Source organism: Pseudomonas sp. 008 (genome assembly GCF_016861935.1).
In the GTDB taxonomy this organism is placed as follows: Bacteria; Pseudomonadota; Gammaproteobacteria; order Pseudomonadales; family Pseudomonadaceae; genus Aquipseudomonas.
Genome location: NZ_BOMA01000004.1, coordinates 167,737 through 283,079, shown reverse-complemented (window position 1 = coordinate 283,079; position 115,343 = coordinate 167,737). Strand labels below are relative to the sequence as shown.

At 60.0% G+C, this 115,343-nt stretch carries 99 protein-coding genes and 5 pseudogenes (2 of these 104 only partly in view); 55 read left to right on the top strand and 49 right to left on the bottom strand.

The window, feature by feature from the left end; translation table 11 throughout:
* The 6 genes from JUI81_RS10695 to JUI81_RS10670 all read left to right on the top strand — a co-directional run.
* Positions 1-150, top strand: the final stretch of a protein-coding gene (locus tag JUI81_RS10695; RefSeq protein ID WP_374707261.1) for a phosphate ABC transporter permease. It extends 2,133 nt beyond the left edge of the window; the window shows 150 of its 2,283 coding nt (coding positions 2,134-2,283); its start codon lies off the left edge, out of view; it ends in the stop codon at positions 148-150.
* A 15-nt stretch (positions 151-165) separates the two neighbouring features.
* Complete coding sequence (gene pstA / locus JUI81_RS10690) at positions 166-1,836, top strand: phosphate ABC transporter permease PstA (protein WP_018927392.1); 1,671 nt, start codon at positions 166-168, stop codon at positions 1,834-1,836.
* Between the two features lie 166 nt (positions 1,837-2,002).
* A complete protein-coding gene (gene pstB, locus JUI81_RS10685; protein WP_008150054.1) occupies positions 2,003-2,836 on the top strand; it encodes a phosphate ABC transporter ATP-binding protein PstB in 834 nt (277 codons plus the stop codon).
* Between the two features lie 71 nt (positions 2,837-2,907).
* A complete protein-coding gene (gene phoU / locus JUI81_RS10680) occupies positions 2,908-3,669 on the top strand; it encodes a phosphate signaling complex protein PhoU (RefSeq protein ID WP_007934507.1) in 762 nt (253 codons plus the stop codon).
* Positions 3,670-3,850: 181 nt separating this feature from the next.
* On the top strand, positions 3,851-4,801 hold the full coding sequence (locus JUI81_RS10675; protein WP_028940113.1) for a response regulator: 951 nt from the start codon (positions 3,851-3,853) through the stop codon (positions 4,799-4,801).
* 200 nt (positions 4,802-5,001) lie between these two features.
* On the top strand, positions 5,002-5,922 hold the full coding sequence (locus JUI81_RS10670; protein ID WP_204124227.1) for a peptidoglycan DD-metalloendopeptidase family protein: 921 nt from the start codon (positions 5,002-5,004) through the stop codon (positions 5,920-5,922).
* 66 nt (positions 5,923-5,988) lie between these two features.
* Here JUI81_RS10670 and JUI81_RS10665 read toward each other — a convergent pair whose 3' ends face one another.
* From JUI81_RS10665 to phoB, 3 genes are all read right to left on the bottom strand, one after another.
* On the bottom strand, positions 5,989-7,329 hold the full coding sequence (locus JUI81_RS10665; protein WP_018927395.1) for a hemolysin family protein: 1,341 nt from the start codon (positions 7,327-7,329) through the stop codon (positions 5,989-5,991).
* A 123-nt stretch (positions 7,330-7,452) separates the two neighbouring features.
* Positions 7,453-8,739: a phosphate regulon sensor histidine kinase PhoR gene (phoR, locus tag JUI81_RS10660; protein ID WP_218585017.1), complete on the bottom strand. Its 1,287-nt coding sequence runs from the start codon at positions 8,737-8,739 to the stop codon at positions 7,453-7,455.
* A gap of 75 nt (positions 8,740-8,814) precedes the next feature.
* Complete coding sequence (gene phoB, locus JUI81_RS10655; protein WP_007896474.1) at positions 8,815-9,504, bottom strand: phosphate regulon transcriptional regulator PhoB; 690 nt, start codon at positions 9,502-9,504, stop codon at positions 8,815-8,817.
* A 152-nt stretch (positions 9,505-9,656) separates the two neighbouring features.
* Here phoB and JUI81_RS10650 point away from each other — a divergent pair, with 152 nt between their 5' ends.
* Positions 9,657-10,040, top strand: a complete 384-nt coding sequence (locus JUI81_RS10650; RefSeq protein ID WP_204124226.1) for a hypothetical protein — start codon at positions 9,657-9,659, stop codon at positions 10,038-10,040.
* Between the two features lie 73 nt (positions 10,041-10,113).
* Here the strand turns inward: JUI81_RS10650 and ubiA are convergent, their stop codons facing one another.
* The gene (gene ubiA / locus JUI81_RS10645; protein WP_204124225.1) at positions 10,114-11,004 is read right to left on the bottom strand and encodes a 4-hydroxybenzoate octaprenyltransferase; all 891 of its coding nucleotides are present in this window, start codon (positions 11,002-11,004) and stop codon (positions 10,114-10,116) included.
* On the bottom strand, positions 11,004-11,567 hold the full coding sequence (locus JUI81_RS10640; RefSeq protein WP_204124224.1) for a chorismate lyase: 564 nt from the start codon (positions 11,565-11,567) through the stop codon (positions 11,004-11,006). The genes ubiA and JUI81_RS10640 overlap by 1 nt, the downstream gene beginning before the upstream one ends.
* 200 nt (positions 11,568-11,767) lie before the next feature.
* Here JUI81_RS10640 and JUI81_RS10635 point away from each other — a divergent pair, with 200 nt between their 5' ends.
* From JUI81_RS10635 to JUI81_RS10625, 3 genes are all read left to right on the top strand, one after another.
* Positions 11,768-11,935, top strand: coding sequence for a rubredoxin (locus JUI81_RS10635; RefSeq protein ID WP_007896465.1), 168 nt, complete (start codon positions 11,768-11,770; stop codon positions 11,933-11,935).
* A gap of 18 nt (positions 11,936-11,953) precedes the next feature.
* Positions 11,954-13,102, top strand: coding sequence for an NAD(P)/FAD-dependent oxidoreductase (locus JUI81_RS10630; RefSeq protein WP_204124223.1), 1,149 nt, complete (start codon positions 11,954-11,956; stop codon positions 13,100-13,102).
* Between the two features lie 192 nt (positions 13,103-13,294).
* On the top strand, positions 13,295-13,570 hold the full coding sequence (locus JUI81_RS10625; RefSeq protein WP_003213368.1) for an HU family DNA-binding protein: 276 nt from the start codon (positions 13,295-13,297) through the stop codon (positions 13,568-13,570).
* 88 nt (positions 13,571-13,658) lie between these two features.
* On the opposite strand, the pseudogene JUI81_RS10620 reads toward JUI81_RS10625, so the two are convergent.
* The 19 genes and pseudogenes from JUI81_RS10620 to tssA (JUI81_RS10535) form a co-directional block, all read right to left on the bottom strand.
* A pseudogene (locus JUI81_RS10620) lies at positions 13,659-13,882 on the bottom strand (DUF6124 family protein); the annotation flags it as partial.
* A 253-nt stretch (positions 13,883-14,135) separates the two neighbouring features.
* Complete coding sequence (locus JUI81_RS10615; protein ID WP_204124222.1) at positions 14,136-15,158, bottom strand: IS110 family transposase; 1,023 nt, start codon at positions 15,156-15,158, stop codon at positions 14,136-14,138.
* 406 nt (positions 15,159-15,564) lie between these two features.
* A pseudogene (locus tag JUI81_RS32205) lies at positions 15,565-15,636 on the bottom strand (RHS repeat domain-containing protein); the annotation flags it as partial.
* A gap of 44 nt (positions 15,637-15,680) precedes the next feature.
* Positions 15,681-16,550, bottom strand: a complete 870-nt coding sequence (locus JUI81_RS10610; RefSeq protein WP_019580405.1) for a tetratricopeptide repeat protein — start codon at positions 16,548-16,550, stop codon at positions 15,681-15,683.
* 8 nt (positions 16,551-16,558) lie between these two features.
* The gene (locus JUI81_RS10605) at positions 16,559-20,932 is read right to left on the bottom strand and encodes an RHS repeat-associated core domain-containing protein (RefSeq protein WP_204124221.1); all 4,374 of its coding nucleotides are present in this window, start codon (positions 20,930-20,932) and stop codon (positions 16,559-16,561) included.
* 96 nt (positions 20,933-21,028) lie between these two features.
* A complete protein-coding gene (locus tag JUI81_RS10600) occupies positions 21,029-21,310 on the bottom strand; it encodes a hypothetical protein (RefSeq protein WP_019582924.1) in 282 nt (93 codons plus the stop codon).
* A 2-nt stretch (positions 21,311-21,312) separates the two neighbouring features.
* A complete protein-coding gene (locus JUI81_RS10595; protein WP_204124220.1) occupies positions 21,313-25,764 on the bottom strand; it encodes an RHS repeat-associated core domain-containing protein in 4,452 nt (1,483 codons plus the stop codon).
* 12 nt (positions 25,765-25,776) lie between these two features.
* The gene (locus tag JUI81_RS10590; protein ID WP_019580407.1) at positions 25,777-26,211 is read right to left on the bottom strand and encodes a DcrB-related protein; all 435 of its coding nucleotides are present in this window, start codon (positions 26,209-26,211) and stop codon (positions 25,777-25,779) included.
* Between the two features lie 18 nt (positions 26,212-26,229).
* Positions 26,230-28,167, bottom strand: coding sequence for a type VI secretion system Vgr family protein (locus JUI81_RS10585; RefSeq protein WP_204124219.1), 1,938 nt, complete (start codon positions 28,165-28,167; stop codon positions 26,230-26,232).
* 48 nt (positions 28,168-28,215) lie between these two features.
* On the bottom strand, positions 28,216-30,894 hold the full coding sequence (gene tssH / locus JUI81_RS10580) for a type VI secretion system ATPase TssH (protein WP_204124218.1): 2,679 nt from the start codon (positions 30,892-30,894) through the stop codon (positions 28,216-28,218).
* Entirely contained in the window at positions 30,887-31,939 is a 1,053-nt protein-coding gene (tssG, locus tag JUI81_RS10575) for a type VI secretion system baseplate subunit TssG (RefSeq protein WP_026331811.1), read from the bottom strand. The genes tssH (JUI81_RS10580) and tssG (JUI81_RS10575) overlap by 8 nt, the downstream gene beginning before the upstream one ends.
* Positions 31,903-33,762, bottom strand: a complete 1,860-nt coding sequence (gene tssF / locus JUI81_RS10570; protein ID WP_204124217.1) for a type VI secretion system baseplate subunit TssF — start codon at positions 33,760-33,762, stop codon at positions 31,903-31,905. The genes tssG (JUI81_RS10575) and tssF (JUI81_RS10570) overlap by 37 nt, the downstream gene beginning before the upstream one ends.
* Positions 33,759-34,271 carry a type VI secretion system baseplate subunit TssE gene (tssE, locus tag JUI81_RS10565; RefSeq protein WP_028939183.1) on the bottom strand — a complete coding sequence of 171 codons (513 nt, stop codon included), beginning with the start codon at positions 34,269-34,271 and terminating at the stop codon, positions 33,759-33,761. The genes tssF (JUI81_RS10570) and tssE (JUI81_RS10565) overlap by 4 nt, the downstream gene beginning before the upstream one ends.
* Positions 34,265-34,690: a hypothetical protein gene (locus tag JUI81_RS10560; RefSeq protein WP_204124216.1), complete on the bottom strand. Its 426-nt coding sequence runs from the start codon at positions 34,688-34,690 to the stop codon at positions 34,265-34,267. Before JUI81_RS10560 ends, tssE (JUI81_RS10565) begins: the two co-directional genes overlap by 7 nt.
* Positions 34,690-35,142, bottom strand: coding sequence for a type VI secretion system amidase effector protein Tae4 (locus JUI81_RS10555; protein ID WP_018927415.1), 453 nt, complete (start codon positions 35,140-35,142; stop codon positions 34,690-34,692). The genes JUI81_RS10560 and JUI81_RS10555 overlap by 1 nt, the downstream gene beginning before the upstream one ends.
* Positions 35,143-35,224: 82 nt before the next feature.
* Entirely contained in the window at positions 35,225-35,713 is a 489-nt protein-coding gene (locus JUI81_RS10550; RefSeq protein WP_018927416.1) for a type VI secretion system tube protein Hcp, read from the bottom strand.
* Between the two features lie 86 nt (positions 35,714-35,799).
* On the bottom strand, positions 35,800-37,293 hold the full coding sequence (gene tssC / locus JUI81_RS10545; RefSeq protein WP_018927417.1) for a type VI secretion system contractile sheath large subunit: 1,494 nt from the start codon (positions 37,291-37,293) through the stop codon (positions 35,800-35,802).
* 15 nt (positions 37,294-37,308) lie between these two features.
* The gene (gene tssB / locus JUI81_RS10540; protein ID WP_007894500.1) at positions 37,309-37,818 is read right to left on the bottom strand and encodes a type VI secretion system contractile sheath small subunit; all 510 of its coding nucleotides are present in this window, start codon (positions 37,816-37,818) and stop codon (positions 37,309-37,311) included.
* Positions 37,819-37,898: 80 nt separating this feature from the next.
* Positions 37,899-38,936 (bottom strand): type VI secretion system protein TssA, encoded by a 1,038-nt coding sequence (tssA, locus tag JUI81_RS10535; RefSeq protein ID WP_028939181.1) that lies wholly within the window; start codon positions 38,934-38,936, stop codon positions 37,899-37,901.
* Positions 38,937-39,340: 404 nt separating this feature from the next.
* On the opposite strand from tssA (JUI81_RS10535), the gene tagH (JUI81_RS10530) reads away from it, so the two are divergent.
* From tagH (JUI81_RS10530) to tagQ, 12 genes are all read left to right on the top strand, one after another.
* A complete protein-coding gene (gene tagH / locus JUI81_RS10530) occupies positions 39,341-40,771 on the top strand; it encodes a type VI secretion system-associated FHA domain protein TagH (RefSeq protein WP_204124215.1) in 1,431 nt (476 codons plus the stop codon).
* A gap of 75 nt (positions 40,772-40,846) precedes the next feature.
* Entirely contained in the window at positions 40,847-41,353 is a 507-nt protein-coding gene (gene tssJ / locus JUI81_RS10525) for a type VI secretion system lipoprotein TssJ (RefSeq protein WP_019580418.1), read from the top strand.
* Between the two features lie 15 nt (positions 41,354-41,368).
* Entirely contained in the window at positions 41,369-42,703 is a 1,335-nt protein-coding gene (gene tssK, locus JUI81_RS10520; RefSeq protein ID WP_019580419.1) for a type VI secretion system baseplate subunit TssK, read from the top strand.
* Positions 42,704-42,709: 6 nt separating this feature from the next.
* Entirely contained in the window at positions 42,710-44,008 is a 1,299-nt protein-coding gene (locus tag JUI81_RS10515) for a DotU family type VI secretion system protein (protein WP_019580420.1), read from the top strand.
* Positions 44,005-47,505, top strand: coding sequence for a type VI secretion system membrane subunit TssM (gene tssM / locus JUI81_RS10510; protein ID WP_204124214.1), 3,501 nt, complete (start codon positions 44,005-44,007; stop codon positions 47,503-47,505). The genes JUI81_RS10515 and tssM (JUI81_RS10510) overlap by 4 nt, the downstream gene beginning before the upstream one ends.
* Positions 47,502-48,152 (top strand): type VI secretion system-associated protein TagF, encoded by a 651-nt coding sequence (gene tagF / locus JUI81_RS10505; RefSeq protein ID WP_019580422.1) that lies wholly within the window; start codon positions 47,502-47,504, stop codon positions 48,150-48,152. The genes tssM (JUI81_RS10510) and tagF overlap by 4 nt, the downstream gene beginning before the upstream one ends.
* A 12-nt stretch (positions 48,153-48,164) precedes the next feature.
* Positions 48,165-48,884: a PP2C family serine/threonine-protein phosphatase gene (locus JUI81_RS10500; protein WP_275406297.1), complete on the top strand. Its 720-nt coding sequence runs from the start codon at positions 48,165-48,167 to the stop codon at positions 48,882-48,884.
* Positions 48,881-51,913 (top strand): serine/threonine-protein kinase, encoded by a 3,033-nt coding sequence (locus JUI81_RS10495; protein WP_204124212.1) that lies wholly within the window; start codon positions 48,881-48,883, stop codon positions 51,911-51,913. Before JUI81_RS10500 ends, JUI81_RS10495 begins: the two co-directional genes overlap by 4 nt.
* Positions 51,913-52,629, top strand: coding sequence for an ABC transporter ATP-binding protein (locus tag JUI81_RS10490; protein WP_019580425.1), 717 nt, complete (start codon positions 51,913-51,915; stop codon positions 52,627-52,629). The genes JUI81_RS10495 and JUI81_RS10490 overlap by 1 nt, the downstream gene beginning before the upstream one ends.
* The gene (locus JUI81_RS10485) at positions 52,629-53,825 is read left to right on the top strand and encodes an ABC transporter permease (RefSeq protein WP_028939177.1); all 1,197 of its coding nucleotides are present in this window, start codon (positions 52,629-52,631) and stop codon (positions 53,823-53,825) included. Before JUI81_RS10490 ends, JUI81_RS10485 begins: the two co-directional genes overlap by 1 nt.
* Positions 53,818-55,545, top strand: a complete 1,728-nt coding sequence (locus tag JUI81_RS10480) for an SUMF1/EgtB/PvdO family nonheme iron enzyme (RefSeq protein ID WP_204124211.1) — start codon at positions 53,818-53,820, stop codon at positions 55,543-55,545. Before JUI81_RS10485 ends, JUI81_RS10480 begins: the two co-directional genes overlap by 8 nt.
* A gap of 84 nt (positions 55,546-55,629) precedes the next feature.
* Positions 55,630-56,559, top strand: a complete 930-nt coding sequence (gene tagQ, locus JUI81_RS10475) for a type VI secretion system-associated lipoprotein TagQ (protein WP_204124210.1) — start codon at positions 55,630-55,632, stop codon at positions 56,557-56,559.
* Positions 56,560-56,625: 66 nt separating this feature from the next.
* Here tagQ and JUI81_RS32200 read toward each other — a convergent pair.
* The 4 genes and pseudogenes from JUI81_RS32200 to tssI all read right to left on the bottom strand — a co-directional run.
* Positions 56,626-56,792, bottom strand: a pseudogene (locus tag JUI81_RS32200) (DUF6124 family protein); the annotation flags it as partial.
* A gap of 16 nt (positions 56,793-56,808) precedes the next feature.
* Positions 56,809-57,168, bottom strand: a complete 360-nt coding sequence (locus tag JUI81_RS10470; RefSeq protein ID WP_019580430.1) for a hypothetical protein — start codon at positions 57,166-57,168, stop codon at positions 56,809-56,811.
* Between the two features lie 13 nt (positions 57,169-57,181).
* On the bottom strand, positions 57,182-57,850 hold the full coding sequence (locus JUI81_RS10465; RefSeq protein ID WP_026331814.1) for a DUF2931 family protein: 669 nt from the start codon (positions 57,848-57,850) through the stop codon (positions 57,182-57,184).
* Positions 57,843-61,298, bottom strand: coding sequence for a type VI secretion system tip protein TssI/VgrG (tssI, locus tag JUI81_RS10460; protein ID WP_019580432.1), 3,456 nt, complete (start codon positions 61,296-61,298; stop codon positions 57,843-57,845). Before tssI ends, JUI81_RS10465 begins: the two co-directional genes overlap by 8 nt.
* A gap of 647 nt (positions 61,299-61,945) precedes the next feature.
* Between tssI and tssA (JUI81_RS10455) the strand changes: the two genes are divergently transcribed.
* The 27 genes and pseudogenes from tssA (JUI81_RS10455) to JUI81_RS10325 all read left to right on the top strand — a co-directional run bounded on the left by tssA (JUI81_RS10455) (position 61,946) and on the right by JUI81_RS10325 (position 91,546).
* Positions 61,946-63,502 (top strand): type VI secretion system protein TssA, encoded by a 1,557-nt coding sequence (gene tssA, locus JUI81_RS10455; RefSeq protein ID WP_019580434.1) that lies wholly within the window; start codon positions 61,946-61,948, stop codon positions 63,500-63,502.
* A gap of 32 nt (positions 63,503-63,534) precedes the next feature.
* Positions 63,535-64,038 carry a type VI secretion system contractile sheath small subunit gene (gene tssB, locus JUI81_RS10450; RefSeq protein ID WP_019580435.1) on the top strand — a complete coding sequence of 168 codons (504 nt, stop codon included), beginning with the start codon at positions 63,535-63,537 and terminating at the stop codon, positions 64,036-64,038.
* A gap of 28 nt (positions 64,039-64,066) precedes the next feature.
* Complete coding sequence (gene tssC, locus JUI81_RS10445; RefSeq protein ID WP_019580436.1) at positions 64,067-65,542, top strand: type VI secretion system contractile sheath large subunit; 1,476 nt, start codon at positions 64,067-64,069, stop codon at positions 65,540-65,542.
* Positions 65,543-65,554: 12 nt separating this feature from the next.
* A complete protein-coding gene (gene tssE, locus JUI81_RS10440; RefSeq protein WP_204124209.1) occupies positions 65,555-65,962 on the top strand; it encodes a type VI secretion system baseplate subunit TssE in 408 nt (135 codons plus the stop codon).
* Positions 65,963-65,972: 10 nt separating this feature from the next.
* Complete coding sequence (locus JUI81_RS10435) at positions 65,973-66,485, top strand: PAAR domain-containing protein (protein WP_204124208.1); 513 nt, start codon at positions 65,973-65,975, stop codon at positions 66,483-66,485.
* Positions 66,482-67,288: a hypothetical protein gene (locus JUI81_RS10430; protein WP_064621121.1), complete on the top strand. Its 807-nt coding sequence runs from the start codon at positions 66,482-66,484 to the stop codon at positions 67,286-67,288. The genes JUI81_RS10435 and JUI81_RS10430 overlap by 4 nt, the downstream gene beginning before the upstream one ends.
* Before the next feature lie 285 nt (positions 67,289-67,573).
* Positions 67,574-67,774 (top strand): hypothetical protein, encoded by a 201-nt coding sequence (locus tag JUI81_RS10425; RefSeq protein WP_019650072.1) that lies wholly within the window; start codon positions 67,574-67,576, stop codon positions 67,772-67,774.
* Positions 67,775-67,837: 63 nt separating this feature from the next.
* Positions 67,838-69,625 carry a type VI secretion system baseplate subunit TssF gene (tssF, locus tag JUI81_RS10420; protein WP_204124207.1) on the top strand — a complete coding sequence of 596 codons (1,788 nt, stop codon included), beginning with the start codon at positions 67,838-67,840 and terminating at the stop codon, positions 69,623-69,625.
* Complete coding sequence (gene tssG, locus JUI81_RS10415; RefSeq protein ID WP_204124206.1) at positions 69,589-70,596, top strand: type VI secretion system baseplate subunit TssG; 1,008 nt, start codon at positions 69,589-69,591, stop codon at positions 70,594-70,596. Before tssF (JUI81_RS10420) ends, tssG (JUI81_RS10415) begins: the two co-directional genes overlap by 37 nt.
* Positions 70,597-70,609: 13 nt before the next feature.
* Positions 70,610-73,258, top strand: coding sequence for a type VI secretion system ATPase TssH (gene tssH / locus JUI81_RS10410; protein ID WP_204124205.1), 2,649 nt, complete (start codon positions 70,610-70,612; stop codon positions 73,256-73,258).
* Positions 73,259-73,268: 10 nt separating this feature from the next.
* Complete coding sequence (locus tag JUI81_RS10405) at positions 73,269-74,786, top strand: sigma-54-dependent Fis family transcriptional regulator (RefSeq protein ID WP_204124204.1); 1,518 nt, start codon at positions 73,269-73,271, stop codon at positions 74,784-74,786.
* A 297-nt stretch (positions 74,787-75,083) separates the two neighbouring features.
* Complete coding sequence (locus JUI81_RS10400) at positions 75,084-75,224, top strand: hypothetical protein (RefSeq protein ID WP_007894589.1); 141 nt, start codon at positions 75,084-75,086, stop codon at positions 75,222-75,224.
* Positions 75,225-75,241: 17 nt separating this feature from the next.
* Entirely contained in the window at positions 75,242-76,438 is a 1,197-nt protein-coding gene (gene tagH, locus JUI81_RS10395; protein ID WP_204124203.1) for a type VI secretion system-associated FHA domain protein TagH, read from the top strand.
* Positions 76,439-76,443: 5 nt separating this feature from the next.
* Positions 76,444-76,944 (top strand): type VI secretion system lipoprotein TssJ, encoded by a 501-nt coding sequence (gene tssJ, locus JUI81_RS10390; RefSeq protein WP_018927445.1) that lies wholly within the window; start codon positions 76,444-76,446, stop codon positions 76,942-76,944.
* Positions 76,945-76,946: 2 nt separating this feature from the next.
* A complete protein-coding gene (gene tssK / locus JUI81_RS10385) occupies positions 76,947-78,278 on the top strand; it encodes a type VI secretion system baseplate subunit TssK (protein ID WP_028939163.1) in 1,332 nt (443 codons plus the stop codon).
* A gap of 5 nt (positions 78,279-78,283) precedes the next feature.
* A complete protein-coding gene (gene icmH, locus JUI81_RS10380; protein WP_018927447.1) occupies positions 78,284-79,159 on the top strand; it encodes a type IVB secretion system protein IcmH/DotU in 876 nt (291 codons plus the stop codon).
* 13 nt (positions 79,160-79,172) lie between these two features.
* On the top strand, positions 79,173-82,712 hold the full coding sequence (gene tssM, locus JUI81_RS10375) for a type VI secretion system membrane subunit TssM (RefSeq protein ID WP_204124202.1): 3,540 nt from the start codon (positions 79,173-79,175) through the stop codon (positions 82,710-82,712).
* Positions 82,712-83,440: a PP2C family serine/threonine-protein phosphatase gene (locus JUI81_RS10370; protein ID WP_204124201.1), complete on the top strand. Its 729-nt coding sequence runs from the start codon at positions 82,712-82,714 to the stop codon at positions 83,438-83,440. Before tssM (JUI81_RS10375) ends, JUI81_RS10370 begins: the two co-directional genes overlap by 1 nt.
* Entirely contained in the window at positions 83,437-84,453 is a 1,017-nt protein-coding gene (locus JUI81_RS10365; protein WP_204124200.1) for a serine/threonine-protein kinase, read from the top strand. Before JUI81_RS10370 ends, JUI81_RS10365 begins: the two co-directional genes overlap by 4 nt.
* Positions 84,454-84,481: 28 nt before the next feature.
* On the top strand, positions 84,482-86,530 hold the full coding sequence (locus JUI81_RS10360; RefSeq protein ID WP_204124199.1) for a type VI secretion system tip protein VgrG: 2,049 nt from the start codon (positions 84,482-84,484) through the stop codon (positions 86,528-86,530).
* Between the two features lie 5 nt (positions 86,531-86,535).
* A pseudogene (locus JUI81_RS10355) lies at positions 86,536-87,307 on the top strand (sel1 repeat family protein); the annotation flags it as partial.
* On the top strand, positions 87,252-87,530 hold the full coding sequence (locus tag JUI81_RS10350; protein ID WP_081625747.1) for a lysozyme inhibitor LprI family protein: 279 nt from the start codon (positions 87,252-87,254) through the stop codon (positions 87,528-87,530). The pseudogene JUI81_RS10355 and the gene JUI81_RS10350, both read left to right, overlap by 56 nt.
* A gap of 274 nt (positions 87,531-87,804) precedes the next feature.
* Positions 87,805-88,236 (top strand): hypothetical protein, encoded by a 432-nt coding sequence (locus JUI81_RS10345; RefSeq protein ID WP_026331815.1) that lies wholly within the window; start codon positions 87,805-87,807, stop codon positions 88,234-88,236.
* 17 nt (positions 88,237-88,253) lie between these two features.
* Positions 88,254-88,685, top strand: coding sequence for a hypothetical protein (locus tag JUI81_RS10340; protein WP_231380629.1), 432 nt, complete (start codon positions 88,254-88,256; stop codon positions 88,683-88,685).
* A 99-nt stretch (positions 88,686-88,784) separates the two neighbouring features.
* Positions 88,785-89,249, top strand: coding sequence for a hypothetical protein (locus JUI81_RS10335; protein WP_026331816.1), 465 nt, complete (start codon positions 88,785-88,787; stop codon positions 89,247-89,249).
* A 144-nt stretch (positions 89,250-89,393) separates the two neighbouring features.
* Positions 89,394-90,125, top strand: coding sequence for a lysozyme inhibitor LprI family protein (locus JUI81_RS10330; protein WP_231380630.1), 732 nt, complete (start codon positions 89,394-89,396; stop codon positions 90,123-90,125).
* A gap of 50 nt (positions 90,126-90,175) precedes the next feature.
* Complete coding sequence (locus JUI81_RS10325; protein ID WP_204124198.1) at positions 90,176-91,546, top strand: lysozyme inhibitor LprI family protein; 1,371 nt, start codon at positions 90,176-90,178, stop codon at positions 91,544-91,546.
* 72 nt (positions 91,547-91,618) lie between these two features.
* On the opposite strand, the gene JUI81_RS10320 is transcribed toward JUI81_RS10325, so the two are convergent.
* Positions 91,619-91,999 carry a DUF6124 family protein gene (locus JUI81_RS10320; protein WP_204124197.1) on the bottom strand — a complete coding sequence of 127 codons (381 nt, stop codon included), beginning with the start codon at positions 91,997-91,999 and terminating at the stop codon, positions 91,619-91,621.
* Positions 92,000-92,528: 529 nt separating this feature from the next.
* On the opposite strand from JUI81_RS10320, the gene JUI81_RS10315 reads away from it, so the two are divergent.
* The gene (locus JUI81_RS10315) at positions 92,529-92,912 is read left to right on the top strand and encodes a hypothetical protein (protein WP_028939155.1); all 384 of its coding nucleotides are present in this window, start codon (positions 92,529-92,531) and stop codon (positions 92,910-92,912) included.
* Between the two features lie 36 nt (positions 92,913-92,948).
* Here JUI81_RS10315 and JUI81_RS10310 read toward each other — a convergent pair whose 3' ends face one another.
* Together JUI81_RS10310 and JUI81_RS10305 are read right to left on the bottom strand one after the other, a co-directional pair.
* On the bottom strand, positions 92,949-93,710 hold the full coding sequence (locus JUI81_RS10310; RefSeq protein ID WP_204124196.1) for a Fic family protein: 762 nt from the start codon (positions 93,708-93,710) through the stop codon (positions 92,949-92,951).
* A complete protein-coding gene (locus tag JUI81_RS10305) occupies positions 93,707-93,964 on the bottom strand; it encodes a hypothetical protein (protein ID WP_028939153.1) in 258 nt (85 codons plus the stop codon). Before JUI81_RS10305 ends, JUI81_RS10310 begins: the two co-directional genes overlap by 4 nt.
* 289 nt (positions 93,965-94,253) lie before the next feature.
* Here JUI81_RS10305 and JUI81_RS10300 point away from each other — a divergent pair, with 289 nt between their 5' ends.
* Positions 94,254-95,618, top strand: coding sequence for a hypothetical protein (locus JUI81_RS10300; protein WP_019580459.1), 1,365 nt, complete (start codon positions 94,254-94,256; stop codon positions 95,616-95,618).
* An 82-nt stretch (positions 95,619-95,700) separates the two neighbouring features.
* On the opposite strand, the gene JUI81_RS10295 is transcribed toward JUI81_RS10300, so the two are convergent.
* From JUI81_RS10295 to exbB, 6 genes are all read right to left on the bottom strand, one after another.
* Complete coding sequence (locus JUI81_RS10295) at positions 95,701-97,101, bottom strand: aminoacyl-tRNA deacylase and HDOD domain-containing protein (RefSeq protein WP_028939151.1); 1,401 nt, start codon at positions 97,099-97,101, stop codon at positions 95,701-95,703.
* Between the two features lie 78 nt (positions 97,102-97,179).
* Positions 97,180-99,255, bottom strand: a complete 2,076-nt coding sequence (gene recG / locus JUI81_RS10290; RefSeq protein ID WP_018927475.1) for an ATP-dependent DNA helicase RecG — start codon at positions 99,253-99,255, stop codon at positions 97,180-97,182.
* A gap of 9 nt (positions 99,256-99,264) precedes the next feature.
* On the bottom strand, positions 99,265-100,194 hold the full coding sequence (locus JUI81_RS10285; RefSeq protein WP_008007618.1) for a hydrogen peroxide-inducible genes activator: 930 nt from the start codon (positions 100,192-100,194) through the stop codon (positions 99,265-99,267).
* Between the two features lie 188 nt (positions 100,195-100,382).
* Complete coding sequence (locus JUI81_RS10280; RefSeq protein WP_019580460.1) at positions 100,383-101,132, bottom strand: energy transducer TonB; 750 nt, start codon at positions 101,130-101,132, stop codon at positions 100,383-100,385.
* A complete protein-coding gene (exbD, locus tag JUI81_RS10275) occupies positions 101,129-101,557 on the bottom strand; it encodes a TonB system transport protein ExbD (protein ID WP_019580461.1) in 429 nt (142 codons plus the stop codon). The genes JUI81_RS10280 and exbD overlap by 4 nt, the downstream gene beginning before the upstream one ends.
* Before the next feature lie 6 nt (positions 101,558-101,563).
* The gene (gene exbB, locus JUI81_RS10270) at positions 101,564-102,562 is read right to left on the bottom strand and encodes a tonB-system energizer ExbB (protein WP_028939150.1); all 999 of its coding nucleotides are present in this window, start codon (positions 102,560-102,562) and stop codon (positions 101,564-101,566) included.
* 189 nt (positions 102,563-102,751) lie between these two features.
* Between exbB and JUI81_RS10265 the strand changes: the two genes are divergently transcribed.
* A complete protein-coding gene (locus JUI81_RS10265; protein ID WP_028939149.1) occupies positions 102,752-103,609 on the top strand; it encodes an SDR family oxidoreductase in 858 nt (285 codons plus the stop codon).
* A 140-nt stretch (positions 103,610-103,749) separates the two neighbouring features.
* Here JUI81_RS10265 and JUI81_RS10260 read toward each other — a convergent pair whose 3' ends face one another.
* The 6 genes from JUI81_RS10260 to JUI81_RS10235 form a co-directional block, all read right to left on the bottom strand.
* Complete coding sequence (locus JUI81_RS10260) at positions 103,750-104,490, bottom strand: hypothetical protein (protein WP_019580464.1); 741 nt, start codon at positions 104,488-104,490, stop codon at positions 103,750-103,752.
* Between the two features lie 69 nt (positions 104,491-104,559).
* Positions 104,560-104,940, bottom strand: a complete 381-nt coding sequence (locus JUI81_RS10255) for a RidA family protein (RefSeq protein WP_003177257.1) — start codon at positions 104,938-104,940, stop codon at positions 104,560-104,562.
* A 24-nt stretch (positions 104,941-104,964) separates the two neighbouring features.
* Entirely contained in the window at positions 104,965-107,070 is a 2,106-nt protein-coding gene (gene spoT / locus JUI81_RS10250) for a bifunctional GTP diphosphokinase/guanosine-3',5'-bis pyrophosphate 3'-pyrophosphohydrolase (RefSeq protein WP_007934594.1), read from the bottom strand.
* Between the two features lie 56 nt (positions 107,071-107,126).
* Complete coding sequence (gene rpoZ / locus JUI81_RS10245; protein ID WP_003177259.1) at positions 107,127-107,390, bottom strand: DNA-directed RNA polymerase subunit omega; 264 nt, start codon at positions 107,388-107,390, stop codon at positions 107,127-107,129.
* Between the two features lie 167 nt (positions 107,391-107,557).
* Positions 107,558-108,178: a guanylate kinase gene (gene gmk / locus JUI81_RS10240; RefSeq protein ID WP_018927481.1), complete on the bottom strand. Its 621-nt coding sequence runs from the start codon at positions 108,176-108,178 to the stop codon at positions 107,558-107,560.
* Positions 108,179-108,190: 12 nt separating this feature from the next.
* Positions 108,191-109,054, bottom strand: coding sequence for a YicC/YloC family endoribonuclease (locus tag JUI81_RS10235; protein WP_019580465.1), 864 nt, complete (start codon positions 109,052-109,054; stop codon positions 108,191-108,193).
* Positions 109,055-109,322: 268 nt separating this feature from the next.
* Here JUI81_RS10235 and rph point away from each other — a divergent pair, with 268 nt between their 5' ends.
* Together rph and JUI81_RS10225 are read left to right on the top strand one after the other, a co-directional pair.
* Entirely contained in the window at positions 109,323-110,045 is a 723-nt protein-coding gene (gene rph, locus JUI81_RS10230; RefSeq protein ID WP_007934600.1) for a ribonuclease PH, read from the top strand.
* 30 nt (positions 110,046-110,075) lie between these two features.
* Positions 110,076-110,444: a DUF4870 domain-containing protein gene (locus JUI81_RS10225; protein WP_018927483.1), complete on the top strand. Its 369-nt coding sequence runs from the start codon at positions 110,076-110,078 to the stop codon at positions 110,442-110,444.
* 72 nt (positions 110,445-110,516) lie between these two features.
* On the opposite strand, the gene JUI81_RS10220 is transcribed toward JUI81_RS10225, so the two are convergent.
* Entirely contained in the window at positions 110,517-111,296 is a 780-nt protein-coding gene (locus JUI81_RS10220; RefSeq protein WP_007934608.1) for an exodeoxyribonuclease III, read from the bottom strand.
* A gap of 82 nt (positions 111,297-111,378) precedes the next feature.
* Between JUI81_RS10220 and pyrE the strand changes: the two genes are divergently transcribed.
* A complete protein-coding gene (pyrE, locus tag JUI81_RS10215) occupies positions 111,379-112,023 on the top strand; it encodes an orotate phosphoribosyltransferase (protein WP_018927484.1) in 645 nt (214 codons plus the stop codon).
* Positions 112,024-112,115: 92 nt separating this feature from the next.
* Here pyrE and JUI81_RS10210 read toward each other — a convergent pair whose 3' ends face one another.
* The 5 genes and pseudogenes from JUI81_RS10210 to dut form a co-directional block, all read right to left on the bottom strand.
* Complete coding sequence (locus tag JUI81_RS10210; RefSeq protein WP_019580466.1) at positions 112,116-112,376, bottom strand: hypothetical protein; 261 nt, start codon at positions 112,374-112,376, stop codon at positions 112,116-112,118.
* Positions 112,377-112,572: 196 nt separating this feature from the next.
* Complete coding sequence (gene argB / locus JUI81_RS10205; RefSeq protein ID WP_018927486.1) at positions 112,573-113,478, bottom strand: acetylglutamate kinase; 906 nt, start codon at positions 113,476-113,478, stop codon at positions 112,573-112,575.
* A 25-nt stretch (positions 113,479-113,503) separates the two neighbouring features.
* A pseudogene (locus JUI81_RS10200) lies at positions 113,504-114,880 on the bottom strand (phosphomannomutase/phosphoglucomutase); the annotation flags it as partial.
* 17 nt (positions 114,881-114,897) lie between these two features.
* Positions 114,898-115,098, bottom strand: a complete 201-nt coding sequence (locus JUI81_RS10195) for a hypothetical protein (RefSeq protein WP_019580467.1) — start codon at positions 115,096-115,098, stop codon at positions 114,898-114,900.
* Positions 115,099-115,163: 65 nt separating this feature from the next.
* On the bottom strand, positions 115,164-115,343 hold the final stretch of the coding sequence (gene dut / locus JUI81_RS10190) for a dUTP diphosphatase (protein ID WP_019580468.1). It continues 276 nt past the right edge of the window; only the last 180 of its 456 coding nucleotides appear in the window; its start codon lies off the right edge, out of view; it ends in the stop codon at positions 115,164-115,166.

Genomic DNA, 115,343 nt, shown 5'->3' with positions numbered 1-115,343 from the left:
GCGGTGGAAATGCCCGAATCGGAAGTCGGCGGCAGCCACTACCGCGTGCTGTTCCTTTCGGCGCTGGTGCTGCTGTTGTTCACCTTCATCATGAACACCCTCGCGGAACTGATTCGTCAGCGTCTGCGCAAGAAATACTCGTCGCTTTAACAAAGGTAGAAGTCTGTGAAACAGAACTCCCTGAATGGATGGTTCAAGAGCGGCGCCCCCGGCGTCTGGATCAGCGGCGGCGCGGTGTCCATTGCGGTCATCATGACCATTGGCCTGCTGGCGGTCATTGCCGTGCGCGGTCTGGGGCACTTCTGGCCGGCGGACCTGATCCACGCCAATTACGACGTGCCGGGCCAGGCCAACCACCTGGTCATCGGCGAAGTGGTGCAGAAGGAAGAAGTGCCACGCGAGCGCCTGAAAACCGCTGGCCTGCCGGTGCCCGATCAGGGCCCGGAGTTCATGACCCGCGAGCTGATCAAGGTCGGCAACCGCGATCTGAACGGCACGGACTTCACCTGGATTGTCGGCGAGTGGCTGACCAACCAGAAGACTCCGCCAGAGCTGATGACCATCGAGCGTCGCGAGTGGGGCAACTTCTACGGCTATCTGGTCAACGTTAAAGAGGACGGCAAGGTCGTCGCTGAAGGCGAAGCCGCATGGCCTGAGTTGCAGGCCCGTGTCGATCGCGTCAACCAGTTGGCTGGGCAGCTCAAGAGCCTGGAAAAAACCGACATCGGCGCGATCAACGCCGGTCTCGAACGTGTTCGTCTGCACGGTCGCAAGCTGGAATTGGCCGGCCGTCTCGACGCTACCGCACAGGCGGACCTGGAGTCCGAGCGCGCCGAGTTGAACGCCCGTTATCAGGAAATCGAAGCGCGTCTGAACGATCTGCACAAGCAGTTCAACCGCGACAGTCTGACTGCACGGGATGCGAACGGTAAAGAGGTCGAGATCGGCATCGGCAAAGTGGTTCACGCCTATCAGCCGAACGCCATGAGCACCTTTACCAAGGTTGGCTTCTACTTCAGCAAGGTCTGGGAATTCCTCAGTGATGACCCGCGCGAAGCCAACACCGAAGGCGGGATCTTCCCGGCGATTTTCGGCACAGTGATGATGACCTTGATCATGGCGATGATCGTCACCCCGTTCGGTGTGCTGGCGGCGGTCTACCTGCGTGAATACGCCAAGCAGAACACGCTGACCCGAGTGATCCGCATCGCGGTGAACAACCTGGCGGGTGTTCCGGCGATCGTTTACGGCGTGTTCGGCCTGGGCTTCTTCGTTTATGTACTGGGCGGCTCGATCGACCGCTTGTTCTTTCCCGAAGCCTTGCCGGCGCCGACCTTCGGTACGCCGGGTCTGCTGTGGGCTTCGTTGACCTTGGCCCTGCTGGCTGTGCCGGTGGTGATCGTGGCCACCGAAGAAGGTCTGGCGCGGATTCCTCGCACCGTGCGCGAAGGCTCGTTGGCCCTCGGCGCGACCAAGGCCGAGACCTTGTGGAAGATCGTGCTGCCGATGGCCAGCCCGGCGATGATGACCGGCATGATCCTCGCCGTGGCCCGCGCCGCCGGTGAAGTGGCGCCGCTGATGCTGGTGGGTGTAGTGAAACTGGCACCGTCGCTGCCGCTGGATGGCAACTACCCGTACCTGCACCTGGACCAGAAGATCATGCACCTGGGCTTCCACATTTATGACGTCGGCTTCCAGAGCCCGAACGTAGAAGCCGCGCGGCCGCTGGTGTATGCCACGGCGCTGCTGCTGGTGCTGGTGATCGCGACATTGAACCTGTCGGCCGTTTATATCCGTAACCACCTGCGCGAGAAGTACAAGGCGCTGGATAGCTAATCAACACCGAACTGTAGGAGCCGGCTTGCTGGCGAAGGCATCACCGCGGTGAGCCTGCGGGACCGAGTTGTCTGCATCGCCAGCAAGCCGGCTCCTACAAAGAATTGCGTAACCGCGGGCCTGGCCTGCGGCCCCGAACCGAATTTGTTAGCACAGGGAGCCTCCCATGCAGCACGAAGCACACACTCACGGCATCAACATGTCGGCCCTGGGCCGCGACAAACAGAGCCTGAGTCTCGAGCAGGAAACCGTGGCCATCGAAGTGCCGGGGTTGAGCCTGTTCTACGGCGACAAACAAGCGCTGTATGACGTCAGCATGAACATCCCGAAACAGCGCGTGACTGCCTTCATCGGCCCGTCCGGCTGTGGCAAGTCCACGCTGTTGCGCACTTTCAACCGCATGAACGACCTGGTGGATGGCTGCCGCGTAGAAGGCGCGATCAACCTCTACGGCAACAACATCTACCGCAAGGGCGAGGACGTGGCCGAGCTGCGTCGCCGGGTCGGCATGGTGTTCCAGAAGCCCAACCCGTTCCCGAAAACCATCTATGAAAACGTGGTTTACGGTTTGCGCATCCAGGGTATCAACAAAAAGCGCATCCTCGACGAAGCCGTCGAGTGGGCGTTGAAAGGCGCGGCGCTGTGGGATGAAGTCAAGGATCGTCTGCACGAGTCGGCACTCGGTCTGTCCGGCGGTCAGCAGCAACGTCTGGTGATTGCCCGCACCATCGCCGTGGAGCCGGAAGTGCTGCTGCTCGACGAACCGTGCTCGGCACTCGACCCGATCTCCACGCTGAAAGTCGAAGAGCTGATCTACGAACTGAAATCCAAGTTCACCATTGTTATCGTGACCCACAACATGCAACAGGCCGCGCGGGTTTCCGACTACACGGCGTTCATGTATATGGGCAAACTGGTGGAGTTCGGCGACACCGACACCCTGTTCACCAATCCGGCGAAGAAGCAGACCGAAGACTACATCACCGGTCGTTACGGCTAGGAAGCTGTTGTTGCTCACTGAACTGACGCTGCGGCCCACCGCACCTTACCGGACGCTCCAAGGACGCCAACATGATTAGTAAAGAAGGCCTTACCCATCACATCTCCCAGCAGTTCAACGCTGAGCTCGAGGAAGTGCGCAGCCACCTCCTGGCCATGGGCGGGCTGGTCGAGAAGCAGGTCAACGACGCGGTCACCGCGCTGATCGAGGCCGACTCCGGCCTGGCCCAGCAAGTGCGCGAGGTCGACGACCAGATCAACCAGATGGAACGCAACATCGACGAAGAATGCCTGCGCATTCTGGCCCGTCGTCAGCCGGCGGCGTCGGACTTGCGTCTGATCATCAGCATCTCCAAATCGGTGATCGATCTCGAGCGTATCGGCGACGAAGCCACCAAAATTGCCCGTCGGGCCATTCAGTTGTGCGAAGAAGGCGAAGCGCCGCGCGGTTACGTCGAGGTTCGCCACATCGGCGACCAGGTGCGCAACATGGTTCGCGATGCCCTGGACGCATTTGCTCGCTTCGACGCCGACTTGGCGCTGTCGGTGGCGCAGTACGACAAGATCATCGACCGCGAATACAAGACCGCGCTGCGCGAACTCGCCACCTACATGATGGAAGACCCGCGCTCTATCTCGCGTGTCTTGAGCATTATCTGGGTGCTGCGTTCCCTTGAACGAATCGGCGACCACGCGCGCAATATCTCGGAACTGGTGATTTACCTGGTGCGCGGCACCGACGTGCGTCACCTGGGCCTCAAGCGCATGAAGGAAGAAGTGGAAGGCACAAGTGCCGAAACCGCTAATGTTCCGGACAAAGCTGACGATAAGTAAGGTTGCCCAAGAAAAAGCGCCCGGCCCCTTGGCCGGGCGTTTTTGTTTGTGTGGCTTTTGAACTGAAAAGCCGAATTGAAAAGCAGCACCCGCGAACGAAAAGTCCCGGCGTGACTGAAGAGTTTTGGCAAAGTGCCATCAGCCAGCGTTATGCTTGCCGGGATTTTTAAAGGGGTGTTGGATGAGCAAGATCAGTGTGTTGGTCGTGGACGATGCGTCGTTCATTCGTGACCTGGTAAAAAAGTGCCTGCGCAACTACTTCCCGGGGATCCGGACCGAAGATGCCGTCAACGGCAAAAAGGCCCAGGCCATGCTGGCCAAGGAAGCGTTCGACCTGGTTCTGTGCGACTGGGAAATGCCGGAAATGTCCGGTCTGGAGTTGCTGACCTGGTGCCGCGAGCAGGACAACCTCAAAACCATGCCGTTCATCATGGTGACCAGCCGTGGCGACAAAGAGAACGTGGTCCAGGCGATCCAGGCCGGGGTTTCCGGCTATGTCAGCAAGCCGTTCACCAACGAGCAGTTGCTGACCAAGGTCAAGCAGGCGCTGAACAAGGTCGGCAAGCTCGATACCTTGATGAACAGCGCGCCGACCAAAATGAACTCGGCGTTCGGCAACGATTCCCTGAGCGCATTGACCGGTGGCAAAGCGGCGGTGGTCGCACCCGCGGCTGCTGTGGTCAACCCGTTTGCCAAACCTGCCGCCGCCGCGCCAGCCCCGGCTGCGGCGCCGTCTCGCGGCCTGCTCAACAACCCACCGGTCAAGGCGCCTGCCGCTGCCTCCGCATCAGCTGGCGGTCGTGGCCAAGGCCAACTGCGCCTGTCGAGCGGCACTCAGCAATGCGTGATCAAGGCCTTGAGCATCAAGGAAGCGCTGCTGGTGGTGAAACGCACCGACACCTTGCCGCAAGTCCTCGACAACGCCGTACTCGACCTGGAGCAGGGCGACAACGCCGAAATTGCCCGTCTTAACGGCTACCTGCACGCCATCGTCGCCCACGAACCGAAGCCGGACAGTGAGTGGCTGCAACTGACGTTCCGCTTTGTCGACCAGGATGCACAGAAGCTCGACTACATCTCCCGCCTGATCGCCCGTGGCACCGCGCAGAAGCACTTCGTACCGGGTGCGTAACGTGTACCGCTGATCATTCCCGCGCCCTGCGTGGGAATGCCTCCCCGGACGCTCCGCGTCCGCTTCGGATGGGGCGCAGAGCGTCCCTTGCTGCATTCCCAGGCAGAGCGTGGGAATGATCATTTGAAACATCTGTCGACTACGCAGGTCCATTTCTGCTGCTAGGCTCCTTCCCAGGCCTACTCAACAGAATTTTGCCCATGCTCGCGCGCCTGCTGTTTTTCTGTGGTCTTTTCATGGCCTCCACCTCGGCTGTGGCCATGACGATCTACAGGTCCACTGATGCCAGTGGCGTGGTCTCTTACAGCGACCGCCCCACTAAAGGCGCGAAGGTGTTCGTTTTTCGCGACCGAATGGTCGAACACCTTGAGCGGCAGGTGTACCTCGACATCAAGAGGCTGAATGGCATGGACAGCGTGTTCGTGCGCAACGACCTGTATGCGCCGGTCGAGATCGAGCTGAGTTTCGACGGGCTGCAGAACGTCAGCGGTGCGCCGAGCCGACCGATCCGGCGGGTGATGCCGGCGCGCAGTAACCTTCGTCTGGCCCTGCTCACGCCGACGAAGGCTGGAAGGCCGATCGTGTATAACCCAAGGTTCGCATATTCCCTGGGCGACCCCTCAGGGGCTGCCATGGCCTATCGATATCCGTTGCCCTGGCGTGGCGGTCCGTTTCGGCTGACCCAGGGCCCCAATGGCCAATACAGCCACTACGGACCGAAGAACCGTTACGCGATGGATATCGCCATGCCCGAAGGCACGCCGATCATCGCGGCGCGCGGCGGGGTGGTGGTGAAAACCGAGAATGGCCAGACCGGGCGCGGCAACGATCCATCGGGCAATTTCGTGCGGGTATTGCACGATGACGGGACCATGGGCGTGTACCTGCACCTCAAGAAAGGTTCGGTCTGCGTACGGGAAGGTCAGCGGGTAGTGGTGGGCAGTGCGCTGGCGCTGTCGGGCAACACCGGCAACAGCAGCGGCCCGCACCTGCACTTCGTGGTGCAGCGCAATACCGGGTTGGGCCTGGTGTCGATTCCGTACCAGTTCAATCAACCGGTGGGGGCGTTGCCCAACTTTGCGTTGGGCAGTAGGAGCCGGCTTGCTGGCGATGAACGATAACGCGGTATAACAGAGACACCGCAGCGCTCCTGATCGCCAGCAAGCCGGCTCCTACAAGGGCGTAGCTCAGTCCAGCATCAACACCTTGGCCAATATGATCTTCGGCCCTTTCATCTTTTTGATGATGATCCGCAAACCTTCGACTTCCAGCACTTCTTCCTCTTCCGGCACCCGTTTCAGGGTTTCGTAGACCAGCCCGGCGAGGGTTTCGGCTTCAATGTGGTCCAGGTCGATGCCCAGCAGGCGTTCCACCTTGAACAGCGGCGTATCACCCCGCACCAGCAGCTTGCCCGGCTGATACGCGAGGATCCCGCGTTCAGCCTTGCGGTGTTCGTCCTGAATGTCGCCCACCAGCACTTCCAGCACGTCTTCCATGGTCAGGTAGCCGATGATGTTGCCGTCGGCTTCCTCGACCAAGGCGAAGTGCGAGCCGCCCTTGCGGAACTGCTCCAGCAGTTGCGACAGCGGCATGTGCCGCGATACGCGCTCCAGTGGCCGGGTCAGTTCGGCGAGGTTGAACGACTCGGGAATGTGATCAAGGGCGGCCAGTTCCAGCAGCAGATCCTTGATGTGCAGCAGGCCGACGAACTCCTTGCGCTCGCTGTCGTACACCGGGTAGCGGCTGAACTTGTGGCGACGGAACAACGCCAGGATTTCCTTGAGCGGAGCGTTGAACTCAAGTGTGACCAGGTCTTCCCGGGAATTGGCCCAGTCGACCACTTCCAGCTCGCCCATTTCCACCGCCGAGGCCAGTACGCGCATGCCTTGGTCGCTTGGGTCCTGGCCACGGCTGGAGTGCAGGATCAGTTTCAGTTCTTCGCGGCTGTAATGGTGCTCGTGGTGCGGGCCGGGCTCACCTTGCCCGGCGATGCGCAGGATCTGGTTGGCGCTGGCGTTGAGCAGGTAGATGGCCGGGTACATGGCCCAGTAGAACAAGTACAGCGGCACCGCCGTCCACAGCGACAGCAACTCGGGTTTGCGGATGGCCCAGGATTTTGGTGCCAGCTCACCGACCACGATGTGCAGGTACGAAATGATGAAGAACGCCGTGAAGAACGAAACCGCCTTGACCACCTCAGCGGAATCTACACCCACGGCACTCAGCACAGGCTCCAGGAGGTGCGCGAACGCCGGTTCGCCGACCCAGCCCAGACCCAGAGAGGCGAGGGTGATACCCAATTGGCACGCTGACAGGTAAGCATCGAGCTGACTGTGTACGGTGCGCAGGATGTGCCCGCGCCAGCCGTGCTGTTCAGCGATGGCTTCGACCCGGGTCGAGCGCAGTTTGACCATGGCAAACTCTGCCGCAACGAAAAAGCCGTTGAGCAAAACCAGGATCAGAGCAAAAAGAATCATGCCGAAGTCGGCGAATATTGTTGCGAGGGTCAAGCCAGGGGAAGGGTCCATGATGGAGTTTTGCGGGTTCCGTGTATTCAAAAAAGGGGGAAATGCAGTGCCTGAAGGGCAGGCACAAGTCAGCCAATGTAGCGGCTGACTGATCGATTGCCTAGTGGTGAGTGCTGGTCGGTATCAGTCCGCTGCACTGATCACGCGGGATTTGGTGACCTGGGCCGGCGCAAAATGGCAGGTAAACGTGCTGCCATGCCCCGGCACACTGCTGATTTCCATACGTGCCCGGTGGCGCAGCAGCACATGTTTGACGATGGCCAGCCCCAGCCCGGTGCCGCCGGTGTTGGAGTTGCGGCTGGAATCGACGCGGTAGAAGCGTTCGGTCAGGCGCGGCAGGTGTTTGCTGTCGATGCCGATTCCCGAATCCTGCACGCTCAGGTGTGCACCTTGCTCGTCGCCCCACCAGCGAATGCGGATATTGCCCTCGGCCGGGGTGTATTTCACTGCGTTGAACACCAGATTGGAAAACGCACTGCGCAGTTCGGCTTCACTGCCCTTGAGCAGAATCGTCGGGTCGGCTTCCAGGGTGATGCGCTGATTTTTCTGACCCGACAGCTGCTGGGCGTCGCTCTTGATCGATTGCAGCAGGCTGTCGATGGACACTGGTTGGTTGTCCGACGGGTAATCGGTGGCTTCCAGTTTGGCCAGCAGCAGCAAATCGTTAAGCAAGGTCTGCATGCGCCCGCCTTGCTGCTGCATTTGCTGCAGGGCACGGGTCCAGCGCGGATTCACGTCCTCGACGTTATCGAGCAGGGTTTCCAGGTAGCCGCAAATCACCGTCAGGGGCGTGCGCAGCTCGTGGGACACGTTGGCGATGAAGTCTTTGCGCATCTGCTCCAGCTGATGGATACGCGTCACGTCGCGCACCAGCATCAAGTGCTCGTTGTTGCCGTAGCGGGTGATGTACAGCTGAATGCGCAGGCGATCGTTGATCGGCGACGGAATCTCCAATGGTTCGGCGTAGTTGTCCTGCTCGAAGTATTCCTTGAAACGCGGATGGCGCACCAGGTTGGTCACCGGCTGGCCGCTGTCTTGAGGAGTCTTGAGGCCGAGCAGGGTTTCGGCGGCGCGGTTCCACCACTCAAGGTTGCCGTCGCTGTCGAGCATGATCACTGCGTCTTTCAGCGCGGCAGTGGATTCCTGGACTCGGTCGATCACCGCTTGCAGGCGTCCGCGTACCCGTTGGTCGCGGCGTTGCAGGTGATAGATGCTGTCGAACACTTCGCCCCACAGGCCATAGCCGTCGGGCGGTGCTTCATCGGGTTGGTGCAGGCGCAGCCATTCGTGCAGGCGCAGCAGCTGTTTGAGGGTCCAGGCCAGGTAAACACCCAGGCCCACGGCGAGACTCCAGCCGTAGTAGCCGGAAATCAGGCCGATCACCAGGCAGGCGGTGACCAGCAACAGCATGTGGCGAATCAGGGTGCCATGCCAGTTTTGGTTCACGGAAAATATGCGTCCTTGTCAGCGAGGCTGGCGGTCTGTTCAGGCCTTGGTGGAAAACCGGTAGCCGGTGCCGCGCACGGTTTGTACCAGATTTTCGTAGGCATCGCCGAGGGCTTTGCGCAGGCGACGGATGTGCACGTCGACAGTGCGCTCTTCGACGTAGACATTGCCGCCCCAGACCTGATCCAGCAACTGGCCGCGGGTGTAGGCGCGTTCCTGGTGGGTCATGAAGAATTGCAGCAAACGGTATTCGGTCGGGCCCATCTCGGCAGGTTTGCCGTCGATGGTCACGCGATGGCTGATCGGGTCGAGCAACAGGCCGCCGACTTCGATCGGCGCTTCGCCATCGGTCGGGCCGGCGCGGCGCAGTACGGCTTTGAGGCGTGCCACCAGTTCGCGGGGGGAAAACGGTTTGGTGATGTAGTCGTCGGCGCCGACTTCCAGGCCCTGGATCTTGTTGTCCTCTTCACCCTTGGCGGTGAGCATGATGATCGGGATATCCCCGGTCAGTTCGTCGCGCTTGAGGCGGCGGGCCAACTCGATGCCGGAAGTGCCGGGCAGCATCCAGTCGAGCAGGATCAGGTCCGGTTTGCGGTCGACGATAATGGCATGGGCCTGCTGGGAGTTCTCCGCCTCCAGGCAGTCATAGCCGGCCATTTCCAACGCAACGGCGATCATTTCGCGAATGGGCGCTTCGTCGTCGACGATCAGAATGCTCCTGCCAACCATGCCTTAATCCTCTTGTCATTTAACTGTCTTGCGCCGCATTAGATAACGGAATTATTGCAGTCGTGTGACAGTATTTTAGCCGCCCTGCGATTGTCGCGATCCTGAACTAAGCTCTAATTCCGAATCCTGACAACCACAAAAGGAAGGTTTCCATGAATCACATTGCTAAATCCTGGAAGGTCCTGCTGGTCACGGCTGCGTTAACGCTGCCGTCCCTGGCCTTTGCGGCAGAACCCGCCATGATGAAAGGCGGCATGATGGTCGATCAGAAGGGTATGACCTTGTATACCTTTGACAAGGACAAGGACGGCAAGTCGATGTGCATGGGTGAGTGTGCGAAGAACTGGCCGCCGATGATGGCTCCGATGGATGCCAAGCCCATGGGTGAATGGAAGCCGATCAAGCGTGACGACGGCACAATGCAATGGACTTACGACGGTAAGCCAATGTACACCTACACGATGGACAAAATGCCGGGAGAAATGAAAGGCGAGGGCATGATGAAAATGTGGCATGTCATGCGCGAACACAAGTAAGCGATTTGCCGCTCGGTAAACAATCTGTAGCAGCTCGCGAAGTCGTTCGGCAGCTGCTACAGATCAATCGCAGTCAACGTAACGCGTAATCCAGCACAATCCCCACGAAAATCGCCAACCCAGCCCAGTGGTTATGCAAAAACGCCTGGAAGCAGCGCATCCGGTCTTTGCTGCGGGTGTACCAGAACTCCCACGCAAAGCAGCCTGCCGCCACCAGCAACCCAAGGTGGAACCAGCCACCGAGATGGAATTTCGAGCCAGCCAGCAACAGGCAGCCCAACGCCAGGCCTTGCAAGGTCAGAATGATCACCCGGTCGGCGTCGCCAAACAGGATCGCGGTGGATTTCACCCCGATCTTCAGGTCATCGTCCCGGTCGGTCATGGCGTAATAGGTGTCGTAGCCCACGGTCCACAGCAAGTTGGCGATCCACAGCAACCAGGCTGTCGCCGGCAACTCACCAGTCTCGGCAGTGAACGCCATCGGCATGCCCCAGGAGAACGCCGCGCCCAGCACCACTTGCGGGTAATAGGTGTAACGCTTCATGAACGGATACGTGAAGGCCAGGGCCAAACCGCCCAGCGACAGCCAGACAGTCGCCGCGTTGGTGCACAGCACCAGCAAGAAGCTCACGCCCATCAGCAGCGCGAAGAACACCAGGGCTTCTTTGGAGCTGATCTTGCCGCTCACCAGCGGCCGCTGCTCGGTGCGTTTCACATGGCCATCGACCTTGCGGTCCGCCCAGTCGTTGATCACGCAGCCGCCAGCACGGGTCAGTACCACGCCGAGCACGAAAATCACGATATTGGCCAGTGACGGCGAACCTTCACCGGCAATCCACAGTGCCCACAATGTCGGCCACAGCAGCAGGTAAATGCCGATCGGCTTGTCCATGCGGGTCAGCTGAATGAAATCCCAGGCCCGAGGATTCACGCGGTTCAGAGACTTGAGCAGGTTCTGGTACATCAGCAGTTCTCCGGATGCGCGCGGGCGGCGCTCCACAGGGTCGGCAGGAAAATCTCGGCCACCAGCACGCTCAGGGCGCCTCGGTCGAAACGTGAGCGCCGGCCCCACAGTTCAGGCGCCCGGGCCTCCATCGGCAACCACGCTTGAGGATAGTGACAAACCTCGATGGCCCGGCGCTGAAATGCCTGATCGCAAAACAGCAATTCACCCAGAGAGCGGCTGCCCAGCTCATCCATGTGCAATCCGTCGCCCTGTAGCGCGCTACGCGCGGCTACGCTGCGGGCAAACACCCAGGCTTCACCGTGGCCGCGCAGATACACCTCGCGCACCCAGCCTTCGCTGCCTTCGGCCAGCTCCAGCGCGGCACATTCGTCGGCGCGCAGCGATTGCCAGCCTTCGAACAGCGGCGTGACGCTGAAACCGTCATTCGACAAGCGGGTCAGGCGTCGGGTCAGTGACCCTTCATCGAACAACCAATCGAGCGTAGACGTGTCGGGGCGGGGGATCAGTTGGCTTTGAGAAAGCCAGAGCGGCGTCGGGGAGGGGGCTTTTGAGTGCGGCACAGTGAGTCATTATTGGCAGCAAATGAGGCGGCGAGCTTACCATGTCAGGCGGCGAGTTTGATTGATCCGGCCTGCCGTTGCGCCGAACAGGCTTGCATCTGACGGGCCCGATCAGTACAAAACGCCCTGAGCCGGACAGCAACGCTTCATCTATCGACCGTTCGCGCCGGCAAAAGCCTGAATCCCGAGGAAATACCTGAATGAAAAAGTGGCAATGTGTGGTCTGCGGCCTGATCTATAACGAAGCCGAAGGCTGGCCGGACGACGGTATTGCGGCGGGCACACCGTGGCAGGACGTGCCGGAAGACTGGCTGTGCCCGGACTGCGGCGTGGGCAAAATGGATTTTGAAATGATTGAAATCAACTAAGCATCCAAGGAGCTAGGAATGTACGCACCTGTCGTGATCGTCGGCACTGGGCTGGCTGGCTACAACCTGGCCCGGGAGTTTCGCAAACTCGATGGCGAAACCCCGCTGCTGTTGATTACCGCAGATGACGGACGCTCCTACTCCAAGCCGATGCTTTCCACCGGCTTTGGCAAGAATAAAGACGCCGATGGCCTGAGCATGGCCGAACCGGGCGCCATGGCCGAGCAATTGAAAGCCGAAGTGCGTACCCACACGCGCATCAGCGGCATCGATCCGGGCCACAAGCGCCTGTGGATCGGCGAAGAATCAGTGATCTATCGTGACCTGATCCTGGCCTGGGGCGCAGAAACCGTGCGGGTGCCGATTGAAGGCGACGCGGCCGACGCGGTTTTCCCGATCAACGACCTTGAAGACTACGCACGTTTTCGCGCAGCCGCGGCCGGCAAGCGTCGGGTGTTGCTGCTGGGCGCCGGTTTGATCGGCTGCGAATTCGCCAACGACCTGATTCTCGGTGGCTACGAAGTGCAGCTGGTTGCCCCCTGCGAACAAGTCATGCCGACCTTGCTCCACCCGGCGGCGGCCGCTGCGGTCCAGGCCGGCCTGGAAAGCCTGGGCGCGCGCTTCCACCTCGGGCCGGTGCTCAATCGCCTGCAGCGAGTGGCTGACGGCCTGGAAGCGCATTTGTCTGACGGCCAGGTCATCCCTTGCGACGTAGTGGTGTCAGCCATCGGTCTGCGTCCGCGCATCGACCTGGCGGCCGCTGCCGGGGTGCAGGTCAATCGTGGTGTGGTGGTTGACCGTCACCTGAAAACCTCTCACGCCAACATCTACGCCCTGGGCGATTGCGCCGAGGTCGATGGGCTGAATCTGTTGTACGTCATGCCCCTCATGAGCTGTGCGAGAGCGCTGGCCCAGACCCTCGCCGGAAACCCTACGGCGGTGAGTTACGGCCCGATGCCGATCACCGTGAAAACCCCGGTCTGCCCATTGGTGGTTTCCCCGCCACCACGGGGCGCGGAGGGCGTCTGGACGGTCGAAGGGCAGGGCGCGGACATCAAGGTGCTGTGCCGCGACAGCGCCGGCAAATTGCTGGGCTATGCCCTGACCGGCGCGGCGGTGATGGAAAAACTCGCCCTGAACAAAGAACTTCCGGCCCTGTTGGCGTAAATGCCGGTCGTTCTGTCGGAATCACCCCGTTTTTGCCCCCACAAAGGTCGCGGGGAGACTGGCGCCGCTCTTGCGCGCATGCCATCCTCATTCCCGTCTGCCGCAGAGTAGAGCACCTGCGGCGCCTTGGGCGCTGTTCCAACGAGAACAGCACGGACATAACAACAAAAAACCGTCAAAGGGGCTTCACTCATGCGTAAACCAGAACTCGCCGCTGCCATCGCGGAAAAAGCAGATCTCACCAAAGAACAGGCCAATCGCGTTCTCAACGCCGTTCTCGAAGAAATCACCGGGGCTCTGCATCGCAAGGATAGCGTCACGCTGGTGGGCTTCGGCACCTTCCTGCAACGCCATCGCGGTGCCCGCACCGGCAAGAACCCGCAAACCGGTGAGCCGGTAAAAATCAAAGCCAGCAACACTGTTGCGTTCAAGCCAGGCAAGTCGTTGAAAGACAGCGTTAATCCGTAACACGCACCGACTTCCCGCGCAGCGGGCGAGCGGGATAAAAAATGGGCACGCCAACGAGGTTGGGTGCCCATTTTTTCTGTCTGGCGGATCAGCCGACTCGGCTTTGTTTCCTGGCGAGAATCGCTGCTATTTCCGGCTCATTCAGGTGATCCAGCGCTCGCTCCACCAACAAATGCACCCCGTCGGCCATGCGGCTGAGCGCCAGGGCTACGGAGCGGCGTGAACCGTCCACGTCGTCGGCGAGGTCGGCGGCGCGCTGATGGACAAGATATCTTCCGAGGCATTGGCGAGGAGGGCTTCAGTGTTGATGCCCTTCGCCGACTAAACGAATGTATGGTCAGCCCACCTCCTGCAACCACGAGTGATGAGCGGTAAAGCATGCTTGCGCTAATGTATCCGGGCTCATGGTCGGCAGTTTTGCCGCCTGGCCCTTAGTAGTCGCTCCTGCCTGTCCTTAAAAAGGGGGCCAGCTTCGAGAGCTGTCTCGTTTACCAGGTTTTCATGCAGGAGTTGAGCTGTTTATCGTCATCATCTTGTCGTCGCAAAAGCCGGTAGTGAATTTCGATCAAGCCATGGATTGTGCGTTGTAGCTAACTCCGCGAGCTAAAACAGCCCAGACGATCCTTGCCAATTTATTGGCCAAAGCGCAGGCGACTTTATTCGGGTGTTTTCGTATCAGCAGGTCTCTGCACCAAATCCCCAAAGCATCAGTACGTTTATCTATGTGCACCAGAACTGCACGCGAGCCTTGAATCATAAGCTTTCGAAGGTATTTATCACCGCGCTTGCTGATGTTCAAAAGGACGGTTTGGTCGCCTGTTGAATACTGCCTCGGCACCAGTCCCAGCGAAGCGGCGAAGTCTCGCGACGAGTGAAAATTGGAAGCGTCCCCGACGTCGGCCAGCAGCGCGCTAGCGATGATAGGGCCGATGCCGGGGATGCTCATCAGGCGTGTTCCCGCATCATCAGTATCCACTTGCTCTTTGATACTCCGGTCAATCGCCTTAATCTCGTCGTTGAGCCGTTTCATCTCTTCCAGCAGATGTTCAATAAAGGACTTCAGCTGTTGCGGTAACTCTGCGGCAGGGTCGTCCAGAATTTGGTGAACCTGATTCATGGCCGCTTTTGTTGCAGGCAATGCGATCCCGAACTCAAGCAAGAACCCGTGAATGCGATTTATCGTTTGAGTCCGGTGACCTACCAACGCCTCCCGTAGACGGTGCTGGGTCGATAGCACTTGCTGTTCCACGGTTTTGATGGCGACGTAACGTGTTTTAGGACGGGATGCGGCTTCGCAGATTGCCTCAGCGTCGATGTAGTCGTTTTTGTTTCCGGTGACGTAGGGTTTTACATGCTGCGGCGCGATCAATTTCACTTGATGACCGAAGGACAAGAGCTTCCTGGCAAGCCAGTGTGAACCGCCACAAGACTCCATCGCTATGGTGCAGGGCTTCAGCCTTGCGGCAAACTCAAGCAAGCGGCTGCGATTGAATTTCTTGCGCAGGACTTCCTTGCCTTTGGCGTCGTGCCCTATGAGATGAAAGGTGCTTTTTCCAATATCCAGGCCGAGCAAGTCCAAGTTGTCCATGAGAGGTCTCCGCAAGTAAGTGAGAACCCCGGCAAGTTTAGATTTACCGGGGTTCCCGTACCGGGCTGACCATCTCATTAGGGGTGGCGGCTGTACGCAGGTTAGTCGGACCGGGGAATTGAAGAAGCCGGCGCACCCAAAGGTGCCCTACGCACAGCCACCATCAAAATGCAGGTAGCAAGTACCTGTCTGACGGACGCTTGTACAACTTCAATTACCAGCGGGCGACTAAACCCGACCACTGACGATCAGTGACACGAATCAAGTTACCGACCGACCCCAAAGCGCACAAGCTGGCGGATTCTGGCGTAGCCGTAGGCAACGACGCAAGGTGTTGTAGCTTTCACGACGTTACCTACAAGGCTTTTAAAAAAGCACTGTCAGGTATTGGCGTGGGACGGTACGGTTTTTCGATGCGTCGGCCCAGCGGGTCGTAGGTCATCCTGACCACGCTGCCGTTTTCGTTGCACACTTCAATCCGATCAGGAGCAGCAGAGGGCGCTTGAAGCAGTGTTCGCTGGTTTATTTCTTGCTGTTCATCACCGGATCGGCAAGGTTTTCATCGCCATCATTCATTCGCTGCAAAAGCTTTACTGCGCGGGAAAAACCTTGAGCGGCTGAACGTTCCAGCCACTGCCTGGCTCGTTCAAAGTCCTGCTCGACTATCCATCCATCAAGGTACATTTTCGCCAAGTCATATTGACCGTGGGCATCACCGGATTCGGCTCGGGGAAAGTGAAATTCCACCGTTTGGGATGTGGTATCAATCTCCCAATAATCGCGTTTGTTTACCTGGAATAGCCGAACGGTTTGATCGTTCACCCATTCAACAGGCCCCAGCAACGACTCAAAAAGACCCAGCGCGACGCTGATTCGCGTGACTGTGAAAAATGCTTCAGGCGTGTTTTTTGAACCCTGCATCAGGACGCCGATGTTGATGTATTGATCCGTGCGCCAAGCAGCCGTTGCAGTGAGCGTTTTGGACGGGTTTTTTAGTGAGCGTCCCGAGGTGCCTGAGAACCGATAGTCACGTTTGATTATTTCAGCTTGGAGCTTATGTATCGGGTCGCTATCCCACCCTTTGAGCGCCGCCAGCGACAAAAGCGCTTCGTTAATGTCCTCGATTAACGATTGGCGAATGGCGCTGTCCGTAGCGTCCGCAGGTAGCTTATCGAGGTGCTTGAACGGATGAGAGTAGGTGCAAACATCCAGAAGCGTGTTCTCTGCTTCGACTGGAGCTTGCTGAAGAATTATTTTGGAAATGCCGCCAGCAGGTAGCTTGCACTTAGTAGCAAGGAGATAAACGTAGAGTACGGCTGCCTCTCGAATGCTGTGAGCCTGGAGGCGCTCCGTAGGGGAGTCGATTTCAAGTGTCGATAAATATTTGCTCATCAGAGTTTCTATCTCGTCGCGTTTGGCAGTGAGTTGCCCACTGGATTAATACCAACCTTTGGAAACGAAGGCGTTTGACCGGCTCTTTGAGCGGCTACCGAGTAACCATTGACTCTACCTTGCTCAACTTTCAGTGCCTTGGATCTCGTTACATTTTTTCTGATGATGGCGGACTCGTATTTATCAGAGCCGGGGCGCTTGTTAAGTTTGCGTACCTGAGATTCAGCTCGGTAGGACTTTCCATTTTTAGAAATTTTCCCACCGCTGATGCCGAACTTGTAAACCTGGCCAGTCTTTTTGTTCCGGATGACGTAGACGTGGTTCGCCTTGTTATTTTGCCTAGAGTTTCCGTTTGCTGCCCCACAGGTTTTCCATCCCCATGGATCCACCCAAACAATCGGATTCGGCGCGTATTGGTATAGGTTGAGTTCCCCATCCAACCCAATCGGATCCGGCGTAGTAAACCGCCCCACATCCGGATCATAAAACCTGAACGTATTGAAATGCAGCCCCGTCTCCCGGTCCAGGTACTGCCCCTGAAACCGCAGGTTTTGCTCTTCAATGTAATACGGCTCGCGCACCTCTTCTAACGTGTTGCCCCACACCCGATAACTCGCCTGCCAGACGTTGTGGCCGTCCGCCTCGGTGAGCTGTTCCGGCAGGCCGTTGAGGTCGTTGTGGTAGTAGCGGATTTTTTGCAGCGGGCCGGTGCCGTCGACGCGGGCCAGGGGTTCGTAACCTTCGTCTTCGTAGAGGTAGAGGCTGGTCTGTTGATGGCGATGTTCCTGCAACAGGCGCAGGCCGTCCCAGGTGAAGCGGGTTTCGCCGAGAGGGTAGCCGTTGGTGTCGTGTACGGTTTTTTCGATGCGCCGGCCCAGCGGATCGTAGGTCATTCTGACCACGCTGCCGTTTTCATTGCGCACTTCAATCAACCGGCTTTCGGCGTCGTAACCGAAGCGCTGCAGGCCCCGTTGAGCGCTGCGTTTTTCGATCATCCGGCCAAACGCGTCATAGCGATAACGCTTGTCCTGATAGGTCAGCAGTTTGTTGTGCACCACCAGCCCGGCGCCGGGTTGTGGGCCGTCCAGCAGGTTGGCGGCGGCGTCGTAGGCGAAGGTTTCGCGCTGGCCGTGCAGGCTGTCCTGGCTGGCGATGATGCGGCCGGTGGCGTCGTAGTGCAGCAGTTGGCGGTGTTGCGTGGCGGGTTGCTGGTCGAGTTTGCCGATCAGGTTGTCGGCGGGGTCGTACTCGAAGTGCTTTTGTACCGCTGCCGGCATCAGCGATGGCTGACTGCTGTGACGACGTTGGCGTGAGCGTAAACGCCCGCTACGGTCGTAGTCGCTGCGAGTGCTGATCTGGCCTTGGGTGCGCAGCACTTCGCGGTGCAGGCGGTCGCGTTCGAAGTCGCTGATGACCTGGCCGTCGAGGTTGATCTGGTGCAGGTGGCCGCTGCCATAGTACAGGCGATTGAGCCAGCGGCCGTCGGGCAGTTGGGTCTGGATCAGGTTGCCGAGTTCGTCGTAGTGGTGGTGCAGGTTGCCGGCCGCGCTTTGTTCTTCGAGCAACTGGCCGAGGGCGTCGTAGGCGAAGCTCAGGGTTTGTGCGTTGCCCTGGTGGTCGGTGAAGGTGACGGCGGTGAGCTGGTCCAGTGGGTCGTAGGTGTAGTCGGTGCGGCCATCGTCGGTGATTTTGGCGATCAGCCGGCCGACGGCGTCGCGTTCCAGTCGGTGAACGATGGGAGCGGGGGGCGACTCGGGGACGACGGCCAGGCCGTTGCCGTAAGGCGCCGGAACAGCCGTGACCGCCGCGACGTTATCCAGCAGGTCATAGGTGTAGCGCTTGGCACTGCCATCCAGATCCTGTTGTTCTGTCAGCCGATCCCCGGCATCCCAGGCAAACCGATAACTCTCGCCATTCTCATTGGTCAGCGATTGCAGCCGCCCATAGCGGTCGTACCCGAACTGCACCTGTCGGCCATGGGCGTCGGTACGCTGACGCACCTGGCCGCGGCGGTTGTGTTGATACAGCGTGGTGTGCCCGGCCGGGTCGGTGTAGCCGATCAACTGGCCGCTGACGTCGCGCTGATACTGCTCGGTGCGGCCGTCCGGCAACTGGCTGCTGAGCAACCGCCCCTGGGCGTCGTAGCTGAATTGGGTGCGTTCGCCGAGGGCATCGGTGATCGTTTGCAGATAGCCCCGGTGGTCGTAGCTGAACCGCGTCGGATAACCCGAGCAATCGATGTGTTCGACCAGTTGGCCGAACGGGTTCCAGCGCAGCCTTTTGCTTTTGCCGGTAGCGTCGATGATCTCGACGACCTGGCCTTGGGTGTCGTAGCGGTAGCGGGTGACATGGTCCAGCGGATCGGTTTCGGCGATGCAGTTGCCGCGCTGATCGTAGCGATATTGCCAGCTGTTGCCTGCAGCATCGGTTTCCACCAGCGGCAAGGCCCAATGCTCGAGCCATAAGGTCGAGTCACTGCGGCCCAGCGGGTCGGTTTCGCCGATCAGGTTGCCGGCGTCGTCGTAGCTGTATTCGTAGCGCCCGCCCAGCGGGTCGGTGGCGCTGAGCAATTGGCGTTCGTCGTTCCACTCGAACTGCCAGGTCTGGCCGAGGTTGTCGGTGTATTCGGTGATCTGGTGCTGAGTGTTCCAGCGCCGTGTACTGATGCGCTGTGAGCCGTCGGTGATGCGCGTTGCACCGGCCTTCAGGTCATAGTCGAACTGGTAAGTGTCGCCCTCGTCGGTCCAGTGCCGGACCACGCGCCATTCAAGGTCTTCGATCAAGGCCCATTCATAGAAACAACGCAGCCCCGTGGGCAACTGATGCTCGACCATCCGCCGCCCAGCGTCGTAGCTGAAGCGCCGTTGCACCTGGCCGGTGGCGTCGCGCACTTCGGCCAGGTTGCCGGCTGCGTCATAGCCGTAACTGACGAGTACTTCGCGGTGTTGGTCGGGGTACAGGCGTTCCACTCGAGCCACGCGGTCGCGCTCCCGAATCAATTCGACCTGCACCAGATCGAAGGTGTCCCGCAGGCGCGCCAACTGTCCGGCGTCGTCATAGTCGAGGTGGATGCGGTTGTCATTGCGGTCACCGAGCTGGTTCAGGCGCAACAACGACGGATTACCGGGTGTACCGTCGAACAGCCGATACAACCCGTCATCGCTTTCAATCAACAATTCCCCATTGCGATGCCGCCGAACACTCAGCCCTTCACCCGGACTGAACACCGCGCCGCCCAGAGGAATCGAGCCCATATCGATGCGCCGGCCCTGCTCATCGGTGTACACCAGCGTTTCTCCACCCTCCGGGTGAGGCAGGATTTCAACGCACACCTCGTAGGGCACGCTCCAGCCGGCGCCGAACAACCCGTCGCGGCGTTCGTCGCGGCTGTTGTAGAAGCGCTGCCAATCGATCGGCAAGATGCCCGGCAGCACGAAATCCAGCTCTTCGTCTCCACCCAGCACCTTGGCCCCGGTGGCGGCATGCACCGGGTTCGACGAACCCATGGCGGCGTTGGCCATGGCGCCCATTGCGCTGCTGACGGCCATCGACGCCGCGCCGCCGATCAGCATGCACGGCAATTTGCTGAAGAACTTGCCCTTGCCGCCCTTGAGCATCAGCAACGCGGTGACCGCCAGCCCCACGCCCGGGGTCTTGCCGCTGCGGATCTCGCGCACCACCACCGAACCGCCACCAATGGTCACGTTCGAGGAGATCAGCCCGGACGATACGACCTTGGCGTCGCAGGTGGTGCGGTCGCCGCTGCGCACGGCCGGTTGGCCGTTGATGGTGACTTTGTCCGAGCCCTCGGCCAGAAACTGCGGCGGCATCGGCGGATGCTTCATGCAGGTGACCAGGTCCAGCGGCTTGGGTACGGCGCCGGGCGCTGGGGTGGCGACGGTGGGGCGCCACATCTGGGAGAAGAAGCTCTCGGCCATGTCCAGATAGCTGGGCTCGGCTTCGGGCTCGGGTGCCTCCAGCTCGGTGCCGGCCGGCGCGACATGGGACGGGATCGCCCCGGCGGCGCGGGCGGCGGGGATGTTGTTGGTCAGGGTGTTGGTGGAACCGGTGAGAATCGTCGCCTGCACCGTGGGCGGAAACAGCGAATTGCTGAAGCTCTCGCACAGATTACTCAAGCCCTTGTCGGCCCCGGTCTTGCTCATGGCGAGGCCGACGATGGTGCCCACCACCGCGCCGAGCAGAAAGCAGCCGAGGCCGCCGGTGGCAACGGTGATGCCCGTCGCCGCCACCACGGCCGCCGTCGCCACCGCGGTGATCGCGATGTTCGCTGCCACCTCCAGCACGCCGCCAAGAATGTCGGCCATCATCGAGGTGTGGTCGAGTGCATCGCCCAGGCGGGCGGCCCAGAGTGCGTCAGACATGCGGGATGTTAATCCGACGTAAGTGTCTGACGGCTGCGTAATCGTTGTGCGGGTTGCGCAATTCGATGCCTTCCATTGCACCTTTCTCCTTGTTGGTTACGGCATGCGCATTAGCGCAGTCCTCAGGCGTTTGATCAGCTTCGGATCCTTGAGGCAATCGGCCGGCCGCATGTTATCCAAGGCCGGCACCTGCTGTTCGACCCACCACAAACCTTCCTTGAGCCCTCTTTTACCGTAGAGAATGACCGCCATATCGAGGTTGCCATCCAGTTGTTTCGCCAGGGTGCGGGCGTTGTCGTCGAGGTAATCCTCTTCGTATAACCGCACAAACTTTTGCCATTCGGCATCGCCAGGGTAATCGTCTTCCAGTTGTTCCATCTTCAAAAACCTGCAAAGGAAATTAAGTTGCTGCCGGTCGGGTTACGGGCTGACGGCGCCAGGATCCCATCATAGCCGTTGGCTTTCGCCCAGGCGCCAATCTGGTGAGTCTCGGTGTATTTCGAACCGGTAATGCTTTTGAGGCTGACCCCCATTTGTTTGCGCACATCGGCGCGGGTCAGGTCCAGAACGTTGTTGAGCTGCACTTTTTTGCTGACCAGCACTCGCGTGGACAAGTCGACTTTCCAGTGAGTGACTTCCCCTAATGCGGTTTTTCGCGAGTTCGCGCCATAGACTCCACCCAGTCCCGAGGCGGTGTAACGGTGAGTTGATGCAACGTTCCACTTGTGGGCGGTCCAGGTCGTGCTGATACGTCCAGGCTCTTCGAAACGGTAAACCGTTCGGCTGACTTTTCGGCCCTTTGGCGGGCTCGAGCATTTCATCAGCCCCAAGGGATCGATCCAGCTCACCGGATTTGGCGCGTATTGGTAGAGGTTCAGCCCACCAGCCAGCCCGATGGGGTCTGGTGTGGTAAAGCGCCCGATGTCCGGGTCGTAGAAGCGCAGCGTGTTGTAGTGCAGCCCGGTTTCCCGATCCAGGTATTGGCCCTGGAATCGCAGGTTCTGTTCTTCGATGTAATACGGCTCGCGCAACTCTTCCGCCGTGGTGCCCCAGACCTGGTAACGAGCTTGCCAGAGCGTGTGGCCGTCACTTTCCGAGAGTTGCTCGGGCAGGCCGTTGAGGTCGTTGTGGTAGTAACGGACTTTCTGTTGCTCACCCAGCCCGTCGACCCGCGCCAGCGGTTCATGGCCCTCGTCGGCGTAAATGTAGAGGCTGGTCTGGTTATTTCGATGCTCCTGCAACAGTTGCAACGCATCCCAGGTAAAGCGGGTTCGGCTCAGCAGGGTCGAGTGGCGGTCATACTCGGCTTTTTCGATGCGCCGGCCCATAGGGTCGTAGGTCATCTTCACTACCGAACCGTCGTTGTTGCGAACTTCCACCAGACGCTGCTCGGCGTCATAACTGAAGCGCTGGACACCGCGTTGGGCACTGCGTTTTTCAACCATACGGCCGAAGCCGTCATAACGGTAACGTTTGTCCTGAAAGGTCAGCAGTCGGTTATGCAGCACCAGACCTGCGCCCGTCGATAAACCATCGAGCAGGTTGGCGGCGGGGTCATAGGCAAACGCTTCGCGCTGGCCCTGGACATTGTCTTGGCTGGCGAGGATGCGACCTGTGGCGTCGTAGTGCAGCAGTTGGCGGTGCTGGGCGTCGGGTTGGCTGTCGAAACGTTCGACCAGTTGATCGCTGGCGTCATAACCAAATTGGCTTTTCGTTGCCGGTGGCAGCAGCGCGGACTGGCTCTGGTGCCGACGTTGGCGGGTACGCAGGCGGCCGCTGCGGTCGTATTCGCTACGGGTATTGAGGCGCCCCTGGGTTCGCAGCACTTCGCGGTGCAGGCGATCGCGTTCGAAGTCACTGATGACCTGACCGTCGAGGTTGATCTGATGCAGATGACCACTGCCGTAATGCAGGCGGTTCAGCCATCGGCCATCAGGCAGCAGCGTCTGGGTCAGGTTGCCCAGTTCGTCATAGCGATGCTCCAGGCGTCCGGCCCAGCTCTGTTCGGCGATCAGTTGTCCAAGGGGGTCGTAACTGAAGCCCAGGTTCTGTTGCTCGCCCGTGTGGCTGGTGAAGGTGATGGCGGTGACTTGATCCAGCGCGTCATAGCAGTACTCGGTGCGACCATCCTCGGTGACCTTGGCCACCAATCGACCCACCGCATCGCGTTCCAAGTCATGGACGACAGGCGCTTGCGGCGAAAGGTCCAGGTCCGTGCTACCGGGAGCGGTGAGTGCCTCCACGCGAGTGACGTTGTCCAGCGGGTCGTAGGCATAGCGTTTGAGGCTGCCGTCCAGGCTATGTTGCGCAATCAGCCGGTCGCTGGAATCCCAGGCAAACTTATAGCGTTCGCCGTTCTCATTGGTCAGGGTTTGCAGGCGACCATAGACGTCGTAGTTCAATTCCACCCGGCGACCGTGGGCGTCGGTGCGCAGACGCAGGTGACCACCCAATGTGTGCTCGAAGTGAGTGGTGTGCCCGGCGGGGTCGCAGTAGCCGATCAGCTGGCCGCTCGCGTCACGCTGATAATGTTCAGTGCGCCCGTCTGGCAGTTGCTTGCTGAGCAACCGGCCTTGGTCGTCGTAGGTGAAACGCGTGCGTTCGCCCAGCGCATCGGTACTGGTGAGCAGCAACCCACGCTCGCAGTAACTCAACCGCGTGGTGAAACCGGAACAGTCGGTGTGTTCACTGAGTTGGCCGAGTGCCGTCCAGCGTAATGTTTTGCGCTTGCCGCTGGCGTCGATGATCTCCACGACCTGGCCGTGGGCATCATGGCGATAGCGGGTAACGTGGCCCAACGGGTCGGTTTCGCGGATGCAGTTGCCGTGTGAGTCATAGTGATACAGCCAGGTATTTCCAGCCGCATCGGTTTCTGCCAGCGGCAAGGCCCAGTGTTCCAGCCACAGGGTCGATTCGCTGCGCCCGAGCGGGTCGCGAGTCTCGCTGAGATTTCCCGCTTCGTCGTAGCTGAATTGATGCTGCCCGCCCGCAGGATCGGTCGCCCCAAGTAATTGGTTTTCGTCATTCCACCGGAATGTCCAGGTACGTCCCAGCGCGTCGGTAGTTTCGATGATCTGGTACTGAGCATCCCAGTGACGCGTGCTGACCCGATTCAGGCCGTCGGTGATGCGTGTGGTCCCGGCTGCCAGGTCATAGTCGAAGGTGTATTGGTCGCCCGCGTCGGTCCAGTGGCGGACCACGCGCCATTCAAGGTCTTCAACCAACGCCCATTCGTAGAAGCAACGCAGCCCGGTCGGCAACTGATGCTCGACCATACGGCGTCCGGTGTCATAGGCAAACTGACGTTTCACCTGCCCGTTGGACTGGCGCACCTCGATTAGATCACCCTGGGTATCGTAGCCGTAGTGCATCAGCACTTCGCGGCGCTGGTCTGCATACAATCGCTCGATCCGGCTGACCCGTTGGCGCCAGCGCGCATCGTAGATCAGCTCAATGCTGACCAGATCGAAGGTGTCTCGGAGCTGCAGCAGGCGCCCGTCATCGCCATAGTCGAGGTGGATGCGATTGTCGTTGCGGTCTCCGAGCTGGCTCAGGCGCAGCAGCGATACATGTCCCGGCGTCGGGTCGAACAGCCGGTACAACCCGTCCGTACTTTCAATCAACAACTGCCCATTGACGTGGCGCCGAACACTCAGCCCTTCACCCGCACTGAACACCGCGCCGCCCAGAGGAATCGAACCCATGTCGATACGCCGGCCCTGCTCATCGGTGTAGACCAGCGTTTCTCCACCCTCCGGGTGAGGCAGGATTTCAACGCACACCTCGTAGGACACGCTCCAGCCTGCGCCGAACAACCCGTCGCGGCGTTCGTCACGGCTGTTGTAGAAGCGCTGCCAATCGATCGGCAAGATGCCCGGCAGCACGAAATCCAGCTCTTCGTCCCCACCCAGCACCTTGGCCCCGGTGGCGGCATGCACCGGGTTCGACGAACCCATGGCGGCGTTGGCCATGGCGCCCATGGCGCTGCTGACAGCCATCGACGTCGCGCCGCCGATCAGCATGCACGGCAATTTGCTGAAGAACTTGCCCTTGCCGCCCTTGAGCATCAGCAACGCGGTGACCGCCAGCCCCACGCCCGGGGTCTTGCCGCTGCGGATCTCGCGCACTACCACCGAACCGCCACCAATGGTGACGTTCGATGAGATCAGCCCGGACGATACGACCTTGGCGTCGCAGGTGGTGCGGTCGCCGCTGCGCACGGCGGGCTGGCCGTTGATGGTGACTTTGTCCGAACCCTCGGCCAGAAATTGCGGCGGCATCGGTGGATGCTTCATGCAGGTGACCAGGTCCAGCGGCTTGGGTACGGCGCCGGGCGCCGGGATGGCGACGGTGGGGCGCCACATCTGCGAGAAGAAGCTCTCGGCCATGTCCAGATAGCTGGGCTCGGCTTCGGGCTCGGGTGCCTCCAGCTCGGTGCCGGCCGGCGCGACATGGGACGGAATCGCCCCGGCGGCGCGGGCGGCGGGGATGTTGTTGGTCAGGGTGTTGGTGGAACCGGTGAGAATCGTCGCCTGCACCGTGGGCGGAAACAGCGAATTGCTGAAGCTCTCGCACAGATTACTCAAGCCCTTGTCGGCCCCAGTCTTGCTCATGGCAAGGCCGACGATGGTGCCCACCACCGCGCCGAGCAGAAAGCAGCCGAGGCCGCCGGTGGCAACGGTGATGCCCGTCGCCGCCACCACGGCAGCCGTCGCCAGCGCGGTGATCGCGATGTTCGCTGCCACCTCCAGCACACCGCCAAGAATGTCGGCCATCATCGAGGTGTGGTCGAGTGCATCGCCCAGGCGGGCGGCCCAGAGTGCGTCAGGCATGCAGGGTGCTCATCAGGCCGGAACGTCGAACAACAGCGAACTCTTGATGGTTGCCCAATGCGCGGCTTCGGCATCGCCGAGTTTTTCCGCCTTCACGTAGCTCAGGGCGAGCATTTTGCGGGTGCCGGGCAATACCAGCGCCAACTGATACTGGAAGACTTTGTCGTTGCCCTTGTTGAACTGGCTGCGCAACTCGATGCCTTCGACCTCCTGGCTGGCGCCCAGGCGCACGGCGACGCCCGGCTGAAAACGCAAGTCCTGCACTTGTTTTTCCAGGCGCTTGAGCTGGTCGTCGAAGTTGCTTTGCAGTGTTTCGCCCTCGGCCAGCAAGCTGCGGCTGACTATCAGCGAGGTGCCCAGTTCGGGGAACTTGAGGATGTTGATCGTCGCGTCTTGCAGCTCGCTTGCCGGCAGCTGGAACTGGAATTCATTGATTCGGTAAGCCATGGAACACAGATCTCGTGATTAGCCCTTGGGCTTGGGAAACGCGGCATTGATATTGGCGTCGATGCTGGCCTTGACGCCCTGGCCGTCAGGCGTGGCGCCAGGGCCGCCGCCGTTGTTCAGGTGCAGCACGCCGCCGGTGTTGATCTCGGCGTCACCGCTGGCATAGAAGCTGATTTGCACGCCGGTCAGGTTGATCTGGCCGCTGGCATTGAGCTCCAGGATGCTTTCGCCGCATACCAGCCGCAGGTTTTCGCCCACTTCGATGACGTAGCTCTGGCTGATGCTGTCGGTCTTGCGCTGGCCCACCGACAGAATGTCTTCCTGCTTGACGATGCGCAGCCGATTGTTGCCGATGGTCACCGTCTCGTTATGCCCGATGCTTTTGTTGCGGTCGTGGCCCACCGAGTGGCTTTCATCCACCTCGACCACGATGTCCTGATTGCGCTCGGCATGGATGTACAACTGCTCGGCGCCTTTTTTGTCTTCCATGCGGATTTCGTTGAAATTGGCCGGCGAGCCGCCCTTGCTCGAACGGCTTTTCATGCCGCTCTGGGTAGCGTTTTCCGGCAAGTCATAGGGCACGGTCTGTTCGGCGTTGTAGACGCGGCCGGTGATGATCGGCCGATCCGGGTCGCCTTCGAGGAAGCTGACGATGACTTCCTGGCCGATTCGTGGGATCTGCATCGAGCCCCAGTTTTTTCCGGCCCAGGATTGCGACACGCGAATCCAGCACGAACTGTTTTCGTTGGACTGATCATGCCGGTCCCAATAGAAATGCACCTTCACCCGGCCAAACTGATCGGTCCAGATTTCCTCGCCTTTGGGGCCCACCACCAACGCGGTCTGCGGGCCTTTGACGATGGGGCGGTGGGTGTTGGGCAGCGGGCGGTAGCTTTGTTGGGCGTCGATGCAGGTCAGGCTGCTTTCGAACTGTGCCGAAGGCACGCCACCACCGGTTTCCCCGCTTTCCTGGGAAATGTAATAGCGGGTGCCGACGATAAGGTATTCACGGTTCTGGTCCTGGCGGCTGAAGCCGGTGAGGCTGAACAAATGACCCGAGCCCAGGCCTCGGGCGTTACCGGCCAGCTCGACCTGTTCGTGCAGGGTCTGCAACGCTTCGATGCGGGTGCGGGCGTAGTGTTCGCCGTCTGCGCTTTGCACATAAGTGCCGGGGTAGTCGTACAGCGGATAATCGCCGGCGGTGTGCGGACGAGGCATGGCCGAGCGCACGTCAATTCGCGCACTGGGGCGCTGGAAGTCATAGTCGTTGAGTTCCAGCGAACCCGGCTGGACTTGCTGGGCCAGGTGCCAATCGTGGATGTGATCGCGTTCGCGCTGCTGTTCATTCTTGGGGTAGTAGGGCACCGAGGCGTAGCCGGGCGCGCTGGTGTGGGCGCCGTAGGCATCGGCCAGCACCAGCACATGACGACCCTGTTCATGGCGGAAGAAGTAATAGATCCCTTCCTGTTCCATCAGGCGGCTGACGAAATCGAAGCTGGTTTCGCGATACTGCACGCAGTATTCCCACTCGCGATAGGGCCGGCTCAGGGCATCTTCGAAATCCGAGAAACCCAGGTCGCGAAACACCTGCTTGATGATCTGCGGGATGGTCAGGTTCTGGAATATCCGGCAATCGGAGGTGCGGGTCAGCAGCCATAGCCAGGGCCGCAGCGTGGCCTGGTAACTGGCGAACTGGCCCTGGTCGACGTTCTGGCTGCAACGGGCAACGATGCCATGGAAATGACGCTCGCCACCGCCGTCCAGTTGCAGGCTCAGGCACATGGGTTTGCCGAGCAACTGGTTGAGGTCGATGGCGTTGTCCAGCGAGTGCAACTGCAGCTCATAGCTGAACAGCCGCCCCAATTCTTCGTCTCCGCCCATGTCCTTGAGCAACAGCACATCCGGCCCCAGGGGGCTGGTGATCTTTGCCAGGCGTGAGAGTTGCTTGAATAGCATCAGTTATCCCTTGTCACTGCTCGGTTCCTTCCTACGGAGGAGGGCCGCTTAGGCGGCGTCGCTGAAGTCGTAGTGCAATTCGTTATCCCGGGCGCTGATCCGCACGCCTGCCAGCGCTTTGCCTTCGAGCATGCGGGTGAGGAATTCGCGGCTCATGTCCGGTAGCAGGCTGTTGGTCAGGATGGTGTCGATCATCCGCCCGCCGCTTTCGGTTTCGGTGCAACGGGAGACGATCAGGTCGATCACCGCGTCGTCGTAATCGAAAGCCACCTTGTGGGTGTTTTCCACGCGCTTCTTGATGCGGTTGAGTTGCAGGCGGGTGATGGCCTTGAGCATCTCGTCGCTGAGCGGGTAATACGGAATGGTCACCAGCCGGCCCAGCAATGCCGGCGGGAAAATCTCCAGCAGCGGTTGGCGCAGGGCCTTGGCGATTTCTTCGGGCTCCGGCACGTTTTGCGGGTCTTTGCAGACCTGGGCAATCAGCTCGGTGCCAGCGTTGGTGGTCAGCAGAATCAAGGTATTCTTGAAGTCAATCACCCGACCTTCGCCGTCCTCCATCACACCTTTGTCGAAGACCTGGAAGAAGATCTCGTGCACATCCGGGTGAGCCTTTTCCACTTCGTCCAGCAGTACCACGCTGTAGGGTTTGCGCCGCACGGCTTCGGTCAGCACGCCGCCTTCGCCATAGCCGATGTAGCCCGGTGGCGCGCCCTTGAGGGTGGACACCGTGTGTGCTTCCTGGAATTCACTCATGTTGATGGTGATGACGTTTTGCTCGCCGCCGTACATGGCTTCGGCCAGCGCCAGGGCGGTTTCGGTCTTGCCCACGCCGGAGGTGCCGGCGAGCATGAACACGCCAATCGGTTTGCTCGGATTGTCGAGGCCGGCGCGGGAGGTCTGGATGCGTTTGGCGATCATCTGCAAGGCATGGTCCTGGCCGATGATGCGTTTCTTCAGGTGCTGGTCGAGGTTGAGCACGGTTTCCAGTTCATTACGGGCCATGCGGCCCACCGGAATCCCGGTCCAGTCGGCGACCACCGAGGCCACGGCCTGGTAATCGACCGTCGGCAGAATCAGCGGCGTTTCTCCTTGCAGGGCGCTGAGACGCTGTTGCAGGTCCACCAGTTTTTCGCGCAAGGCGTGGCTGGTCTCGCTGCCGTCCTCGCTGTCCACCACACCGACGCGCTCGCGCAGGGTGGCGCGGGTGGCGAGCAATTCATCCACCAGGGCTTTTTCTTCGGCCCAGCGGTTTTCCAGTTCGGCCAGGCGTTCGCGTTCGGCGCTCAACAGGTTTTCGCTTTGGGTCTGGCGGGCGCCGATGACGATGCCGATGGCGTGCTCGCGGGCGATGATCTGCAGCTCGGTTTCCAACGCCTCGATGCGCCGACGGCTGTCGTCCACTTCGGCCGGCACGGCATGCAGGCTGATGGCGACCCGGGCGCAGGCGGTGTCCAGCAGACTCACGGATTTGTCCGGCAACTGGCGCGCGGGGATGTAGCGATGGGACAGTTTGACCGAGGCTTCCAGGGCTTCGTCGAGGATCTGCACCTGATGGTGTTTTTCCATGGTCGAGGCCACGCCGCGCATCATCAGCAGCGCCTTGTCTTCGGACGGTTCGGCGACTTGCACCACCTGGAAGCGGCGGGTCAGGGCCGGGTCTTTTTCGATATGCTTTTTGTACTCGGCCCAGGTCGTGGCGGCCACGGTGCGCAGGGTACCCCGGGCCAGGGCCGGCTTGAGCAGGTTGGCCGCGTCCCCGGTGCCGGCGGCGCCACCGGCACCTACCAGGGTGTGGGCTTCGTCGATAAACAGGATGATCGGTTTTGGTGAGGCCTGGACGTCTTCGATGACTTGGCGCAGGCGCTGTTCGAATTCACCTTTCATGCTCGCGCCGGCCTGTAGCAGGCCGACGTCCAGGCTGCGCAGTTCCACATCCTTGAGCGCCGGCGGCACGTCACCGGCGACGATGCGCAGGGCAAAACCTTCGACCACGGCGGTTTTACCGACGCCGGCTTCACCGGTCAGAATCGGGTTGTTCTGCCGACGACGCATGAGGATGTCTACCAATTGGCGGATCTCTTCGTCACGGCCGACGATCGGGTCAAGCTTGCCACTGCGCGCTTGTTCGGTGAGGTCGACGGTAAAACGCTTGAGCGCTTCCTGCTTGCCCATGGCGCTTGGGGCCATGGCGCCACTGGCTTCACCGGGCGCGCTGCCGGCGTTGAAACCATCGCTGGCGCTGAGTGCATTTTCCGGCGAGTCGCCGACGTACTCGTCAAAACGCTCGCTCAGGGCCTCGACCTTGATCTTGTCGAACTCTGCCGACAGTCCCAGTAATCCATGGCGCAAGCTCGGGGTCTTGAGGATGCCCAGCATCAGATAACCGGTACGCACCTGGCTTTCGCCGAACATCAGGCTGCCGTAGACCCAGCCACGCTCCACGGCTTCTTCCACATGGGAAGACAAGTCAGTGATTGACGTCGAGCCCCGTGGCAAACGGTCCAGGGCTTCGGTCAGGTCCCGGGCCAGGCGCGCCGGCTCGATATTGAACTGGCGGATGAGGCGGTGCAGGTCCGAATCCTGCAATTGCAGCAACTGATGAAACCAGTGGGCCAGTTCCACATAAGGGTTACCGCGCAACTTGCAGAACACGGTGGCGGCTTCGATGGCTTTGTAGGCCACGCTATTTAGTTTGCCGAACAACGCGGCGCGACTGATTTCACCCATGCTCTTGGCTCCTTGAGATCTGTGAGGTGTTGGCTTGTTCGGCGTAATGCCGGGCGAGTATTAAGTCCTTGGCATCTTTTGCGGGCTTGCCCACCCAGGTATTGAACCCCAGGCGGAAGCGGCCATTGAGTTGCAGTGTCGGCACTTCGGGCTGTTTCAGAACCAGGTTCAGATCCCAGTCCAGTTCATGGCCCAGGTATTCGGCCACCCAGGCCACCAGCTCATTGAAGGATGGGCTGCCGGGCAACATGCTCATGTAGTCATCCAGCTTGAGCGGCCCCAGGCGAATGCGGAATTTGTGCTGGCGATCCCAGACGCAGCGGCCCAGGCAAAAATCCACGCCCAATTGATGAGCGCTGACGCCCACGCGGCTGCGCTCCGGCAGCACCAGCCATTGGCCGACGTATTCTTCGATCTCCACCGGCAGGCCGAAGTACTCGCCGATGATTGCCTTCAAACCGTCGGGATAGCGGGTTTGTGCCGACAGATGACCGCTGTAATGCAGCTTCGCCGTGTCGGGTATCAGGCCTTGTTTGAGCAGGCTCGGCATGCCTCGACCGCTCAGCGCTGCCAGACGTGCCGACCAGTAGTCATCGTCCGGGCGATCATGGCTGACTGTCGGTCGCGCTTCGGCCCAGGCCCGGTAAAACAGGCTCAGCAGGCGATGATGGAACACATCCAGAAAGCGTTTGCTGGTGCTGTCGGCGTTGTTGCGCTGGCGTTCACGCACATATTCGGTGAGGTGCAGCGGCAACGGGCCGTTGGGGCCGCCGAGGCCAAAAAAGAACTGTTCCAGACGCGCCGGCGAACCGTCGATGCCCGGCTGTACCGAGGCCAGGGTCGCCGGGGCGAAGGTGCAATCGGCCTGTTGCCCAAGGCGCAAGGGGTCATCGGCCAGGCGCAACGAATGACCCAGGCGCGGAAGCTCAGGCGATTCGCACTCGATGCGCCGTAATGCCTGGAAGAAGTCGTATTCCCAGGGCTGCTGGTGCATCGCGTCCAGGGTATTCACAGGGTCGGACGGCGTCCGGGTTTGGCTTTCCATCGCATGATCTCGCCGCGCTCGGTGGTACGGATCACCGTCTCGGTAAAACTGTTGATCGACACGTAACGTGCCAGGAAGCGCTCGAAGACTGCACCGAGCAAAAAGACGCCCGTGCCACGAAACGCGTTCTCATCGAATTCCAGGGTGATTTCCATACCGCGGCCAAACACGATCGGGCCCGGCATTGGCAAACGTCGGGTGCAGGGTTTGCTGCTGACTTCGCGCAGGCCTTCGATCTGCAATTGCAAGGCTGCATCGTTGTCGTCGCCATACAGGCGCAGCAGCTCGCGCAGGGCGGCGGCGCCCTGGCCTTGCTCGCTGAGGGACAAGTAATTGAGCGAAAGCTGGCTGATCAACCGCCAGGCCTTGGCGTCGTGGGCATGGCTGGCGCGTGGGCGGCTCGGGCCTGCCACGCAGCGTACCGCCGCTACCGGCGCGCTGTCGGCCAGGGTGAAGTCGGTCTTGTTGTTACCCACGCTCATGAACAGCGGCAGGTCGCGGTTGGTGCACAACGCCGTTACGCCCAATTGGCGCAGGTCGTGACGATAGGGCGCCTGCTGGCTGTCCACCAGACTGACGAAGGTTTCGCTGCCGATGTAAGTCGAACGTGGGCCGTTGCGCCGCTGACCGCTGGAGAGCATACGGGGTTCGCGCCGCACCGTGTAATACGCCTGATCGCGGCCGTAGCGAGACGGATCGCGGACGGCGTAGAACGGCAAAAAAGGCTGTTCCGACCCGGTGCCGTGGCCGGTGAGGGCGGTCAGGGAATGAATCTCGAAATCCATCGGCCGGGTACGGTCGGCGATCACATGGTGTTCATTCACCCGTTCCGACAAGTGGATGCGATCCAGGCGCTTGGGAAACAAGTTGATTGCCGGGGTGCAGAACGGCAGGAACTGTGCGGCACCGACACTGCCTTCCAGGCTCGGATCGTGACGGTCGAACAGCACGATCAATTCCAGCTCCTGGCCCTGGCAGCGTTTGACCGCCCGGCTCAACCCGGTGAAGTCGACAAACAGAAAGCGGCGGGGCAGGGCGAAGTATTCCTGCAACAGACGATAGCCCTGGAAGGCTCGCGACACCACTGGCAACGCGGCGTCGGTATCGTCGAACCCCACGGAGCGCAGTGCATCCTGGGGCAGGCGTTCTACCCAATCGCCGCCGGGCTGACGGGCGAAGACGGCGCAGGCGTTACCCAGCAACTGTTCGTAGAGGCGAAAGGGTTTTTCGTCGGCGCCGTTGAGGTACAGCGGCAGGTTGTCCAGGGCCAGACTGTTGAACGGCAGTTCGGCACCGGTGCGCAGGGTCAGGCGCAGGCCAGCCTTGGCCTTGGGGGCGCTGGCGGCCAGGCGCCCGAGCACGGCGGACGGGTTGCCGAAGTACTCGGCCTGGCTGACCTGCAATGGCCACAACGTCACCGCATGGGCGGTGCGGTACTCACAGCAGGTTTGGCTTTCGCGACCCAGGGCGGCGCGCAGAACCGTATCCCGGGGCAACGGGAAACCGCTGCTCAGTGAGCCTTCATCGGGGTCGGCCTGCAATTGCACCACGGTCATCGAGGGTGTCGGCGCCAGGTAATGGGGGTACGCGATTTCCAGCAGGTTGTGGGTGAAGGTCGGGTATTCGGCATCGAGTTTGAGCTGTACCCGCGCCGTCAGGTAGGCGAACCCTTCCAGCAAGCGCTCGACGTACGGATCGGCGCAGTCCATGCCGGACAACGTCAACCGACTGGCGATTTTCGGGTATTCCTGGGCGAACTCCGCCGCGCTTTCGCGTACGTGGTGCAATTCCTGGTTGTACAGTTCCAGCAGGCGCGGGTTCATGAGTGTCTCCGCTGGTCGGCGTTGACCACTCGCACATGGCCGGATTCCAGGTCCAGGTCGGTTTGCAGCATCAGGCGCAGCGGCACTGGCTGGGCCCAGAGGTCGCCTTCGATCTCGAAGCTCAGGGCGTTGTGATTCATCTCGGCGGATGCCCGGGCCCGCACGCGCAGGGTATGGCGCAGAATCCGCGGCTCGAACGTGGCGATGGCCTGGTGGATCAGTGCTTCAAGCGCCGCGATATCGACGTTCGATGCACTGTTGCCGGCCAGGGCTGGCAGCCCGAAGTTGACCACCGAAGTGCCGGCCGGTGTGTGCAGGGTCGCATCGGCGCTGAGCAATGACGTGGTGTTGAGCAGCCACGCCAGGTCCCGCAGCACCGAGGCTTTGAGTTGGGTCAGGGACAGTACGCGCTTGTCGGCGCTTTCCTTGAGGTTGCTTGGGTCGTCGTCGGTCAACCGATCCAGCAGGGACGGTTGCAGGCGATCGCGGGTGGCGATGTCGGTTACCACGTAAATGGCGCTACATACATTTTTTGGTCCCCTCCCGTGCCGCAGGACGCAAACGTGTTGACCGCTCCCGCCTCCAGCCCTCCCGGGACCTGGCGGATAGCCTGCATTTTGCTGAGGCAGTCGCGGCTGGGCGCAGGCATGTGCTCGCTACGCCAGACCGAAAATATCGGGATGTTGTTGAACGTCTCTACGCGCAGTTGCTGCTGTTTATTCAGGCTGAAGCTGCAAGGCCATTCCATGTCCAGCTTCATGCGACTCTGGTCGGGTTTGACCAGCGTGCATTGACCCTGGTCGTCAATCAGGCTGAGTTGCTGCCCAACAAAGACGGCCTGGGTTGTTGGCATCTGGGCATGTTCGGCGCATGCGCTCAGGCTGCTCAGACTTATCGCCAGGCACATGGCGAGCCGGTGATTTTTCATTATGCGAGCTCCCAGAACCAGACAGCTCTGGATCTGTAAAAGAGGTCGCCGGTTTGGGTCAGGCCCCGATTCCATAGATCAATATGATCGCCAGTACGATTGTCTGCCGACTCCCCTGACTGCTGGAAACAGTCCTTGAAGAAGATAAGCCCGGTCTTGCCCATCAACGTGCGACGCTCCTCGGCGCTGTTACCCAGAATGGTTGGCCGCCCCAGATGATGCTTCCACAACCAGTTCGCCAGCGACTCGGCACCCCGGGCGTGCTCATGTGCACACTTGGGTTCGGTATAGGTGGATTTGTTGACCTTGATGGTCAGCTCTGCATTGAGTGTCGCGCTCATGCGGATAGCACACTGGTTTTCCCAAGGGCCTTCACAGGGCTTGGCGTCAGGATACGTAACCAGAAGGTCGGAATAGGCTTTCCACAAATTGACAAACGAAGGCTTGGCCATGACTCAGACACCGGATGGGAAAGGATTGGATTCGAGCAAGCACCAAAATGCCCCCGGCGCATAACGACGGGGGCACGTTCGATCACACCTTGACGTTCTGGCGGATGTTCCAGCCGAACTTGATCGGCCCGCCTTCCTTGGTGCCGTCGGCTTTTTGCGGCTGGTAGTCCACCAGCACCTTGGCGAAGTTCAGGGTGACGTTTTCAGTCAGACGATCATCGCTGCCCGAGCCGCCGGTGCTCAGGGAACTGATCAGCACTTCTTCCAGGTTGATGATCATGTACTCGACCTGGCTTTCGCCGCCGGCCTTGCGCACGGTCAGCTTGACCTTGTCGATGTGCTTGCCGCTGGCGCAGTGCATCATCAGGTTGGGTGTAGCCTTGTCGACGTACTTGGTCAGCGACAGGTCCTGGACGTTCACCTTGCCGGCACCGCCGCCGCCGCCCACGTGCATATTGCCGGACTGAGACATGCCCCAGCTCCAGTTCAAGACGTCGATTTCGTCCTTGTGGGCCTTGTCCATGGACTCGCCCTTGATGTCGCCGATCTTGATGAAAATATCAACAGCCATGTTCTCTCCCTGTGTGGTGTCTACCACGTTGTGTTTTTCTGATCGTTCCCACGCTGAGCGTGGGAGCGATCACATCAAGGGCGGTGTTACGCGCCTTTAGCCGAAGGCAGCTTGGATACCAGGCGCAGCGACACCGTCAGACCTTCGAGCTGATAGTGCGGGCGCAGGTAGAACCGAGAGTTGTAATACCCCGGGTTGCCTTCCACCTCTTCGACAATCACTTCGGCCGCCGCCAATGGGTGCTGGGCCTTGGTGGTTTCGGTGGAGTGCGCTGGGTCACCGTCGACGTAGTTGAGGATCCAGTCCTGCAACCAGCGCTGCATTTCGTCCTTCTCTTTGAAGGAGCCGATCTTGTCGCGCACGATGCACTTCAAGTAATGGGCGAAACGGCAGGTGGCGAACAGGTAGGGCAGGCGCGCGGCCAGGTTGGCGTTGGCGGTAGCATCCGGGTCGTCGTACTCGGCCGGCTTTTGCAGCGACTGGGCGCCGATGAACGCGGCGAAGTCGGTGTTTTTCTTGTGCAGCAGCGGCATGAAACCGTTCTTCGCCAGTTCCGCTTCACGGCGGTCCGAAATGGCGATTTCCGTCGGGCACTTCATGTCCACGCCACCGTCGTCAGTCGGGAAGGTGTGCGCCGGCAGGTTCTCCACTTCACCACCAGACTCCACGCCACGAATGCGCGAGCACCAGCCAAAGTGTTTGAACGAGCGGTTGATGTTCACCGCCATCGCGTAAGCGGCGTTGGCCCAGGTGTACTTGGAGCTGTCGGCGCCGTCGGTGTTTTCTTCGAAGGCGAAGGCTTCCACCGGGTCGGTCTTGGCACCGTACGGCAGGCGTGCCAGGAAGCGCGGCATGGTCAGGCCGATGTAACGCGAGTCTTCCGATTCACGCAGCGAGCGCCAGCCGGCATATTCCGGGGTGGTGAAGATTTTGGTCAGATCGCGCGGGTTCGACAGTTCCTGCCACGAGCCCATGCCCATCACGGTCGGCGATGCGGCGGCAATGAATGGCGCGTGCATGGCGGCGCAGACTTTCGACAGTTCGCCCAGCAATTCGACATCCGGCGGCGACTGGTCGAAGTAGTAATCGCCCACCAGGCAGCCGTAAGGTTCGCCGCCGAACTGGCCGTATTCTTCTTCGTACATCTTTTTGAAGATCGGGCTCTGGTCCCACGCGGTGCCCTTGAATTTCTTCAGGGTCTTGTGCAGGTCGGTCTTGGAGATGTTGAGCACGCGGATCTTGAGCTGCTCGTCGCTCTCGGTGTTGTTGACCAGGTAGTGCAAGCCACGCCAGGCGCTTTCCAGTTGCTGGAACTCCGGGTGATGGATGACCTGGTTGACCTGGGCGGTGAGCTTGGCGTCGATGGCGGCGATGATCGACTCGATCGACTTGATGGCGTCGTTGGACACCAGGTCGGTCTGCGCCAGGGCCTGTTCGGCCAGGGTGCGCACGGCGGTCTCGACGGCTTCGCGGGCGCGTTCGGTCTTGGGTTTGAATTCTTGCAGCAGCAGGGAGGCGAACTCGCTGGCTTCTTCGGTGGTGCCCAGTGTCTGGGCGCTTGCGCGTACTGGATCGGTCATGATCATTCGTCCTGATTAAGCCTGAGGCTCGGCGGGCTTGGGCGCACTGGCAAGTGCCTGGAGCAGCGCCGGATCCTTGATGGCCTTCATGATGATTTCTTCGGCACCGGTCTTGCCGTCCATGTAGGTCAGCAGGTTGGCCAATTGAGTGCGCGCTTCGAGCAGCTTGTTCAGCGAGTCGACCTTGCGCGCCACGGCGGCCGGGCTGAAGTCGTCCATGCTTTCAAAGGTGATGTCCAGGCTCAGGTTGCCTTCGCCGGTCAGCTCGTTGGGCACGTGGAACGCAACGCGTGGCTGCATGGCCTTGAGGCGGGAGTCGAAGTTGTCCACATCCACTTCAAGGAACTTGCGATCGGCCACAGGTGCCAGAGGCTCGGCGGGCTTGCCGGCGAGGTCAGCCATAACCCCCATCACGAAGGGCAACTGAACCTTTTTCTCGGCGCCGTAAAGCTCGACGTCGTACTCGATCTGCACTCGAGGCGCACGGTTGCGCGCGATGAATTTCTGAGAACTTTGCTTCGCCACGTTGCTGCTCCTGGTCGCTCAAGCGACGGTGTTGGCGTCATCGGCGGTGCCGGTGACGTGACTGCGTGATCCGTACGCTTTTATTCGCTGTCTGGTCCGCGCAGGTTTTCAAATTGGCTGATGCCGTCGGGAATCAGGTTGCGCACGATCGCCGCGAAGTCGGCGTGCACCAGATTCTTTGCCCGGTTCAACAGCACCGGCAGGGGGCTGGAGGGCTCGTGACGGGTGTAATACGCAAGAATCCGGTCCAGGCTGCGCAGCACGTCGTCACGGTTGTTGATTTCGCCGGTGCTGGTGCTGGTGCTGGCGTTGCGCGGCGCGCTTGGTGCGGTGGGGTATTCAACCGGCGCGGCACTGTCGTCGCTGATGGCATCGGGCAGGGGGCTGTCGCCGCTCTGCGGGGCGAACTGGCCGAGAATCTGCAAGGCCATTTTGAGCGGTTGCTTCAACGGGCCAAGGTCAACGCCCTGGGCGGAGCCGACTTGTTCGCTGACGTGTTGCTCGATGGTCTCGGCGGCGCTACGGGCCTCGTGCAAGGCTTTGCGGATGATGTCCAACTGTTCGGGATCGCTGTCGAGGAACGCTCCGGCGAGTTGTTCGGCGCCGAGGTTTTCGTCAGGGAAGCTTTGCAGGCCGCTGGCGTTGGCGGCGGCGCGCAGGCTGACAGCGCCAAAGGTTCGCGAACGGGCCAGGATACTTTCGCGCAGCAGGCGAATGGTGGCATCGGACGCCAGGCCGGCGAGGGCATTGATGCGCACGGTGGGATCGTTGTCGTCTTCGGCATCCAGGCGTGGATGCAGGTCGGCCCAGTATTGCTTGAGCAATTCACTGATCAGCGTCAGGACGCGGGCCAGGCCGGTGACACCTTCCAGGGCAAGGGAGCTTTGCAAAAGGAAATGGGTGATACGCAGGTCTTTGCTGCGTTGCAACAAGTCCAGGCTTTGCTGCTGGATGCTGCGCCATTCAGGCGGTTCGGCAGGCAATATCGAATCGCCCATGCTGCGCTCGGGCTGGCCTTGGGAATCGCGTTCCAGGCGCAAAAAGTCCGCGTCGTATTCCAGATCTTCGCCACAAGGCGAAGTCGCAGAAACGGCGGCGAGCAGCAAAGGCACTTCCACTGAAATTGATCTCCCTATCGCCCGCGACAGAATCGGGCAGTTCACACGTAAGCTCCAAGTGGAACTTCGCATGTTTCCTTGTGCGTAATGGCCCTTTGGATCCTCTATGATCTTAAAGTGCCATCACTGTATTCAAGAAAGTTGTTCATTTTTGGTGTAGTACTTATGGCTTGTCAAGGTAAGCTATTTCTCCTGTGTGACAGATGTGAGGTGCTTAACAACCCTTGCGACCGGTAGGTCAGGAAAGGTACTGATGCAGGTTTTTTGTCACGTAAACCGGTTAAGATCAGCAAATATGCTGGTAAAAAGCTGTTTTTGAGGTTGTTTGCAAGGTTTGTCGGCGAGTTCCGCGGGGATTGATCCCCTCATTCGCCGGCGCGCAAAGTGTGCAGCAAGGAGGCAAGATGCCGCTGTGTTTGACTATCACTAGTTATCACAAGATTACCCCTGGTCAATGCTCTGAAAAATCCATGGATCAGGGAGTGATGGCAATTGGCCGCAATTCTGATAATGACTGGGTATTGCCCGATCCAGAGCGCTTGGTTTCCGGAAAGCATTGCGTTATTCAATATAAAGATGGCCGGTATTATTTAACCGATAACAGCACTAATGGTGTGGAATTGGTTAAGGCCGGCATTCGTCTGCGCAAAGGAAACAGCGAGCCGTTGCAAGATGGGGAAGTTATCCGCATAGGTGATTATGAAATCCAGGCGCGCATCGATTTCAATCTGCCGGTGACTGACAGCAACCCTTTTGCCGATTCGTCCAACAGCTTCGAGGCTCTGATGGGGCGTCAGGGCGCCGGCGTGGCTACGCCGACATCGTCGCCCATGACACCACCTGCACATTTCCAGGGTGTGTCGGCCATGGACACGTTGCCGGACTTGTTCGACTTTCTGGCACCTACCACCGTCCCGCCGGCCACCCAGTCCGACCATGTCCCGGCTGAGCAGCACGACTTCCGCCCACCGACCCCGATCCCCAACCCGACGCCCATGGCCGAGCCTGTGCCGCTGGCGTCGGCCCCAGCCCCAGCCCCGGTGATTCCGGAAGATTGGGACCTGTTCAGCGACAAGCCCGCGCCAGTGGCGGTTGCACCCCTGCCTGTCGCCCCCTTGCCTGTTGCAGAGGTTGCGCAGCCGGCGCCTCAAGTCAGCGTACCGATCGAGCCGTCACTACCGCACGAACCACCCGTGGCCATCGTCGAGCATCCGGTCAATCCGCCCGGCCCGGTCGACCATTCGCAACCCGACCTGTTACGAGCCTTTCTACGCGGCGCCGGGCTGGATCAAGTGCGCCTGGAAAAGGCCCAGGCCGAAGCGCAGATGGAAAACATCGGCCGCAGTTATCGATTGATGGTCGAAGGCCTGATCGATGTCTTGCGCGCCCGCAGCAGCCTCAAGGGCGAGTTTCGCATTCAGCAGACGATGATTCAGCCGGTGGAAAACAACCCGCTGAAATTCGCTCCCAACGTCGATGAGGCCTTGCTGCTGCTGTTGCGCCACACCAATCAAGCGTTCATGGCGCCGGACCTGGCGGTGCGCGACAGCTTCGATGACTTGCGTGCCCACCAGTTGGCGGTGATGGCCGGTGTGGAAGCTGCGATCAAGCACCTGTTGGCGCGTTTCGAACCGGCACAACTGGAAGAGCGCATGGGCAAGCCCGGTGGCCTGTCGAGCATTTTCAATGGTTCACGACAGGCCCAGTACTGGCAGCAGTTCACCGAGCTCTACAGCAATATTTCCCGTGAGGCCCAGGAGGATTTCCAGGACCTGTTCGGTCGGGAATTCAGCCGTGCCTACGAAGAACACAGTGCAAGACAACGTCGCCACTGAGCGTCGCCGTCACATAACGCGATTCATAGCAAAGAACGGAACAACGGATAGCTGAAACGTCATTGAGGACGCAGGATGATTCACAGGTTTTTACTCGCAGTCGCCACCGCGCTTCTGCTGACCGCGTGTGCCAAGGATGCCACCAAACCCCAGCCCGAAGAGGCTGAGGCCGACACGGCCGCCGTCGAGTTGCACTTTCACGCCATCGCCGGGCTCAACCCCGGAGCCACTGGCCAGCCGGCCCCGGTCCGGGTGCGCATTTTCGAATTGAAAAATGCCGCCACCTTCGGTCGTTCCGATTATTTCGCACTGGCCGAACGAGCCCAGGCGACGCTCGGTGCGGATCTGATCGACCAGGACGAAGTGCTGATCCAGCCTGGCCAGCAGTTGAGTCTGCAGCGTGACCTCGATCCGGCCACCCGCCATATCGGCGTGCTGGTGGGGTATCGCGAGCTGGATCAGTCGCTGTGGCGCACGGTGATGAACGTCCCGCCGCGCCAATACACCGAATACCAGATCAGCCTCGACGTGCGAGCCGTGCGCAGCGCCGTCGCGGTTCCCCCATCCAGCCCTGCCCAATAAACAATCGGAGCCCCCATGTCCTGGAACAATCGCGTGGTCTGGTCGGAAGGCATGTTCATTGGAACGCAGCACTTCCAGCAGCATGACCGTTACCTGGAGAACCTCATCGACGCCCGGAGTCGCCCATTGTCGGCCGGTGCCTGGGGGTTTTCTGAGTTGCTGATCGACCAGGGCCTGCTGGCCCAGGGCAAACTGGCGATCATCTCGGCGCGGGGCCTGTTGCCAGACGGCACGCCATTCAACATTCCCCAGGATGACCTGGCGCCGAGCCCGCTGAATATCGATGACAACCTGCGCGATGGTTTGGTGTATTTGGCCTTGCCGCTCAAGCGCGCCGGTGCGCGTGACACCGTTGACGAAGGCGAGGCCCTGGGCGCTGCGCGCTATGTGAGTCAGGTGCGCGAAGTGCGGGACGATAACGCGCCATTCGAAAACCAGGCCCCGGTGGCCGTGGGGTCGAGGGCGCTGCGATTATTGATAGCCCGGGATGGCATCAGCGACTACGCGGCCATCGGCCTGGTGCGAATCAAGGAGAAACGCGCCGACCGCGCCTTGGTGCTCGATGACACTTACATCCCGCCGCTGTTGGATGTGGTTGCCTCCACGCCCTTGGCTGCGTTCCGCAACGAGCTACTGGGCCTGCTTCATCAGCGTGGCGAAGCGCTCGCCGGGCGGGTGGTGGCGTCCGGTGCTGGCGGTGCCTCGGAGATTGCCGACTTCATGCTGCTGCAACTGGTCAACCGTGCCCAACCGCTGATCCAGCACTTGAGCCGGTTGAGTCCGTTGCATCCCGAGCGGTTCTACAGCGAGTTGGTGAGCCTGGCCGGGGAATTCTCGACTTTTACCGCTTCCGGGCGGCGACCGCAGGAATTCCCGCAGTACCAGCATGATGACCTCGCGCTGAGTTTTGCCCCGGTGATGCAAGCCCTGCGTGAAGCGCTGTCGATGCTGATCGACAGCAAGGCCACGCCGATTCCGATCGTCGAAAAAGCCTATGGCATTCATGTGGCCATGCTGGCTGACAAGACCCTGCTCGACAACGCCAGTTTTATTCTGGTGGTGCGCGCCGATGTACCTGCCGAGACCCTGCGCAGCCGCTTCGGCCTGCAGAGCAAAATCGGCTCGGTGGAACACATTCGCGACATGGTCAACCTGCAATTGCCGGGCATCGGTCTGCTGCCGCTGCCGGTGGCGCCACGGCAGATTCCCTATCACGCCGGCTCCACCTATTACGAACTCGACCGGGGCAGCGAGCATTGGCAACAACTGGCCAACTCCGGCGGTTTTGCGTTCCACATCGCGGGTCAGTTCCCGGGGTTGAACCTGGCTTTCTGGGCGATCCGAGGATAAACCGCGATGAACAACGACGATCGTACCCAGTTCATGCCGACCCCCGGTGGCCGTGGCGCCGAGCCGGCCCGCCCGGACCCTGGCCGCGCCCAGCCCGCGCCACTGTCGATGCCGGCCGCGCCGCTGTTGACCGGTAAAACCGAAGGTCTCAACCCCCTGGAGAGCGCCGCGGGCCCGCTGCTGGCTTTGCTGACCCGTTTGCGCAACACCATTGCCCACCCGGCACCAGCGAGTCTGCGGGCGCAACTACTGGCCTACCTGCGCCAGTTCGAGGAGCGCGCCGAGGCCGCCGGCGTGGTGCGCAACGATGTGTTGTTGGCCCGCTACGCCTTGTGCACCGCCCTGGATGAGGCGGTGTTGAGTACGCCGTGGGGCGGCGCCAGTGACTGGGGCAAGCAAAGCCTGTTGATCACTGTGCACAACGAAGCCTGGGGTGGCGAGAAAGTGTTCCAGCTCCTGGAACATTGTCTGCAAAGCCCCCGCGAACGTTTGTATCTGTTGGAGCTGTTGTACCTGTGCATGTGCCTGGGTTTCGAAGGGCGTTACCGGGTCATGAATGACGGTCGCAGCCAACTGGAGGCGTTGCGTGAGCGCACCAGTGCGGTTATCCGCAGCGCCCGTGGCGAATATGAGCGCGAACTGTCGCCCCATTGGCGCGGCGTGACCGTGGCGCGCGATCGACTGGCGCAATTCATGCCGCCATGGATCGCGGTAGCCATCGGCGTGGCGTTGCTGCTGGCCCTGGTGTTCGGCCTGCGCTTGAAACTGGCCGCCGATGCCGAGCCGGTGTTTAAAAACATCCATGCGCTGGGCGAGATCCCGGTGCAGGCCATCGACCGTCCGGTGGTGCAGCCGAAACTGGTCGAGCGGCCACGCTTGGCCGGTTTTCTCGCTGATGAAATCAAGGCCGGCCGGGTGGCTGTGGAAGATGCCGTTGACCGTTCAGTGGTGACCATCCGTGGCGATGAGCTGTTCGCCTCGGGCAGCGCCAGTATCGTCGACAATTTCCAGCCGCTGATGCTGCGCATCGCCGATGCCATTCGCAAGGTCAAGGGCCAGGTCCGGGTGACCGGCCACAGTGACAATCGCCCGATTGCCACCTTGAGGTTTCCATCGAACTGGGCGTTGTCCGAGGCGCGGGCCACTTCGGTGCTGCAAATCCTTTCGGCCAAGACCGGCCAGCCCGAGCGCTTCAGCGCCGAAGGCCGCAGCGACACCGAGCCGCTGGCCTCGAACGCTACGACCGAGGGCCGCGCACGCAATCGTCGGGTCGAAATCACAGTGTTGGCGGAGGGGGTCGAGTGAAGGCGTTTTTCAGTTTTATGACTCGCTGGGTCATTCCGTTGCTGGGGCTGATCGCCCTGAGCCTGATCATCTGGTTTGTCGGGCCGCTGCTTGAACTCCTGGTGCCCGAAGGCCGGCGCTGGGTGTTGATCATTCTGCTGTTCGCAGTGTGGATCGCCTATCGAGTGTTTCGCATCATCCAGGCCCGCCGTCAGGCCGCCGAAGTCATGCGCAGCCTGGCGGCGCAAACCCCGCCGGACCCGACCAGCATCGCTACGGCCGAAGAGCTCGAAACCCTGCGCCAGCGCATGGACGAAGCCCTGACGCTGTTGAAGAAAGCCAAGCTGGGCGGCGACGAACGACGCAATCTCTACGAATTGCCGTGGTACGTGATCATCGGCCCGCCGGGTTCGGGCAAGACCACGGCGCTGGTCAACTCCGGTCTGCATTTTCCGTTGGCCGCGCAGTTGGGCGCCGGTGCGGTGCGCGGCGTCGGCGGTACGCGCAATTGTGATTGGTGGTTTACCGACCAGGCTGTGCTGCTCGACACCGCAGGCCGCTACACCACTCAGGACAGCGACGCGACGGTCGACAAGGCCGCATGGCTGGGCTTTCTGGGTCTGTTGAAAAAACAGCGGGCCCGTCGCCCGATCGACGGTGCATTTATCGCCATCAGCCTCTCCGACCTGTTGCTGGGCAGCGATGCCGAACGCGCCGCCCATGCCGCTGCGATACGCCTGCGCATTCAGGAGCTGTACACCCAACTGGGCGTGCGCTTCCCGATCTACCTGATGCTGACCAAGCTCGATCTGGTGCCTGGGTTCATGGAGTATTTCGACTCCCTGAGCAAGGAAGAGCGAGCCCAGGTCTGGGGCATGACCTTCGCTCTGGATGATGGCAAAAGCAATGACAGCCCGCTGGCCCATCTGCAAAGCGAATTCGCCGGTCTGGAGCAACGCCTGAACGATCGGCTGGTGGAGCGCTTGCAGCAGGAACGCGACCCGGCGCGACGCGATCTGATCTACGGTTTTCCACAGCAGTTCGGCGCGTTGAAGGATTGCCTGCAAAGCTTCCTTGAGGGCGTGTTCAAACCCAACGCCTTTGAAGAGCGGGCGCTGTTGCGCGGGGTGTATTTCACCAGCGGCACCCAGGAAGGCAGCCCGATTGACCGGCTGATCGGCTCCATGGCCCAGAGCATGAACCTGGACCGCCAGCACCTGGTGCGCCAGAACGGCACCGGGCGCAGTTACTTCATCGAAAAGCTCTTCAGCGCCGTGGCCTTTGCCGAGCGTGGGCTGGTGGGTGTCAATCCGAAAGTCGAACGTCGACGCAAGTGGATCGCCCAGGGCGTGCTGGCCTCGACCGTAGCCTTGGTGTTGGTGGTCGGGACCTTGTGGTGGGTCAGCTACCGCGCCAATCAGGCGTATATCGCGCAAGTCGATCAGAAAGTCGTGCCCCTGGGCCAGGCCGTGCAGAACCTCAGCCCGGCACAGCGGGACGTGCTCGCCGTGTTGCCCTTGCTCAACGCAGTGAAGCACTTGGCCGATGACGCGCCGAACTGGGCCGAAGGCCTGGGTCTGTATCAGGGCGACATGCTTGAAGCCGAGTCCGGCAGCGTCTATCGCAAGCTATTGATCGCGGTCTTCGCGCCACGCTTGCTCACGCGTATCGAGGAGCAACTGCACGGCGGCGGCAATTCGGACTTCCTTTACGAAGGCTTGAAGGCCTACCTGATGCTCGCCGACAGCGAGCATTACGATGCTGATTTCATCAAGGCGTGGATCGCCCTGGACTGGGACCGCAGCCTGCCCCGCGACTTGCCGGCCGAGCAGCGCGTAGCCCTCGGGGAGCATTTGCAGGCGCTGTTCGAGCGCCATCCGCCCACCGCGCGTCTCGACCCGCGCCTGATCGATGACTTGCGCCGGCAATTGCAACAGCTGCCGGTGGCCCAGCGTGTCTATGACCGGATCAAGCGGCAGAAACTGCCGGACGGTATCCCGGACTTTCGTCTCAACGAAGCGGCCGGGCGCGATGCTGCGCTGGTGTTCAGCCGCAAGAGCGGCAAGCCGCTGGGCGATCCCTTGAGTGGCTTCTTCACGGCCAAGGGTTACCGCCAAGGGTTTTTGCTCACCAGCCTGAACCAGACCGGCACCTTGGCCGAGGAGCAGTGGGTGCTCGGTCGCGATCAGGCAGAACAACAGAACGTCGCCAGCCTGGCCGCCGATGTGCGTCGCCTGTATTTCCAGGATTACCAGCGCCAGTGGGACGCCTTGTTGGCTGATATCGACTTCGTGCCGATCACCAGCGTGGCCCAGGCCGCCGATGTGCTGCGGGTGATTTCCGGGCCGACTTCGCCGTTGAAAAAATTGCTGGTGGCGGTGGCGAAGGAAACCGACCTGCAACAGGAAGAACGCCTGCTGGCGGCCAAGGGGGCGCCGGTGGAGGGTGGGGTCGACAAGCTCAAAGAGCGCCTGGGCACCTTGCTCGGCCAGGAGCAGGCGATGCAAAACGCACCTGAGGCCAGTGACGATCCAGTCACCACGCATTTTGCCGAACTCAACCGCATCGTCAGCAAGAACGAAGTCGAGCCGGCAGCCATCGACGGCCTGCTGGCCGACATGAACGCCCTGTATGTGCAGGTCAGCGCCATGGTCGGTGCCAGCGGCGACGCCTTGCTTGGCGAAGCCAAGAACCAGGCCGCAGCGGCGGCGACGCGGGTCAGCCTCAACGCCGAGCGTCAACCGGCGTTGGTGCAGGGCCTGGTCAAGTCGGTGGTCAACTCCACCACCAACAGCATGATGGGTGGAGTACGCAATCAACTGAACGCGGCCTGGACCAGCGAAGTGGTGAACATCTATCGCCAGTCCCTGGCCGGGCGTTATCCGATGTCGCCAGGCAGTGCACGGGACGCGACCCTCGACGACTTCGGTCAGTTCTTCGGTGTGGGCGGGGTGATGGACAACTACTTCCGCAAATACCTGCAGCCCTACGTGGATACCTCGACCCAGGCCTGGCGCTGGCAACCGGGCGCCGCGCAGAAGCTCGGCATCGCCCCGGGCGTGCTGCAAACCTTCCAGCGGGCAGCGACCATCCGGGATGCGTTTTTCCGTTCCGGCGGTACCCAACCGATGGTGCGCTTCGAACTCAAGCCCGTGGCCATGGATTCCACCATCACTCAGTTTTTGCTCGACCTCGACGGCCAGCAATTGAGCTACGACCACGGCCCGAGCCGTCCGACCGCCATGCAATGGCCCAACCCCGGCAGCATCGGCGTGGTGCGGATCTCGATCATGCCGCCCACGGCCAGCGGTCGGTCCGGCATCACTCTGGACGGGCCCTGGGCCTGGTTCCGCCTGCTCGAGCAATCGGATCTCACCGCCGGCAACTCGCCGGACCGCTTCAACCTGCGGCTGCGGGTCGACGGCGCCAGCGCCTCTTATGAGCTGCGGGCCAACAGCGCCTTCAACCCGTTCAAGAGCCGTGTGCTCAGCGGTTTCAGCCTGCCGGAGCGCTTATGAGCACGCCGGGCTTCTATGGAAAGTTGGCCAGTCGCGGGGACTTTGTCAGCCGTGGCTTGCCGCAGAGTTTTATCGGCCCTTGGGATTCGTGGCTGGCGGCGGGGTTGCTCGCCAGCCAGAGCCTTGGCGACCGTTGGCTGAATGCCTATCTGGTCAGTCCGCTGTGGCGCTTTATGGTCGCGCCCGGTGTGTGTGGGCCGCAGGCCGCCGTGGGGGTGGTGATGCCGAGCATTGATCGGGTTGGCCGGTATTTTCCGCTGACCGTCGCGGTGCTGCTGGATCACGATGCCGACCCGGCGTCGGTGGTGAGCGGTTCGGACGCCTGGTTTGAACAGGTCGAGCAATTGCTGTTGAGCACGTTGAGCGTGGAGGCGAGCTTCGAAGCCTTCGGTGCAGCGCTGGAGACACTGGGCAGTCCGACCTGCCTGCCGCGCACCCCGAGCAGCCGTATTGCCGGCCTGCACCGCTTTGATGTCACCGATCCGCAGGCGCGAATGATCGCCCTCGCCGAACAGGCCTGCGAAGGGGCCAGTGTGTGGTGGGGCCAGGGTTCGGAGCGTATCGCCCCCGGTTTATTGCGGTGCCAGGGCCTGCCGGCCGCCGCTGATTTTGCGCAATTTTTGCTCGGCCAAGAAGGTTTTGTGTAGATGTGTTCAAACGTGGGAAGGACCCTGAAGTCTGCAAGCAAAAGCCATGTCGGCATGGTCCGCCAGGTTAACGAAGACGCTTGCCTGGACCTGCCGCAAAAAGGCCTGTGGGTGGTCGCCGATGGCATGGGCGGGCACGCGGCGGGCGACTACGTCAGCAGTCTGATTGTCGACAGTCTGCGTAGCATTGCTGTGGGCCGTTCGCTGGATGAATACGTCGCGGCGTTGAAAACCGACCTGCTGCGGGTCAACGCCGCCGTGCGTGAAGAAACCGCCAACCGCGGCGTGACCATGATGGGCAGCACGGTGGTGGTGATGGCGGCGCGTGACTTGCGTGGGGTGTGTTTGTGGGCGGGTGACAGCCGCTTGTATCGCCTGCGTGACGGCCGGCTCAAACGGATCTCGCGGGACCACAGTTACGTCCAGGACCTGCAGGACAGCGGCCTGCTCAGTGAAGCCGAAGCCCGGGTGCACCCGCGGTCCAATATTGTCACCCGCGCCATCGGGGTCCAGGCACAGCTGGAGCTGGCGATGGTCGAGTTGCTGTTGAAACCCGGCGACAGTTACCTGTTGTGCAGCGACGGGCTGAACAAAACCGTTGAAGATCATGAGATCCGCGAGGTGCTGGGCCACGACGAGCCAGGGGAAATCGCCAGCAGCCTGGTGTCCCTCGGCCTGATGCGCGGTGCTCCGGACAACATCACCGTCGTCGTCGTGAAGGTGCCTTCATGAACCTCACCGCGAACATTCTGATCCCGGGCTACGACATCGACGGTGAGATCGGTGAGGGCGCCATGGCCAGCGTTTACCTGGCGACCCAACGCTCGCTGGAGCGCAAGGTGGCGTTGAAGGTCATGGCCGCCGCGCTGGCAGCCGATCCGAGTTTCTGCGAGCGCTTCCTGCGCGAAGGCAAAACCCTGGCGCGCCTGTCTCACCCGCATACGGTCACCATCCATGACATCGGCAATGTCGGTGAGCTGTATTACATGGCCATGGAATACCTGCCCAATGGCACGCTCAAGGAGCGCATCGCCGCCGGCCTGACGCCGGAGCAGGGCCTGATCTACATCCGCCAGATCGCCTCGGCGCTGGGCTATGCCCACGGGCTGGGGCTGGTTCATCGCGACGTCAAACCGGCGAACATTCTGTTCCGCGCCGATGGCACAGCGGTGCTCTCGGACTTCGGCATCGCCAAGTCGCTGGACGACCGCACCCAGTTCACTCAAGCGGGTTTCGCCGTCGGCACGCCCAGCTACATGAGCCCGGAACAGGCGCGCGGCCAGGACATTGACGGCCGGGCCGATCTTTATGCCCTGGGCGTGGTGCTTTATGAAATCCTCGTCGGCAAACTGCCGTACACCGGCAACGACGCGCTCTCTACGGCCCTGGCGCATTTGACCGAACCGCTGCCGGAGCTGCCGGTGCACCACGGCCGTTATCAAGAGGTGCTGCGCAAGCTGTTGGCCAAGGATCCGGCCGAGCGTTTCCCGGATGCAAAAGCGCTGTTGCAGGCGCTGGATAATCTGCCGCGTGAATCGGTTGAGGCGACTACGATCCGGCCGTTGCCCCTTCCAATGAACAATGACCTGGCGGGACTGACGCCGGTGTCTATCGACATTCCGACGAGCCCTGCACAGCCACAACCCCAAGCCAAGCCTGTTGCGCCGACGGCGAAGTCGACGCCGCAATCCCCGGCCTCTGAGCAGCGCAAGGGACCGGTGTTCGCGCTTGCCGCTGTTGCGGTAGCCGTGGTGCTGGCCTTGGGCGGCGCGGGTTATTGGTGGCTGTCCGGTGACGTCGAAGCGGACGCCAAGGCGCCAGTGGCTTCAGTGCCTCCAGTCAAAACACCGCCGCCAGCCGTGGCGCCACCGGTGAACCCCCCTGTGGCGACAGAAGTCGATAACGGTCAGCGCCCGCTGCTGATGGCCGGCAAAAAAACCTTGTTCCAGCGGGTGCTCAGCAAGCCGGGAGCGAAACTCGCCAGTGAACCGGGGGCAGCACCTGATAAGGCCTTGCCGGCGTTTTCCGTGCTGTACGTCTATCAGCGCCAAGAGGTGGCCGGCAGCCCGTGGCTACGCGTCGGCGCCGCCACCGACGGGCGCAGTGACGGCTGGTTGCCAGCCGAACAAGTCAGCGACTGGAAGCAAAGCCTGGTGCTCAAGTTCACCGAACGCTCCGGTCGTGCGCCGGTGATGTTCCTGCGTCAGCCCGGCGAAGTGGAGCGGCTGCTGGCCGATCCGTCGGCTGCAAAAAACCTGTTGCTCAAGGCCCAGCAGAACCGTGAAGACAATCAGCAGGTGCTGGCCCTGGAACCGGCCGCCAGCGCGGTGCCGCAGAACCAGTTTTATCTGTTGCCGATTTTTGATTCGCGCGAGAGCTTCGATGAAAACGGCCAGCCGGTGCAGTTGCTGAACGTGGCGTCCATCGACCCCGGCAATGCACCGAAGGCCACTGTCGGCAACACTCCGATCAGCGCCGCCAATGCCGATGCATTTCGCACCGCTGTGGTGTTGGTCGTCGACACCACGGTGTCCATGCAGCCCTACATCGATCAGGTCCGCGACGTGGTGCACCAACTGCAAACCCGCATCGCCGAGCGGGGCGAGCTGGACAGTGTCAGCTTTGGCCTGGTGGGGTTTCGAAACAGCATCCAGAAAACCCCGGGCCTGGAATACGTCGCCAAAACCTTGATCACCCTGGACCAGGGCCGCGACCCACAGCGCTTCATGGACTTGGCGCGGCAGGTCAAGGCGTCCACGGTTTCGAGCCATTCGTTCAATGAAGATGCCTTTGCCGGCGTGATGGAAGCGGTCGAGGGCATGGACTGGTCCGGTTATGGCGGACGCTTGATTCTGTTGGTCACCGATGCCGGTGCGTTGCGCAAGAACGACCCGTATGCCGCCACACAAATGAACGAGGCCGAAGTGCGTCAGGCCGCATTGGGCAAACAGATCAAAATCTACGCCTTGCACCTGCTTAGCGATGCCGGCAAGAAAACCCATGGCGGTGCGCAAAGTCAGTATCGCACCCTGACCGCCGACGCCAACCCGCAGATCGGCGATCTGTACATCCCGGTGCCGGGCGCCGATGTGCGCAAGTTCGGTGAACGGGTGGACGAGATAGGTTCGGTGTTTGCCGACCTGGTGCATCAGGTGCGCAGCAACAAGTCGCAAACCGTGCCGCTGCTGAGCGCTGCGCCGAGCCTGGCCGACAAATCGGCGGCCATCGGCTACGCGATGCACATGGACTTCCTGGGGCGAAAAGCCGCCAGCCAGGCGCCGCAACTGGTCAGCGCCTGGACCGCCGACCGCGACCTGACCAACCCGGCCCTGCCGGCGTTCCAAGTGTGCGTGATGCTGACCAAACTGCAGCTCAACGACTTGCAGCAATCGCTGAAACTGATCGTCGACGCCGCCCGCAAGACCCAGACCTCACCGAAGAATTTCTTCCAGGAAATCGCCAGTGCCAGTGCCTACATGAGCCGTGATCCCTCGGCCTTGCGCAAGGGCGGCAATCTGGCCGATGGCGGAGTTTTGGGGGAGTACCTGGAAGGACTGCCTTATCGCAGCAAGTCGCTGAACATGACCCAGGATTTGTGGCTTTCCCTGAGCGTGGCCGAGCAGGAGGACTTTATCGACGAGCTGGACTCGAAAATCCGCCTCTACGAAACCTTCCACAACGACCTGGCCAACTGGGTGCGTTTCGGCGATGCCGAACCGGGTGATGCCTTATACCGCGTTCCATTGTCGACGCTGCCGTGATGCTGAACATGAACGCAGTGCACAAAAGCCGGGGCGCCGGCAGCCAGCGCTACAGCCTGGTGATTCCACGGCTGCAACTGCGTGCCGGTGAGCAACTGGCGGTGGTCGGTCCCAGTGGCTGCGGCAAAAGCACGTTGCTCGATTTGCTGGCGCTGGTGCTGGCGCCGGATCGGGCCGGGCAGTTTGATTTTGCGTCCGGTCAAACCACGACGGACATTGCCGGGCTGTGGCGCGCAGATGCGCAAAGTGCCTTGGCGAACCTGCGCAGCCGGCACTTGGGCTACGTGCTGCAAACCGGTGGCCTGCTGGATTTTCTGGACGTGCGCGGCAACATCGACCTGTCGCGCCAACTGCTCGGCTTGAAAGACGACGGCAGCGTCGATCGCCTGGCCGGGGCGTTGGATATCACCGATCAACTGGGCAAAAGACCGTGCGACTTGTCCGTCGGCCAACGGCAACGGGTGAGTTGTGCCCGCGCCCTGGCCCATGGGCCGCGCCTGCTGTTGGCCGATGAACCGACCGCTGCCCTCGATCCGCTGAACGCGGAACGCGTGATGCAGTTACTGGTGACCCAGGCTCGTGAACACAGGGTGTGCTGCGTCGTTGCCACCCACGACGAGTCACTGGCCCGCGCCAGCGGTTTGCAGGTGCGACGCATCAGTTGTCATCGCGACGTCGATGGCGGTGTCACCGCCACCCTTGGGGAGGCCTGCTGATGCGCGGCGCGCTGGTGGCTTCCCTGGCCTGGCAGGATTACCGCAACGATGCCTGGCTGTCGGCCTGCTCGGTATTGGCGCTGGTGGCGGTGATCGCGCCGCTGCTGGTGCTGTTCGGTTTGAAATTCGGCCTGGTCAGCAGTTTGACCGAGCGCCTGGAAAACGACCCGGCAACCCGGGAGATCATCCCCTTGGGTGGCGGCCGGTTCAGTGCCGCGTTTATCGAGCAGTTGAGCCAGCGCAGCGATGTGTCGTTCGCCTTGCCGCGCACCCGGCAGATTGCCGCGACAGCGGATCTGACCGCAGGCGCTTCGACGGTGACTGTGGAAATGATCCCCACCACCGCCAACGATCCGTTGCTCGGCAGTCTGCCGGCGCCCCAAGGGCTGGATCAGGTGCTGCTCAGCCAGACCGCCGCCGAAAAGCTCGGGGCCAAGGCCGGTGATTGGTTACAGGCCGGTTTTGGCCGGCAGGTGGCTGGTCGTGGTGAGGCGCAGCACACTCGCGTTCAGGTGCTGCAGGTTCTGCCGCTGGAAGCCTTCGCCCGGGACGGATTGTTCGCGCCGTTGACGTTACTGGAAGCGGCTGAAGATTACCGGGACGGCCGCGCCGTGCCAGCGTTCGGTTGGCCAGGTGATGCGGTGGGCGCGACGGAGCAGCGGGTATATCCGGCGTTTCGCCTGTACGCCCGCAGCCTCAAGGATGTCGAACCGCTGCGTCAGTACTTCGCTGCGCAGAACCTGCTGGTCTCGACCCAGGCCCAGGCCATCGCCCAAGTGCAATCGCTGAGCCGCAACCTGTCGATCGTGTTCTGGATCATCGCCGGATTGGCCGTGGCGGGAGCGTTCGCGGCGATTTTTGCCGGGGCGCTGGCGGCGGTCGAGCGCAAGCGTCGAGCGTTATCGGTGCTGCGCTTGCTGGGGTTTTCCACGGCAGCGTTGCTGTTGTTTGTGGTGGTGCAGGCGCTGTACAGCGCCGGTCTTGCCGCCCTGTTGAGTGCCGGGCTGTATGGCCTGGCGCAATCGGGCCTGAACCATTTATTTGCGCAGATGCCGGGCGAGTACGCCAGCCATCTGCTGGCGCGTCACTACGCGTTGGCCCTGGCGGCAGTGCTCGGCGTCAGTGCCGTGGCGGCGCTCTGTGGTGGCTGGCGAGTGGCGCGTATCCAGGCGTGTGAAGGAATCCGAGATGTATAAGTTACTGGGCGCCGCCGTGGCGCTGAGCCTGGCCGGCATGGTCTGGGCTGATGAAGGCACCGACAAGCTGGACAACCCCAAGCCGTTGCCCGATGACGTCAGCCTGCCGCTGCCGTGCGAAGGGCAGATGGTGTTCCGTTACGTCTACATCCTGGCCCAAGGCAGTCTGGACGACCGTGAGATCAGCCTCGGTTACCCGTTCAGCGAAGGTGAGGCCGGCTATCAGCAGTCGTTCATTTCCGGTTATCGCCGGGACTTCATCAATGGCCAGTTCACCCTCAAGGATCTGCCCAAGGACTGGAGCAAGAGCATCACCCCGTTGATGCCCAAGACCGACGCCAACACCCCGCTCAAACCGATGCTCTATTTCATCGGCAAATACGAAGTCACCGCCCGCCAATACGCGCAGGTCATGGCCCAGGCGCAATCGTTGGCCAGCGGCGAGCCGGCGCCGGCCTGCGAGGCGTTGCAGGCCGAAATTCCGCAAGGCATGGCCGGGCGTTTACCCAAGGTGAAGCTGTCGCGATTCGAGGCTGAACGCTTCTCGGCGGTGTACAGCGCCTGGCTGATGAAATACCACAAGGATCTGCTGCCGGTGAGCGGTCGCGGCACCTCGGCAGAGGAGGGCGGGCTGGGTTTTGTGCGCTTGCCAACCGAAGTCGAATGGGAATTCGCAGCCCGTGGCGGGCAGGCCGTCAGCCGTCAGGATCTGGAAGGGCGCCTGTTTCCCCGGCGCCTGGACGGCAGCGAAAGCGACGGACCGCTGGCCGATTGGGCGGTCTTCAATCAGGTCGCCGGCGGCACCGGTCAGGCCGCGCGGTTGATGCCGATCGGTACCAAACTGCCAAACCCCATTGGCTTGTTCGACGTGATCGGCAACGCCGCCGAAATGGTCCAGGAGTCCTTCCAGCTGGTGCACGCCGGACGCCGCCAGGGCACCTACGGTGGCTTCGTGGTCAAGGGTGGCAATTACCTGGAAGGCGAGGGCACCTTGTTCACCGGGATGCGCCGCGAGTACTCGCTGTTCGCCGCCGACGGCACCGAGCAAAACAACGAAACCACCGGCTTCCGGGTCGCGGTTGGCGCGTTGTCGGCGCCCCGTTCGCGCTACAAGGAACTGTTTGCCCAATGGCAGAAAGAAGGTCGTCTGGCTTCGCTGACCGATGCCATCGATGACGCCCAGGACCCGACCAAACGCCTGGACAGCATCATTGCCGCCAGCGTCGATCCGCGTTTGCAAGCCGAGTTGGGGCTGGTCAACGAAGAGCTCAAGCGCAACGTCTCGCTCATCGCCCAACAGCGCGAGGAAGCGGCCGGCAACCTGATCCAGTCGGCGGCCCTGGTGGCCGAGACCGTCAACAACTACAACATTCGCCTGACCAATTTGCAGAAGAGTCGCCAGCAGGCCGTGGACGCCAAGGACGAGGCCAGCGCCAAGCTGTTCGCCATGGCCATCGACAACGGCCGCAGCGCGCTGGACGGCGCGGTGGCGATCTACATCGACAACCTGGCGACTGGCACGCGCTACACCGATGCCGTGATCCAGGCGCAGTTTCAACGCATCAAGGAAGAGTTGGAGCGCAAGCCGGTACTGGGCAAGAGCCTGGTGACGCGCGCGACGTTATTCGTTCGCCATGTCGGTGATTATCGTCAGCAACGACGAGCCGACCCGGCGGCGATATTGAAGGAATTGCTCGCATCGAACGCTCAGCGGTCTTGATCGTTCGTTGTACAGCGAGCTTGGAAGGGACTCAGGCGGCGATGGGCCGTGCTGAGCTGGTCAAACTTAAACGAGAACACAACTATGCTTTCCTCCCGTAAACCTTTTGCTTCGGTTTCCAAGCGTCATCTGCTGCTGATTGCCGTCGGCTTCAGCACCGTACTGACCGGTTGCGCTACATCGCCGACGTCCAAAGTCGCCTCGAGCACCAAGGTCGAGTACTACCCGAACTGCTACGAGCCGGTGCAGCACCTGCGCGCCACCGATTCGAACATGACCAAATCGGTGGTTACCGGTGCGGCGGTCGGCGCTGTCGGCGGTGCACTGTTGGGCGCCCTGACCGATTCCGAGAACCGTGGCCGCAACGCCGCCATCGGTGCAGCAGGCGGTGCCCTGGCGGGCGGCGCGGTCGGTTACTACAACGAGCGTCAGAAGCAGATCGCCGATGACAACCAGCGCATCGCGTCCTACGCCTCCGACGTCAACAAAAGCGCCGCCGACATCGACCGCAGCACCGCGTATGCCAAGGCTTCGCAACAGTGCTACCAGAGCGCGTTCACCAAACTGGTCGCCGACCGCAAGGCCAAGACCGTCAACGACACCGAGGGCCGCAAGCGCCTGGCAGAAATCGTCGCCGGCCTCAAAGAGTCCAACGACCTGATCGTCGCGGTGAACGGTAAAGCCAGCGAAGACCTGAGCAACTACACCCAGGCCTACGAAAAAGACCTGCAGCAAGTAGGCGTGCAGCGCACTGACGTGGTCACCGTGGCGACCGCCGACACCACACCGGTCGTGACCCCGACCAAGAGCAAGAAAGCGGTGAAACCAGCGAAAAAACCGGTGCTGCCAACCGTGCCGAGAGAAGCGGTCACCACCGAGAAAACCCTGCAAACCGCACAAGCCAAACAGGCGGAAAGCAAGCAAGTCGCCAGCGCAGGCACCACTCAGGTCAACAGCATGTGCAAGAACCCGGACCTGGGCGACTGGGCACCGGTACCTTGCCCGAATGTTTGATTGAGTTTTCTGTAGGGCTTTGATCATTCCCACGTGTTGCGTGGGGATGATCTGTACTGGCTACGCCTAGGCGCCATGCGCCGCCATCTCCTGCGCTGGCATATGATCCAGCGCTCGCTTCACCAGCAATGCACCCTGTCGGCCATGCGACTGAGCGCCAAGGCTATGAAGCGGCGTGAGCTGTCCATATCGTCGGCGAGGTCGGCGACGATGGCGCTGATGGAATGAAAATCTAGAAAGAGCAGGATGTTAACGGCGGCGAAAGCACGCTTTACCAGAGCCAAAATCCACCGCGAGGCAATTGGGTTCAATCGCCAACTGGAGGTCGTCGAACAAGACGCCCAAATTATCTTTCGTATTGTCGGGCAAAGTGTCAGCTTTTAGCGTCAGGGTGTTGCCTTCGACATGCCAAGTCCCTTTGGCAATACCGTCAGCGCTTCCATAAGTTATCCCTCCGGCAAAAGTGCCATCCTTTCGCAGTAGCAACTCCGCTCCCATTTCCATTGCGCCGTGCAAAAAATAATGCCCGTCCAGCGAACTGGACTCTGCTTCGGCGTAAGCAAGAGGCTGCCACATAAGCGCTGCGAAAAGTAATGTTCTTAAATCCATGTATTTGCTCTCCTTACCAACTTCCATAGGGGATACCGAATTTGTCGATGTAGGCTTTGGATACCTCAGAAAGGGGGCGATGTTTGCCGCCGGACTTGCCTTCATAGGGGCCTTTCGGGTTGATGGTTCCCACTACCCGCGCCATTTCGACTGACTTCAGACAGGGGCCGCCGAGCCAGACCTTGGCAATGCCGCCCGGCGCCAGACCGATGCCAATGTCGTCGCGGTAGTCAGTGATCCATTTGCCGTCAGCCTTGCAAAAGGCTTTTTCGGGTTTGCGCATGATCTCCCGTGCGGATTCGGGAATGACGATGTAGGCCTCGTAGGTTTGCGGTTCTGCCAGCGATTGCCAGCGCACGTAAATCAAACGGGGCAGATCGGCACCATTGACGTCACGGCCGGCCCCCCTACCGGGACTTTTGGGCCAGCCTGCGGGCTTCCCCTTATTGTCGCTAGGGGTTAGTACCGATGCGATCCCGGAGCCGGCTCGACGAAAGACGCGCTCCTGGATATCCACCACGTCTGCTGTTTCAATCCAGACTTCCATGTAATCCGGGGCTCCGAAGCCTAATGACCAAGTTTCGTCGTAGCTTGATTGGGCGAAGCTTTGCGAGCAGCCAGCCAACAGCAATCCAACCAGCAGGCCTGCACATCTTGTGAGAAGGCGGACGGAGTTACTCATTGGGGTGTACCACACGTTGGCTGTCTTTGGCTGGTCGGTTGATGAACACAATGTCCAGATCACTGCTATTCAGACCCTTGGCTGCGTTCCAGTTAGCGGAAAGATGGATGTAGCGTCGGCGTAATAATGCTCTTTCTGCAGGCGTCAGGCCTTCAATTGACGACTCCCCCAGTGCGTATGCCTGGAGCTTTTTGTGGATGGGTTCCAGTTCATCAGGCAGGGCCAGTTTCGGGTCATTGGCATCAATGATGTCAAACGGCACTTCGTGTCTGACAGCAAGCTCACGCATGATGCGCAAATACACCAGCGACAGTTCGCCGTGCACCGGGCGCTCAATAGTGGCCGCCGCAAAAACCTTCTTCAGTGGGCTGAGATTGGGCCCACGTCGCTCTTCTGATTGGGTCAATGGTCGTTCCCAGAGCGCCACTTTAAGTTCGTTGCCCGGACCGTCGTATTCGATGACGCCTTTTTCATACCAGGCGTACATTTCCTTTTCGGCGGCAAGGTAAGCGGCACTGCGAGTCGAGGCCATGCTTTGGCTGATGTTGCTGGTAACGGGTTTGCCCAGCAGGAGCTTTTCCTTGGCTCGTGGCAAGTAGCCGCCGCCGAGGTCCGAGTGCGCACCGGGCAAGACCAGGTCTATGTGGTCGAGGCTGTTGAGGGCGAAGTTTTCCCGGATTTCGTCTCGGGCAACCAGATGCACCACTTTATTGGCACAGTCATCTGGCAGTTTGAGATTGACGCCGGGGTTTCTGCTGTTGGTGCCACTGAAGTCGAACAATCCAGGATTGGCAATAGCCGCCACAGTATCGAACAGGCCGATGAAGTTGATGGCAATATCAGTTTTGAGACGCCAGTTAAAGTTGCTGGATAAGAGCGGAGAGCCGGCTGGCAATGCTTTCGCAAGAAGGCTGTGCTCGCCTTTGAGCACTTCGTTCGCAAAGTGCCGTGCGGCTGCCGCACCCCGACTAAAACCGAAAATGTCGAACTCGATTTTCTCGACCATCACTCCGGTGTTTTCCTCTTGGAGCAACCGTAGTTGCTTCAGAATCTTTGCTGGACTTTGTTCAACGCGAGCGACCACACCTGTTTCGCCCCTGCCCGTCGCCTGCGAGTAGAGTGAGTCAGGGCCATTGTTTCTAGTCCCAATGCCTTCGATGTAGACGCGTAAAGAGGCTTTTTTCGTGTTTTCAGGCATAGGCTTATATGAGTGATCGGCGTACAAGTCATACAACCTCGCGATATTGCTCACATCATTCCCATAACTATTGTCCGGCGAGCTCCCATTGCCGTCGTACCCATAGGCAGCGCAATGCTTTTGTATTTCCTCGGCGGCGTCAGCCAGGTTGGCGTCCGGTGCATAGCAAGCCGCCACGGTTTCGCTGTTGGCTTTGTTGTTCCCGGTGCCATCGAAGAACATGCCAATCCGCAAGGTGATGCCGGATGGCACCTCATCTTCCAGTTCGACTTCTTCCTCTTCTTCTTCCAGCTCGCCATCTACCAAGTGTTGTGCTGAGGTCATGGACGGGGCCAATGCCAACACTGCAACGGCACCCGGTAGCAATGGGTTGGCAGACACGCTGGTGCCCGGCGTGCCGCCCGTTTCAATCTCGGTGCTGCTGAAAACACCGCCAGCGTCGATCACGATGTGGTGACCACCCGCTTTCAAGGTGATGCTGGCCCCCGCATCCAGCACCAGATTGGCCCCAGCCTTGATGTGAACATCCTCACCGGCCTCGACCACCAGCGCTTCGCCGATCCGGATATGGCTGCTTCCGGCAATCTGCAGGTAATCACTGGCCTTGAGCTGCACCTTGCGATCCGCCATGACCGTGCGCTGTTCTTCCGCCTCCAGCACCGTGATGCTGTGGCCCTTGATGGTTTCCCGGCGTTCGTTGCCTACCTCCAGCCGACTATCATTTACGACCTTCTGGTCCAGATCGCGCTGGGCACGCAGGTAGATCAACTCTTGCCCGGCGCGGTCTTCAATCGACAGTTCGTTGTAACCACCCGAGCTGGGGGAGCTGTGGCTACGCAGTACGGTTTTGGTTTTGTTCTCGGGCAATGGATAGGGGGCGGGCGTGACCTTGTTCGGCACGCACCCGGTAATGAGCGGATGGTCTGGATTGCCTTCCAGATAGGTGACCACGACTTCCATGCCGATGCGTGGAATGGTCACCGCGCCGAAATTTCCCCCCGCCCAACTGGAGGACACCCGCAGCCAACAACTGCTGTGTTCGCTGTTGCGCTCAGCCCGGTCCCAATGAAATTCGACTTTGACACGACCATATTCATCGCAATAGATCTCTTCGCCAGCCGGTCCTGTGACGCGCGCGGTCTGGCAGACCAGCATAGGTTTTCGGGGAGGCATCGGTGGCCGATAAAACACGTCCCAGGGAATCGCGCTGAAGCGGTTGCGGTAGCCCTGGGTAAAACCGTCCTCAGGTTCGGCAGCGCTGGTGATCGACTCTTCAAGCACCTGGGGTTGTTTTCCAGCGTGAGTGACACTGAGCAGCAGCCATGGATCGTTGTACGTTTCGCGTGGGTGTTGCGTCAGGCTGAAGAAATGACCGCTGCGCAGGGTCGACTGGTCGCTTTCGCCTTCGGCCAATTGGTAATCGGTACGGTGCCGTTCCAGCGCCAGCCGAGCGAGCTGTTTACCGCGTTTTTCGCTCTCGAATAACAGCGGGTAGCGATAGTCTTCAAGCTCAGGAGTGAACTCGGCGGTGAAGCAACTTTCCAGCAACAGACTCGGGCGTTTAAGGTCGTAGTGTCGGCGGGTGGTCGTGCTGGGACGGGAGCTGAAACGCAGGGAGAACTGGCTGACGACCGAATGCTCCGCCACCATGCCGGAGTCTTGCTGGTAAGGGGTTTCGCCCAACTTTGGGAAGCAGGTCTGGTCGTCGGTGAACACCAGCAGGTGGCCTTCCCGGGAGTGCTGGTGGTGCCAGGCGATGCCCTCCTCGGCGCACAGCCGCTGGACGAACTCGAAATCATTTTCCCCGTATTGAGTGCAGTACTCGCGCTCGTGATTCGTTGCGATGTTGAAGGTGAAAGCATCGGCCTGAATGCCATGCCCCTTCAAGACCTGAGCGATGATTTGCGGCACCGTCAGGTGCTGAAAAATCCGTTGGTTGTGGCTGAACTGCAAGTAGTGCAGCGCGGGCACCAGAGTCAGGTAGTAACGGGTCAGGCGTCTATCAGTTTCACCTATGAGCACATCTTCGATACGGCCATGAATGCCTTCACCATTGAGGCCGAACTGGAGAAACGCTGGCTGGCTGAGCAAGCTTTCCAGATCGAAATCAGCGTATTCGCTAACCAGCTCAATCCGGATCGAATACAAGGTGCTGATGGCTTCAGTGCCTTCAAAGGCCAGCACTTTGAAATCGTTGCGAACCGTTGGGATCAACAACGTGAAGTGAGCAGCATTGGCCGGGGCGAACATACGCTTATCCTTTGCTTTTCCGTGGCTCGTCCTTAAGCCGAAAGAGAGACAAATCACGCTGCCCCAGCCATGCCCGGCGTGAGCAAACGCAAACTGTCCAGCACGCTAACAAGAGGGCAAAAGAATGAATGTCGGACGCGTCCAGAAAGTACGTCAGAGTTTTCCGCACATTCAGAATGTTGCGTCAGCAATGCGCGAATGGCTTTCGATACTTTTGTAAGAAGTTTGAGGCGAGCTGAGTACGTATTTGGAGAAAGATGGGTGAAATAAAGGTGTTGTCATTTTGATGGCGCCTTGTATTGATTATTGTCAATTATCGCTACGTCCATGGATGACTGTAACTTTTCGGAAACCTCCTACATTTTTCATGTTTTATTTTTGTCATGCTGGGTTCCGTTTCAGGGCATGAATGTCCTGTGATGATTGGTGGGGTTGATAAACCGCTCTGGCTCAATGGTTGTGGGGGTGATGTGGCGAAGGTGAGGGGGGGCAAAACCGGCATCAGGGGATCCCTTGTCCCCTATAGGGTGCGCGCCTTGAAAGAGCGCGAACTCAATTGGATGAGACTCATCGCAGCTCTTTGATACTGTCCGGCGCCATTGCAACTCCATTGGTCGTAAGACTGTAATCCTAATTAAAGGTCACGGATGTCCCACTCAAGCAAACTTTCTGCCCATTACCTTGAACTCGCAAAAGCCTCTGTTTCCCAAGAGAGTTTCGCGGGCGAGGATGTTCGCTTTTCGAGCGAATACGAGGCATTGGAAAGCGAGCTGGCCAAAGCTCAGTCCATGCACGAAAGCGGTCAGATCGACTGGCTGAAAGTCCGTGAAAACAGCGAAAACCTGTTGCGCACTCAATCCAAGGATTTGCGTGTCGGCGCTTGGCTGACCTGGGCGCTGTACCAGCGCGAATCCTTCCAGGGGCTGCTGGCCGGCCTCGGTTTGCTGCACCATCTCTGTGAAAACCATTGGGCCGAAGTTCACCCGAACAAGGCCCGCACCCGCTCCGCCGCCATCAGCTGGCTGGTGCCGCGTCTTGAGCAGGTGCTGAACGAAAACGTTGCGATCAAAGAGCAGCTGCCGCTGTTCCGCCGGCTGGTCGAGCATCTGGAAGGCCTCGACGCCGCGTGCACCGAGCACTTGGGCGATGACGCGCCGTTGCTGCTGCCGATCTCCCGCCGCTTGAAAAACATGGTTCAGCGCGCCGCCGATAACCAGCCGGAGCCCGGCGTGGTGGGCGCCGCAGTGGCCCAGGTCAAGCAGGCCGCGACCCAGCTGTTCACCCCCGGCGCGCCAATCGACAACGAGAAAGAAGCCCATAAGGCCCTGCGCGCCCAGCAGGAAAGCGCCCGTCCGTTGTGCGCCTGGTGGCTCAAGCAGAAAGCCACCGACCTGCGCGCCCTGCGCCTCAATCGTACGCTGCTGTGGCTGCCCATCGACGCGGTGCCCGAGCGCAATGCCGAGCAGATCACCGTCCTGCGTGGCGTGCCGGCAGACAAACTCAAGGCCTACCAGGACCGCTTCGACCAAGGGAAATACGCTGATCTGCTGGTAGAGCTGGAGGCGAGCCTGGCGAAGGCACCGTTTTGGTTCGATGGCCAGCGAATGGTCTGGGAATGCCTTCAGGGGCTGAACGCCGAGATGGCCATGCGCGAAGTGGAAATCCACTTCGCGCTTTTGGTTCAGCGCCTGCCCGGCATCATCGAATTGCGTTTCCACGACGGCGCGCCGTTCGCCGACCCGGCCACCCGCGCCTGGATCAGCGCCCACGTCATGCCACACCTGCAAAGCGCCAGTGCGCCGCGCAAGGTCGAAGTCGCCGATACCCAGCCGGCCTGGGAGCTGGCCCTGGAAGAAGTCATGCCGATTCTGCGCAAGGACGGCCTCAAGGCCGCCGTGCAGATCCTCAAGCAGGGCCTGCAAAGCGCCAACGGCGGGCGGGTTCGGTTCTTTTGGCAGTTCGCCCTCGCGCGGCTGTGCTTCATGGCCAAGAAATACGAACTGGCCAAGACCCAACTCGAAACCCTCGACCAAACATTACAGGACTCAGGCCTGCACGCCTGGGAGCCCGATCTTGCGCTGGAAGTGCTGCATTTGCTGCATAGCTGCTGCGAGTTGTTACCGCAGAACCATGCAGTGCGTGAACGCAAGGAAGAGATTTATCGCAGGCTGTGCCACCTCGATCTCGAAGTGGTACTCGAATAGGCCCCAGGGCCACAACCGCAAGGAGAAAAGCCATGGCCAAAGAAGGCTCGGTAGCCCCCAAGGAACGCATCAACGTCACCTTCAAACCCGCCACCGGCGGTGCTCAGGAAGAGATTGAACTGCCGCTGAAACTACTGGCAATAGGTGACTACACCCACCGCAAGGACGAACGCAAAGTCGAAGATCGCAAACCGATCAGCATCGACAAGATGACCTTCGACGAAGTGCTGGCCAAGCAAGAGCTGAGCCTGACCCTGAGCGTGCCGAACCGTCTGCAGGAAGATGGCGAAGCCGACGAGCTGGCCGTGCAACTGCGCGTCAACTCGATGAAGGACTTCAACCCGGCATCCTTGGTCGAGCAAGTGCCTGAGCTGAAAAAACTGATGGAACTGCGCGACGCGCTGGTAGCCCTCAAAGGCCCGCTGGGTAACGCGCCTGCGTTCCGCAAAGCCATCGAAGGCGTGCTCGCCGACGACGAATCCCGCGGTCGCGTACTGGGTGAGCTGGGCCTGAACGCCGCAGCCCCGGACGCCTGAGCCCCCATCAGCCAAGGAAGCCAACACAATGAGCACTAGCGCAGCACAGCAAAAGAGCAACGAGAACGGCGAATACAGCATTCTCGACAGCATCATCGCCGAAACCCGCCTGACCCCGGACGACGAAGCCTACGACATCGCCAAACGCGGTGTGTCGGCGTTCATCGAAGAGCTGCTCAAGCCGCAGAACAACGGTGAGCCGGTCAAGAAGGCCATGGTCGACCGCATGATCGCCGAGATCGATGCCAAGCTCAGCCGTCAGATGGACGAAATCCTGCACCACCCGGATTTCCAGTCCCTGGAATCGTCGTGGCGTGGCCTGCAGTTGCTGGTCGACCGCACCAACTTCCGCGAAAACATCAAGATCGAAATCCTCAACGTCTCCAAGGACGACCTGCTGGATGACTTCGAAGATTCGCCGGAAGTGATGCAGTCGGGCCTGTACAAGCACATCTACACCGCTGAATACGGCCAGTTCGGTGGTCAGCCGGTTGGCGCGATCATCGCCAACTACTACATGTCCCCAAGCTCGCCGGACGTGAAACTGATGCAGTACGTGTCCAGCGTAGCCTGCATGTCCCACGCGCCGTTCATTGCTGCCGCCGGCCCGAAATTCTTCGGCCTGGAAAGCTTCACCGGCCTGCCGGACCTGAAAGATCTGAAGGATCACTTCGAAGGCCCACAGTTCGCCAAATGGCAGAGTTTCCGTCAGTCGGAAGACTCCCGTTACGTTGGCCTGACCGTGCCGCGCTTCCTGCTGCGTAACCCGTACGACCCGGAAGAAAACCCGGTCAAATCGTTCGTGTACAAAGAAACCGTCGCCAACAGCCACGAGCACTACCTGTGGGGCAACACGGCCTACGCGTTCGGCACCAAGCTGACCGACAGCTTCGCCAAATTCCGCTGGTGCCCGAACATCATCGGCCCACAGAGCGGTGGCGCGGTTGAAGACCTGCCGTTGCACCACTTCGAAAGCATGGGCGAAATCGAAACCAAGATTCCTACTGAGGTTCTGGTTAGCGACCGTCGTGAATACGAACTGGCCGAGGAAGGTTTCATCTCCCTGACCATGCGCAAAGGCTCCGACAACGCGGCGTTCTTCTCCGCAAGCTCGGTGCAGAAGCCGAAGTTCTTCGGCATCAGCGCAGAAGGCAAGGCCGCAGAGCTGAACTACAAGCTCGGCACCCAACTGCCGTACATGATGATCGTCAACCGCCTGGCTCACTACTTGAAAGTGCTGCAGCGCGAGCAACTCGGTTCGTGGAAAGAACGTACCGACCTCGAGCTGGAACTCAACAAGTGGATCCGCCAGTACGTGGCCGACCAGGAAAACCCAAGCGCCGAAGTCCGTGGCCGTCGTCCACTGCGCGCTGCCCAGATCATCGTCAGCGATGTCGAAGGCGAGCCTGGCTGGTACCGCGTCAGCCTGAACGTGCGCCCGCACTTCAAGTACATGGGTGCTGATTTCACCCTGTCGCTGGTTGGCAAGCTGGACAAAGAGTAAACGGAACGACTCATGACTGGATACGGCAGCCTTTTCGAACGCCTGAATGGCGACGCGGACCAGCGCGTCGGCTGGAGCCGCGAGGTTTCCGCCATGGCGTCGGTGGCTGCCCATCTGGCCAAGATGCTCAGCACCCGTGCGGGCAGCGTGCAAACGCTGTCCGACTACGGGCTACCCGATCTCAATGACATGCGTCTGAGCCTGCACGACTCCCTGAGTCAGGCCCGACTGGCCATCGAAAATTTCATCGAAGCCTACGAACCGCGCCTGAGCAACGTGCGTGTCATCTCCCTGCCGCGTGACAACGATCAGCTTCGGCTGTCCTTCAGCATCGAAGGCCTGCTGGAAGTTGATGGTTTCAAGCGCCAGGTCAGTTTCGCCGCGCGCCTGGATGGCAGCGGTCAAGTAAAGGTCAATTAAGGAGACTCCGATGTCCGGCAAACCCGCAGCACGCGTATCCGACCCCACCGCTTGCCCGCTCCCCGGCCACGGCACCAACCCGATCGCCGCCGGTTCCGGCGACGTGTTCTTCGACGGCCTCGCGGCCGCCCGCCAAGGCGATGCCTCGGCGTGTGGTGGTGCGATGGTTGGCGATCTTGCAACGACTGTTTTGATTAACGGTAAACCGGCGGCGACCGTGGGCTCCGTTGGTGCTCATGGCAATAAATTTACGGCCGGGTCTTCGACGGTGATTATCGGGAACTCTCACACGCCGGTTCCGTTTATTCCGCCGGTTCCATTGATGCTGTTTTCCCATTGTCAGCATGTTGTGATGGAAGATCAGGATGGAAATCCACTTCAGGATATTCCTTATCAGATTACAACCGCCAAAGGCGAAGTTATCTCCGGGCAAAGTGATGCAATGGGCAGAACCCAGTTGGTAGGGGGGGAAGAAGGTGAAACTTTTGACTTTCACGCCGCAATTGATGGAGCGTCGGTATGAGTGCCGAAATTTTGTCTACCTTGATGGCGCGGTCAATTGCGTTAACTCCAAAGTCAGATCCCGTCGGGAAAAAAGTTACCTATAAAGTATTCTGGAAAACGACTGCTTTCTGGACGGATGCAGATATTGCTGCTTATCACGACGAAGCACCATTGATTGCGGAAAAACTGATCAATGAAAAATATTGGGATAAAAACGGCGCTGTAAAAAATAATAAGTTTACGTGTGAAGACTTTGCTCTGAGGGTTTTATGCGAATTTGCGTCTAAGCGTGGATTGCCGGTAAAGCTGAAAACGGGTGTTAGAACTTACCGGAATATGGAGAATTACACCGCAGCGCAGCATGATCGTTACGCTTCCAATATGTACGGCTTTAGCGAAATGGTCATGTTGACCTATGGTGCTCCGGATATGCAGGAAGTGGGTGAAAATACTCTGGCTGTGGATGCAGTAGAAAGCCTGATGCCCGGGGACATCCTTGCGCAGGCTCTTGATCGTCCTGGAGATGTTGCGCACCATATCCAAGTCGTAGTCGGAATTAATACCTCCAGAATTGACATCAGGCAGGGTAATACTAGTGGTTGGAGTACCCGCCCTAATACAACATTTCAGAGATTGATTGGCTCTAACATGGCTGATCCGCAGAATGATGGATATGCGGGTATGTCGATTGAAAAAGGATTTTATGAGAAGGCGGTTGTTGGGTGGGATTATAAAAATATGGCTAAAGGCTCTACGGATGAAGACTTTTTGAAAAACTTCCAATTGTATCGTTGGAATTTCATGGGGTTTAATAAAAAATGAGTTTTGACGTCTATTTGGCAGTGTTGGCTGATAGTGATTTGTTTGGCACTTTGGCGATTTTTTGTTTTTTTGCGGCGATTGGTAATTTGTTTGTTAGGGTTAGAAACTCAAAGTGGCACCGAGTTTTGACTTTTTTGTGTCTGGTGTCCATTACATTGCTCGAAGTGGTTGGCAGTTATTATGCCAACTTACCGCCTGCGTGAATGCAGACTTTTTTCTGTGGTGTTTTGGCACTGAAACTGCTGCTGCTCTACAACGGAAGTTTTACTCAAGAGGATGTAAGGGATGAGCGGTTATCTGGCCGTATTAGCTGACAGTGACCTATTCGGTACGTTGGCCATTTTATCGCTGATTCTAGCCCTGACTGGGCTACGCAATAAAAGCCGTAACTCGAAGCTTCATAGGTTGCTGACGTTCATTGTCTTGATGGCGATACCGGTGATGCACGGCATTGGCACCTATTTCCTGAATTTGCCTCCCGCATAAATATGACCACTGAGCAAAAACACGTATCTAGCTCACCCAAATTCAAAACCAGGCAGCCCATCCATGTCCTTTAACCACTACTACCAAAGCGAACTCACCGCACTTCGCCAGTTAGGTCGTCGTTTCGCCGAGCGTAGCCCGGCGTTGGCGCCTTTCCTTGGTCAGGCCGGGCGGGATCCGGATGTGGAGCGGTTGCTGGAGGGCTTTGCCTTTCTGACCGGTCGTCTGCGCCAAAAGCTCGACGACGAGTTGCCGGAGCTCAGCCATTCGTTGATGCACCTGCTGTGGCCCAACTACATGCGGCCGCTGCCGGCGTTCAGCATTCTGCAGTTCGATCCGTTGAAGCGTTCCGGGCCGGCGTTGAGGGTCGAGCGTGATACGCCGGTCGAGAGTGTGCCGGTCGATGATGTGCGTTGCCGTTTCCGTACGTGCTATCCGACCGAGGTGTTGCCGCTGGATCTGGCTGCGCTGAATTACTCGGTGAAGGGCGACGGTTCGTTGTTGAGCCTGCGTCTGGAGATGAGCGCTGACGGTCACCTCGGCGAACTGGAACTGAGCCGTTTGCGTTTGTACTTCGCCGGTGAGCGTTACATCAGCCAGATGCTTTACCTGAGCCTGTTGCGCAACCTCGAAGGCATTGAGCTGATCCCGCTGGACGGCGCCGGTAAGCCCATCAACGGCGTAAGCGGTCAACCGATGGCGTTCAAGATGCCCGGTGACCGTGTGCAGCCGGTGGGTTTTACCGAAGAGGAAGCGTTGATCCCGTATCCGCTGAACACCTTCCGAGGCTATCGCTACCTGCAGGAATATTTCGCCTTTCAGGACAAATTCCTCTTCGTTGATATCAACGGTCTGGACCTGCTCAAGGCATTGCCGGAAGACACCCTCAAGCAAATGCGCGGCCTTGAGTTGCGCTTCGATATTCGCAAGAGCGGCATCATGCGGATGCGGCCGACCCTGGATAACGTGAAGCTCTACTGCACGCCGATCGTCAACCTGTTCGAGCACGATGCGCTGCCGATTCGCCTCGACGGCAAACAAGACGAATACCTGCTGCTGCCGGCCGAATACGACCTGGAAAACTGCGGCGTGTTTTCGGTGGAAACCGTGACTGGCTGGAAGCCCGGCGGCCTCGGCTATCAAGAGTACGTGCCGTTCGAATCCTTCGAGCACGACCCGAGTTTCGACGTGCCCAACAGCCGTCCGCATTACAGCATCCGCCAGCGTTCGTCCTTGCTGCACGACGGCCTCGACACCTACCTGAGCTTCGGCATCCGCCACACCGAAGCCCACGAAACCCTGTCGATCGAGCTGATGTGCACCAACCAGAACCTGCCGCGCAAGCTCAAGCTCGGCGACATCCGCATGGCCTGTGAAGAGACCCCGGAGTTTTTGAGCTTCCGCAACATCACCCCGGCCACGTCGAGTTTCGCGCCGCCGCTGAACCGCGACTTCCTCTGGAAGCTGATCAGCAACATGTCGCTCAACTATCTGTCGCTGGCCGACGTCAACGCGTTGAAGGTGATTCTCGAAACCTACGACCTGCCGCGCTACTACGACCAGCATGCGGAAAAAGTCAGCAAACGCCTGCTGGGCGGGCTCAAGTCGATCAAGCACCAGCATGTCGACAGATTGCACCGAGGGTTGCCGGTTCGCGGGTTGCGCACCGAGCTGACCATCGACCCGGAAGGGTACATCGGCGAGGGCGACCTGTTCGTGTTCGCTTCGGTTCTTAACGAGTTTTTCGCGCTCTACGCCAGTCTCAATTCGTACCACGAGCTGCGGGTAAAAAGCACACAGGGAGAGGTGTACCAATGGACACCACGTATGGGCCTGCAGCCCCTGCTTTAAGCGGGCTGACCCGGGTAATACGCGAGTACTCGCTGTTTCAGGCCGTGCTGCTGGTGATTGACCGGCTGCGCGATGCACACCCGCACCTGAGCGAAGACGACCTGTACGACCAGCTGGAATTCCAGGCCAACCCGAGCCTGGGTTTCCCTGGCAGCGACGTCGATCGCGTGGAGTTTTTCAAAGAACACGGGCAGATGCGCGCGCGTCTGCGCTTCAACCTGATCGGCCTGGTCGGCTCCGGTTCACCGTTGCCTGCGTTTTATGGCGAACAAGCGCTGGGTGACAGCGAAGACGGCAACCCGACTCGCAATTTCCTCGACCTGTTCCACCATCGCCTGCAACGGCTGATGCTGCCGATCTGGCAAAAGTATCGCTACCGCGCGAGTTTCCAGAGCGGCGCGCTCGACCCGTTTTCGGCGCAGCTGTTTGCCCTGATCGGCCTCGGCGGCGAAGAGATCCGCAAGGCCCAGGAACTGAACTGGAAACGCCTGCTGCCGTACCTCGGCCTGCTCAGCTTGCGGGCGCACTCGGCGGCGTTGATCGAAGCGGTGCTGCGCTACTACTTCAAGCACGCCGAGCTGACGATCGAACAGTGCATCGAGCGCCGCGTCGAAATCCTCGACGAGCAGCGTAATCGCCTCGGTCGCGGCAACAGCATGCTCGGCGAAGACCTGGTGCTGGGTGAACACGTACGCGACCGCAGCGGCAAATTCCGCATTCACATCCGCGAGCTCGACTGGCAACGCTTTCACGAATTCCTGCCGATCGGTTTCGGCTACCAGCCGCTGTGCGCGCTGGTGCGGTTCACCCTGCGTGACCCGCTCGATTACGACATTCGCCTGGTGCTGCGCCAGGAAGAAATCCGCGAACTTCGCATCGGTGAGCAGAACGCCTGTCGCCTGGGGTGGACCAGTTGGCTCGGCCGCGAAAAAGCGGATGGCGTGGTGACCCTGGGCAGCAAAATTCATTAAGGACAGATGACACATGATCAACGTAGACCTGCAACAACTTATCCAGGCGCTGGACGCCGAAACCCGTCGTGATCTGGAAAGTTCTGCCGAACGCTGCGTCGCCCGTGGCGGCAGCAAGATCCTCGTCGAAGACTTGCTGCTGGGCCTGCTGGAGCGTCCGACAGGTCTGCTCGCACGGGCGTTGCAGGATGCCGAAGTGGACGCTGGCGAGCTGAGCGCCGCGCTGCAATCGCGGGTCGAGCACAGCGCCTCGCGCAACCCGGTGTTCGCCCCGGAGCTGGTGCAGTGGCTGCAAGACGCCTTGCTGGTGGCCAACCTCGAACTGGGCCAGAGCCAGGTCGAGCAGGCTGCGTTGATCCTCGCATTGCTGCGCAACCCGATGCGCTATGCCGGCAGCCGTTATCAGTCGTTGCTGGCCAAGCTGAACATCGAGCGCCTGAAAGAATTCGCCCTGTCGCAGAAAGAACAACCGGCCACCGGCAAACCGGCGGTGCCCGGCGAATCGCTGCTGGAGCGCTTCACCCACAACCTGACCCAACAGGCCCGCGACGGCAAACTCGACCCGGTGCTGTGCCGCGATGGCGCGATCCGTCAGATGGTCGACATCCTCGCTCGTCGGCGCAAGAACAACCCGATTGTGGTGGGTGAAGCGGGGGTCGGTAAAACCGCTATTGTCGAAGGACTGGCCTCGCGCATCGCCGCCGGTGAAGTGCCGCAAGTCTTGAAAGGCGTTGAGCTGCTGTCGTTGGACATGGGCCTGTTGCAGGCCGGCGCCAGTGTCAAAGGCGAGTTCGAACGTCGCCTCAAAGGCGTGATTGACGAAGTCAAAGCCTCGCCGAAGCCAATCATTCTGTTCATCGACGAAGCCCACACCTTGATCGGCGCGGGCGGCAACGCTGGCGGTTCCGACGCGGCCAACTTGTTGAAACCGGCCCTGGCCCGTGGCGAGTTGCGCACAATCGCCGCCACCACCTGGGCGGAGTACAAAAAATACTTCGAGAAAGACCCGGCCCTGGCCCGTCGTTTCCAACCGGTGCAGCTGCACGAACCGACTGTCAGCGAAGCGGTGACCATCCTGCGTGGCCTGGCTCAGGTCTACGAGAAGAGCCACGGCATCTACCTGCGTGATGACGCGGTGGTTGCTGCGGCCGAATTGTCCGCCCGTTACCTGGCGGGTCGTCAGCTGCCGGACAAGGCTGTCGACGTGCTCGACACCGCGTGCGCCCGCGTGCGCATCAGCCTCGCCGCAGCCCCGGAAAGCCTGGAACGCCTGCGTGGCGAGCTGGCCGAAGGTGGCCGCCAGCGTCAGGCCCTGCGTCGTGACGCCGAAGCCGGTCTGCTGATCGATCACGAAGCGCTGGACGCTCTGGAAGATCGCCTGGCCGACGCCGAGGACGAAAAGGTCGCCCTCGAAACGCTGTGGACCGAGCGGAAAGAACTGGCCGAGCGCCTGCTGGAGCTGCGTCAGCAACTGGCCAAGGCTCGCGAAGCCGCTGCTGTCGAACCGAGCATCACGGTTGAAGAAGACGCCGAAGGCACCGTGATCGAAACGTTGCCGGTGGACGAAGCGCAAAGCGTTGAAACCCTGGAAACCGCGCTCAACGAAACTCACAAAGCTCTGACCGAGCTTCAGGTCAAAGAACGCCTGGTGAGCTTCGAAGTCTGCCCGCGTCTGGTGGCCGAAGTGATCAGCGCTTGGACCGGTGTGCCATTGGCGCAACTAGCCCGCGAACACAACGCCAAGGTCGCAAGCTTCGCCACCGACCTGCGCACCCGTATTCGTGGTCAGGAACAAGCGGTTCATGCGCTGGACCGTTCGATGCGTGCCACCGCTGCTGGCCTGAACAAACCTGATGCACCGGTCGGCGTGTTCCTGCTGGTCGGCCCGAGCGGCGTTGGCAAGACCGAAACCGCGCTGGCCCTCGCTGATTTGTTGTACGGCGGTGATCGTTTCATCACCACCATCAACATGTCCGAGTTCCAGGAGAAGCACACCGTGTCGCGTCTGATCGGTGCGCCGCCGGGCTACGTCGGTTACGGCGAGGGCGGCATGCTCACCGAAGCCGTGCGGCAGAAACCGTACTCGGTGGTGTTGCTTGATGAAGTCGAAAAAGCCGACCCGGACGTGCTCAACCTGTTCTACCAAATCTTCGACAAAGGCGTGGCCAACGACGGGGAAGGGCGCGAGATCGATTTCCGCAACACGCTGATCCTGATGACCTCGAACCTGGGCAGCGACCGCATCAGCGAACTCTGCGAAGACGGTGCGCGGCCGACCGCCGAAGTCCTCGAAGAAACCATTCGCCCGGTGCTCAGCAAACACTTCAAACCGGCATTGCTGGCGCGCATGCGCGTGGTGCCTTACTACCCGGTGGGCGGCCCGGTGCTGCGCGAGCTGATCGAAATCAAACTCGGTCGTTTGGGTGAGCGCCTGAACCGCCGTCAGCTGGATTTCACTTACTCCCAGGACCTCGTCGATCACCTGGCCGAACGCTGCACTCAAAGCGACAGCGGCGCGCGCCTGATCGACCACTTGCTCGACCTGCATGTGCTGCCGTTGGTGGCCGACCGTTTGCTCGATGCGATGGCCACCGGTGAAAGCCTCAAGCGCGTGCATGCGACGCTCGACGGCAATGCCAGCGTGACGTGCGAGTTCGCCTGAGGTGGGTGTGATGTTCACTCAAGTGCCGCAACCGCTGGTCTATGCCGAAGCCTTGCTGGCGCAGTTCGCCAGCCTGTCGCGAGCGGCGGACAGCACTGCGCTGCTGGGTGACTTCGTGCGCGGCCTGGCCGAGCTCAGCGGTTGCGAGCTGACGCAGTTGTACCTGCTGGACGCGACCCACACCTGCCTGGGGATGAACGCCGAGTGCCTGAACGGCGTTCTGCAACCCCGGGAAGGGGCCAGCCTGCCGGCGGATTACAACGGTGAACAACTGCTGCAATACGCCCTGTGCCAGAACCGCGTGGTGTGCCTCAGCGAGCTGAGCGGCAGCCTGCACGAAACCAGTTTCCTGCCACCCCAGGCCATGCCCTGGCAGTCGCTGCTGTGCGTGCCGCTGGTCAATCAGCAGAAGGCTGTCGAAGGTTTGCTGCTGTGCGCCAGTCGCCGGGTAATCGACCTGCAAGGCTTTGCCGATTCCCTCGGTCAACTGGGCTCGTTCGTGCTCGGTCAACTGCACTTGCTGCAGCGTTTGCGTCAGCCGACCGGTGATACACGCCCGGCGCTACTCAACGTCCCGAGCGCCAGCGGTTATGGCCTGATCGGCAAGAGCGCGGCGATGCGCCAGACCTACTCGTTGATCAGCAAAGTCCTGCACAGCCCGTACACCGTGCTGCTGCGCGGTGAGACCGGCACCGGCAAGGAAGTGGTCGCACGGGCGATTCACGATTGCGGCCCGCGCCGGTCCCAGGCGTTCATCGTGCAGAACTGCGCAGCGTTCCCCGAGAACCTGCTGGAAAGCGAGCTGTTCGGCTACCGCAAAGGCGCCTTCACCGGTGCCGACCGCGACCGCGCCGGGCTGTTCGATGCGGCCAACGGCGGCACCTTGCTGCTCGATGAAATCGGTGACATGCCGTTATCGCTGCAAGCCAAGTTGCTGCGGGTATTGCAGGAGGGCGAGATCCGCCCGCTGGGCTCCAACGACACCCACAAGATCGACGTGCGGATCATTGCCGCGACGCACCGGGATTTGTCGGTGCTGGTCAGCGAAGGCAAGTTCCGCGAGGACTTGTACTACCGCCTCGCGCAATTCCCGATCGAACTGCCGGCGCTGCGTCAGCGTGAAGGCGACATTCTCGATCTGGCGCGGCACTTCGCCGACAAGGCTTGCGCGTTTCTGCAGCGCGATGCGTTGCGTTGGTCCGACGCGGCGCTGGTTCACCTGTCCGGTTATGCCTTCCCCGGCAACGTTCGCGAACTCAAAGGGTTGGTCGAGCGCGCGGTACTGCTGTGCGAGGGCGGCGAGTTGCTGGCCGAGCATTTCTCCCTGCGCATGGAAGCCATGCCGGAAGACAGCAGCCTGAACCTGCGCGAACGCCTGGAGCAGGTCGAGCGCAGTCTGCTGCTCGACTGCCTGCGCAAAAACGACGGCAACCAGACCCTCGCCGCCCGCGAACTCGGGCTGCCACGGCGCACGCTGCTGTACCGCCTCGGGCGGCTGAATATCAATTTGGGTGACTTCGATGGTTAACCCAAAACAAATTTCTGTGGCGAGCGGACTTCCTGTGGTGAGCAGGCTTTCTGTGGTGAGGGGGCTTGCCCCCGTTCGGCTGCGCAGCAGTCGCCGTCCAGCCAACGCGGTCTACCTGAATAAACGCGGCGATCGGTTTTGGGGCCGCTTTGCGACCCAACGGGGGCAAGCCCCCTCGCCACAGGGGATCTGCTCTAAGCCTTGGATTAGAGCCTCCCAATCAAACTCATTCGCTTTTGATAGCGCCACCCGAAAGGGTCGGCGCTTTGTGCTTTGTCTACCCCTGGAGACCCTCTGATGCCTGTTCGTCACTGGCAAGCCGTCCTGCTGACCCTCGTCGTTCTATGCGGCCTCGGCGGCTGTAGCGGCAATTACAAATACAACGACAACACCTATCGCCCATTGGGTGATCCGCAGGCGGTCAATCGCGGCAAGTGACCGCAAGGAGCATCATCATGGAACTGGTTTTCGAAATGCTGAACACCAAGCAGTTCGTGCCCACGGATTTGTGCCAGAAGACCTTCAAACAGGCCGGTGGCGTGATCGGCCGGGACGAGGACTGCGACTGGATCATCCCCGACCGCAAGCGTCATCTGTCTAACCACCACGCGGTGATCAGCTACCGCGAAGGCACGTTTTTCCTGACCGATACCAGCAGCAACGGTATCCAGGACAGCAAAAGCGGCGCACGCCTGCGCAAGGGCGAGCCGATGCGCATCGAGCACGGCAGCGTGTATGTGCTGGGTGACTTCGAGATTCGCGCGCGACTGGTGCGCGACCCGGCGACGTTCGACGTCGAAGTCGGCCGTCCGCAGGCCGCGGGCAGCATCATCCCGGACGATGCGTTCCTCGACCTCGATCCGCTCAATGCTCTTGACCAGCAAGAGCGCGTGTACTCGGAAATCGAGGAGCTGATTTCCCCGAGCACGGTGATCGAGGACACCCGTCAGCGCGCCGACTACGCGCGCATCGACATGGAAAGCCTGATGGTGCCGGAGCTGATCGCCGCCCCGGCAGAGCCAGCGCCAGCCCCGCCGCCAAAAGCGGTTGAGCGTCAGAGCGAAGGTTTCTGGGAGCACTTCGGTGCGGCGTTGGGCGTGGACCTCAAAGGCCTCGACCACGACGCCCGCGAAGCCCTGGCCCTGAACGCCGCACGCCTGCTCAAGCAGAGCGTCGGCGGTTTGCAGCAGAGCCTGCGCACCCGAAGCGAGCTGAAAAACGAACTGCGCCTGGCCCAGACCACCGTACAAGGCAGCCAAAAGAACCCGTTGAAATTCGCCGTCGATGCCGGTGAAGCGCTGGGCATTCTGTTGCAGGGCAACAAGCCGGGTCAATTGCCGGCCGAGCAAGCGATCTCCCGTGCGTTCCGCGATTTGCAGGCGCATCAGGTGGCCTTGCTGACCGCCAGCCGCGCCGCTGTTCGCGGCACTCTTGAGCACTTCTCGCCGCAACAGCTGACCCTGCGTTTCGAGCGAGACAACAAGCCGTTGCTCGCCACCTCCGGCAGTCGCTGGAGAGCTTACGGGCGTTATCACCAGGCCCTGCGTCAGGACGATGACTGGAGCGAGCGCCTGCTGGCCCGCGACTTCGCCCAGGCCTACGAAGAACAGATCCGCCTGATTTCCACCCTTCACACCGACCACCAAGGATGATGCGCATGTCTCGCTGTTCCACCGCTTTTTTCAAGATGCTGACTGCGTTCGCTGCTTTGGTGCTGCTGGCTGGTTGCTCGTCGCTGTCGCCGTATTCCACCGTGACCAAGCTCAACCTGAAGCTGACCGCCAGCGATCAATTGAACCCGGACCTCAACGGTCGTCCGTCGCCGATCGTCGTGCGCCTGTTCGAGCTCAAGCACCCGGTGGCCTTCGAGAACGCTGATTTCTTCAGCCTCTACGAACGCGCCAAGGAATCCCTGGCCCCGGACCTGGTGGCCAGCGAAGAACTGGAACTGCGCCCGGGCGAAACCGTCGAGCTCAAGCTCAGCGTGGAAGAGGGCAGCCGTTACGTTGGCGTGCTCGCCGCCTACCGTGACCTGCCGGAAACCAAGTGGCGCTACACCGTGCAAATCACTCCGGTGCAAGTCACCGCGGCTGACCTGACCCTCGATCAGGCCGGCATCCGCAATACCCATGAAACGCTCGCCAAGGCGGATGACTGAACATGAATGCCCATAAAGTCATTTGGCAGGAAGGCATGCTGCTGCGTCCGCAGCACTTCCAGCACAACGATCGTTACTACGACCACCAGATGAAGACCCGCACCCAGTTGCTGGGTAGCTACACCTGGGGCTTCCTCAACCTGGAAATCGACTTGCAGTTCCTCAACATGGGCAAACTGGTGATCAGCCAGGCCTCGGGGATTCTGCCGGATGGCAGCCTGTTCGAACTGGGCGGCAACACCGAGCCGCTGGCCCTGGACGTGCCGCCGAACACCGGCAACACGCCGATCTATCTGGCGCTGCCGCTGGTGACCGGTAACCACATCGAAGCCCGTCGCCCGGAGCAATCCGACGTGCTGGCGCGCTACACCGCGTACGAAGCGGAAGTCGCCGACTCCAACGCCGGTGACGACTCCGCCAGCCAGGTCAGCTGCGCCCGTCCGGACTTCAAGCTATTGCTCGGCGAGCAGCAGAGCGATCAGGCCTACGTGAAACTGAAGATCTGCGAAGTGCTCGATACCACGCCCGACGGCGTGATCAGCCTCGACCCGGATTTCGTGCCGACCTACATTCAGGCGCACTCGTCCAGCTACCTGCTGTCGTGCCTCAAAGAAGTGATCAGCATGCTCGGCCACCGGGGCGACACCATCGCTGAACGGCTCCGTTCCAACGGCAAGGTCGGCGGCGCGGAAGTCGGCGACTTCATGATGCTGCAACTGATCAACCGCACCGAAATGCTGCTGCGCCATTACCTCGGCCTGGAACAGGTTCACCCGGAAGAGTTGTACCGCACGCTGCTGACCATGCTCGGTGATCTGGCGACGTTTTCCAGCGACAGCAAACGCCCGCGCCTGGACAGCCGTTACCAGCACAGCGACCAGGGCGCGAGCTTCCGCAAACTGATGGAAGCGATTCGTCAGGTGCTGTCGATGGTGCTCGAACAGCACGCCATCGAGCTGATCCTGCAAGCGCGTCAGTACGGGATCATCGTGTCGCCGTTGCACGACCACAAACTGCTGGGCTCGGCTTCGTTCGTGCTCGCGGCCAGTGCCAACTGCGACTCCGAAGAGCTGCGCCATCGCTTGCCGGCGCACCTCAAGGTCGGCCCGGTGGAGCGTATCCGCCAACTGGTCAACCTGCACCTGCCGGGCATCAAGGTCAAACCGTTGCCGGTGGCCCCACGGCAGATCGCGTTCCACTCCAACAAAACCTATTTCATCCTCGAACTCAGTTCCGAAGACCTGGCGCAACTCGAGCGCTCCGGCGGCTTCGCGTTCCACGTGTCCGGCGAATTCGCCGAGCTTGAACTGAAATTCTGGGCCATCAGGAACTGACCGACATGATCAAGGACATGGAACACACCCAGGACGACAAAACCGTCCTGCTCGACCGCCAGGGCCACGGCCCGGCCTCGAGTCCGCTGACTGACTTCGCGGCACCACCGCGTTTTGAACAGTTGGAAGAACGGATGATCTATGCCGCGCGCCTGCGCCCGGCCGAAGCGTTCAACATCAGCCTCAATTCGCTGGTGGCGGCGGCGTCCGAACTGCTGTCGGAAGTGGTGCGGCTCAAGCACAGCGACACCCGCGAAGACCTGTACGCGCTCAACGAACGGCTGACCGCCGGGCTGAAACTGTTTGAAGTGCGGGCGCTGCACAATGGCGCCGAAAGCAGCCAGGTGATGGCCGCCCGTTACGTGCTCTGCACCGTGGTCGACGAAGCCGTCGTCACCACGCCGTGGGGCAACGAAAGCGAGTGGTCGCAGATGAGCCTGCTCAGCAGCTTCCACAACGAAACCTTCGGTGGCGAGAAGTTCTTCCAGCTGCTGGATCGCCTGTCGAAAAACCCGGTCAAGCACCTGCCGATGCTGGAGCTGATGTACCTGTGCCTGTCCCTCGGCTTCGAAGGCAAGTACCGCGTGCAAGCCCGCGGCATGCTCGAGCTCGAAGGCATCCGCGACGCTCTGTATCGGCAGATTCGCCAACTGCGCGGCGACGTGCCTCGCGAGTTGTCGCCGCATTGGGAAGGCTTGAACGATCAGCGTCGCAGCCTGGTGCGCATCGTGCCGGCGTGGATGGTGGTGCTGTTCACCGTAGTCTGCCTGGTGGTGATGTATTCGGGCTTCGCCTGGGTGCTGGGCGAACAACGCGAAACCGTTCTGCAACCTTATCAGCAGCTTGATCCGGCCACGGCTCAGCCGCAGTCGAAGCCGTAAACAGGGACGTGTGATGAAAAAGTTTTTCAAGAAAGTCGGCGCATTCCTGCGCCAGACCTGGGTCTGGACCCTGTTGCTGGTGCTGTTCGTTGCGCTGCTGGTGTGGTTCGTCGGGCCGCTGCTGGCGGTCAATGACTACAAATTCTGGGAAGGTTCGACCTCCCGTTTGCTGACCATCAGTGTGCTGTTCCTGATCTGGGGCCTGACCATGGTCTTCGTCAGCTGGCGGGCCGGTGTGCGCAAAAAGGCTGTGGAAGCCACCGAAGACGGCCAGGACCGCATTCGCCGTGAAGAGCTGATCGACGAAGAAGAGAAAGAGTTGAAGGTGCGTTTCAAGGACGCCCTGAAAACCCTGAAAACCTCGAGCCTGTATCGCGGTCGCAGCGAACGCTGGCGCAGTGATTTGCCGTGGTACTTGCTGATCGGCCCGCAGGCCAGCGGCAAGACCAGCCTGCTGGACTTCTCGGGCCTTGAGTTTCCGATCAACAAGATCGACCGCAAACTCACCCGCGACACCCTCGGCACGCGGCATTGCGACTGGTACTTCGCCGACCACGGCGTGCTGATCGACACCGCCGGGCGTTACCTGACCCAGCCGGATGCCGAAGTCGATGGCAGTGCCTGGAGCACCTTGCTCGACCTGCTGCGCAAGCGTCGCCGCAACCGCCCGTTGAACGGCGTGCTGGTGACCATTCCGTTGGAAACCCTGCTGAGCGGCAGCGAGCAGGACCTCGAAACCCTGGCCCGCCAGGTGCGTGCGCGCCTGCAAGACGTGCATCAGAAACTGCACGTCGATGTGCCGATTTATCTGGTGTTGAGCAAGGCCGATCGCCTGCTCGGTTTCGACGAGTTCTTCGATCAACTGACCCGCGAAGAAAGCGATCAGGTCCTCGGCACCAGCTTCCGCAAAGAGCAGAGCGGCACCGATGTGGCCGTGCTGCGCGCCGAATTCGAAGAGCTGCTGCGTCGTCTCAACAGCCAAGTGATCATGCGCATGCACCAGGAGCGCGACACCCAGCGCCGTGGCCGCATCCTCGACTTCCCGCATCAACTGGGGCAGATCGGCGAGCGCCTGTGCCTGTTCGTCGACCTGGCGTTCACCGGCAACCGCTACCAGCGTGTCAGCCAGTTGCGCGGTTTCTACCTGACCAGCGCACCGCACCTGACTCAACAGATGGACCAGACCACCGCCAGTATCGGCGCCAACCTGGGCATGAGCGCCGGCATGCTGCCAACCCTGCGCAGCGGCCGTTCGCGGTTCATTCACCATTTGCTCAGCCGGGTGATCTTCCCCGAGGCCGACCTGGCCGGTCTGGACAAGCGCGAGCGCAGCCGCATCCATTGGGGTCAACGTGTTCTGTACGTGGGCGCACTGGCGGCACTGGCGTTGTTCGGCATGCTCTGGGCCGGCGGTTTCTCGGCCAACTATGAGCGTCTGGAAAACCTGCGTTCCCTGGCGCAAACCTGGAACCAGCAACGCTCGGCCCTGACGGCGCGCGATGATTCCATGGCGGTGCTCAAGACCCTCGACACCAGCTACGCGGCGACGCAGGTGTTCCCGAACAAAGGTGACGTGTCGTACCACGAGCGTGGTGGCCTGTACCAAGGCGAAGACGCCAATCCGGTGGTCAAGAGCGCCTACGAGCGTGAACTCGAAGCGCAATTGCTGCCACGGGTTGCGACGCTGCTCGAAGGGCAGATCCGCGCCAACATGAAAGACCGCGAACGTCTGCTCAACAGCCTGCGCGCGTACCTGATGCTGAACATGAAAGATCGTCGCGATGCGGCATGGCTCAAGGATTGGGTCGCCACTGACTGGTCCCTGCGCTACGCCGGCAACACTGCGGTGCAGAATGGTTTGAACACCCACTTCGAGCGTTTGCTCAAGCAGCCGTTTATCTACCCGCTCAACGAACAACTGGTGGCGCAGGCGCGTCAGGTGCTGCGCAGCGAGTCGCTGGCCAACGTGGTTTACCGGATGCTGCGCGAGCAGGCTCGCAACCTGCCGGAATATCGCCTGAGCCAACACATCGGCCCGCAGGGTTCGTTGTTTGTCGGCACCGATTACGTGATTCCGGGGTTCTACACCCAGCAAGGCTATCAGCAGTATTTCTCGGTCCAGGGCGCTGCGCTGGTCACCGATATCCTGCGTGATAACTGGGTGCTGGGCGAAGGCTCGGGCATCAGCGGCATGGACTTGCGTCGCCTGATGGTCGAGCTGGAGCAGCTGTACTTCCGCGACTACGCCAACTTCTGGAGCGAAGCGGTCGGCCAGGTGGCTCTGCCCGCGATCAGCGATTTCAGTGAGGGTGCCGAGCAACTGGCGGGCCTGACGTCGGCCAATTCCCCGGTGCTGCAACTGCTGGTGGAAGTGCGCGAGAACACCCGTTTCCCGGCGGAAGCCGAACCGGTTGATGAAGCCGCCGATGCCGCCGCGAAACTGGGCGAGCAGAAGGGCAAGCTCGGCAAGTTGGGCAAACTCGCGTCGGCCGCAGCGGACGCGGCGTCTGACATGGCCGCGACCAAAAACCTGCCGGACACCGCGAAGAAATCCCTGCAACGTCGCTTCGAACCGCTGCACCGCTTGCTGGATGACAATAACGGCCCGGCCGCTGATTTGACTCCGGCCCTGCAAGCACTCAACGACCTGCAAATGCAAATGGCCAGCCTGGCCCGCGCCAGTTCACCGGAGCAGGCCGCGTTCGAAATGGCCAAGACCCGCATGAGCGGCCAGCGTGATGCGCTGAGCACCCTGCGCAATGCGTCGAACCGTCTACCGCGCCCTGTCAGCGTGTGGTTCAACGTGCTGGCCGAGGACACCTGGCGTCTGGTGCTCAACGATTCTTACCAGTACCTGAACCAGCGTTATCAGAGCGAGCTGTACAGCTTCTACGGCAAGGCGATCAACAAGCGTTACCCGTTCAGCGCCCACAGCACCAGCGACGTCGCGATCAGCGATTTCCGCGAGTTCTTCAAGGCCCAGGGCATCGCCGATCGGTTCTTTGATACCTACATGCGTCCATTCGTCAGTGGCGACCCAGGCAACTACCGCCTGCGCAGCATTGACGGTCACAGCATGCCGATCTCCAAGGTCTACCTCGACCAGATGGCTGCGGCACAAGTGATCCGCCAGAGCTTCTTCGCCATCAACCCGGCCGAGCCGCAAGTGCAGTTCAAACTGGAGCCGTACACCCTCGACCCGGCGGTCAGCCGTTCCGAGTTCAAGTTTGGCGACAAGACCATCGAATACCGCCACGGCCCGATCGTGCCGGTGTCGTTCAAATGGCCGACCGATGCCGAAGACGGTCGCACCAGCCTGGTTCTCGACAAAATGGCTGGCCGCCCGATCGGCATCGAGAAGAACACCGGCCCATGGTCGTTGTTCCGTCTGTTCGACCTGATGCAGACCGAGTACCTGACCGGTCGCGACGTGCTGGTGCTCAAGGCAGACGTGGGTGGCCTGCGCGCCAACTACTTGCTGTCGAGCCAGCGCACGCCGAACCCGTTCGACATGGGCGTGCTGCGCACCTTCCGTATGCCGGTGCAGCTCTGATGCTGGTTGCCAACCCCTGGCGCAGCGCTGCGCGTACCGATCCGGGCAAGGTTCGGGCGCGCAACGAAGATGCCTTTCTCGACTGTCCACAGCAGGGGCTGTGGGTGGTCGCGGACGGCATGGGCGGTCATCAGGGTGGCGACATCGCCAGCCAGTTGATCGTCGCCAGCCTGGCGGAATTGCCGGTGCAGGACGACTTCGACGAACGACTCAAAGGCATTCGCCAGTGCTTGCACTGGCTCAACCGCCGCTTGGGTCAGGAGTTGACCGTCACCGCCGGGCGTCACGACAGCATCATGGGCAGCACCGTGGTGGCGCTGCTGGTGGAAGGTAATCGCGGGGCCTGCATCTGGGCCGGCGACAGCCGCTGCTACCTGTGGCGCGGCCAGCGTTTGTATCAGCTGTCCAAGGACCATTCGCTGCAACAGCAACTGATCGACGAACAGAACATGAGCGTCGAAGACGCTCGCGCGCATCCTGCTGCTCATGCGCTGACCCGTGCGGTCGGCGCTGCCGAGCAACTGACGCTGGATGTGTTGGAACTCGAGGTCTATCCCGGCGATGCGTTTCTGTTGTGCAGCGACGGTTTGTATCAAGGGCTGACTAGCGATGCCCTGGGCAACGCCCTGAGCCTGACCGCGCCGCACATTGCGCTGGAGCGTCTGTTCGACGGCGCTCTGCGTGGCTCGGCCCGGGATAACCTGACTGCCGTGGTGATCCGCCAATGACTGAATTCATGCCACCGATCGACGACCTGCTGGTGACCGAGGAAGAAGCCAATAACCTGACTTACTTCGCTTTCGCCACGCCGCTAAACGGAAAGCCGCATCAGGCCGAACCCGCGCTGGCGCCGACCCGGGCCAGCATCGGTGAACTGCCCGACGTGCTCGCGGGGCGTTACCGCATCGAGCGCCTGCTGGGGGCCGGTGGCATGGGCGCGGTTTACCGTGCACGGGATCTGCTGCGCGAACAGTTCGGCGATCCCGACCCTTACATTGCGCTGAAAATCCTCAGCGAAGAATTCGCCGAATCGCCGGACGCCAGTGCCTTGCTCTACAGCGAGTTCACCCTGACCCGACGATTGCGCCACGACAACGTGCTGCGTTTGCACACCTTTGAAGTGGACACCGACTGCCAGCGTGCCTTCATCACCATGGAACTCATGCGTGGGCTGACCCTGGACAAATTACTCTGCGAGCGGCCCTTGGGCCTGCCGTGGAAAGAACTGCGCGACATCGCGCTGCCGCTGCTCGACGCACTGACCTACACCCACGCGCGCGGCGTGCTGCATGGTGACATGAAGCCGAGCAACGTGATGCTCAGCGAAGAGGGCGTGCGCCTGTTCGACTTCGGTCTTGGCCAGGCAGAAGAGGGCATCTTGCCCGGCCTGCCGCACCTGAGCCGCGACCGCTTCAACGCTTGGACCCCCGGCTACGCCGCCCCCGAACTGCTTGAAGGCCAGCCACTCTCGGCCAGCGCGGACGTGTACGGCGTGGCCTGCGTGCTCTATGAACTGGCGGGCGGCAAACACCCGTTCCGCCGCTTGCCGTCGACCGAAGCCCGCGACGGGCGCCTCGACCGCGAGCTGCATGCACCTCGAAACCTACCCAAACACTGCTGGCCAGCCCTGCGAACGGCGCTGGCTTTCGATGCGGCCAAGCGCACCATCACCGCCGCCCAATTGCGTGACGCCCTGGGTGCCACTTCGTCTTTGCTGCAACGCCTTCGACTGTGGGCGTAACGGATGACTACCGAACAGGGAGCAAGCAATGTTCAACTCAGCTAGCGAAACGCACTTCAGCCTCACCGTCGAAGACTACGTCGGCGACCTGCAAGTGCTGTCGTTCACCGGCACCGAAGGCATCAGCCAGCCGTATCGCTTCGACCTGGAACTGGTCAGCGAAAACCCGGACCTGGACCTGGAAAAACTCCTGCACAAGCAGGCGTTCCTCGCATTCGATCCGAAAGGTAGCGGCATCCACGGCCAGATCTACCGCGTCGCCCAAGGCGATGCCGGCAAGCGCCTGACCCGCTACAAAGTCTCCCTGGTGCCGCACCTGCAATACCTGCATCACCGCACCAACCAGCGAATCTACCAGCAGATGTCGGCGCCGAAAATCATCGCCCTGATCCTCGAAGAACACGGCATCAAAGGCAACGCCTACAAAATCCAGTTGAGCCAGCCGTGCCCGGACCGCGACTACTGCGTGCAATACGACGAAACCGACCTGCACTTCGTCCAGCGCTTGTGCGAAGAAGAAGGCATTCACTACCACTTCCAGCACAGCGAAAAAGCCCATCTGCTGGTGTTCGGCGACGACCAGACCGTGTTCCCCAAACTCGGCCAGCCCACCGCCTACGTCCAAGGCAGCGGCATGGTCGCCGACGAACCGGTGATCAAAGGCTTCAAACTGCGCCTGGAAACCCGCACCGGCCGCGTCACCCGTCGCGACTACGACTTCGAAAAGCCCAACCTGCGACTCGAAGCCGGCTATAAACCCGACGGCAAACCCGACGGCGAAAGCACCGAACCGGACCTCGAAGACTACGACTACCCCGGCCGCTTCCTCGACCGCGCCCGCGGCAAATTCCTAAGCCAACACGCCCTGGAACGCCACCGCGCCGACTACCAGCAAGCCGAAGGCCATGGCGACCAGACCACCCTCGTCAGCGGCCACTTCCTGGAAATCTCCGACCACCCGCGCACCGAGTGGAACGACCTCTGGCTGCTTACCGAAATCGTCCACGAAGGCAAACAGCCGCAAGTGCTCGAAGAGGCGGTGACCAGCGACACCACCGACAACAAAGACGACTTCCACCAGGGCTACCGCAACCGTTTCCTCGCCACCCCGTGGAACGTGTTCTACCGCCCGGCCCTGGAACACCCAAAACCACGCGTCCTCGGCAGCCAGACCGCCATGGTCACCGGCCCCAAAGGCGAAGAAATCCACTGCGACCCATACGGCCGCATCAAAGTGCAATTCCACTGGGACCGCGAAGGCCTGGCCGACGACAAAACCAGCTGCTGGATGCGCGTCTCTTCGAGCTGGGCCGGCGACCGCTACGGCGCCATCGCCATCCCGCGCATCGGCATGGAAGTGCTCGTCACCTTCCTCGAAGGCGACCCCGACCAACCGCTGGTAACCGGTTGCCTGTACCACAAGGAAAACCAGGTTCCCTACGACCTGCCAGCGAACAAAACCCGCACCGTCTTCAAAACCCTCAGCTCACCGGGGGGCGGCGGGTTCAATGAACTGCGGATTGAAGACAAGAAAGGTGCCGAGCAGATCTTCATCCATGCCCAGCGGGATTGGGATGAAAACATCGAGCACGACCAGAAGATTCGGGTGGGGAATGAACGCCACGACACGGTGGTGAAGAACACCTACACCGAACTGAAGGCTGAGGAACACCGCACCACCATCAGCGACCGCAAGATCGAAGCACGGATGGACGACCACCTGGCCATCGGCGAAAACCAGCACGTGAAACTCGGCACCGCGCAACTGACCAGTGCCGGGAAAGAGATTCACATCAAGGCTGGGGACAAGATTGTCATTGAGGCGGGGACTGAGCTGACCATTTTGGGGGGCGGGAGCTTTATCAAGCTGGATGGCGGTGGTGTGACGGTGGTTGGGCCGGTGGTGAAGATTAATGCGGGTGGGTCGGCTGGGTCGGGGACCGGGATCGGGATTCAACCGCCGGTGCTGCCGGGGGCGGCGGATAAGGATAAGGCGGGGAGTTTGATGGATCAGGCGTTGTTGAATGCGCCGCCTGAGAAGGTTAAGCCGAAGGCTTTTTTTGTGTTTTCTGAGTGATCGACATGAATGGTTTTTTGAACAAGAGGAATGGCTTCGCCGTAGCGGCTTTCACCGCCTCACTGCTGAGCCTGTTTCATGGCAGCGCTTATGCGGATGAATGTCCGTCTGAAGATTTTTCCCAGTTCCTTCCGGCGTTCTCTGCGAATGCTGAAACTCAGCAGCGGTTGACTGCGATGACGGTGAAGTCGCTGGTTTTGAAACCGGTGGGGAGAGCATGGAGCTTTTGAGCCACAAACGACGGGAGTCAAGAGCTCCAATTTGCCGTTTCCGCTAATGGCGCCTGTGGGCACAGACAAGACTGAGGGTGTTGAGGTCGAAGCGATCGACGATAGTCATTTCAACGTAGTGGATAAGCGAGCGGGCAACAGCAACATCAAGATTTTCAACTTTTCTCGCCAGGCGTGTTGGGTTCTGGAGGGCGTTGAGGATTGGTCTGTCAGCGAGAAGGACCTTGTTGTGGCGAGCTCTCCGACCATGAGTACTGCAGAGAATTTTTGTTATCAGCGTGCAGAAGCATTTGGTGGATTGGGGGCTGGTGAATACCGGCTGACTCGAGAGTTTTTCGAAGCGTCGTTGGAAAATTATGTGTGCGCGGCAGCTTCTGGTGATCCACAGGCTAGTTTCAATGCAGCGAGTTTGAGCCTTTCAGGAATGGCGTCGCAGTTGGAGACGGAGAAGGTCGAGATCTTATTCAAAGCAGCGGCAACCACCCTTGCTGATGGTGCCGCTGCACTTTCAACATTTTACTGTTATGGGAATAACGCCGTACCGGAAGATTTTTCAATACCAATCACAACATGAGGTATATAAAGCTTTTCTAGTTCGATTGAAAAATTCTCAGCGCGCGTGGCTAAAGTTGAGGGATACGAACTGCGTGCTAGAGGGTTTTGAAAATGAATGGGATAGAAAAGCCTATTCTGAAGATGTCGATAGGTGCGTGGCAAAGATGAGTCTGGAAAGAGCTGCCTATCTGAACGGCATTCTACCTGCGAGTTGATAGTCTTCGAACAGTGGTTGGTGTTATTAAATAGAGGCTGGAAAGCTGCGCATGACGCGGGCATTGAGTTTTGTGGTTTGATATTTTTAGAGGACTCAATGAAATGAGGTTTGCTGTTTTTTGCTCGCTGATGATGACTTTTGCATTACCGGCCAGCGCAGCCCTCCAGGACGGCCAGTGCGCGGTAGGGCCTGCCTCCGTTGAAAGCCAATAACAGCCTTCCTCTCTCTGTGACTAGTGCCAAGGCGCGCCCTTTCTCCTGAACGGATTCTAGATGAAAAAGCTACTCCCGTTACTCATGGTTTTCCTTCCCCTGACCGCCCACAGCGAGGTCACGTCCGAAAGCTACTGCTTCGAAGGCACCAACTCGATCAAGTTCGAATTCAGAACCTACTACGACCACGACAGCAACTGGTCGGGTGGTTTCGTCAAATACGTCAAGTCGAAAACGCCGATTTCCATCGTACTGACGGATCATCAGGAAGAAATACTTGCCCCGGACGCACCCACGCAAAATACCAGTACCTGGTCCGAGATTGTCGACGGCAAGGTCACGGGAACCTATGAGTGGGTCACCCAAGCAGCGATGAGCGTTTCGATGGTTTACACCAAGAAGTCCAACGGCAAGGAATACAGTTTCCTGCTTAACCCCAATGTCGATGTTTCTCGAGACGGTGGTTGCAAGTGGGAGCAGGGCGATCAATGACTCGGGTGAGTTTGGGTTTGGCGCTGTTCGGGTTATTGGGTTCGGCGTCGGCGGGGGCCGAGGTAACATCGTTCAACCCTGTTAAAAACGTTGAAGCGATGTTGGAAGTGAACGGGCCGAAGGTGAAGGTGACGGTTCAAGTCGATGCTCGCGAGCCGCGAACCATCGACTTTGCCGCTGAAAAATCCCTGCACGTCGCTATCGATGATTTCAACTTCGATGGCATGAAAGATTTTTCTGTCTGGCAGATCGACGACGGCATGGGCACCTACACGATCCACCGGATTTTCATCTACCGGCCGAAAACCGCTGACTTCGAGGAAGTGCAGCCGGATTGTGGCGATGGTTTCGTCAATCTCCGTGTAGACAAGAAACGCAAAGTCTTGCTCAGCACCTACTGGGGAATGGACGGGCCGCAGTCATGCGTGACGCGCTTTCACAAGCGCTGAGCCTGAACCCGTCACGGTAAACGTTTAACGCTTGTGCATCTGACAACCCCCATTTTCCATTAAACTCCCCGCCCTCAAGGAATGCGCTCAGGACACGGAATGCCAGCCCCCTCTTTCTCTCTTCGCTCCACGATGGTGCTTTGGCTGTATGCCGCCGCGATCGTGCATGTGCTCGCCGGTCTCACGCTGACCTGGGCCGGTCATTCCGGATTACTTGACGGCTATCTTCACACCCTCGAACTCGCGTTCTGGGGCGCCGATGCGGTTCCTGCTGCCGGTCACGAGCAGCAGGTCTGGTGGCTCGCGTTGTTCGGCGCGACGCTGCAAAGTTATTCGCTGTACATGCTCGCGTTGGTGCACCTCGGCAACCGTCTTAAAGCACCCGCAATTTGGGGATGGTTGATGGCTGGCGTTCTGTTATGGGCACCGCAGGACATGTGGCTTTCAGCGCAAAAACAGGTCTGGTCGCATCTGTGGCTCGACGGTTTTGCGCTGCTGGTGCTGTTGCCGCCGCTGGTCTGGTTGCTGCGCCATGATCGTCGGAAATCCCCTCCAGAAAGATAGTGAGCAAGTCCAACCCGTTTGCCGGCGGCGCCTACAAGCGGGTGCTGATCAGCAAAAAGGGGACGAATTTATTTTGTAAAGTAGGTTTTAACTTTCGATAAATAAATATCTCCCCATTTTTTAAATTAAATGGAGTTAAGCCCTGTGGTTAAAAATACAATTTTCTTGGCGTGCTCAGCATTTTTTGTATTTAGCGTCGCTACCGTTCAAGCAGAACCGTTCTATTCCGCGAAGATATTACAGGCCGACTATTCTGCGGCCCCTAACTTGAGACTGCTAATTAGAATTCAAGATGTAGAAACGGGAAGTAATGAGCCGAGCGGCTCTACTCGAGCGGACTGTATGCGTGCGAGCAAGTCAGCTGCTCAGCCTGGGCCAACCCCTTGCTTTTCTTTCGAGCTGGATGAGGGAGATGGAAATGTCGGTGTTTTAAAGCAGACTCTGCTAAATGATCCGCAACGGGGAAGCGACCCAATTTATATTGAGTTGCTTTACAAGTCGGAGCAGACAAAAAATCAATATGGGTGGTTTGATAATAAAACGGTTAAGCTAAGAGTTGATGACAATAATGGATTGAATAACTGGGATGCGGATCTGCCTCAGAGTTTGCCTCAAGTAAAAATAGTGCAAGAGAGCGATATTTATCAGTTGGTTTTGGCGGATGCGGATGCGCTGCTTAATTCGGCTTACCATGATAAGGCAAATCGTTTAAGTGACGAAAAAAGAACCGCGTTTCGTGAGGTTCAACGAGCTTGGATGAAGTTTCGGGATCTCGAGTGCGTAAAGTCTATATATGGTGAGCAATCTGCTAGTTGCTTGATTCGTCTGACCCTTGATCGTGCCAGGCAAATCGCGGTTGCTCCGCCATCAAAGTAGCTGAAATAAACTTAAAAATAGGTATGTTCCATAATCAAGGATTGAAGACAGTGAAACGCTTTGTTTTAGGGTTGACCAGCGTGTTAATCGCGTTCGCGCTACTACCGTTTTCAGCCGCGTTCGCCCAAGACGACTGCAGTGAAATCAGCTCTAGCCCGCAGGTTGTCCCGTGTTCCGAGGCTGCAAAGAATTCCGCAGATTCTCAGTTGAATACGAGCTATCACCAACTGATGGCAAGGCTTGAATCTCAATATTCAGTTGACCCGAAATTAGGGGTGGAGTATTCGACGCAGGTAAAGGAATCCCAGCGTGCGTGGATCAAATTACGGGATACGAATTGCACCGTAGAGGCGTTCGAGATTGAGGCAGCCAAGCCTGCTCATGTGGCGGTAGTGAACAATTGCATTGCAAAAATGAGTCAGGAGCGTTCGGCTTATTTGGACGGGATCGCGCCTGAGACTGTGGGTCGTTCAGGCAGTGGGGGCGGGGGAAGTGCTTCGTGTCCATCCTCAGACTTCGCGCAGTTTCTGCCAGTGTTTTCCACCAATGCCGAGTCCCAGAAGCGCCTTACCGCACTGGCGGTGAAAATATTGGTGTTGAAGCGGACCTCGGACCCTGGTCGATTTGAACCGCAAATTACTGCGGAGACTGGCTCCAGTTTGACGTTTCCGTTGATGACTGCGATGGAAGGCAAGACTGAAGGAATTGAGATCGAAACGGTCGACGACACTCACATGAACGTTGTGGATAAACGAGCCGGTAACAGCAACATCAAGATTTTTAACTTTGCTAAGAAGTCGTGCTGGGCGCTGGTGGGGATTGAGGATTGGTCGATCAGCGAGAAGGAGCTTGTCGCATCCGGTAGACCTGGAATGAGCCGCGCCGAGAACTTCTGTTATCAACGCGCAGAGGGTTTGGGTGGTTTAGGGGCACTTGAACAATACCGGTTGACTAAGGAGCTGTATGAAGCATCCTTGGAAAACTACGTATGTGCTGCAGAGTCGGGCGATCCACGGGCGAGTCTGTCGGCGGCAAGTTTGAGTCTTTCGCAGATGGCACCTCAATTGGAAACCAGCAAGCTTGAGGCATTGTTTAAAGCCGCAGCAACGACGCTGCCGGACGGGGCGCTGAGTCTTTCCATGTTTTACTGTACTGGTAATTCCACCGATTATGACGGCCCTTGCCAGCACCCCGAACAGGCAGAAAAGGAGCTGATTCGCGCGGTTTCCATGGGATCTACGAATGCGCTCAACTCTCTGGCTTCCTCTTTTGAGAGTGGCGACCTAGGAACCAAAGATATTTCTCGAGCGTTGGCCTGTTATCAATTGTCTGCCGGCAAGGGTGACCAGGCGGGTATCAACAACGTGAAGCGCTTGGAATCACAAGGCACAGAATCGATCAAGGCAAGTCACTGCATCTAAAGCTCCGAGCGCAGACGTGACCAATGCATTTTGAATGAAAGAAGGGGACGTTAAATCCCCTTCTTATTTTTGCTACGCCTTAGCCCGATGCTCCGCCGGATTCGGCGAATCAATATGATCCAGCGCTCGCTCCACCAACAACTGTGCCCCATCCGCCATTCTGCTGAGTGCCAGGGCGACTGAGCGGCGGGTGCCTTCGATGTCGTCGGCCAGGTCGGCGGCGATGGCGCTTATGGACTTCAGGTCTTCGGAGGCATTGGCCAAAAGGGCTTCGGTGTCGATGTCGGGGGAGACGGTGAAGAGTTTGCCTTTGCGCTTGGGTTTTTCGTTGGGTGGCGGGCCGAAATGGTGGTCGAGGGCGCGTTCGGCGGCTTCGTGGAGTTTTCTGGAATCTAATGATTCGTAGGGGGATGTGGCTTCGTTTTCAGGAGGATTTGGTGTTGGCTTGAACATAGATGTAATCCCGTAATTAAGGAGCCGACACCGTTTCGCGTGCACTTCGAAAGAGGTGGCAGCTGTGCATAGGTGTGCAAGACCGGCGGGATTACCCGGCAGACCCGAAGGTCTCCCATACACAGCCGCCATAACGGTTCGCGAGCATAGAAAAATGCTCGATGAATTGCCATAACCATTGTGTATCCCGCCGGACTTGCACGTCCGTGTCACCGATTTTGCGGTGACGTACAGAGGTTATCGGTGATGGCCCAAGTCGCCTAGTTCATGAACAGCCCGGCGTTTTGAAGGAAATGTCCGAGAGGTTTGAGGGCATCAAGATCAAAAGATCGCAGCCTTCGGCAGCTCCTACAGAAATGTGTTTCTTCAGGTGTAGGGCGGGTCCCTCAGAATGAAGTGCAAAGCGTGACTTGGCAGTCATCATGCGGGAAAAGCGGTTCATCTTCTTCTAACGCAACACGACGGTGGCGTTCTTGCTTGAAGCGGCTACACTGCGCCGGCCGTTCATTTTTCTTTTGAGGCTGTGCGCATGAAATTTCGTTTTCTTCTGTGGATGCTGGGTTTGTTGATGGGTAAGGCCAGTCGGACGAATCCTGCGTTTCAGCAGCAGTTGGGTGACAAGGCGTTGGTGTTTCAGCTACAGACCCTGGACGGGAAGGTGGCGCGGCATTTCGTGGTGAAGGATCAGCGTATTACCAGCAAGTCCGGCGTATATGCCGAGCCTGCGTTTGCGATTGCCTTTAAAGACGCGGCGTATGGCTTTGCCACGATGCAGGCGAAGAACAAGCAATTGGCGTTTATGCAGGGGATTCAGGACAAGTCGATTCAGATCAAGGGCAACCCGGCGTTGGTGATCTGGTTTCAGGGGTTGACCAAGTATTTGAAGCCGCGGAAGGCCAAGCCGAAGTCATAGGTCTTTCAGGTAGCTCGCCAGGATAAGTCAGCCTCTTCAGCTATCCGGCTCAGGAGGCCCGGCGTCCAGTGGCTGGCCCCGGTATGTCTTGTAGATCTGCTGGACTTGCGGGTTGTCCAGGTTCTCGTATGTGATGTCTTCCTTGTCCAGGCCATCCAGGCCTCTGATACCACCGATGGTCTCTGGCCATTCGTCACGACTGGATATATCGACTACGAACGGGTTGAGGTAGTTATCGAGATGCCTTTCGCGAGGTTCTCGGATCTCGTCGCTGAGTGCCCGCAAGTAGTCGTCTTTGCTTGTCCTTGACCAGTCGATGGCGAACTTGGCTCGATAACAGAGTTCCATGAAGACTAATAGAATCGTGCGCCCATTGCCGTCCAGGAAGGGGTGTGCGAAAGCCAGCTGGCCCATCACCCCGCCGGGATGGTCTCTGAAGCGTTTCTTGTCAGCTGCTAGCTGAAGCGCATAGTCGACAGACATTTTGATGGAGTCCGGGCGCTCGAAGACGGTGCTGCGGGGATCGTCGAGGGAGCCCTTGAATACTGCCAGGTGAGGGACAAGCTCGTTCCGGTCTTTTCCTGCCCAGTGATAGAGGCCTGAGAACAGGATTTCGTGAACTTTGAGTACTGTCTTGTAATCGATTGGCTTCTTCTTAGCCAAATAGGCAAGCGCATCTTCGATACTTAATTCGAACGAAAGATGCTCTGACTCTTTTACTTCGGTGGGATCTTTCAGTTGCAGCGAGTTTTGAAGATATCCAGCAGTTTCGAAGTCGCCGAACGGATCAAAAGTCATGCGCTACGTTTCTGTGCACGCCTTTCCTGAAGATAACGCCCTTGGAGCGCCAGGATTTCAGACTTGCTCAGAACGCCTTTTCTCTTGAGGTTGACGAGCAACTGTTCGATGCCATCCAACTCGACGACATCGCCAGCCAAACGGGTAATGCACACGGCCATGCGACTCATGCCGTCACGTCTAGCAGTAACCTTGTTGTCTTTAGCAAGCTTGCGGACTTGGCTTGCAACGCTGACAGCAGCTGTTTGGGTCATCGGAAATCCCTCTATTTGCCGTCAAATCATAGCAGGGCGCTTGCTTCCTGTCGTTGCTGGCTCAAAGGCCAAAATCTGTGGAAATAGGGCAATATTTGCAACTGAAAAGGCCCAGGGCGGTGTATCTGGCTTACCTTTTGGGTGATTCAGTGGCTCGACAGGCCATTCATTTGGCTTTTAATGAATGCTGAACTGTCATTTATGACAGGTGTTTTGGGCAATGCCACCGTGCTCCACTGTGATTGTGTCCCTAGAAGGGCATCCTTTCACGCCACGATGGAGCGCGGTCATGACTCAAGCACAACGCAATAAATCCACGGAATTTCAAGATAAAACCTTTAATAAAACTGGTCTTGTTGAACTGCCTTTCGAAGGGATTGCTGGCAGATTTGCTAATTCGGTTCTTCCATTATCCGACAAAAAATTACTGCTTCTTTTCAACGCTCCACCATCAGAGAATTCTCCAACAAAGGTGGCAAGGCTGAATGAGGATGGCTCGCTTGATTTGCAATTTGGGCCAGGGGGAACCGTCGATGTCCCATTCAAGGATGGGTCGTCATTTTCTGCGCGCCATCTGCGGCCTTCGGAAAATGGCGGATGGCTGATCACCGGCACCGTAGAACACTCGGACGGTAAAGTTGATCTCGCGGTCGTTCGCCAACTTCAGAATGGTGAGCTGGATTCTACCTTCGGTGTTGATAAAGACGGCAAGGTCACCCTCAATGTTTATGACCTTATCGATTCTCGCGCCAATCCCGGTGCTAGTTTTGTTACCCGCCGCCATGACGAAAAGAAGGCAGAGAAATCGTCGGTAAGTGCGGGCGATGTCGGGATAGTGGCCGTCGGTCAGCAGGATGGAAAAATTGTCCTGGTCAGCACTGTTATGTTCGCCTTCGACTACTTGAGGGGAATTGTAGTGCGCCTGAATACTGATGGCTCACTGGACAAGACGCTTAATGGCAAAGGCTTTGTATTAGTCGAACTTCCGGGCATTAATCACAACTGGAATTACGCTTATGGTGTCGCCGTCCAACAGGACGGCAAAGTTCTGGTCTGTGGTGATTTCAGTAGAGAGGCCTCAGGTGAACGGCCTGATGCTTATGTAATTCGCTATCACCAAGATGGCAGCGTTGATGAAAGCTATGGCGACGACAAGATCGGTGTTGTGACAATCACCGACAGCAGTCGATGGCTCGATCTTGTCTCAATGGCCTTGAAGGCTGACGGTGGGGTTGTAGCAGTGGGGACTGCGGAGGCAGAGGGCCTGCGCGAAGGGTTGGTCGTCTCGCTAAACGTCAGCGGCAGTTTCAATCTTGTCTTTAATAACGGTAAACCGCTGTTCTCCAACTTCACTGAGCATGGTGTTTCGTGGCGGCGTTGCGTCCTGCAGGCTGATGGAAAGCTGGTTGTCAGTGGGCAGGGGGGAGACGCATTCCTTGACGAAAACAGTTCGGTCACGACAGCGCGTTATACCTCTGACGGCTCTCTGGATGTGACGTTTGCGGGTAAAGGATGGGTAGATCGGAACGATGAAAAAGGTATCGATTTGTTCCGGGGTTGCGCCGTGATGGCGGACAACCGCATCGTTATTTGCGGCTATCTGATCTCCATTCCGGAGCCGACTACTGGGTTTGTTGTGCGCTACCTGGCTTAGACCGAGTTGGATTCTTCGCGGGCAAGCCTCGCTCCTACAGGGTTTCGGTGATCTGTAGGAATGAGGCTTGCCCGCGATGCTTTTAGGCCTGGCTGAATTGCGAAGCCAGTTCGCGCAGCAGGACTTCAGCTTCGAGGACTTTACTCACGACGTCGTTGGCTTTGTCGCGAGTCAGCCCCACACGCTCCAGCAAGGCATCCGGAATGTCTTCATCCGGACCAGAGCCAATCCCGCGACTACGCAGCAAACGCACCGCCAAACACACGAGGTTCGGGTATTCCGCGTAGTCGCCGTCGTAGCTCGGGTCGTGCTGGAAGCGCAGGGCGGTGGCCAGTTCTTCGGGCATGTCCCAGTAGCGCATCAGCCATGAGCCGATCTGTTCGCGGCTGATGCCCAGCAGGTGTTGTTCCACATAGCTGTGGCACAGGTGCGGGTTGACCTCCAGGTGGCGGCAGATCAGCGAGAAGTGCGGCGGGAAGACGTGGGCCAGCAGCAAGTAGCCGAAGTTGTGCAGCAGGCCGGCGAGGTAGGTCAGGCCGGCTTCCGGGCGCTGGGCGCGGGGCATGGCGCGGGTCAGGCCTTCGATGACGGCGGCGGTGTAGATCGATTGCTGCCAGTACGGCGTGGTGTGTTGCGGGTGGTCTTTGGGCAGGCTCAGGGTTTTGCCCAGGGCCAGGCCCAGCGCCAGGTTGATCACCAGGTCGAAACCCAGCACGCGGACGATGGCGTCTTCCACTGAACGAATCTTGCCCGGCGAGGCGTAGTACGGCGACGCTGCCCAGCTGACGACTTGGGCGGCCAGGGCTGGGTCGGTTTCGACCACGCCGGTGATGTCGTCGATGGTGGCGTTGGGGTCGACCCGCAGTTTGATGATTTTTTGCGCGGTTTCGGCCAGCGGCGGAATCTCGATGGTCGCTTCCAGGCGTTGCTGAATGCGCCGCGCGGTGAACGCTTGCACGGCCTGGGTGATTTCCTCGCGGTCATCGTCGGGGCGGTCGAGGTTCGGGCGGATGCTGTGCACGGCTTCGCCGAAGTTGCCGGCGCTGGCCTTGGTGAGCATGGTTTTGAAATCTTCGCTGGTGATTTCCAGCAGCACGCCTGGCTCGCCTGAGTTGATCAGCAACTTAGGCTCGCGCAGCAGGCTTTCGTCATACAGGCACGGCGAACTGGTGAGCGCCGGCAGGCCGGGCAGCAGGCTCAGGCTGTGTTTGCCTAGCATTTTTACCAAGCGTTCGGTGGATACAGCGGTCAACCGGCGGCCAGTGAGTTCGGCGAGGCGGTTGAGGTCCAGCAATTGGCTTTGCGGAAACAGCACCATGAGCGCGCCGACGGCATCGTCCAGCAAAACCGCCTGCACTTTACGCGCGGCGTTCAGGCCGTGATGGTCGAGGACTTCCTGGTAGGCGATGCCCAGTTTGCCGAGCAGCAGCCGAATAACAGACGGAGCGTGCGGGGTTTCAGGGGCGAGGGCAGCTTCTGTCATGGTCTGTATCCGTTTTCAAACAATTGCAGGAGTATAACCAGCTTGTTTACGGCCAGGGTCCAGAAACTGCGACAGTGCTCACACTTGGCCGTATTGCTGCCCATGGCGTAGCCAGCGGTCGAGCAGCGGGCTGACGTGATCCGGCCAGCGCTCGAGCAAAGCCTGAGCGGCGTCGCGTACGGCGGGCAGCAAGTCGGCGTCGCGCATCAGGTCCGCGACCTTGAATTGCAGCAGACCGGTCTGGCGTGTGCCGAGCATTTCGCCGGGGCCGCGCAGTTCGAGGTCTTTTTCGGCGATGACAAAACCGTCGTTGGTTTCGCGCATGATGCCCAGGCGCTGACGGCCGATCTGCGACAGCGGTGGATGGTAGAGCAGCACGCAATGGCTGACGGCGCTGCCCCGGCCGACGCGGCCACGCAACTGGTGCAATTGTGCGAGGCCAAGGCGTTCAGGGTTTTCGATGATCATCAGGCTGGCGTTGGGCACGTCCACGCCAACTTCGATCACGGTGGTGGCGACCAGCAGTTGCAGGTTGCCGGCCTTGAATTCGGCCATGACGGCAGCTTTTTCGGCGGGCTTCATGCGGCCGTGGATCAAGCCGACCTTCAACTCGCCGAGGGCGGCGGTGAGGTCTTCGTGTGTGGTTTCGGCGGCCTGGCAGGTCAGCTCTTCCGACTCTTCGATCAGCGTGCACACCCAATAGGCCTGACGGCCCTCGGCACAAGCGCCGCGCACCCGTTCGATCACTTCAACGCGCCGGGTGTCGGTGACCAGCACCGTGTTCACCGGGGTACGGCCGGGCGGCAGTTCGTCGAGGATCGAGGTGTCGAGGTCGGCGTAGGCGCTCATGGCCAGCGTCCGGGGGATCGGCGTGGCGGTCATGATCAGCTGGTGCGGACACATCCGCCCGCCGACGCCTTTCTGCCGCAGAGCCAGGCGCTGCTGCACGCCGAAGCGGTGCTGTTCGTCGATGATCGCCAGTGCCAGGTTCTTGAACTGCACTTCGTCCTGGAACAACGCGTGGGTGCCGACCACCATCGGTGCGCCGCCCGCGATCTGCTCCAGCGCGGCCACGCGGTTTTTGCCCTTGAGCTTGCCCGCCAGCCACGCAACTTCGATGCCCAGCGGTTCGAGCCAGCGCTTGAAGGTGATGAAGTGCTGCTCGGCGAGGATTTCGGTGGGCGCCATCAGTGCGACCTGATAACCCGCTTCCAGCGCCTGAAGCGCGGCGAGGGCGGCGACCACGGTTTTGCCCGCGCCAACGTCGCCCTGAATCAGCCGCAGCATCGGTTCGTGCTGGCTGAGGTCGTAAGCGATTTCGTTGCCGACCCGTTGCTGGGCGCCGGTCGGGGTGAAGCCGAGGTTGGCCAGATACTGTTGTGGCAGTTTCGTGGCTTTGGGCATCGCCGGCGCGCGCAGGGCACGCATGCTTTCGCGCAGGCGCTGCTGGGACAGTTGATGGGTCAGCAGTTCTTCGAAGGCCAGACGATGCTGGGCCCAGTGATGACCGAGGGCGAGTTCGTCGACGTCGGCATCAGCGGGCGGGTGATGCAGGTAGCGGATCGCATCGGCCAGCGGCGCCAGTTGATAGTCCCGGGCCAGTTCGGTCGGCAGCCAGTCGGGCAGGCTGCTGGGGCCGAGCAGGGTCAGGGTTTGCATGCACAACTGGCGCAAACGCTGCTGGGTGAGGCCTTCGGTGAGCGGGTAGACCGGGGTCAGGGTTTCGTCCACCGGCGGCGGTTCGTCGCCGGTAATGGCGCGGTATTCGGGGTGGTAGATCTCCAGCCCCGAGGCACCGGGCCGGGCTTCGCCGTAGCAGCGAATCCGCGTGCCGCGTTTGAGGCCTTCTTTCTGGGCGTTGCTGAAATGGTAGAAGCGCAGGCTGAGCCCGCCGGTGCCGTCCTGCAGACGGACAACCAGGCTGCGGCGCCGGCCCATGACCACGTCGGCGCCGCTGACGGTGCCTTCGATCACCGCGTCTTGCCCGGGTCGCAAATGGCCGATCGGGACCACGCGAGTGCGGTCCTGATAGCGCAACGGCAGGTGGAACAACACGTCCTGGAGATTTTCCAGACCGACCTTGGCCAGTTTCTCGGCCATGGCTTCGCCGACACCCTTGAGTGCCGTCACCGACACTTGCGACAACTCGGTCATGACAGCGACTTAACCGGCCACCACCGGCGCTGGCGGCTTGGCCACCGAGCACAGGCGAATGGAGTCGGCGAGGATTTCAATCGCCTTGGGCCGTGGGAAGCTCGCGCGCCAGGCGATGGCTACGGTGCGGAACGGCACCGGCGCACTCAATGGACGCACTTCGATCACGCCCGGGGCGTAGTGGTGGCTGTCCACCGCCGACAGCGGCAGGATCGAAATGCCCAGGCCAGAGGCGACCATGTGGCGAATGGTTTCCAAAGAGCTGGATTCCACCGTGGTGTGTTTGGCGCCGTCGTTGCCTTTGGCCAGGGTCGGGCAGGCTTCCAGCACTTGATCGCGGAAGCAGTGGCCTTCGCCGAGCAGCAGCAGGCTCTTGTCGTTGAGCAGGGCGGCGTCGATGGATTCTTTTTGCGTCCACGGATGCTGGGCTGGCATCAGGACGTAGAACGGCTCGTCGTAGAGCTGCAAGGTCAGTACATCGGCTTCGTTGAACGGCAGGGCGATGATGATCGCGTCGAGCTCGCCGTTGCGCAGTTTGTCGCGCAGCACGTGGGTGAAGTTTTCTTCGATGTACAACGGCATCTGCGGGGCGACCCGGTGCAGTTGTGGAATCAGGTGCGGGAACAGGTACGGGCCGACGGTGTAGATCGCGCCGACTTTCAGCGGTGCAGTCAGCTGGTTCTTGCCGGCCTGGGCCAGTTCGCGGATGCCTTGGGCCTGTTCCAGGACTTTCTGTGCCTGGGCAACAATGCCTTCGCCCACCGGGGTCAGGCGCACGGCGCTCTTGCTGCGCTCGAAAATCAGCACACCGAGTTCGTCTTCAAGCTTTTTCACGCCCACCGACAGGGTCGGCTGGCTGACGTGGCAACGCTCGGCTGCGTGGCCGAAGTGCTGCTCTTGGGCGAGGGTAACGATGTAGCGTAATTCTGTGAGAGTCATAGCAAGCGTCCATGAAGTTGCGGGCCAAGCATACCGGCTGCAATCGATAGACGCACGTTATCAGACTGAGTGTGCTAAGTGACACTGGGCAATGCAGGTTTGCCGTTTCCAGATATGCAAAAAGGCACCTTTCGGTGCCTTTTTATAGGTTTTGTGGCTGCCGAAGAACCTGTGGGAGCGGCGGTGTTTCAGCGTCGGCGTTTTTCCAGCGAGTAAACAAACGGTGCAGTGATTTCGATGGTGCCGTTGTTCAGCATGTCGGCCGGTGGCTTGGGCAGCGGTTGGGCGCGGCGGATCATTTGCAGTGTGGCCCGGTCCAGGTCGGCAGTGCCCGAGCGGTCCACCAGTTCAAATGACAACACGTTACCTTCGGCATCTACCACGAAGCGCAGGCGATTCAAACCTTCCTTGCCTCGCATCCGTGCACTGGCCGGGTACTCTTTGTACTTGGCCAAGTGCGCGAGCAGGGTTCCTTGCCAGTTAGCTTTAGCCGCTTGCTGTGCCGGTGATGGACCGGGAGCCGGCTGAGCGGATTTCTCCGTCGGCGCCTGGGTTGGCTGCGTGTCGCTAGGCTTCTCCTCGGAAGGCTTTTCCTTCGGTGGCTCCGGCTTTTTCTCCACAGGCTTGGGCGGTTGCGGCTTCGGCTTGGGTTTGACCGGTTTCGGCACGGCAATCTCGGCCTTCGGCGCTTCAGCGAGTTTTGGAATCGGCAGTTCTTCCACCGGTGCCGGTGGCTGTGGCGGCGTGATCACCTTCGGCGGTGCGGGCGGTGGCGGGGCCGGCATCGGCGCTAGCTCGACCATCATCGCTTGCGGCGGCAGCTCGATCGGCGGGCGTGACGTCCAGTTCAGCGCCAGCGCAATGGCCAGCGCATGGACGCCCAGCACCACGGCCAGGCTACCGCTGTAACGCGTCAGCTTTTGGCGCGTGTTGATCATTTTTTGGCTGCCGTCTCGAGTCCGACCAGACCGACCTTCAGGTAGCCGGCGGCGCGCAGGGCGTCCATCACGCTCATCAGGTCGCCGTAGTCCACGCCTTTGTCGGCCTGGAAGAAGATCGTCGTGTCTTTCTTGCCCTGGGTCTTGGCGTCGAGCGTGGCGCCGAGGGCTTCGGCCTTCACTTCGTCTTCGCCGAGGAACAGGCGCTGGTCAGCCTTGACGCTGAGGAACACCGGTTTCTCTGGCCGCGGCGCCGGTTTGGCGGTGGAGGCGGGCAGGTCGACCTTGATGTCCACGGTGGCCAGCGGTGCCGCCACCATGAAGATGATCAACAGCACCAGCATCACGTCGATGAACGGCGTGACGTTGATTTCGTGGTTCTCGGCCAGATCGTCGTCTGCGCCTTCTTTCAAATGCAGGCCCATGGCCGATTACCCCACTTTCACCATGTGCGGTTGCGAGCTGCGCTCGGGCGGCTGGTGGTCGAGGTCGCGGCTGACCAGCAGCAGGACTTCTGCCGAGGCGTCGGACACCTGCGCCTTGTAACCGGCGATGGAGCGGGCGAAGACGTTGTAGATGACCACCGCTGGAATTGCTGCAACCAGACCCAGCGCGGTCGCCAGCAGAGCTTCGGCGATGCCGGGGGCCACGACGGCGAGGTTGGTGGTCTGGGTTTTGGCGATGCCGATGAAGCTGTTCATGATGCCCCATACGGTACCGAACAGGCCGACGAACGGCGCGGTGGAACCGATGGTGGCCAGCACGCCGGTGCCGCTGCTCATGTTGCGACCGCAGGCGGCCACCAGGCGCTCGAGGCGGAAGCTCACGCGTTCCTTGATGCCTTCTTTCTCGCGGCTGTTGGCCGACAGGCGCATTTCTTCCAGCGCGTCATGGACCAGCAGATTGGCCAGGGTGCCTTCCTTGGCCGCCGTTGTGCTGGCTTCCTTAAGGGTGGCGGCTTTTTTCAGGTGGGTGATTTCAACGCGCAGACGACGCTTGGCGCCGATCAACTCGAAGCCCTTGGCGATCCAGATGGTCCAGGTGATGATCGAGGCGATGGCCAGGCCGATCATCACGATCTTCACGATAATATCGGCGTTCTGGTACATGCCCCATGGCGACAGGTCGTGGGCCATGCCCAGGGAGTTACCTTCTTCCAGCTGCTTTTCCATCAGCTTTGTCTGTTCACCGAATTCAGCCAAAGCCTTTTGCACTTCTGGCGGCAGTGATGAAGTATCGACACTGCCGTCGGGGTTTCTCGGTACGTCAGGCGTGGCATGAGCAGCTGGCACGTTGGTGGCTGCGGGAACAGAAGTTTCAGTAGCGAATGCGGCGGTCGGCGCCAGCATCAGGCTGAGCAGCAGGGCGGCTACCGCGCTCCAGGCGCGAGGTCGTTTGGTTGGCGAAGCGGAGAGTTGATTGCGTGTCATGCTGGCCGGACCTGAGAGGAAAAGACGGTAAGTGTTCTTCCAGGCCTCGTAAGGCCGAGAACAAAAGTGGCTGGCATTATTGCAATTAATTCTTGTTAACAAAAGTAATAGCGTCTCTTTTTTTCTTCCATTGCTAGCTGTCCATCCATTTCGGGCGCTAGTCTGTACCTTTCTTGAGGGAGTCTTCTGATGTCCGCGCCTTCTGTTTTGATCGCCGGCTGCGGTGATGTCGGCAGCCGTCTGGCTACGCAATTGTTGAATTCGGGGTGGGAGGTTCACGGCTTGCGGCGTGACGTCTCACGCCTACCCCAAGGGGTGATTGGCGTTGCCGGTGACTTGTTCAATAAAGACTGCCCGGCGACCTGGCCAATCGGGGCGGTGGATTACCTGGTGTATTGCGCGGCGGCTACCGATCACGATGAGGCCGGATACCGCGCCGCTTATGTTCAGGGTTTGCAGCACGTGCTGGAATGGCTGGGCGACTACGGGCAAGTGCCCAATCGGCTGCTATTCGTTTCCAGCAGCAGTGTTTACGGCCAGCAAGAGGGTGAGTGGGTCGACGAGAATTCGCCGACCGTGGCGGCTGGCTATTCAGGGCGTGTGATGCTGGAGGCCGAGCAAGTAGCGCGTGATAGCGGCATCCCGGCCAGCATCGTGCGTCTGACCGGTATTTATGGTCCAGGTCGAGAGTGGCTGCTGACTCAGGTTCGTCGCGGTTATCGCGTGGCGATCGATCCGCCGCTGTACGCCAATCGGATTCACGTCGACGACGCGGCGGGGTTGCTGGCGTTCCTGCTTGAGGCGGATCGGCGTGGAGTGGCGCTGGATGATGCCTATATAGGTGTCGATGATGCGCCTGCGCCAATGGCAGAGGTGGTGGGCTGGTTGCGTGAGTATCTGGGCGTTACCGAATGGGCCGAGGATGCCAGTGTGCGTCGTGCCGGCAGCAAGCGCTGCAGCAATGCTCGGGCGAAGGCGTTGGGCTGGACGCCGAAGTATTCGAGTTTCCGCGAGGGCTATGCCGCGATTCTTGAAGGTCGCTGCTAATTTCCGGGCCCATCAATATTGTAGGAGCGAGGCTTGCCCGCGAAGACGTCGTAACATCCAACATCAACGTTGATTGTTACACCGTCTTCGCGGGCAAGCCTCGCTCCTACAATGGGTTTTGCGTTGGCCTTAGGGCCGGGTTACTGCTTTTTGAGCAACCACTTGCGCTCGCCGGGTGCAAACTGCGGCATCTCGTCCGCCAAGGCGGTGTTCACGGCCTGAAAGAGCTCCAGTTCCTTGCCTTTGCGGGCGAAGATCCAGGTATTGCCTTGGCCATTGAGTTGCAGCCAGATGTTGTCGTTGCCGATGCTCATCGATGCGCAATCGCCGGTCAGGCACAGGGCGTAACGGTCGGCACCGGGCAGGCCGGACACTTGGCCGTCGGCCTGAAACTGCACAGTGCCACCTTCACCTGGACCGCTGATGATTTTCCAGCTGCCGCCCATGTAGGCCGAGTACAGCGCGCGCTCGAAGCTGGCACCGATTGGTGCTCCGTCCGGGACCTGGATCTGGGCGCGGTCGAAAAGCTGCTCTGGTTCGTTTTCGCTGGCGACTTGGTGCAGTTGCTTGCCATCACGCTTCAGCTCGCTGGCGGAACTGCCATAAAAATCGACTTTCCAGGCGCCGGATTCTTCGCCCAGCAGCTTGCCTTCGACGTTTTCAAAACCATTGGTGTAGCGCGCCTGACCTGCTCTGGTGTTGACATCCCATTCCAGGTTCGGGCCATAGGCCTGGAGCGCTTCACGCAGGGAGCCGCCTTTGGAGGCTGAATCGATCGCCGCCTGATTGATCCAGGTGCCGCTGATGTCGCGGTCGGCAGGGTTGCTGGCACATCCGCCCAAGAGTAGGGCGACCAGCGAGAGAGCTAGCGCATGGCGCATGATGGAATCCTTTCAGAACCCTTTGTACAAGATCAGTCGGCGCAGCCTCGCAAGGCTGCGCCGGACACATTACTCGATGACCAGAATGGCATCCATTTCAACCTGCGAACCCTTTGGCAGGGCTGCAACACCGATGGCGGCGCGGGCTGGGTAAGGCTGGTCGAAGTACTTGCCCATGATCTCGTTGACCTTGGCGAAGTGGCTCAGGTCAGTGAGGAAAATGTTCAGTTTGACGATGTCCTTGAACGAACCGCCAGCGGCTTCAGCCACGGCTTTGAGGTTCTCGAACACCTGGACGGTCTGGGCTTCGAAGCCTTCGACCAATTCCATGGTTTTTGGGTCCAGAGGAATCTGACCCGACATGTACACGGTGTTGCCAGCCTTGATCGCCTGGGAGTAAGTACCGATGGCGGCCGGGGCCTTGTCGCTGTTGATAACGGTCTTGGTCATGTATGACTCCTTGTGAAGGGTGGGCTACGCACGCATGCGGGTGATGCGGATGACCCCGGTCAGGGCGCGCAGTTTCTTGATCACGCGGGCCAGGTGCACGCGGTCGTGCACGCTGACCACCAGTTGGACCACGCTGATACGACCGTCGCGTTCGTCCATGCTGATTTTTTCGATATTGCCGTCGGCCGCGTTGACACTGCTGGCCAGCAGGGCGATCAGGCCGCGCTGGTGTTCCAGTTCGACGCGCAGCTCGACGTTGAATTCGCCGGTGACATCCTTGGCCCACGAGAGCTGGATGCATTTTTCCGGGTTGTGGCGGATTTCGCTAATGTTGCGGCAGTTGTCCAGGTGCACCACCATCCCTTTGCCGGCGGACAGATGGCCAACGATCGGGTCGCCCGGGATCGGCGTGCAGCACTTGGCGTAACTGAGCACCAGGCCTTCGGTGCCGCGAATGGCCAGCGGACCTTCCGGGCTTGGCAGCTGCTCGCCTTCGCCGAGCAGGCGGCGGGCGACTACGTAAGCCATGCGATTGCCCAGGCCGATGTCTTCGAGCAGGTCTTCGATCAGTTCCAGGCGATATTCGTGGAGCATCAACTGCACACGCTCGGCCGGGACTTTTTCCAGCGAGCTGTCGAAGCCGTTGAGCACCTTGTTCAGCAGGCGTTCGCCGAGGCTGATGGATTCGGAGCGGCGTTGCAGCTTAAGCGCATGGCGGATGTGGGTCCGCGCCTTGCCGGTGACCACGAAGTTGAGCCATGCCGGGTTCGGCCGTGCGCCGGGGGCGCTGACGATCTCGACCGTGGAGCCGCTTTGCAGCGGTTCGGACAGCGGCGCGAGACGACGGTTGATCCGACAGGCAATGCAGCTGTTGCCCACATCGGTGTGCACCGCATAAGCGAAGTCGACTGCCGTGGAGCCTTTTGGAAGCTCCATGATCCGGCCCTTGGGCGTGAACACGTAGACCTCGTCCGGGAACAGGTCGATCTTCACGCTCTCGATGAATTCCAGCGAGTTACCGGCCCGTTGCTGCATCTCCAGCACGCCTTTGACCCACTGGCGGGCGCGGGCATGAGTGCCTTTGGGCTGTTCGTCGCCGCTGGATTTGTACAGCCAATGGGCGGCGATGCCGTTGTTGGCCATCTCTTCCATCTCACGGGTGCGGATCTGGATCTCGATCGGTACACCGTGCATGCCGAACAGCGTGGTGTGCAGCGACTGGTAGCCGTTGGCCTTGGGAATCGCGATGTAATCCTTGAAGCGCCCCGGCAACGGTTTGTACAAATTATGTACAGCACCCAGCACGCGGTAGCAGGTGTCGACCTTGTCGACGATGATCCGGAACGCATACACGTCCATGATCTCGTTGAAGGCCCGACGCTTGCCGCGCATTTTCTTGTAGATGCCGTAGAGGTGTTTCTGACGACCGCTGACCTCGCCCTGGATGCCGTCGATGGCCAGGCAGTGGCTGAGGGACTCTTCGATCTTGTTGACGATTTCCTTGCGGTTGCCCCGGGCGCGCTTGACCGCCTGGTTGATCCGCGCGGAACGCATCGGGTGCATGGCCTTGAAGCCGAGGTCTTCGAATTCTATGCGGATGGCGTGCATGCCCAGCCGGTTGGCGATGGGCGCATAGATTTCCAGGGTTTCCTTGGCGATCCGCCGGCGCTTTTCGCCGGACAGCACTTCCAGGGTGCGCATGTTGTGCAGGCGGTCGGCCAGCTTGACCAGGATCACTCGAATGTCGCGTGCCATGGCCATGGCCATTTTCTGGAAGTTTTCGGCCTGGGCTTCGGCTTTGGTCTCGAAGTTCATCTGGGTCAGTTTGCTGACCCCGTCGACCAGTTCGGCCACGGTTTCGCCGAACTGCGCTTGCAGCGCTTCCTTGGCAATACCGGTGTCTTCGATCACGTCATGCAGCATTGCAGCCATCAAGCTCTGATGGTCCATGTGCATGTCGGCAAGAATATTCGCCACCGCAAGAGGATGCGTGACGTACGCCTCACCGCTGCGGCGGCGTTGACCGTCGTGGGCTTGTTCGGCGTAGAAGTACGCTCGGCGGACCAGGTTGACCTGGTCCTTGCCGAGGTAGGTCGATAAGCGATCGGCGAGGGCGTCTATGCTCGGCATGATGACACCTGCCGTTTGCTATGACCCCGCGCCGTGCTACGTCGACCAGGCATGGCTTATACTGCCTCGTTGGACTCGTCCTCGAACGCTGCGAACAGCGGTTCGTCTTCGACGATTTCAGCGTTGGCGATGAACTCGTAGCTCATCAGGCCTTCAGCGATTTCACGCAGCGCTACAACTGTAGGCTTGTCGTTTTCCCACTGAACCAGGGGCTCTTTGCCACCAGTGGCCAGTTGACGGGCACGCTTGGTAGAGAGCATGACCAGCTCAAAGCGGTTTTCCACGTGTTCTAGGCAGTCTTCAACGGTTACGCGGGCCATGGTATTCCTCGGAGCGAATGCAATATGCGCGCTGCCCGGTTGGGCGAGCGGACTCAACAGTTTAAAAAATCACCAGCGATTAGGGAAGCGCTGATTTTTTGACCAGGCTCTTCAACGCGCTATAAGCACCAATGTAAAGCCCTTGCAGCGGTTTTGGGAAGAGCTGATTAGCCGAGCAATTCAGCCAATAATTTGCCATGACGCTGCTGCTGACGCTTCTGATGTAGCTGATTGGCGCGGAAAATCGCCTTCAGATCGTCCAGTGCGTGGGCGAAATTGTCGTTGATGATCAGGTAATCGTAGTCGACGTAATGGCTCATCTCGCTGACGGCTTCGCGCATCCGGCCTTCGATGATCTCGTCACTGTCCTGGCCGCGATTGGTCAGGCGCTGGTGCAAGGCCTCCAGGGACGGCGGCAGAATGAAGATCGAGCGGGCCTGGGGCATCAACTTGCGCACTTGCTCTGCACCCTGCCAGTCAATTTCCAGAATCAGGTCGTGGCCTTCATCCAGGGTCTGCTGCAGGTGGCTTTGCGAAGTGCCATAGAGATTGCCGAACACTTCGGCGCGCTCGAGGAAATCTCCGTGCTCGATCATCTTCACGAACTCGCTGCGTTCGACGAAGTGATAGTTCACGCCGTTCACTTCACCGGGACGCATGGCGCGGGTGGTGTGGGAGACCGAGACGCGGATCTCCTGATCAGCGTCGGTCAGGGCTTTGACCAGGCTGCTCTTGCCTGCACCCGAAGGTGCGGAAATGATGTACAGGGTGCCGGTACTGTGGGTCATGTCAGGTTTGCCTTACTCAATATTCTGTACTTGTTCGCGCATCTGCTCGATCAACACCTTGAGGTTGACCGCCGCTTGGGTGCTGCGCGGGTCGAAGGCTTTGGAGCCCAGTGTGTTGGCTTCGCGGTTGAGCTCCTGCATCAGGAAATCCAGGCGTCGACCGGCAGCGCCGCCGGATTTGAGCACCCGGCGAACTTCGATGATGTGAGTGCTCAGGCGATCCAGTTCTTCGGCGACGTCGCTCTTTTGCGCGAGCATGACCATTTCCTGCTCCAGGCGCTGCGGGTCGAGGTCGGCCTTCATGTCGGTGAAGCGGTCGAGGACTTTCTGACGCTGCGTGGCGAGCATCTGCGGGACCAGCTCACGCAGGATCACCACATCTTCTTCGATGGACGTCAGGCGTTCGTTGATCAACCGCGCCAGCTCCGCGCCTTCGCGCTCGCGGCCGGCCTTGAGTTCTTTCAGGCCTTGGTTGAACAGCGTCAGGGCTTCGGCATTCAGCGCTTGCGGGTCGGCGGCGTCGGCCACCAGCACGCCGGGCCAGGCCAGGACTTCCAGCGGGTTCAGCGCGGCAGGGTTCTTGATCAGGCTGGCGACGGTCTCGGCGGCAGCGACCAATTGCGCGGCGCGCTCGCGGTCCACTTGCAGTGGTTTGCCAGTGCTTTCTTCGGTGAAACGCAGTGTGCATTCGAGCTTGCCCCGGGAAATTCCCTGGCGCAGGGCTTCGCGGACGGCGCCCTCGAGGTCGCGGAAAGATTCCGGCAGGCGCAGATGGGGTTCCAGGTAGCGGCTGTTGACCGAGCGCAGCTCCCAGCTCAGGGTGCCCTGGACGCCGGCTTTCTCGACGCGGGCGAAGGCGGTCATGCTGTGCACCATGGAGGTACCTCGCAATGCAGGTCGGCGCGTAACCCATGGTTCGCGGACCCGCTATCTGTGAATTAAAGCCGACAGGCAGCAAAGGCGCAGGATTGTAGCGCAGTGGGGCGGATGCGCCCAATCACACGCGGTGACAATGAGCTGCAGGCCGTCGGCTACGCTCTATTCAGAGCCTTCAATCGTCGGGTGATTTTTTTAGAAGTGCCCACTCGCGGCCCACGGCTCTATAATGCTCGGCAGTTTTCCGTCCCCCGTACAGGTAATCCCTATGAAACGTCCAAGTGGTCGCGCTGCCGATCAGCTCCGCTCGATCCGCATTACCCGCAACTACACCAAACACGCCGAGGGATCTGTACTGGTCGAGTTCGGTGATACCAAGGTCATCTGCACCGTCAGCGTCGAGAACGGCGTGCCGCGTTTCCTCAAGGGGCAGGGCCAGGGCTGGTTGACCGCTGAATACGGCATGCTGCCGCGCGCCACTGGCGAGCGTAACCAGCGTGAGGCGAGCCGCGGCAAGCAAGGCGGCCGCACTCTGGAAATCCAGCGTCTGATCGGTCGTTCCCTGCGCGCTGCGCTGGACATGTCCAAGCTGGGCGACGTCACCTTGTACGTCGACTGCGATGTGATCCAGGCTGATGGCGGCACCCGCACCGCCTCCATCACCGGCGCCATGGTTGCACTGGTCGATGCCTTGAAAGTGATCAAGAAGCGCGGCGGCCTCAAAGGTGGCGACCCGCTCAAGCAAATGATCGCTGCCGTTTCGGTGGGCATGTATCAGGGCGAACCTGTGCTTGACCTCGACTACCTGGAAGACTCGGCTGCCGAGACTGACCTCAACGTGGTGATGACCAGCACTGGTGGTTTCATCGAAGTCCAGGGCACCGCCGAAGGCGCACCGTTCCAGCCGGAAGAGCTGAACGCGATGCTGGCACTGGCGAAGAAAGGCATGATCGAGATTTTCGAACTGCAGAAGGCTGCACTGGCTGACTGATTGTGTTGATGTCCGGCAAAGGAGAGCGCCATGAGTGATGAACAGCAGTTGCTTCCCACCCCGAGCTCCGAGGCTCGCCAGTGGGCGATGTTTTGTCACCTCTCGGCGTTTCTCGGTGTCTGGTTTCCGTTCGGTCACCTGATCGGGCCGCTGATACTCTGGCAGTGGAAGCGTGAAGCCGACCCGTTCATCGATGCCCAAGGCAAAGAAGCGCTGAACTTTCAGATCACCGTGGCCCTGGTCTCGGGCATCTGTTACGTGCTGATGCTGGTGTTGATCGGTTTTGCGCTGCTGCCGCTGGTCCTGATCGGGGCGATGGTGCTGTGCATCATTGCCGGGCTCAAGGCCAATGACGGGGTGCCTTACCGCTATCCCTTCACCTGGCGGTTGATCAAATAACAGGCAGTAAAAATCAGCGCGCACAAAAAAGCCGACAGCGATGTCGGCTTTTTTGCATCTGCGAAAAGACGCTTAGATGGTCAGCGTCCAGTCGTAGTCCACGATCAGCGGTGCGTGCTGCGAGAACCGTGGCTGACGTGGCAGGCGTGCGCTGCGTACGAAGCGGCGCAGGCCAGGGGTCAGCAACTGGTAGTCGAAACGCCAGCCCAGGTTGAGCATCTCGGCCTGTTCGTTGTCCGGCCACCAGCTGTACTGGTCGCCTTCGCGGCTGACTTCCCGCAGGGCGTCGACATAACCCATGTTGCCGACAATCTCGTCCATCCAGGCACGCTCAGGCGCCAGGAAGCCCGGGGATTGCTGGCTGTCGCGCCAGTTCTTGATATCCAGCTTCTGTTGCGCCACGTACAGCGAGCCACAATAAATGTACTCGCGACGTTTGCGTCGCTGTTTATCCAGATAACGGGCGAAGTCGTCCATTAGCTTGAACTTCTGGTTCAAGTCTTCATCGCCATTCTGCCCCGAAGGGAGCAGCAAGGTCGCGATGCTGACCTTGTCGAAATCGGCTTGCAGGTAGCGCCCGTAGCGGTCGGCCGTCTCGAAGCCGAGACCGCTGATGACAGCCTTCGGTTGCAACCGCGAGTACAAAGCCACGCCACCTTGGGCGGGAACTTCGGCTTCGCAGGCATAAAGGAAGTAGCCATCCAGTTGGAAGGCTGGATCGTCCAGTTCAAAGGCGGAGGCGCGGGTGTCCTGCAGGCAGATGACGTCGGCATTCTGTGCTTGCAGCCAACTGAGCAAACCACGCTCGACTGCAGCCTGAATACCATTGACGTTCACACTGATGATCCGCATAAGTGGCCCCAAAAATCGCGTGCGGGTATGATACACGGCGTCTACCTAATTAGCTAAATCCGTGGTATTTGGGGTTTTTTTCATGCAAGCGTATCAACGCGATTTCATTCGTTTTGCCATCGATCGCGGCGTTTTGCGCTTCGGTGAGTTCACCCTGAAGTCCGGGCGCACCAGTCCATACTTCTTCAATGCCGGCCTGTTCAACTCAGGGAAGGCCCTGGCGCAGTTGGGCCGTTTCTACGCGGCAGCCATCGTCGAGAGCGGTATTTCCTTCGACGTACTGTTCGGCCCGGCCTACAAAGGCATCCCGTTGGCGGCAGCCACCGCCGTGGCGCTGGCCGAACATCACGACCGTGACCTGCCATGGTGCTTCAACCGCAAGGAAGCCAAGGCCCATGGCGAAGGTGGAAGCCTGGTCGGCGCGCCATTGACTGGCGACGTGCTGATCATCGACGACGTGATCACCGCGGGCACCGCCATCCGTGAAGTGATGCAGATCATCGCTTCCCAGGACGGCGCCAAAGCTGCCGGTGTGCTGATCGCCCTGAACCGTCAGGAGCGTGGCAACGGTGAGTTGTCGGCCATCCAGGAAGTGGAACGTGACTTCGGCATTCCAGTGATCAGCATCGTTTCGCTGAACCAGGTGCTGGAGTTCCTGGCTGACGATCCGCAGCTCAAGCAACATTTGCCTGCGGTTGAAGCCTACCGCGCCCAGTTCGGCGTGTAACCACGCTCCCACAGGGATCGCAGGCCAGCAAAAGACCCCGCTCAGCAAGCTGAGCGGGGTCTTTTGTTTATGTATGGCCCAGTCCCCCAGCTTTATTTTTTGCTGGTGCTGCTGAATGTCTCGGCCTTTTTGATCCCGGTGGGTTTATTGGTTTTCTCCGGGTACGGATCAGCCACAGCATCGCCCTGGCCAGTCAGAATTCTCCAGCCATGACGGGTGTGTGCGGTTTTGCGGAGTTGCGGGCAGGGCGGCATCGATGTTTTGCCCTGATTCGAGTATTCGTGACCGCAATCGACACAGGCATAGGTGCCAGGTGAAACATCGCTGCCGTAAGGGACGTAGTCTTTTTGCATGGGTAGACCTCCTGTGGATTCAGAGAAGATCCTATGCAGATTGCTTTCTTCGTGAAGTCGGACGTTTCGCCCAATCAGGTCAGGCATTTCCGGCGCGCATAAAAAAGATCGCAGACTTCGTCAGCTCCTACAGGTTTTTCGTACATCCGAAATCCGTAGGTGCTGCCGAAGGCTGCGATCTTTTTAAGGTTTTGAATCAGGGACGCTTGCGATTGCTGATCAGCGTACCCACACCGGTGTCGGTGAAGATTTCCAGCAGAATTGCATTTGGCACCCGGCCATCAATGATCAGCGAGCTGCCCACGCCACCCTGTACCGCTTCCAGTGCGCAACGGATCTTCGGCAGCATGCCGCCGTAAATGGTGCCGTCGGCGATCAGATCGTCGACTTGCTGGGTGCTCAGGCCGGTCAGGACCTTGCCGCTCTTGTCCATCAGGCCGGCAATGTTGGTCAGCAGCATCAGCTTCTCAGCTTTCAGAGCCTCGGCCACTTTACCGGCCACCAGATCGGCGTTGATGTTGTACGACTCGCCGTTGGCACCGACGCCGATCGGCGCGATCACCGGAATGAAATCGCCTTTGACCAGCAGGTTCAGCAGGTCGGTGTTGATCCCGACCACTTCGCCGACGTGGCCGATGTCGATGATTTCCGGCTGGGTCATCTCAGGGGTCTGGCGGGTGACGGTGAGCTTCTTCGCGCGAATCAGCTCGGCGTCTTTACCAGTCAGGCCGATGGCGCTGCCGCCGTGACGGTTGATCAGGTTGACGATGTCCTTGTTGACCTGGCCGCCGAGGACCATTTCCACCACGTCCATGGTCGCGGCGTCGGTGACGCGCATGCCATCGACAAAGTGGCTCTCGATCGAGAGTCGCTTGAGCAGGTCGCCGATTTGCGGGCCGCCGCCGTGAACCACCACCGGGTTGATGCCGACGGCTTTCATCAGCACGATGTCACGGGCGAAGCCGGTTTTCAGCTCCTCGCTTTCCATCGCGTTGCCGCCGTATTTGATCACCAGCGTCTTGCCGACATAGCGGCGAATGTAAGGCAGCGCTTCGGACAGGACCTTGGCGGTGTTGGCGGCGGCTTCGCGTTCGAGGGTCATTCAGGGCTCCGGGTGCTTCAATAGATCAAAACGGTAGTTGGAGATCAGGTGCAACGCGCTTCAGCTGGACGTGGAATACATCCTTGATGCGCTGCAATTCAGCCTCGTCATCGGCCTCGAAGCGCAGCACCAGCACCGGTGTGGTGTTGGAGGCGCGAACCAGGCCCCAGCCTTTGGCATAGTCGACTCGCACGCCGTCAATGGTGGTCAGGTCGGCGCCTTCACCCCACTGTGCGTCATGCAGTGCATCAATGATGCTGAATTTGCTCTCTTCGGTCACATGGATATTGATTTCCGGCGTAGAAATATCGTTCGGGAAGGTCGCGAACAACTCTTCCGCGGTGGATTTCTCTTTGCTGAGGATCTCCAGCAGCCGCGCGGCGCTGTAAATGCCGTCGTCGAAACCGAACCAGCGCTCCTTGAAGAAGATATGCCCGCTCATTTCGCCGGCCAACAGGGCGCCGGATTGTTTCATTTTCTTTTTGATCAGCGAGTGACCTGTTTTCCACATCAGCGGACGACCGCCATATTCCTTGATCAGCGGGATCAGGCGGCGGGTGCATTTGACGTCGAAGATGATTTCCGCGTCGGGGTTGCGTGCTACCACATCTTTGGCGAACAGCATCAGCAGGCGGTCCGGGAACACGACGCTGCCGGTGTTGGTGACTACGCCCACGCGGTCGCCATCGCCGTCGAAGGCCAGGCCCAGGTCGGCGTTGGTTTCCTTGACCTTGGCGATCAGGTCTACCAGGTTTTCCAGCTTGCCCGGGTCCGGGTGATGGTTCGGGAAGTTGCCATCGACATCGCAGAACAGCGGGATGACTTCGCAGTTCAGGGCTTCGATCAGTTGCGGGGCAATCACGCCGGCTGCGCCGTTACCGCAATCGACCACCACTTTCAGGCGGCGGGCGAGTTTGATGTCCTGGACGATTTCGGTGTTGTAGCGGTCGAGAATCTCGACCTTGGTGATGCTGCCCTTGCCGCTGCTCAGGTTGTTGGTCTTGAGGCGGTCGTGCAGGGCCTGGATCTGTTCGTTGGCCAGGGTATCGCCAGCAATGACGATCTTGAAGCCGTTGTAGTTCGACGGGTTGTGGCTGCCGGTGAGCATCACCCCGGATTTGCCGGCCAGTACGTTGGCGGCGTAGTACAGCGCTGGCGTTGGCACCAGGCCGACGTCGCTGACGTGGCAACCGCTGTCGGCCAGGCCCTGAATCAGTTGTTCCACCAGTTCCGGGCCGGACAGGCGACCGTCGCGGCCGACGGACACATTGGGTTCGCCCTGGGCCAGGCTCTGGGAGCCGATGGCGCGGCCGAGCCAATAAGCCGTTTCAGCGTTCAAGAATTCCGGGACGGTGCCACGAATGTCGTAGGCGCGGAAGATGCTGTCGGGGAACTTGGGTGCGACTTGGGCTGGGGTGCTCATCTGTAGGAATGCTCCATCTTGAAAGTGGCTGGACCTGCCGGCGAAAAACTCGTCGGCAGGCTCAAACTGAAGGGTATGACGGTGTTTTCCACCGAGAGTTCGTGGTGTGAAAAGGCCATGCCATCAACATCGGCGAGCAATTGGCCGGCCAATGCCTTGATTTCCAGTGGTAAACCTTCCAGATGACGTCTGTGCAATTTTCATCCTTAAAATGCAGAGGGCAGGTCAGGCCAGGCAGTGCTCCCAGCCTGAATGCCGATGATCAGTGGCTGCCGGAGTGGCCGAACCCGCCGGTGCCGCGCTGGGTTTCGACGAACTCTTCGACCATTTCAAAATGCGCTTGAACCACCGGTACCAGCACCAATTGGGCCAGGCGTTCGCCGACAACGATGTTGAAATCGGTCTGGCCACGGTTCCAGCACGACACCATCAGCGGGCCCTG

Bases quoted from the DNA above. Each gene is read 5' to 3' on its own strand.
- pstB (WP_008150054.1), top strand. From the start codon at position 2,003: ATGCAGCACGAAGCACACACTCACGGCATCAACATGTCGGCCCTGGGC.
- phoU (WP_007934507.1), top strand. From the start codon at position 2,908: ATGATTAGTAAAGAAGGCCTTACCCATCACATCTCCCAGCAGTTCAAC.
- JUI81_RS10675 (WP_028940113.1), top strand. From the start codon at position 3,851: ATGAGCAAGATCAGTGTGTTGGTCGTGGACGATGCGTCGTTCATTCGT.
- JUI81_RS10670 (WP_204124227.1), top strand. From the start codon at position 5,002: ATGCTCGCGCGCCTGCTGTTTTTCTGTGGTCTTTTCATGGCCTCCACC.
- JUI81_RS10665 (WP_018927395.1), bottom strand. From the start codon at position 7,329: ATGGACCCTTCCCCTGGCTTGACCCTCGCAACAATATTCGCCGACTTC.
- phoR (WP_218585017.1), bottom strand. From the start codon at position 8,739: ATGCTGTTGCTGGTCACCGCCTGCCTGGTGATCGGCCTGATTTCCGGC.
- phoB (WP_007896474.1), bottom strand. From the start codon at position 9,504: ATGGTTGGCAGGAGCATTCTGATCGTCGACGACGAAGCGCCCATTCGC.
- JUI81_RS10650 (WP_204124226.1), top strand. From the start codon at position 9,657: ATGAATCACATTGCTAAATCCTGGAAGGTCCTGCTGGTCACGGCTGCG.
- ubiA (WP_204124225.1), bottom strand. From the start codon at position 11,004: ATGTACCAGAACCTGCTCAAGTCTCTGAACCGCGTGAATCCTCGGGCC.
- JUI81_RS10635 (WP_007896465.1), top strand. From the start codon at position 11,768: ATGAAAAAGTGGCAATGTGTGGTCTGCGGCCTGATCTATAACGAAGCC.
- JUI81_RS10630 (WP_204124223.1), top strand. From the start codon at position 11,954: ATGTACGCACCTGTCGTGATCGTCGGCACTGGGCTGGCTGGCTACAAC.
- JUI81_RS10625 (WP_003213368.1), top strand. From the start codon at position 13,295: ATGCGTAAACCAGAACTCGCCGCTGCCATCGCGGAAAAAGCAGATCTC.
- JUI81_RS10615 (WP_204124222.1), bottom strand. From the start codon at position 15,158: ATGGACAACTTGGACTTGCTCGGCCTGGATATTGGAAAAAGCACCTTT.
- JUI81_RS10610 (WP_019580405.1), bottom strand. From the start codon at position 16,550: ATGAGCAAATATTTATCGACACTTGAAATCGACTCCCCTACGGAGCGC.
- JUI81_RS10605 (WP_204124221.1), bottom strand. From the start codon at position 20,932: ATGTCTGACGCACTCTGGGCCGCCCGCCTGGGCGATGCACTCGACCAC.
- JUI81_RS10600 (WP_019582924.1), bottom strand. From the start codon at position 21,310: ATGGAACAACTGGAAGACGATTACCCTGGCGATGCCGAATGGCAAAAG.
- JUI81_RS10595 (WP_204124220.1), bottom strand. From the start codon at position 25,764: ATGCCTGACGCACTCTGGGCCGCCCGCCTGGGCGATGCACTCGACCAC.
- JUI81_RS10590 (WP_019580407.1), bottom strand. From the start codon at position 26,211: ATGGCTTACCGAATCAATGAATTCCAGTTCCAGCTGCCGGCAAGCGAG.
- JUI81_RS10585 (WP_204124219.1), bottom strand. From the start codon at position 28,167: ATGCTATTCAAGCAACTCTCACGCCTGGCAAAGATCACCAGCCCCCTG.
- tssH (WP_204124218.1), bottom strand. From the start codon at position 30,894: ATGGGTGAAATCAGTCGCGCCGCGTTGTTCGGCAAACTAAATAGCGTG.
- tssG (WP_026331811.1), bottom strand. From the start codon at position 31,939: ATGGAAAGCCAAACCCGGACGCCGTCCGACCCTGTGAATACCCTGGAC.
- tssF (WP_204124217.1), bottom strand. From the start codon at position 33,762: ATGAACCCGCGCCTGCTGGAACTGTACAACCAGGAATTGCACCACGTA.
- JUI81_RS10560 (WP_204124216.1), bottom strand. From the start codon at position 34,690: ATGAAAAATCACCGGCTCGCCATGTGCCTGGCGATAAGTCTGAGCAGC.
- JUI81_RS10555 (WP_018927415.1), bottom strand. From the start codon at position 35,142: ATGGCCAAGCCTTCGTTTGTCAATTTGTGGAAAGCCTATTCCGACCTT.
- JUI81_RS10550 (WP_018927416.1), bottom strand. From the start codon at position 35,713: ATGGCTGTTGATATTTTCATCAAGATCGGCGACATCAAGGGCGAGTCC.
- tssC (WP_018927417.1), bottom strand. From the start codon at position 37,293: ATGACCGATCCAGTACGCGCAAGCGCCCAGACACTGGGCACCACCGAA.
- tagH (WP_204124215.1), top strand. From the start codon at position 39,341: ATGCCGCTGTGTTTGACTATCACTAGTTATCACAAGATTACCCCTGGT.
- tssJ (WP_019580418.1), top strand. From the start codon at position 40,847: ATGATTCACAGGTTTTTACTCGCAGTCGCCACCGCGCTTCTGCTGACC.
- tssK (WP_019580419.1), top strand. From the start codon at position 41,369: ATGTCCTGGAACAATCGCGTGGTCTGGTCGGAAGGCATGTTCATTGGA.
- JUI81_RS10515 (WP_019580420.1), top strand. From the start codon at position 42,710: ATGAACAACGACGATCGTACCCAGTTCATGCCGACCCCCGGTGGCCGT.
- tagF (WP_019580422.1), top strand. From the start codon at position 47,502: ATGAGCACGCCGGGCTTCTATGGAAAGTTGGCCAGTCGCGGGGACTTT.
- JUI81_RS10495 (WP_204124212.1), top strand. From the start codon at position 48,881: ATGAACCTCACCGCGAACATTCTGATCCCGGGCTACGACATCGACGGT.
- JUI81_RS10490 (WP_019580425.1), top strand. From the start codon at position 51,913: ATGCTGAACATGAACGCAGTGCACAAAAGCCGGGGCGCCGGCAGCCAG.
- JUI81_RS10485 (WP_028939177.1), top strand. From the start codon at position 52,629: ATGCGCGGCGCGCTGGTGGCTTCCCTGGCCTGGCAGGATTACCGCAAC.
- JUI81_RS10480 (WP_204124211.1), top strand. From the start codon at position 53,818: ATGTATAAGTTACTGGGCGCCGCCGTGGCGCTGAGCCTGGCCGGCATG.
- tagQ (WP_204124210.1), top strand. From the start codon at position 55,630: ATGCTTTCCTCCCGTAAACCTTTTGCTTCGGTTTCCAAGCGTCATCTG.
- JUI81_RS10470 (WP_019580430.1), bottom strand. From the start codon at position 57,168: ATGGATTTAAGAACATTACTTTTCGCAGCGCTTATGTGGCAGCCTCTT.
- JUI81_RS10465 (WP_026331814.1), bottom strand. From the start codon at position 57,850: ATGAGTAACTCCGTCCGCCTTCTCACAAGATGTGCAGGCCTGCTGGTT.
- tssI (WP_019580432.1), bottom strand. From the start codon at position 61,298: ATGTTCGCCCCGGCCAATGCTGCTCACTTCACGTTGTTGATCCCAACG.
- tssA (WP_019580434.1), top strand. From the start codon at position 61,946: ATGTCCCACTCAAGCAAACTTTCTGCCCATTACCTTGAACTCGCAAAA.
- tssB (WP_019580435.1), top strand. From the start codon at position 63,535: ATGGCCAAAGAAGGCTCGGTAGCCCCCAAGGAACGCATCAACGTCACC.
- tssC (WP_019580436.1), top strand. From the start codon at position 64,067: ATGAGCACTAGCGCAGCACAGCAAAAGAGCAACGAGAACGGCGAATAC.
- tssE (WP_204124209.1), top strand. From the start codon at position 65,555: ATGACTGGATACGGCAGCCTTTTCGAACGCCTGAATGGCGACGCGGAC.
- JUI81_RS10435 (WP_204124208.1), top strand. From the start codon at position 65,973: ATGTCCGGCAAACCCGCAGCACGCGTATCCGACCCCACCGCTTGCCCG.
- JUI81_RS10430 (WP_064621121.1), top strand. From the start codon at position 66,482: ATGAGTGCCGAAATTTTGTCTACCTTGATGGCGCGGTCAATTGCGTTA.
- JUI81_RS10425 (WP_019650072.1), top strand. From the start codon at position 67,574: ATGAGCGGTTATCTGGCCGTATTAGCTGACAGTGACCTATTCGGTACG.
- tssF (WP_204124207.1), top strand. From the start codon at position 67,838: ATGTCCTTTAACCACTACTACCAAAGCGAACTCACCGCACTTCGCCAG.
- tssG (WP_204124206.1), top strand. From the start codon at position 69,589: ATGGACACCACGTATGGGCCTGCAGCCCCTGCTTTAAGCGGGCTGACC.
- tssH (WP_204124205.1), top strand. From the start codon at position 70,610: ATGATCAACGTAGACCTGCAACAACTTATCCAGGCGCTGGACGCCGAA.
- JUI81_RS10405 (WP_204124204.1), top strand. From the start codon at position 73,269: ATGTTCACTCAAGTGCCGCAACCGCTGGTCTATGCCGAAGCCTTGCTG.
- JUI81_RS10400 (WP_007894589.1), top strand. From the start codon at position 75,084: ATGCCTGTTCGTCACTGGCAAGCCGTCCTGCTGACCCTCGTCGTTCTA.
- tagH (WP_204124203.1), top strand. From the start codon at position 75,242: ATGGAACTGGTTTTCGAAATGCTGAACACCAAGCAGTTCGTGCCCACG.
- tssJ (WP_018927445.1), top strand. From the start codon at position 76,444: ATGTCTCGCTGTTCCACCGCTTTTTTCAAGATGCTGACTGCGTTCGCT.
- tssK (WP_028939163.1), top strand. From the start codon at position 76,947: ATGAATGCCCATAAAGTCATTTGGCAGGAAGGCATGCTGCTGCGTCCG.
- icmH (WP_018927447.1), top strand. From the start codon at position 78,284: ATGATCAAGGACATGGAACACACCCAGGACGACAAAACCGTCCTGCTC.
- tssM (WP_204124202.1), top strand. From the start codon at position 79,173: ATGAAAAAGTTTTTCAAGAAAGTCGGCGCATTCCTGCGCCAGACCTGG.
- JUI81_RS10370 (WP_204124201.1), top strand. From the start codon at position 82,712: ATGCTGGTTGCCAACCCCTGGCGCAGCGCTGCGCGTACCGATCCGGGC.
- JUI81_RS10365 (WP_204124200.1), top strand. From the start codon at position 83,437: ATGACTGAATTCATGCCACCGATCGACGACCTGCTGGTGACCGAGGAA.
- JUI81_RS10360 (WP_204124199.1), top strand. From the start codon at position 84,482: ATGTTCAACTCAGCTAGCGAAACGCACTTCAGCCTCACCGTCGAAGAC.
- JUI81_RS10350 (WP_081625747.1), top strand. From the start codon at position 87,252: ATGGTGCCGCTGCACTTTCAACATTTTACTGTTATGGGAATAACGCCG.
- JUI81_RS10345 (WP_026331815.1), top strand. From the start codon at position 87,805: ATGAAAAAGCTACTCCCGTTACTCATGGTTTTCCTTCCCCTGACCGCC.
- JUI81_RS10335 (WP_026331816.1), top strand. From the start codon at position 88,785: ATGCCAGCCCCCTCTTTCTCTCTTCGCTCCACGATGGTGCTTTGGCTG.
- JUI81_RS10320 (WP_204124197.1), bottom strand. From the start codon at position 91,999: ATGTTCAAGCCAACACCAAATCCTCCTGAAAACGAAGCCACATCCCCC.
- JUI81_RS10315 (WP_028939155.1), top strand. From the start codon at position 92,529: ATGAAATTTCGTTTTCTTCTGTGGATGCTGGGTTTGTTGATGGGTAAG.
- JUI81_RS10310 (WP_204124196.1), bottom strand. From the start codon at position 93,710: ATGACTTTTGATCCGTTCGGCGACTTCGAAACTGCTGGATATCTTCAA.
- JUI81_RS10305 (WP_028939153.1), bottom strand. From the start codon at position 93,964: ATGACCCAAACAGCTGCTGTCAGCGTTGCAAGCCAAGTCCGCAAGCTT.
- JUI81_RS10300 (WP_019580459.1), top strand. From the start codon at position 94,254: ATGACTCAAGCACAACGCAATAAATCCACGGAATTTCAAGATAAAACC.
- JUI81_RS10295 (WP_028939151.1), bottom strand. From the start codon at position 97,101: ATGACAGAAGCTGCCCTCGCCCCTGAAACCCCGCACGCTCCGTCTGTT.
- recG (WP_018927475.1), bottom strand. From the start codon at position 99,255: ATGACCGAGTTGTCGCAAGTGTCGGTGACGGCACTCAAGGGTGTCGGC.
- JUI81_RS10285 (WP_008007618.1), bottom strand. From the start codon at position 100,194: ATGACTCTCACAGAATTACGCTACATCGTTACCCTCGCCCAAGAGCAG.
- JUI81_RS10280 (WP_019580460.1), bottom strand. From the start codon at position 101,132: ATGATCAACACGCGCCAAAAGCTGACGCGTTACAGCGGTAGCCTGGCC.
- exbD (WP_019580461.1), bottom strand. From the start codon at position 101,557: ATGGGCCTGCATTTGAAAGAAGGCGCAGACGACGATCTGGCCGAGAAC.
- exbB (WP_028939150.1), bottom strand. From the start codon at position 102,562: ATGACACGCAATCAACTCTCCGCTTCGCCAACCAAACGACCTCGCGCC.
- JUI81_RS10265 (WP_028939149.1), top strand. From the start codon at position 102,752: ATGTCCGCGCCTTCTGTTTTGATCGCCGGCTGCGGTGATGTCGGCAGC.
- JUI81_RS10260 (WP_019580464.1), bottom strand. From the start codon at position 104,490: ATGCGCCATGCGCTAGCTCTCTCGCTGGTCGCCCTACTCTTGGGCGGA.
- JUI81_RS10255 (WP_003177257.1), bottom strand. From the start codon at position 104,940: ATGACCAAGACCGTTATCAACAGCGACAAGGCCCCGGCCGCCATCGGT.
- spoT (WP_007934594.1), bottom strand. From the start codon at position 107,070: ATGCCGAGCATAGACGCCCTCGCCGATCGCTTATCGACCTACCTCGGC.
- rpoZ (WP_003177259.1), bottom strand. From the start codon at position 107,390: ATGGCCCGCGTAACCGTTGAAGACTGCCTAGAACACGTGGAAAACCGC.
- gmk (WP_018927481.1), bottom strand. From the start codon at position 108,178: ATGACCCACAGTACCGGCACCCTGTACATCATTTCCGCACCTTCGGGT.
- JUI81_RS10235 (WP_019580465.1), bottom strand. From the start codon at position 109,054: ATGGTGCACAGCATGACCGCCTTCGCCCGCGTCGAGAAAGCCGGCGTC.
- rph (WP_007934600.1), top strand. From the start codon at position 109,323: ATGAAACGTCCAAGTGGTCGCGCTGCCGATCAGCTCCGCTCGATCCGC.
- JUI81_RS10225 (WP_018927483.1), top strand. From the start codon at position 110,076: ATGAGTGATGAACAGCAGTTGCTTCCCACCCCGAGCTCCGAGGCTCGC.
- JUI81_RS10220 (WP_007934608.1), bottom strand. From the start codon at position 111,296: ATGCGGATCATCAGTGTGAACGTCAATGGTATTCAGGCTGCAGTCGAG.
- pyrE (WP_018927484.1), top strand. From the start codon at position 111,379: ATGCAAGCGTATCAACGCGATTTCATTCGTTTTGCCATCGATCGCGGC.
- JUI81_RS10210 (WP_019580466.1), bottom strand. From the start codon at position 112,376: ATGCAAAAAGACTACGTCCCTTACGGCAGCGATGTTTCACCTGGCACC.
- argB (WP_018927486.1), bottom strand. From the start codon at position 113,478: ATGACCCTCGAACGCGAAGCCGCCGCCAACACCGCCAAGGTCCTGTCC.